The 103,151-nt window shown below is 70.7% G+C and carries 97 protein-coding genes, 4 tRNA genes and 1 pseudogene; 58 read left to right on the top strand and 44 right to left on the bottom strand.

The window, feature by feature from the left end; translation table 11 throughout:
- Positions 1 to 111 precede the first annotated feature (111 nt).
- The 5 genes from OJ962_RS18605 to clpB are packed head-to-tail and all read left to right on the top strand — an operon-like array spanning position 112 to position 5,259.
- On the top strand, positions 112 to 969 hold the full coding sequence (locus OJ962_RS18605; protein WP_202954394.1) for an FAD:protein FMN transferase: 858 nt from the start codon (positions 112 to 114) through the stop codon (positions 967 to 969).
- On the top strand, positions 966 to 1,520 hold the full coding sequence (locus OJ962_RS18600; RefSeq protein ID WP_202954393.1) for a ferric reductase-like transmembrane domain-containing protein: 555 nt from the start codon (positions 966 to 968) through the stop codon (positions 1,518 to 1,520). The genes OJ962_RS18605 and OJ962_RS18600 overlap by 4 nt, the downstream gene beginning before the upstream one ends.
- Positions 1,517 to 2,437 (top strand): NAD(P)/FAD-dependent oxidoreductase, encoded by a 921-nt coding sequence (locus tag OJ962_RS18595; protein ID WP_202954392.1) that lies wholly within the window; start codon positions 1,517 to 1,519, stop codon positions 2,435 to 2,437. The genes OJ962_RS18600 and OJ962_RS18595 overlap by 4 nt, the downstream gene beginning before the upstream one ends.
- On the top strand, positions 2,434 to 2,643 hold the full coding sequence (locus OJ962_RS18590) for a ferredoxin (protein ID WP_202954391.1): 210 nt from the start codon (positions 2,434 to 2,436) through the stop codon (positions 2,641 to 2,643). Before OJ962_RS18595 ends, OJ962_RS18590 begins: the two co-directional genes overlap by 4 nt.
- A 54-nt stretch (positions 2,644 to 2,697) precedes the next feature.
- Positions 2,698 to 5,259 (top strand): ATP-dependent chaperone ClpB, encoded by a 2,562-nt coding sequence (gene clpB, locus OJ962_RS18585; RefSeq protein ID WP_202954390.1) that lies wholly within the window; start codon positions 2,698 to 2,700, stop codon positions 5,257 to 5,259.
- 11 nt (positions 5,260 to 5,270) lie between these two features.
- Here clpB and OJ962_RS18580 read toward each other — a convergent pair whose 3' ends face one another.
- A complete protein-coding gene (locus tag OJ962_RS18580; protein ID WP_202954389.1) occupies positions 5,271 to 5,939 on the bottom strand; it encodes a hypothetical protein in 669 nt (222 codons plus the stop codon).
- A 62-nt stretch (positions 5,940 to 6,001) separates the two neighbouring features.
- Here OJ962_RS18580 and OJ962_RS18575 point away from each other — a divergent pair, with 62 nt between their 5' ends.
- From OJ962_RS18575 to OJ962_RS18555, 5 genes are all read left to right on the top strand, one after another.
- Positions 6,002 to 6,283 carry a GYD domain-containing protein gene (locus OJ962_RS18575; RefSeq protein ID WP_202954388.1) on the top strand — a complete coding sequence of 94 codons (282 nt, stop codon included), beginning with the start codon at positions 6,002 to 6,004 and terminating at the stop codon, positions 6,281 to 6,283.
- A complete protein-coding gene (gene purD, locus OJ962_RS18570) occupies positions 6,280 to 7,467 on the top strand; it encodes a phosphoribosylamine--glycine ligase (RefSeq protein ID WP_202954387.1) in 1,188 nt (395 codons plus the stop codon). Before OJ962_RS18575 ends, purD begins: the two co-directional genes overlap by 4 nt.
- Positions 7,468 to 7,544: 77 nt before the next feature.
- Positions 7,545 to 7,925 (top strand): 5-(carboxyamino)imidazole ribonucleotide mutase, encoded by a 381-nt coding sequence (gene purE / locus OJ962_RS18565; protein WP_407697523.1) that lies wholly within the window; start codon positions 7,545 to 7,547, stop codon positions 7,923 to 7,925.
- Positions 7,922 to 9,202, top strand: coding sequence for an adenylosuccinate lyase (gene purB, locus OJ962_RS18560; protein ID WP_202954385.1), 1,281 nt, complete (start codon positions 7,922 to 7,924; stop codon positions 9,200 to 9,202). Before purE ends, purB begins: the two co-directional genes overlap by 4 nt.
- 128 nt (positions 9,203 to 9,330) lie before the next feature.
- Complete coding sequence (locus OJ962_RS18555) at positions 9,331 to 10,290, top strand: M24 family metallopeptidase (protein WP_270006524.1); 960 nt, start codon at positions 9,331 to 9,333, stop codon at positions 10,288 to 10,290.
- Here OJ962_RS18555 and OJ962_RS18550 read toward each other — a convergent pair.
- A complete protein-coding gene (locus OJ962_RS18550) occupies positions 10,254 to 11,969 on the bottom strand; it encodes an ABC transporter ATP-binding protein (protein ID WP_270006523.1) in 1,716 nt (571 codons plus the stop codon). The genes OJ962_RS18555 and OJ962_RS18550 overlap by 37 nt on opposite strands.
- Before the next feature lie 36 nt (positions 11,970 to 12,005).
- Between OJ962_RS18550 and OJ962_RS18545 the strand changes: the two genes are divergently transcribed.
- From OJ962_RS18545 to OJ962_RS18520, 6 genes are all read left to right on the top strand, one after another.
- Positions 12,006 to 12,557 carry a TetR/AcrR family transcriptional regulator gene (locus tag OJ962_RS18545; RefSeq protein ID WP_202954384.1) on the top strand — a complete coding sequence of 184 codons (552 nt, stop codon included), beginning with the start codon at positions 12,006 to 12,008 and terminating at the stop codon, positions 12,555 to 12,557.
- Between the two features lie 25 nt (positions 12,558 to 12,582).
- Positions 12,583 to 13,440 carry a phosphoribosylaminoimidazolesuccinocarboxamide synthase gene (locus tag OJ962_RS18540; RefSeq protein WP_407697522.1) on the top strand — a complete coding sequence of 286 codons (858 nt, stop codon included), beginning with the start codon at positions 12,583 to 12,585 and terminating at the stop codon, positions 13,438 to 13,440.
- Positions 13,437 to 13,655 (top strand): phosphoribosylformylglycinamidine synthase subunit PurS, encoded by a 219-nt coding sequence (gene purS, locus OJ962_RS18535; protein ID WP_202954382.1) that lies wholly within the window; start codon positions 13,437 to 13,439, stop codon positions 13,653 to 13,655. Before OJ962_RS18540 ends, purS begins: the two co-directional genes overlap by 4 nt.
- Entirely contained in the window at positions 13,652 to 14,317 is a 666-nt protein-coding gene (purQ, locus tag OJ962_RS18530) for a phosphoribosylformylglycinamidine synthase subunit PurQ (protein WP_202954381.1), read from the top strand. The genes purS and purQ overlap by 4 nt, the downstream gene beginning before the upstream one ends.
- Positions 14,314 to 16,512, top strand: a complete 2,199-nt coding sequence (purL, locus tag OJ962_RS18525; RefSeq protein ID WP_202954380.1) for a phosphoribosylformylglycinamidine synthase subunit PurL — start codon at positions 14,314 to 14,316, stop codon at positions 16,510 to 16,512. The genes purQ and purL overlap by 4 nt, the downstream gene beginning before the upstream one ends.
- Positions 16,513 to 16,629: 117 nt before the next feature.
- On the top strand, positions 16,630 to 18,306 hold the full coding sequence (locus OJ962_RS18520; protein ID WP_202954379.1) for an LVIVD repeat-containing protein: 1,677 nt from the start codon (positions 16,630 to 16,632) through the stop codon (positions 18,304 to 18,306).
- A 401-nt stretch (positions 18,307 to 18,707) separates the two neighbouring features.
- Here the strand turns inward: OJ962_RS18520 and OJ962_RS18515 are convergent, their stop codons facing one another.
- Positions 18,708 to 20,093, bottom strand: a complete 1,386-nt coding sequence (locus OJ962_RS18515; RefSeq protein ID WP_202954378.1) for an aspartate aminotransferase family protein — start codon at positions 20,091 to 20,093, stop codon at positions 18,708 to 18,710.
- A 141-nt stretch (positions 20,094 to 20,234) separates the two neighbouring features.
- Between OJ962_RS18515 and purF the strand changes: the two genes are divergently transcribed.
- From purF to purH, 5 genes are all read left to right on the top strand, one after another.
- A complete protein-coding gene (gene purF / locus OJ962_RS18510; protein WP_202954377.1) occupies positions 20,235 to 21,665 on the top strand; it encodes an amidophosphoribosyltransferase in 1,431 nt (476 codons plus the stop codon).
- A 36-nt stretch (positions 21,666 to 21,701) separates the two neighbouring features.
- On the top strand, positions 21,702 to 23,411 hold the full coding sequence (locus OJ962_RS18505) for an ABC transporter substrate-binding protein (RefSeq protein ID WP_202954376.1): 1,710 nt from the start codon (positions 21,702 to 21,704) through the stop codon (positions 23,409 to 23,411).
- A 78-nt stretch (positions 23,412 to 23,489) separates the two neighbouring features.
- Entirely contained in the window at positions 23,490 to 25,406 is a 1,917-nt protein-coding gene (locus tag OJ962_RS18500; RefSeq protein WP_202954375.1) for a RecQ family ATP-dependent DNA helicase, read from the top strand.
- Positions 25,403 to 26,017 (top strand): phosphoribosylglycinamide formyltransferase, encoded by a 615-nt coding sequence (purN, locus tag OJ962_RS18495; protein WP_202954374.1) that lies wholly within the window; start codon positions 25,403 to 25,405, stop codon positions 26,015 to 26,017. The genes OJ962_RS18500 and purN overlap by 4 nt, the downstream gene beginning before the upstream one ends.
- A 30-nt stretch (positions 26,018 to 26,047) precedes the next feature.
- Positions 26,048 to 27,625 (top strand): bifunctional phosphoribosylaminoimidazolecarboxamide formyltransferase/IMP cyclohydrolase, encoded by a 1,578-nt coding sequence (gene purH / locus OJ962_RS18490; RefSeq protein WP_270006521.1) that lies wholly within the window; start codon positions 26,048 to 26,050, stop codon positions 27,623 to 27,625.
- Between the two features lie 57 nt (positions 27,626 to 27,682).
- Here purH and OJ962_RS18485 read toward each other — a convergent pair whose 3' ends face one another.
- Positions 27,683 to 27,883: a DUF3072 domain-containing protein gene (locus OJ962_RS18485; protein ID WP_202954373.1), complete on the bottom strand. Its 201-nt coding sequence runs from the start codon at positions 27,881 to 27,883 to the stop codon at positions 27,683 to 27,685.
- A gap of 46 nt (positions 27,884 to 27,929) precedes the next feature.
- Here OJ962_RS18485 and OJ962_RS18480 point away from each other — a divergent pair, with 46 nt between their 5' ends.
- Complete coding sequence (locus tag OJ962_RS18480; protein WP_202954372.1) at positions 27,930 to 28,352, top strand: hypothetical protein; 423 nt, start codon at positions 27,930 to 27,932, stop codon at positions 28,350 to 28,352.
- Here the strand turns inward: OJ962_RS18480 and OJ962_RS18475 are convergent.
- Complete coding sequence (locus tag OJ962_RS18475) at positions 28,337 to 28,960, bottom strand: TetR/AcrR family transcriptional regulator (protein WP_202954371.1); 624 nt, start codon at positions 28,958 to 28,960, stop codon at positions 28,337 to 28,339. The two genes, OJ962_RS18480 and OJ962_RS18475, sit on opposite strands and share 16 nt — an antisense overlap.
- A 40-nt stretch (positions 28,961 to 29,000) precedes the next feature.
- On the opposite strand from OJ962_RS18475, the gene OJ962_RS18470 reads away from it, so the two are divergent.
- Together OJ962_RS18470 and OJ962_RS18465 are read left to right on the top strand one after the other, a co-directional pair.
- Positions 29,001 to 29,072, top strand: a tRNA-Lys gene (locus tag OJ962_RS18470).
- 3 nt (positions 29,073 to 29,075) lie between these two features.
- Complete coding sequence (locus OJ962_RS18465; protein ID WP_202954370.1) at positions 29,076 to 29,234, top strand: hypothetical protein; 159 nt, start codon at positions 29,076 to 29,078, stop codon at positions 29,232 to 29,234.
- Between the two features lie 6 nt (positions 29,235 to 29,240).
- Here OJ962_RS18465 and OJ962_RS18460 read toward each other — a convergent pair.
- The 5 genes from OJ962_RS18460 to OJ962_RS18440 all read right to left on the bottom strand — a co-directional run bounded on the left by OJ962_RS18460 (position 29,241) and on the right by OJ962_RS18440 (position 34,902).
- A tRNA-Glu gene (locus OJ962_RS18460) sits at positions 29,241 to 29,312 on the bottom strand.
- A gap of 20 nt (positions 29,313 to 29,332) precedes the next feature.
- A complete protein-coding gene (locus tag OJ962_RS18455; protein WP_202954369.1) occupies positions 29,333 to 30,079 on the bottom strand; it encodes an SDR family oxidoreductase in 747 nt (248 codons plus the stop codon).
- Complete coding sequence (locus OJ962_RS18450; protein ID WP_202954368.1) at positions 30,080 to 30,412, bottom strand: hypothetical protein; 333 nt, start codon at positions 30,410 to 30,412, stop codon at positions 30,080 to 30,082.
- 8 nt (positions 30,413 to 30,420) lie between these two features.
- Positions 30,421 to 31,674 (bottom strand): hypothetical protein, encoded by a 1,254-nt coding sequence (locus OJ962_RS18445; RefSeq protein ID WP_202954367.1) that lies wholly within the window; start codon positions 31,672 to 31,674, stop codon positions 30,421 to 30,423.
- Positions 31,675 to 31,767: 93 nt separating this feature from the next.
- On the bottom strand, positions 31,768 to 34,902 hold the full coding sequence (locus OJ962_RS18440; protein ID WP_270006520.1) for a DUF3616 domain-containing protein: 3,135 nt from the start codon (positions 34,900 to 34,902) through the stop codon (positions 31,768 to 31,770).
- 126 nt (positions 34,903 to 35,028) lie between these two features.
- On the opposite strand from OJ962_RS18440, the gene OJ962_RS18435 reads away from it, so the two are divergent.
- Positions 35,029 to 35,102, top strand: a tRNA-Val gene (locus OJ962_RS18435).
- A 46-nt stretch (positions 35,103 to 35,148) separates the two neighbouring features.
- Positions 35,149 to 35,550, top strand: coding sequence for a hypothetical protein (locus tag OJ962_RS18430; protein WP_202954366.1), 402 nt, complete (start codon positions 35,149 to 35,151; stop codon positions 35,548 to 35,550).
- Here OJ962_RS18430 and OJ962_RS18425 read toward each other — a convergent pair.
- Genes OJ962_RS18425 through OJ962_RS18415 form a run of 3 tightly spaced genes read right to left on the bottom strand, consistent with a single transcriptional unit; the run spans position 35,500 to position 38,257 of the window.
- Complete coding sequence (locus OJ962_RS18425) at positions 35,500 to 36,144, bottom strand: ArsR/SmtB family transcription factor (protein ID WP_202954365.1); 645 nt, start codon at positions 36,142 to 36,144, stop codon at positions 35,500 to 35,502. The genes OJ962_RS18430 and OJ962_RS18425 overlap by 51 nt on opposite strands.
- The gene (locus OJ962_RS18420; RefSeq protein ID WP_202954364.1) at positions 36,137 to 36,943 is read right to left on the bottom strand and encodes an alpha/beta fold hydrolase; all 807 of its coding nucleotides are present in this window, start codon (positions 36,941 to 36,943) and stop codon (positions 36,137 to 36,139) included. Before OJ962_RS18420 ends, OJ962_RS18425 begins: the two co-directional genes overlap by 8 nt.
- 30 nt (positions 36,944 to 36,973) lie before the next feature.
- The gene (locus tag OJ962_RS18415) at positions 36,974 to 38,257 is read right to left on the bottom strand and encodes an NAD-binding protein (protein ID WP_202954363.1); all 1,284 of its coding nucleotides are present in this window, start codon (positions 38,255 to 38,257) and stop codon (positions 36,974 to 36,976) included.
- Positions 38,258 to 38,382: 125 nt separating this feature from the next.
- Here OJ962_RS18415 and OJ962_RS18410 point away from each other — a divergent pair, with 125 nt between their 5' ends.
- A complete protein-coding gene (locus OJ962_RS18410) occupies positions 38,383 to 40,878 on the top strand; it encodes a Xaa-Pro dipeptidyl-peptidase (protein WP_202954362.1) in 2,496 nt (831 codons plus the stop codon).
- Here OJ962_RS18410 and OJ962_RS18405 read toward each other — a convergent pair.
- The gene (locus OJ962_RS18405) at positions 40,853 to 42,316 is read right to left on the bottom strand and encodes an MFS transporter (RefSeq protein ID WP_202954361.1); all 1,464 of its coding nucleotides are present in this window, start codon (positions 42,314 to 42,316) and stop codon (positions 40,853 to 40,855) included. The genes OJ962_RS18410 and OJ962_RS18405 overlap by 26 nt on opposite strands.
- Positions 42,317 to 42,371: 55 nt before the next feature.
- On the opposite strand from OJ962_RS18405, the gene OJ962_RS18400 reads away from it, so the two are divergent.
- Positions 42,372 to 43,556 carry an acyl-CoA dehydrogenase family protein gene (locus OJ962_RS18400; RefSeq protein ID WP_202954360.1) on the top strand — a complete coding sequence of 395 codons (1,185 nt, stop codon included), beginning with the start codon at positions 42,372 to 42,374 and terminating at the stop codon, positions 43,554 to 43,556.
- Here OJ962_RS18400 and OJ962_RS18395 read toward each other — a convergent pair.
- Together OJ962_RS18395 and OJ962_RS18390 are read right to left on the bottom strand one after the other, a co-directional pair.
- Complete coding sequence (locus OJ962_RS18395) at positions 43,549 to 44,703, bottom strand: acyl-CoA dehydrogenase family protein (RefSeq protein WP_202954359.1); 1,155 nt, start codon at positions 44,701 to 44,703, stop codon at positions 43,549 to 43,551. The two genes, OJ962_RS18400 and OJ962_RS18395, sit on opposite strands and share 8 nt — an antisense overlap.
- Entirely contained in the window at positions 44,703 to 45,728 is a 1,026-nt protein-coding gene (locus OJ962_RS18390) for an alcohol dehydrogenase catalytic domain-containing protein (protein WP_202954358.1), read from the bottom strand. The genes OJ962_RS18395 and OJ962_RS18390 overlap by 1 nt, the downstream gene beginning before the upstream one ends.
- A gap of 531 nt (positions 45,729 to 46,259) precedes the next feature.
- On the opposite strand from OJ962_RS18390, the gene OJ962_RS18385 reads away from it, so the two are divergent.
- The gene (locus tag OJ962_RS18385; RefSeq protein ID WP_255525866.1) at positions 46,260 to 46,868 is read left to right on the top strand and encodes an ArsR/SmtB family transcription factor; all 609 of its coding nucleotides are present in this window, start codon (positions 46,260 to 46,262) and stop codon (positions 46,866 to 46,868) included.
- An 89-nt stretch (positions 46,869 to 46,957) separates the two neighbouring features.
- On the opposite strand, the gene OJ962_RS18380 is transcribed toward OJ962_RS18385, so the two are convergent.
- The 12 genes from OJ962_RS18380 to OJ962_RS18325 form a co-directional block, all read right to left on the bottom strand.
- Positions 46,958 to 50,707: a M14 family zinc carboxypeptidase gene (locus tag OJ962_RS18380; protein ID WP_202954356.1), complete on the bottom strand. Its 3,750-nt coding sequence runs from the start codon at positions 50,705 to 50,707 to the stop codon at positions 46,958 to 46,960.
- Positions 50,708 to 50,816: 109 nt separating this feature from the next.
- Positions 50,817 to 51,260 carry a Fur family transcriptional regulator gene (locus tag OJ962_RS18375; RefSeq protein WP_202954355.1) on the bottom strand — a complete coding sequence of 148 codons (444 nt, stop codon included), beginning with the start codon at positions 51,258 to 51,260 and terminating at the stop codon, positions 50,817 to 50,819.
- A 5-nt stretch (positions 51,261 to 51,265) separates the two neighbouring features.
- Positions 51,266 to 52,048 carry an IclR family transcriptional regulator domain-containing protein gene (locus OJ962_RS18370; protein WP_202954354.1) on the bottom strand — a complete coding sequence of 261 codons (783 nt, stop codon included), beginning with the start codon at positions 52,046 to 52,048 and terminating at the stop codon, positions 51,266 to 51,268.
- Entirely contained in the window at positions 52,045 to 52,413 is a 369-nt protein-coding gene (gene pcaC, locus OJ962_RS18365) for a 4-carboxymuconolactone decarboxylase (RefSeq protein WP_202954353.1), read from the bottom strand. Before pcaC ends, OJ962_RS18370 begins: the two co-directional genes overlap by 4 nt.
- The gene (gene pcaD / locus OJ962_RS18360) at positions 52,413 to 53,165 is read right to left on the bottom strand and encodes a 3-oxoadipate enol-lactonase (protein WP_202954352.1); all 753 of its coding nucleotides are present in this window, start codon (positions 53,163 to 53,165) and stop codon (positions 52,413 to 52,415) included. The genes pcaC and pcaD overlap by 1 nt, the downstream gene beginning before the upstream one ends.
- Entirely contained in the window at positions 53,162 to 54,253 is a 1,092-nt protein-coding gene (locus OJ962_RS18355; protein WP_270006519.1) for a lyase family protein, read from the bottom strand. The genes pcaD and OJ962_RS18355 overlap by 4 nt, the downstream gene beginning before the upstream one ends.
- Positions 54,222 to 54,725, bottom strand: coding sequence for a protocatechuate 3,4-dioxygenase subunit alpha (pcaG, locus tag OJ962_RS18350; RefSeq protein ID WP_202954350.1), 504 nt, complete (start codon positions 54,723 to 54,725; stop codon positions 54,222 to 54,224). The genes OJ962_RS18355 and pcaG overlap by 32 nt, the downstream gene beginning before the upstream one ends.
- Positions 54,722 to 55,423 carry a protocatechuate 3,4-dioxygenase subunit beta gene (gene pcaH / locus OJ962_RS18345; RefSeq protein WP_202954349.1) on the bottom strand — a complete coding sequence of 234 codons (702 nt, stop codon included), beginning with the start codon at positions 55,421 to 55,423 and terminating at the stop codon, positions 54,722 to 54,724. Before pcaH ends, pcaG begins: the two co-directional genes overlap by 4 nt.
- Positions 55,420 to 56,583, bottom strand: a complete 1,164-nt coding sequence (locus OJ962_RS18340; protein WP_202954348.1) for a thiolase family protein — start codon at positions 56,581 to 56,583, stop codon at positions 55,420 to 55,422. Before OJ962_RS18340 ends, pcaH begins: the two co-directional genes overlap by 4 nt.
- Positions 56,580 to 57,302: a CoA-transferase subunit beta gene (locus OJ962_RS18335; RefSeq protein ID WP_202955187.1), complete on the bottom strand. Its 723-nt coding sequence runs from the start codon at positions 57,300 to 57,302 to the stop codon at positions 56,580 to 56,582. Before OJ962_RS18335 ends, OJ962_RS18340 begins: the two co-directional genes overlap by 4 nt.
- A gap of 20 nt (positions 57,303 to 57,322) precedes the next feature.
- Complete coding sequence (locus OJ962_RS18330; protein ID WP_202954347.1) at positions 57,323 to 58,117, bottom strand: CoA transferase subunit A; 795 nt, start codon at positions 58,115 to 58,117, stop codon at positions 57,323 to 57,325.
- A 36-nt stretch (positions 58,118 to 58,153) separates the two neighbouring features.
- Positions 58,154 to 60,601, bottom strand: coding sequence for a DUF6351 family protein (locus OJ962_RS18325; RefSeq protein WP_202954346.1), 2,448 nt, complete (start codon positions 60,599 to 60,601; stop codon positions 58,154 to 58,156).
- Positions 60,602 to 60,659: 58 nt separating this feature from the next.
- Between OJ962_RS18325 and OJ962_RS18320 the strand changes: the two genes are divergently transcribed.
- The 10 genes and pseudogenes from OJ962_RS18320 (at position 60,660) to OJ962_RS18280 (ending at position 69,431) form a co-directional block, all read left to right on the top strand.
- Positions 60,660 to 61,133, top strand: a complete 474-nt coding sequence (locus OJ962_RS18320) for a MarR family winged helix-turn-helix transcriptional regulator (RefSeq protein WP_202954345.1) — start codon at positions 60,660 to 60,662, stop codon at positions 61,131 to 61,133.
- A 74-nt stretch (positions 61,134 to 61,207) separates the two neighbouring features.
- A pseudogene (locus OJ962_RS34465) lies at positions 61,208 to 61,690 on the top strand (ABC transporter ATP-binding protein); the annotation flags it as partial.
- A 258-nt stretch (positions 61,691 to 61,948) separates the two neighbouring features.
- The gene (locus OJ962_RS34460) at positions 61,949 to 62,722 is read left to right on the top strand and encodes an ABC transporter ATP-binding protein (protein WP_407697521.1); all 774 of its coding nucleotides are present in this window, start codon (positions 61,949 to 61,951) and stop codon (positions 62,720 to 62,722) included.
- Complete coding sequence (locus tag OJ962_RS18310) at positions 62,719 to 63,609, top strand: branched-chain amino acid ABC transporter permease (protein WP_202954343.1); 891 nt, start codon at positions 62,719 to 62,721, stop codon at positions 63,607 to 63,609. Before OJ962_RS34460 ends, OJ962_RS18310 begins: the two co-directional genes overlap by 4 nt.
- A complete protein-coding gene (locus tag OJ962_RS18305; RefSeq protein ID WP_202954342.1) occupies positions 63,602 to 64,606 on the top strand; it encodes a branched-chain amino acid ABC transporter permease in 1,005 nt (334 codons plus the stop codon). Before OJ962_RS18310 ends, OJ962_RS18305 begins: the two co-directional genes overlap by 8 nt.
- The gene (locus OJ962_RS18300) at positions 64,603 to 65,853 is read left to right on the top strand and encodes an ABC transporter substrate-binding protein (protein WP_202954341.1); all 1,251 of its coding nucleotides are present in this window, start codon (positions 64,603 to 64,605) and stop codon (positions 65,851 to 65,853) included. Before OJ962_RS18305 ends, OJ962_RS18300 begins: the two co-directional genes overlap by 4 nt.
- Positions 65,853 to 66,293 carry a MaoC family dehydratase gene (locus OJ962_RS18295; RefSeq protein ID WP_202954340.1) on the top strand — a complete coding sequence of 147 codons (441 nt, stop codon included), beginning with the start codon at positions 65,853 to 65,855 and terminating at the stop codon, positions 66,291 to 66,293. Before OJ962_RS18300 ends, OJ962_RS18295 begins: the two co-directional genes overlap by 1 nt.
- Positions 66,290 to 67,156: an SDR family NAD(P)-dependent oxidoreductase gene (locus tag OJ962_RS18290; RefSeq protein WP_202954339.1), complete on the top strand. Its 867-nt coding sequence runs from the start codon at positions 66,290 to 66,292 to the stop codon at positions 67,154 to 67,156. Before OJ962_RS18295 ends, OJ962_RS18290 begins: the two co-directional genes overlap by 4 nt.
- On the top strand, positions 67,153 to 68,013 hold the full coding sequence (locus OJ962_RS18285; protein WP_202954338.1) for an amidohydrolase family protein: 861 nt from the start codon (positions 67,153 to 67,155) through the stop codon (positions 68,011 to 68,013). Before OJ962_RS18290 ends, OJ962_RS18285 begins: the two co-directional genes overlap by 4 nt.
- Positions 68,010 to 69,431: a class I adenylate-forming enzyme family protein gene (locus OJ962_RS18280; RefSeq protein WP_202954337.1), complete on the top strand. Its 1,422-nt coding sequence runs from the start codon at positions 68,010 to 68,012 to the stop codon at positions 69,429 to 69,431. Before OJ962_RS18285 ends, OJ962_RS18280 begins: the two co-directional genes overlap by 4 nt.
- On the opposite strand, the gene OJ962_RS18275 is transcribed toward OJ962_RS18280, so the two are convergent.
- Entirely contained in the window at positions 69,398 to 69,934 is a 537-nt protein-coding gene (locus OJ962_RS18275; protein ID WP_202954336.1) for a TetR/AcrR family transcriptional regulator, read from the bottom strand. The two genes, OJ962_RS18280 and OJ962_RS18275, sit on opposite strands and share 34 nt — an antisense overlap.
- Before the next feature lie 64 nt (positions 69,935 to 69,998).
- On the opposite strand from OJ962_RS18275, the gene OJ962_RS18270 reads away from it, so the two are divergent.
- A complete protein-coding gene (locus OJ962_RS18270) occupies positions 69,999 to 70,511 on the top strand; it encodes a hypothetical protein (RefSeq protein WP_202954335.1) in 513 nt (170 codons plus the stop codon).
- Here the strand turns inward: OJ962_RS18270 and OJ962_RS18265 are convergent.
- From OJ962_RS18265 to OJ962_RS18255, 3 genes are read right to left on the bottom strand one after another with little or no spacing between them, the layout of a single operon-like run.
- Positions 70,508 to 71,092, bottom strand: a complete 585-nt coding sequence (locus OJ962_RS18265) for a dihydrofolate reductase family protein (protein WP_202954334.1) — start codon at positions 71,090 to 71,092, stop codon at positions 70,508 to 70,510. The two genes, OJ962_RS18270 and OJ962_RS18265, sit on opposite strands and share 4 nt — an antisense overlap.
- A complete protein-coding gene (locus tag OJ962_RS18260; RefSeq protein ID WP_202954333.1) occupies positions 71,089 to 71,565 on the bottom strand; it encodes an SRPBCC family protein in 477 nt (158 codons plus the stop codon). Before OJ962_RS18260 ends, OJ962_RS18265 begins: the two co-directional genes overlap by 4 nt.
- Positions 71,556 to 71,870 (bottom strand): ArsR/SmtB family transcription factor, encoded by a 315-nt coding sequence (locus tag OJ962_RS18255; RefSeq protein WP_202954332.1) that lies wholly within the window; start codon positions 71,868 to 71,870, stop codon positions 71,556 to 71,558. Before OJ962_RS18255 ends, OJ962_RS18260 begins: the two co-directional genes overlap by 10 nt.
- A gap of 36 nt (positions 71,871 to 71,906) precedes the next feature.
- Between OJ962_RS18255 and OJ962_RS18250 the strand changes: the two genes are divergently transcribed.
- Positions 71,907 to 73,031 (top strand): 4-hydroxybenzoate 3-monooxygenase, encoded by a 1,125-nt coding sequence (locus tag OJ962_RS18250; RefSeq protein ID WP_202954331.1) that lies wholly within the window; start codon positions 71,907 to 71,909, stop codon positions 73,029 to 73,031.
- Here the strand turns inward: OJ962_RS18250 and OJ962_RS18245 are convergent.
- From OJ962_RS18245 to OJ962_RS18230, 4 genes are all read right to left on the bottom strand, one after another.
- Complete coding sequence (locus OJ962_RS18245) at positions 73,001 to 74,074, bottom strand: MFS transporter (protein WP_407697520.1); 1,074 nt, start codon at positions 74,072 to 74,074, stop codon at positions 73,001 to 73,003. The two genes, OJ962_RS18250 and OJ962_RS18245, sit on opposite strands and share 31 nt — an antisense overlap.
- A gap of 58 nt (positions 74,075 to 74,132) precedes the next feature.
- Positions 74,133 to 75,161, bottom strand: a complete 1,029-nt coding sequence (locus tag OJ962_RS18240; RefSeq protein ID WP_202954330.1) for a 6-phosphofructokinase — start codon at positions 75,159 to 75,161, stop codon at positions 74,133 to 74,135.
- 10 nt (positions 75,162 to 75,171) lie between these two features.
- Positions 75,172 to 77,355, bottom strand: a complete 2,184-nt coding sequence (locus OJ962_RS18235) for an MMPL family transporter (protein WP_202954329.1) — start codon at positions 77,353 to 77,355, stop codon at positions 75,172 to 75,174.
- A 207-nt stretch (positions 77,356 to 77,562) separates the two neighbouring features.
- Positions 77,563 to 78,258, bottom strand: coding sequence for a calcium-binding protein (locus OJ962_RS18230; protein WP_270006517.1), 696 nt, complete (start codon positions 78,256 to 78,258; stop codon positions 77,563 to 77,565).
- 138 nt (positions 78,259 to 78,396) lie between these two features.
- Between OJ962_RS18230 and OJ962_RS18225 the strand changes: the two genes are divergently transcribed.
- The 10 genes from OJ962_RS18225 to OJ962_RS18180 all read left to right on the top strand — a co-directional run bounded on the left by OJ962_RS18225 (position 78,397) and on the right by OJ962_RS18180 (position 89,991).
- A tRNA-Asp gene (locus OJ962_RS18225) sits at positions 78,397 to 78,470 on the top strand.
- Positions 78,471 to 79,816: 1,346 nt separating this feature from the next.
- Positions 79,817 to 80,716, top strand: a complete 900-nt coding sequence (locus tag OJ962_RS18220) for a hypothetical protein (RefSeq protein ID WP_270006516.1) — start codon at positions 79,817 to 79,819, stop codon at positions 80,714 to 80,716.
- A gap of 148 nt (positions 80,717 to 80,864) precedes the next feature.
- Positions 80,865 to 81,698 carry a ParA family protein gene (locus tag OJ962_RS18215; RefSeq protein WP_202954326.1) on the top strand — a complete coding sequence of 278 codons (834 nt, stop codon included), beginning with the start codon at positions 80,865 to 80,867 and terminating at the stop codon, positions 81,696 to 81,698.
- Entirely contained in the window at positions 81,695 to 82,078 is a 384-nt protein-coding gene (locus tag OJ962_RS18210) for a hypothetical protein (protein WP_202954325.1), read from the top strand. The genes OJ962_RS18215 and OJ962_RS18210 overlap by 4 nt, the downstream gene beginning before the upstream one ends.
- 472 nt (positions 82,079 to 82,550) lie before the next feature.
- Positions 82,551 to 83,294: a hypothetical protein gene (locus OJ962_RS18205; RefSeq protein WP_270006515.1), complete on the top strand. Its 744-nt coding sequence runs from the start codon at positions 82,551 to 82,553 to the stop codon at positions 83,292 to 83,294.
- Positions 83,291 to 85,120, top strand: a complete 1,830-nt coding sequence (locus OJ962_RS18200; RefSeq protein ID WP_202954323.1) for a type IV secretory system conjugative DNA transfer family protein — start codon at positions 83,291 to 83,293, stop codon at positions 85,118 to 85,120. The genes OJ962_RS18205 and OJ962_RS18200 overlap by 4 nt, the downstream gene beginning before the upstream one ends.
- Positions 85,121 to 85,253: 133 nt before the next feature.
- Positions 85,254 to 86,621, top strand: a complete 1,368-nt coding sequence (locus OJ962_RS18195; RefSeq protein WP_202954322.1) for a hypothetical protein — start codon at positions 85,254 to 85,256, stop codon at positions 86,619 to 86,621.
- A gap of 23 nt (positions 86,622 to 86,644) precedes the next feature.
- The gene (locus OJ962_RS18190) at positions 86,645 to 88,810 is read left to right on the top strand and encodes a hypothetical protein (RefSeq protein WP_202954321.1); all 2,166 of its coding nucleotides are present in this window, start codon (positions 86,645 to 86,647) and stop codon (positions 88,808 to 88,810) included.
- An 89-nt stretch (positions 88,811 to 88,899) separates the two neighbouring features.
- Positions 88,900 to 89,508, top strand: coding sequence for a hypothetical protein (locus OJ962_RS18185; protein ID WP_202954320.1), 609 nt, complete (start codon positions 88,900 to 88,902; stop codon positions 89,506 to 89,508).
- A 183-nt stretch (positions 89,509 to 89,691) separates the two neighbouring features.
- Complete coding sequence (locus tag OJ962_RS18180; protein ID WP_202954319.1) at positions 89,692 to 89,991, top strand: hypothetical protein; 300 nt, start codon at positions 89,692 to 89,694, stop codon at positions 89,989 to 89,991.
- A 152-nt stretch (positions 89,992 to 90,143) separates the two neighbouring features.
- Here OJ962_RS18180 and OJ962_RS18175 read toward each other — a convergent pair whose 3' ends face one another.
- Positions 90,144 to 90,554, bottom strand: coding sequence for a hypothetical protein (locus OJ962_RS18175; protein ID WP_202954318.1), 411 nt, complete (start codon positions 90,552 to 90,554; stop codon positions 90,144 to 90,146).
- Between the two features lie 344 nt (positions 90,555 to 90,898).
- Between OJ962_RS18175 and OJ962_RS18170 the strand changes: the two genes are divergently transcribed.
- Entirely contained in the window at positions 90,899 to 91,432 is a 534-nt protein-coding gene (locus tag OJ962_RS18170; protein ID WP_202954317.1) for a hypothetical protein, read from the top strand.
- A gap of 71 nt (positions 91,433 to 91,503) precedes the next feature.
- Here OJ962_RS18170 and OJ962_RS18165 read toward each other — a convergent pair whose 3' ends face one another.
- Positions 91,504 to 92,022 carry a hypothetical protein gene (locus OJ962_RS18165; RefSeq protein ID WP_202954316.1) on the bottom strand — a complete coding sequence of 173 codons (519 nt, stop codon included), beginning with the start codon at positions 92,020 to 92,022 and terminating at the stop codon, positions 91,504 to 91,506.
- Between the two features lie 209 nt (positions 92,023 to 92,231).
- On the opposite strand from OJ962_RS18165, the gene OJ962_RS18160 reads away from it, so the two are divergent.
- Complete coding sequence (locus OJ962_RS18160) at positions 92,232 to 92,720, top strand: DUF5063 domain-containing protein (protein WP_202954315.1); 489 nt, start codon at positions 92,232 to 92,234, stop codon at positions 92,718 to 92,720.
- Between the two features lie 121 nt (positions 92,721 to 92,841).
- Complete coding sequence (locus OJ962_RS18155) at positions 92,842 to 93,174, top strand: hypothetical protein (protein ID WP_202954314.1); 333 nt, start codon at positions 92,842 to 92,844, stop codon at positions 93,172 to 93,174.
- Between the two features lie 71 nt (positions 93,175 to 93,245).
- On the opposite strand, the gene OJ962_RS18150 is transcribed toward OJ962_RS18155, so the two are convergent.
- Positions 93,246 to 93,380: a hypothetical protein gene (locus tag OJ962_RS18150; protein ID WP_255525864.1), complete on the bottom strand. Its 135-nt coding sequence runs from the start codon at positions 93,378 to 93,380 to the stop codon at positions 93,246 to 93,248.
- Positions 93,381 to 93,558: 178 nt separating this feature from the next.
- On the opposite strand from OJ962_RS18150, the gene OJ962_RS18145 reads away from it, so the two are divergent.
- Positions 93,559 to 94,095: a GreA/GreB family elongation factor gene (locus tag OJ962_RS18145; RefSeq protein WP_202954313.1), complete on the top strand. Its 537-nt coding sequence runs from the start codon at positions 93,559 to 93,561 to the stop codon at positions 94,093 to 94,095.
- 1,149 nt (positions 94,096 to 95,244) lie between these two features.
- Here OJ962_RS18145 and OJ962_RS18140 read toward each other — a convergent pair.
- Entirely contained in the window at positions 95,245 to 97,161 is a 1,917-nt protein-coding gene (locus OJ962_RS18140; protein WP_202954312.1) for a DUF262 domain-containing protein, read from the bottom strand.
- A 302-nt stretch (positions 97,162 to 97,463) separates the two neighbouring features.
- Complete coding sequence (locus OJ962_RS18135) at positions 97,464 to 97,907, bottom strand: Imm7 family immunity protein (RefSeq protein ID WP_202954311.1); 444 nt, start codon at positions 97,905 to 97,907, stop codon at positions 97,464 to 97,466.
- Positions 97,908 to 98,174: 267 nt separating this feature from the next.
- Here OJ962_RS18135 and OJ962_RS18130 point away from each other — a divergent pair, with 267 nt between their 5' ends.
- Entirely contained in the window at positions 98,175 to 98,351 is a 177-nt protein-coding gene (locus OJ962_RS18130; RefSeq protein WP_270006514.1) for a hypothetical protein, read from the top strand.
- A gap of 134 nt (positions 98,352 to 98,485) precedes the next feature.
- Here the strand turns inward: OJ962_RS18130 and OJ962_RS18125 are convergent, their stop codons facing one another.
- The 3 genes from OJ962_RS18125 to OJ962_RS18120 form a co-directional block, all read right to left on the bottom strand.
- Positions 98,486 to 98,785, bottom strand: a complete 300-nt coding sequence (locus OJ962_RS18125; protein ID WP_202954309.1) for a hypothetical protein — start codon at positions 98,783 to 98,785, stop codon at positions 98,486 to 98,488.
- 170 nt (positions 98,786 to 98,955) lie between these two features.
- On the bottom strand, positions 98,956 to 99,240 hold the full coding sequence (locus OJ962_RS34455) for a transposase (RefSeq protein WP_407697519.1): 285 nt from the start codon (positions 99,238 to 99,240) through the stop codon (positions 98,956 to 98,958).
- Positions 99,241 to 99,319: 79 nt separating this feature from the next.
- The gene (locus tag OJ962_RS18120) at positions 99,320 to 100,033 is read right to left on the bottom strand and encodes an IS110 family transposase (RefSeq protein WP_270006513.1); all 714 of its coding nucleotides are present in this window, start codon (positions 100,031 to 100,033) and stop codon (positions 99,320 to 99,322) included.
- A 328-nt stretch (positions 100,034 to 100,361) separates the two neighbouring features.
- Here OJ962_RS18120 and OJ962_RS18115 point away from each other — a divergent pair, with 328 nt between their 5' ends.
- Complete coding sequence (locus OJ962_RS18115) at positions 100,362 to 102,329, top strand: hypothetical protein (protein WP_202954307.1); 1,968 nt, start codon at positions 100,362 to 100,364, stop codon at positions 102,327 to 102,329.
- A gap of 161 nt (positions 102,330 to 102,490) precedes the next feature.
- Positions 102,491 to 103,012 carry a hypothetical protein gene (locus OJ962_RS18110; RefSeq protein WP_202954306.1) on the top strand — a complete coding sequence of 174 codons (522 nt, stop codon included), beginning with the start codon at positions 102,491 to 102,493 and terminating at the stop codon, positions 103,010 to 103,012.
- The last annotated feature ends 139 nt before the right edge of the window (positions 103,013 to 103,151 follow it).

Here is a 103,151-nt window from a genome sequence, read left to right as displayed (position 1 = left end):
CGCGCCCGCGACGTCCGCGCCGGCGCCCGCCGCGCCCGCGCCCGCCGCTCCGGCTCCCGCCCCGGCCGCCCCCGCGCCGCAGCCGCAGGCGCCGCTGACCACGCGCTCGTCATGACCGACGTCTCCTTCGACTGCATGGGCACGACGGTCCGGCTCGTGGTCGCCGACGAGGCGACGGCGCTCGCGTGCCGGGAGTTCCTCACCGACTTCGACCGCGCGCTCTCGCGCTTCCGGCCCGACAGCGAGCTCTCGCGCCTGAACGCGGACCCGCGCGAGGAAGTCGACGCGTCCGCCCTCCTGCGCGGCGCGATCTCCGCGGGCCTGATGGCGGCGGAGCTCACGGAGGGCCTCGTCGACCCGACGCTCACCGCCGCCCTCGAGGCCAACGGGTACGACCGCACACGGCGCGACCCCGAGCTGCCGCTGAAAGCCGCGCTCGCGCAAGCGCCGCCACGGCGACCGGCCGGCGGAAGCGGCGACTGGATGCGCGTCGTCGTCACCGACCACTCGATCCGCCGCCCGCCCGGCCTGCGGCTCGACACCGGCGGGATCGGCAAGGGCCTCGCCGTCGACATGCTCGCTCTGCGGCTCAACGGCGGCGCCTGGGCAATCGACGCCGGTGGCGACATGCGCGTCTCCGGCACCTACCCGGTCGAGGTTCGTCACCCGCTCACGCACGAGCCGATCACGACCCTCACGCTCACCGACCAGGCCGTCGCCACGTCGGGGATCGACCTGCGCCTGTGGCACGCGCCGGACGGCTCACCACGCCATCACCTGCTCGACCCCTCCACGCGCGAGCCCGCCTGGACGGGCGTCATCGGCGCCACCGCGCTCGCGCCCACGACCACCGAGGCCGACACGCTCGCCAAGGCCGCGCTGCTCAGCGGCCCGGACCACGCGCCCAAGTGGCTGCGCCGGCACGGCGGGCTGTTCATCACCGACGACGGGACGGTGCACCAGCTATGACCGAAGGCCACGAGTTCTGGCTCGTCAGTCGCTCCGCCGGCGTGGTGGCGCTCGTCACCGTCGCCGTCTCGGTGCTGATCGGCCTCACCCTCGCCGCCGGCCTCGGCGGCCCGCCGCAGCGTCGCCGCGCGCTGGTCGCCATTCACGAGCAGACCGCGCTCGCCAGCCTGATCGCGATCGCCGTCCACGGCCTGGCGTTGCTCGGCGACGGCTTCCTCAAGCCGGGCCTGGCCGGGATCGCGATCCCGTTCCTCATCGATTTCAAGCCGGTCTACGTCGGTCTCGGCATCATCGCGGGCTACCTCGCGGCCGCGCTCGGCCTGTCGTTCTACGCCCGCCGCCGGATCGGCGGCAAGCGCTGGCGCAACCTGCATCGCGCCACGCCGGTGGTCTACGTGCTCGGCCTGATCCACACGCTCGGTGCCGGCACTGACGCGGAGTCCACCTGGCTGCGCGCGTTCATGTTCGCCACCGCGGTCCCGGCCGCCGCGCTGCTGGTCGCCCGCCTGACCAAGCAGAAGAAACCCCGCCTGAAGGGAGCCAAGGCATGAGAATCGTCCTCGTCGGCGCGGGCCTCGCGGCGCAGCGCTGCGCCGAGACCCTGCGCCAGCTCGGCCACGACGGCCCGATCGCCATGTACGGCGACGAGCTGCCCTACGACCGCCCGCCGCTGTCGAAGGACTTCCTCAAGGGCGAGCGTCCCGAGCTCCGCTTCAAGCCGGACGCCTGGTACCGCGACAACGACGTCGACTTCGTCCAGCAGCGCGTCACGAGCCTCGACCACCTCGAATTCGACCGGGCCCTGATCGCGACCGGCGCCGAGCCGATCACGCTCGACGCCTTCCCGCACGCGCTCACGTTGCGCACCCGCCAGGACGCGATCGCGCTCGACGAGGCGCTTACGAGCACCCGCCACCTCGCGATCATCGGCGCCGGCCTGATCGGGCAGGAGGTCGCGTCCGCCGCGACCGCGCGTGGCATCCGCACGACGCTCGTCGACCTCAACCCGCGGCCGTTCGACGCCTTGATGGGCCCGGGCGGCGGCGACCGGCTCAGAGCCCTGCACGAGCGGCACGGCGTTGAGCTCCGGCTGGGCCAGAACAGTGGCCCGCTGAACGCCGACACGATCCTCGTCGCGGTCGGCGTGAAGCCCGCCTGGAGACCCGACCCCGCGCCCGGTGTCTTCCACGCCGGCGACGTCACCGGCAGCGCCCACTGGGAAGCGGCCGTGGTCGGTGGCCAGAACGCCGCCCGCCGCATGCTCGGCCTGCAGCCCAAGCCCGAGCAGCCGCCGCTCGTGTGGTCCGACCAGTACGGCGTCCGCATCCAGCGCGTCGGCGACCCGCGCGGCGCGACCCACAACGGCGACCTGACGTACAGCCAGAGCGGCCGTCTGAAGGCCGTCGTCCTCATGAACGAACCCCACCGCGTCCGCGAGGCGCGGCGCGACCTGAAGGAGGCCGCATGACCCTCATCGCCCAGATCGACGAGTCCGCCTGCCTCGGGCACGGCGATTGCGTCCACGTGGCGCCGAATGTGTTCATCCTCGAAGGAGACGTGGCGGAGCAGGTGGCGCCCGGCTCCGACGAAGCGCTCCGGAATGCGGCGCGAGCCTGCCCCGCGGGCGCGATCATCATCCTCGATGCCGACACGCACGCCGAGGTTGATCCGTAGGACCCAGGCGGCTAACATCTCAGTCAACCCGACTGAGATTTAGGAACCGCCCGAATGCAAGCCGACCGCTTCACGATCAAGTCCCAGGAGGCGCTGCAGGCCGCCATCGCCGTGGCGGCCGCGCGCAACCACACCGAAACGCAGCCCGAGCACCTGCTCGTCGCGCTGCTCGAGCAGCCCGAGTCCGTCGTCGGCCCCGTGCTGCGCAAGCTCGGCGCGCGCCCGGAGACCATCCGCGGCGAGATCAACCAGGCGCTGGACCAGCTGCCCACGATCACCGCCGGCGCCAACGAGCCGACGACCAGCCGCGAGCTGATGGACGTGCTGCGCCTCGCCGAGCGCGAGGCGGGCAAGCTCCGCGACGAGTTCATCTCCACCGAGCACATCCTGCTCGCGCTCGCGTCCGCCCAGGGCGGCGAGGCCGCCAAGTCGCTCAACCGCAACGGCGCCACGCACAAGGCGCTCCAGCAGGCGATCGAGCAGGTCCGCGGCCCGCACCGCGTCACCGACCAGTCGCCCGAGGAGAAGTATCAGGCGCTGCAGAAGTTCGGCCGCGACCTCACGCAGGACGCCGAGGACGGCAAGCTCGACCCGGTGATCGGCCGCGACGAGGAGATCCGCCGCGTCATCCAGGTCCTCAGCCGCCGCACCAAGAACAACCCGGTGCTGATCGGCGAGCCGGGCGTCGGCAAGACCGCGATCGCCGAGGGCCTCGCCCAACGCATCGTGTCCGGCGACATCCCCGAGAGCCTGCGCGACCGCAAGGTCATCTCCCTCGACATCGGCGCCCTGCTCGCCGGCTCCAAGTACCGCGGCGAGTTCGAGGAGCGCCTGAAGGCGGTCCTGAAGGAGATCGCCGACGCCGAGGGCCAGATCATCCTGTTCATGGACGAGCTGCACACCATCGTGGGTGCCGGCGCGGCCGAGGGCGCGGTGGACGCGTCCCAGCTGCTCAAGCCGATGCTCGCCCGCGGGGAGCTGCGCGCCGTCGGCGCCACCACGCTCGACGAGTACAAGAAGCACGTCGAGAAGGACGCCGCGCTCGAGCGCCGCTTCCAGCCGATCTACGTCGGCGAGCCCAGCCTCGAGGGCACGATCGCGATCCTGCGCGGTCTCAAGGAGCGCTACGAGGCCCACCACGGCGTCACGATCACCGACGCCGCGCTGATCGCCGCCGCGACGCTGTCGGACCGCTACATCGCGGACCGCTTCCTGCCCGACAAGGCGATCGACCTCGTCGACGAGGCCGCGTCCCGCGTCGCGATCGAGCTCTCCTCCGTCCCCACCGAGATCGACCAGGTCGAGCGCCGCATCAAGCAGCTCGAGATCGAGATGGTCGCCGTCGGCAAGGACGAGACGGCCGCCGAGCGCAAGGCCGAGATCGAGCGCGAGCTGGCCGAGCTGCGCGAGCAGGCCGCGGGCATGCGCGCTCAGTGGGAGCGCGAGAAGGAGCAGGCCGAGGGCCACGGCAAGCTGCGCGAGCGCCTGGACGAGGCGCGCCGCGAGCTCGAGCGCGCCGAGCGCGAGCTCAACTACCAGCGCGCCGCCGAGCTGCGCCACGGCGAGATCCCGGACCTCGAGGCCAAGCTCGCGGACGCCGAGTCCCGCCCGGCCGAGAACTACGAGCCGCCCGTGTACCTGTCCGAGCGCGTCGACGTCGAGGAGATCGCCGAGGTCGTCGGCAAGTGGACGGGCATCCCGGTCTCCCGGCTTGTCGAGGGCGAGGTCGAGAAGCTCATCCACATGGAGGAGCGCCTCCACCGCCGCGTGATCGGCCAGGAGGAGGCCGTGCAGGCCGTCAGCGACGCGCTGCGCCGCTCCCGCGCGGGCCTGTCCGACCCGGACCGCCCGATCGGCACGTTCCTGTTCCTGGGCCCGACCGGCGTCGGCAAGACCGAGCTCGCCCGCGCGCTGGCCGAGTTCATGTTCGACAGCCAGGACGCGATGATCCGCATCGACATGTCGGAGTACATGGAGAAGCACTCCGTGGCCCGGCTCGTCGGCGCACCTCCCGGCTACGTCGGCTACGAGGAGGGCGGCCAGCTGACGGAGGCGGTCCGCCGCCGGCCGTACAGCGTCGTCCTGCTCGACGAGATCGAGAAGGCCCACAACGACGTCTTCAACATCCTGCTGCAGGTGTTCGACGACGGACGCCTCACCGACGGCCAGGGCCGCACGGTGGACTTCAAGAACACGGTGCTGATCATGACCTCCAACATCCCCGGCGGCCGCGCCGGCGTGGAGGCCAGCTTCAAGCCCGAGTTCGTCAACCGCCTGGACGACATCGTCGAGTTCCACGCGCTCTCACGCGAGCAGCTGCGCGAGATCGTCGACCTCCAGGTCGCCCGCCTGATCGTGCGCGTGGCCGAGCGCGGCGTGGACGTCCGCCTCACGGACGCCGCCCGCGACCTGCTCGGCGACATGGGCTACGACCCGACCTACGGCGCCCGCCCGCTGAAGCGGATGATCTCCAAGTACCTGGTGGATCCGCTGGCGCTCGGCCTGCTCAAGAACGACTACGCGAGCGGCGACAGCGTCGAGGTGGACGCGACCGAGGACGGCGAGCTGAAGTTCACCCGGGTTCGCGTCAGCGAGCCCGAGCCCACGCCGGCCTAGGGAGCGGACTCCTAGCCGGCGGTCCGCCGCACCCTGATCGTCATCGGCACCCGCACCGCGGCCTTCGGGTCGTACTGCGGGTGCTGGTCGAACTGGATCGTCCAGCGGCCCTCGCTCGGGCTGCGCTTGAACGGGAACTGCTTGCGGCGCACGCTGAACGTGCCGCACGGGCCCTTGGGCAACCCGAGCCGGACGGTCTTGCGCGCCTTGCCCGCGAACACGTAGTGGGCGTAGACGGGGGTGGTCAGGGTGAGGAAGCCGCGGCCCTCGAAGCGCACGCGCTGGGCCGTCGACGCGCGCTGCGGGGTCTGCTCGACCGCGAGCCGCGTCACCATCGTCGTCGCCGTGACCGTGTTGGCGGGCGCGCCGTGCTCGGCGATCCGCAGCGTGAACGGCCGCGTCCCCTCCTCCTCGAACGGCGCCCGGACGGTGCCCTTGACGTGGCCGTCGATCAGCGCCGACGGCTGGTCCTGCAGGACGTCGTCCAGGAAGATGTCGACCCGGCTCAGCGCCGTGAACCCGGCGGCGTGGACGGTCACCAGCTCCCGTTGGTTCTCCTGCGCCACGACGTAGCAGGGTTTGAGGGGCTCGACGAGCTGAGGTTGGGCGAAGGCGGGCGCCGCCGCCAGCACGGCGGCCGCGATACCCACGATGGTGGAGCGCAGGAGCATCGATGACATGAACACCGCATCGGCGGCGGAGGTTCGGTAGAAGGATCACAGAACCCATCGAGGAGGACGCTGTGCCGACCTACATCATGCTCTCGACGCTCACACCGGAGGGGATCCAGACCGTGAAGAACAACCCGAGCCGCATCCGCGAGGTCAATCGCGAGGTCGAGCAGCTCGGGGCGGAGGTCAAGGCGCAGTGGGCGACACTCGGCTCGTTCGACTTCGTGAACGTGATCGAGGCGCCTGACGACAAGACGATGGCGCGGATCTCGCTGGAGCTCGGGTCGCGCGGCTCGGGCCGCTACGAGACGCTGATCGCGATCCCGATCGACGACTTCATCGCGGCGCTTTGACGCGCGTCTTGGTCATCGGCGGCGGCGGCCGCGAGCACGCCATCGTGCGGGCGCTCCAGCGCTCCCCGCAGCAGCCGGAGGTGTTCTGTGACCCGGGCAACGCGGGCATCGCGCAGGATGCGCCGCCGGCGCGGCCGGAGGACGTCGACCTGGTCGTCGTCGGTCCGGAGGCGCCGCTGGTCGCCGGGTTCGCCGACGACTGCCCGGTGCCGGTGTTCGGGCCGAGCGCGGCCGCCGCGAAACTCGAGGGGTCCAAGGCGTACGCCAAGGAGGTGATGATCGCCGCGGGCGTGCCGACGGCCGAGTACACGGTCGTTCACAGCGTCGAGGCGGGGCTGGGCGCGATCGCGCGCTACCCGGCGGTGATCAAGGCGGACGGGCTCGCCGCGGGCAAGGGTGTCGTGATCGCGGCCGACGAGCCGGAGGCGCGCGCGGCGCTGACCGAGATGCTCGTCGACCAGCGCTTCGGCGAGGTGCCCGTGGTCGTGGAGGAGTTCCTGCTCGGCACCGAGCTGTCCGTGCTCGCGCTGTGCGACGGCGAGCACGCGCTCCCGCTCGCGCCCGCCCGCGACTTCAAGCGCATCGGCGAGGGTGACACGGGCCCCAACACGGGCGGGATGGGCGCGTACTCGCCGGTCGAGGGCGCCGACGACGCGCTGATCGAGGACGTCCGCGTGCGGGTGCTGCAACCGGTGGTGGACGAGCTCAAGCGGCGCGGCACCCCGTTCCACGGCGTGCTCTACGCGGGCCTGATGCTCACCGAGGACGGCCCGAAGACGCTCGAGTTCAACGTCCGCTTCGGCGATCCGGAGACGCAGGTGGTGCTCCCGCGGCTCAAGAGCGACATCCTCGACCTGTTCGAGCGCGCGACGCGGCCCGGCGGGCTGGCGGGCGTCGAGCTCGAGTGGGACGAGCGCGCGTGCGTGACCGTCGTGCTCGCCTCGCGCGGGTACCCGGCGACCTCCTCGTCCGGCGACGTGATCAGCGGGCTCGAGGACGCCGGCGCCGAGGTCACCCACGCCGGAACGGCCCTGGAAAACGGCCACATCGTCACCGCCGGCGGGCGGGTGCTGAACGTCACCGCGCTCGGCAAGGACCGCGAGGCCGCCCGAGCCGCCGCATATGCTGCTGCGGACAAGATCGACTTCCCTGGCAAGACCTACAGACGAGATATCGCCGCATGACCGAACCCACCACGCAGACCGACGTCGACGCCGAGCTCGAGGGCCTGGAGGTCGACGCACCGCTCGTCGGCATCGTCATGGGCTCCAAGTCCGACATGCCGGTGATGGAGAAGGCCGCCAAGGAGCTGACCGACCGCGGCATCCGCAACGAGATCCGCGTCATGTCCGCTCACCGCGACCCCGACATGGTGGCCGAGTACGCCAAGAACGCGCGCATGCGCGGCCTGCGGGTGATCATCGCCGGCGCCGGCCTCGCGGCCGCGCTGCCGGGCGTGGTCGCCGCCCACACCGACCTGCCGGTGATCGGCGTGCCGCTGACCTCGTCGATGACCGTCGCGGGCGGCCTGGACGCGCTGCTCTCGATCGTCCAGATGCCGCCCGGCGTGCCGGTCGCCACCGTCGGGGTCGACAACCCCAAGAACGCCGCGGCCCTCGCCGCGCGCATCTTGAGCTTGTGATCGCGCGGTACACCCGCCCCGACATCGGGGCGGTCTGGACCGATGAAGCGCGCTTCGGCGCGATGCGCGACGTGGAGATCGCCGCCGCCGAGGCGCTCACGGACGGCCCGACCGCGGAGGAGCTCGAAGCCATCCGCGGCTCGAGCTTCACCGTCGAGGCGATCAACGAGCGCGAGAAGATCCTCGACCACGACACGGCGGCGTTCGTCGACGTGCTCGCCGCCAGCGCCGGGCCCGCCGGGCGCTGGATCCACTACGGGCTCACGTCCTCCGACGTCGTCGACACCGGGCTCGCGCTGCAGCTCAAGCGGGCCGGGGAGATCCTGGTGCCCCAGCAGCGCACCCTGGCGGCCGAGCTGGCGGAGAAGGCACGCGAGCATGCGGACACGTTGTGCGTCGGCCGCACGCACGGCGTGCACGCCGAGCCGACGTCGTTCGGCCTCAAGCTCGGCGGCTACGCCATGGAGGCGCACCGCAACGCCGACCGGCTGGAGCGCGCGTTCGCGCAGGTGACCGCGGCGATCTCGGGCGCGGTCGGCACCTTCGCCACGCTCGGCCCCGAGTACGAGGAGCGCGTCGCGGCCAAGCTCGGCCTCAAGACCGAGCCGATCTCCACCCAGGTCGTCCCGCGCGACCGGCACGCGGAGCTGCTCTCCGCCATCGCACTGGCGGGCGCCGGGCTGGAGCGCTTCGCGACCGAGATCCGCCACCTGCAGCGCACCGAGGTGCGCGAGGTCGAGGAGCCGTTCGGCAAGGGCCAGAAGGGCTCGAGCGCGATGCCCCACAAGCGCAACCCGGTCGTGTCCGAGCGCATCACGGGCCTGGCCCGCGTGCTGCGCGGCAACGCCCAGGCGGCACTGGAGAACGTCGCGCTCTGGCACGAGCGCGACATCTCGCACTCCTCGGCGGAGCGGATCATCCTGCCGGACAGCACCATCCTGCTCGACCAGATGCAGGCGCTCGCGCTGCGGCTCGTGCGCGGCATGGTCGTCCACGCCGACCGCATGCTCGCGAACCTCGAGATCACGTCCGGCGCGCTGTTCTCGCAGCGGGTGCTGCTGGCGCTGGTCGAGTCCGGCCTGCAGCGCGACGAGGCCTACCGGATCGTGCAGCGCCTCGGCCAGCAGGCGTGGGACACCAACACGCCGCTGCGGGCGCTGCTGGAGCAGGAAGGCGTGGACCTCGACTTCGACGCGGTCTTCGACTACGGCTACTACATCCGCCACGTGCCCACCGTCCTGCAGCGCCTGGAGGTGATCCCATCCCCGCCGTCCTGATCTACGGCGCGCCCGAGCTGTCGGCCACGCTCTTCCACGAGATCCCCGCCGGCATCGGCGACCCGTTCCTCTATCTCGAGAACGACGGCCGCCGGGCCGCGACCGTCTCGGTCCTGGACGCCCACAAGGTGACGCCGCACGGGATCGAGACGATCGACCCGCAGGCGCTCGGCCAGGATGAGCTGATCGCCGAGGGCTGGGAGCGGCTGGCGATCGAGGCCGAGGTGTGCCTGCGCGCGGCGCGCAAGCTGGACATCGAGACCGCGCGCGTCCCACCGGACTTCCCGCTCTTCCTCGCCGACTACTTCCGGGCGGCGGGGATCGAGCTCGAGGTCGACGAGGACGAGTTCGTGCAGCGCCGGCGCGTGAAGTCGGCGTCCGAGCTGGAGGGCATCCGGCGCGCGCAGAAGGCGGCGGACGCGGCGATGGGCGTCGCGCGGCAGCTCATCCACGAGCTACGCGGCGGGCTCACCTCCGAACAGGTGCGCGCCGCGATGGCCGCGGTGTGCGAGGAGCACGGGTGCGAGCTGTCCGACGACGCGATCGTCTCGCACGGGGCCCAGTCGGCGATCGGACACGACTCGGGCTCGGGCGAGATCGGGCGCGGCGAGCCGGTCGTGGTCGACATCTGGCCGCGCGACAAGGTCTCGCGCTGCTACGCGGACATGACGCGCACGTTCGTGGCGGGCGGCGGCGCGCCGCCGGAGGAGCTGGCCGAGTACCACCGGCTCACCGAGGATTCGCTGCGCCGCGTCTACGGCGCGCTGAAGGCGGGCGCGAACGGGCGCAAGCTGTTCGAGGTCTCCGCCGAGCCGTACGTCGAGGCCGGCCATCCCACCCAGCTGACCAAGGAGCCGGGCACGGTGCTCGAGGACGGCTACTTCCACGGGCTCGGCCACGGCGTCGGGCTCGAGGTCCACGAGCGGCCGTTCATGGGCCGACTCGGTGACGACCTGCTCGCGGGCGAGGTCGTCACCGTCGAGCCGGGGTGCTACCGGCGCGGGTTCGGCGGCTGCCGCCTGGAGGATCTCGTGCTCGTCACCGAGGACGGCTACGAGATCATCACGGACTTCCCGTACGAGCTCTGATCGATCCGTAGCGCCTCGACGAAGCTGCGGTACAGCTCGTCGGACTGCAGCAGCTCCGTGTGCGTGCCCTGGGCGCGCACACGGCCGTCCTCGAGCACGATGATCGTGTCGGCGTCGATCACGGTCGACAGCCGGTGGGCGATCGTGAGTACGGCGCCCTGCTGCGCGCGGGTCTGGATGGCCTCGCCGATCGCGCTCTCGGTCAGCGCGTCCACCTGCGCCGTGGCCTCGTCGAGCAGCAGCACGTCGGGGGCGCGCAGCATCGCCCGCGCCACCGCGATCCGCTGGCGCTCGCCGCCGGAGACGTTGGTGCCCGAGAGCGACTCGTCCAGATCCAGGTGCTCCAGGCGCACCTGCGCCATCACCGCTTCGACCTCCTCGCGGGTGGCGTCCGGGCGCCCGAGCAACACGTTGTCGAGGATCGTGCCGGGCACCACGGGCGTCTCCTGCTCCACGTAGGCGAGCCGGTCGCGGACCTCGGCGTGGCTCCAGCCCGCGTAGTCGCGCCCGTCGAGCTCCAGCCGCCCCGACTGCGGCTCCAGGAAGCGCAGGATCAGGCTGAACAGCGACGTCTTGCCCGCGCCGGACGGGCCGACGATCGCGACGTGGCCGCGCCGGGGAACGGTGAGGCTGACGCCGTCCACGGCGGGCTCGGTGTCCGGGCCGTAGGCGGCGACGACGTCGTGCAGCGCGAGGATCGGCCCGTCGCGCTGCTCGGGGGCCGAGGTCGGCGCGAGCTCGGGCTCGATCTCGATCGCGTCCATCTCGCGGATGCGGCCCGCGGCCACGAGCCCGGTCTGCAGCTGCGTCACCTGCTGGGAGAGCTCCATGATCGGCCCCATCAGGTTGAACGCGTAGAGCAGGAACGCGATCAGGCTCGAGACCTCGAGCAGCCCGTCCTGCACGCGCCAGGCGCCGAGCGCGAGCACGACGATGATCGCCAGCTGCACGCCGGTCCAGGCGATCGTCCACGCCAGGCCCTCCTTGCGCGCTGCGCGGATGCTGTACTCGGCCGAGGTCGCGGCGCTGGCGACGATCTGCTCCTGCAGGCGGTCCTCGGCCCGGTTGGCCTTGACGGTCTTGATCGCGCGCAGCGCCCCTTCCAGCGCGCCGCCGAGCTGCCCCAGGTGCTCCTGCGCCTCGGTCTTGGCCTTCGCGATGGCCGGCATCACGAGCGCGAACAAAAGCGTCACGATCACCACGGCCACGATCGTCACGCCGAGCAGGACCAGGTCCAGCACGCCCATCAGCACGAGCGTGCCGACCAGCATCACCGTGGAGTTGATGATCCCGACGATGGCGGAGGCGGCAGCCTCGCTGAGCAGGACGGTGTCGCTGGTGACGCGCGTGACCAGCTCGCCGCTCGGGCGTGCGGTGAGGCCCGGGACGGTCGCCCGCAGGTAGCGCCGGATCATCGACGTGCGCGCGCCGAGCACGACGCGCTCGCCCATCGCGCCCAGGATCCGCCACTGCAGCAGGAACACGAGCGAGCCACCGAGCGTCAGCGCGAGCAGCACGCCGGCCGGGGCGAGCAGGGAATCGCCCGAGCCCAGCGAGTCCAGCACCCACTTCGTGACCAGCGGCGTGGCAAGCCCGGTCGCGCTGCCGAGCAGCGCCAGTAGGAGCCCGAGCGCCAGCGTGCGAGCATGCGGGCGGGCGAACGACCAAAGAACTTTCACGCTCCGAATTGAAACAGCTATGTTCCACTATGGCAAGTGAATGAGAGCCGAACCCGAACGCGGACGCGCCGCGCGATCCTCGACGCGGCGGTGACCGTGCTCGCCCGCGACGCGGGCGCGTCGCTGGGCGAGGTGGCGAGCGCGGCGGGCGTGGGCCGCACGACGGTGCACCGCTACTTCGCCGAGCGCGCCGACCTGCTGCGCGCGCTGATCGACTACGCCAACGAGCGCGTCGGCGAGGCCACCGCGCGCGCCGAGCTCACGCACGGGTCGGCCGCGGACGCGCTGGCGCGGTTGTGCCGTGAGTACTTCGAGCTCGGCGACGTGCTGACCGTGATGTTCACCGGCGCGATCGGGAACATGGAGGACGAGCCCGAGCAGCCGCACGACCGCGAGCTGGTCGCGCTCATCCACCGCGGCCGCGAGGAGGGCACGCTCGATCCGGCGCTGTCGGAGGCGTGGACGCTGTCGATGCTGTGGGCGCTGCTGTACACGGCGTGGTCGCTGATGCGCGAGCAGTCGATGCCGCGCCACGAGGCGCTCGACCAGTGCCTGGTGTGCCTCCACAAGGCCGTCGCCGCGCCCTGAAGTAGGCTGATTGGCCGTGACATCGCTGCCGCTGCTGCATTCGGGCAAGGTCCGTGACATGTACGACCTCGGGGACGACCTGCTGATGGTCGCCTCCGACCGGATCTCCACTTACGACGCCGTCCACCCGACGCCGATCCCCGACAAGGGCAAGGTCCTCACGGGCCTGTCGGTGCTCTGGTTCGGGTTGACGAAGGACATCGTCCCCAACCACTTCCTGAGCGCGACGGACGGGGTACCGGCTGAGTTCCGCGGCCGCGGCCTGCGCGTGCGCAACCTGAAGATGCTTCCGGTGGAGTGCATCGTGCGCGGCTACATCACGGGCTCGGGCTGGAAGGACTACAAGGCCACGGGCGCGATCTCGGGCATCTCGCTGCCCGAGGGCCTGCAGGAGTCCCAGCAGTTCCCCGAGCCGATCTACACGCCGTCGACCAAGGCCGAAGAGGGCCACGACGAGGCGATCGACTTCGACGAGACCGTGAAGCTGCTCGGGAGCGAGGAGCTCGCCGCGCAGGTGCGCGAGGTGTCGATCGCGGTCTACAAGGCCGTGGCCGAGCACGCGCGCGAGCGGGGCGTGATCCTCGCCGACACCAAGTTCGAGTTCGGGCTGGACGCCAACGGCGTCCTCACGCTGGGCGACGAGGTCTGCACGCCGGACTCCTCGCGCTTCTGGCCGGCCGACTCCTACGAGATCGGCAGGGGCCAGCCGTCGTTCGACAAGCAGTTCGTGCGGGACTGGGCGACCAACAGCGGCTGGGACAAGAACCCGCCCGCGCCGGAGATCCCGCAGGACATCGTCGAGCAGACCCGCGAGCGGTACGTGACGGCCTACGAGCGGCTCTCGGGCGAGTCGTTCGGCGCGTGGCTGGACCGGGTCTCGTGAGCCGCGTCCGCGTGCTGATCCGGCCCAAGGCGGGCATTCTCGACCCGCAGGGGCAGACCGTCGAACGGGCGCTGCCGGCGCTCGGCTTCGAAGGCGTGTCGAACGTCCACGTCGGCCGGCTGGTCGAGCTGGACGTCGAGGACCCCGCGCAGGTGCCGGCGATGTGCGAGAAGCTCCTGGCCAACCCGCTCATCGAGGACTACGAGATCCAGTGAAGTTCGGTGTGGTGCGGTTCCCGGGGACGTGCGACGACGTCGACGCGTTCCTGGCGGCGTCGCGTGTGGGGGAAGCCGAGATCCTCTGGCATGCCGATCACGACCTCAAGGGCGTCGACGCGGTCATCATCCCCGGCGGGTTCTCCTACGGCGACCATCTGCGGGTCGGCGCGGTCGCGCGCTTCTCACCGGTGATGCGCGAGGTCGAGCTGTTCGCCCGCAACGGCGGCCTCGTGCTCGGCATCTGCAACGGCTTCCAGGTGCTGTGCGAGGCCGGGCTGCTGTCCGGCGCGCTGCTGCCGAACACGTCGCTGCGCTTCACGTGCCGCCAGGTGGATCTGGAGGTCGTCAACGCGTCGACCTCGTGGACGAACGCGTGCGAGGTCGGTGAGGTGCTGTCCGTGCCCGCCAAGCACACGACGGGCCGCTACTACGCGCCCGACCCGGTGCTGGACGAGCTCGAGGCCAACGGGCAGATCGTGCTCAAGTACGCCGCGGGCCACAACTTCAACGGCTCGGCGCGGGACATCGCGGGCGTGTCGAACAAGGCCGGCAACGTCGTCGGCCTGATGCCGCACCCCGAGCACGCCGTCGACGTGCTGACGGGCTCCGCGGACGGGCTGAAGCTGTTCGCCTCCGCGGCGGCGGTGCCCGCGGCATGAGCAAGCATCGTGAGCTCGGGCTCACCGACTTCGAGTACGACCTGATCGTCGAGAAGATGGGCCGTGAGCCCAACGAGGTCGAGCTGGCCGTCTTCTCGCTGATGTGGTCCGAGCACTGCGGCTACAAGCACTCGCGGCCGCTGCTCAAGACGCTCCCGACCGAGGGTCCGCGGCTGGTCATGGGCCCGGGCGAGAACGCGGGCGCGGTGGACGTCGGCAACGGCCTCTCCTGCGCGTTCAAGGTCGAGTCCCACAACCACCCGAGCGCGGTCGAGCCCTTCCAGGGCGCTGCGACCGGCGTCGGGGGCATCCTGCGCGACATCTTCGCCATCGGCGCGCGGCCGATCGCGATCCTGGACTCGCTGCGCTTCGGCGAGGTCGGCGAGTCCGCCCGCTCGCGCTACCTGCTCGAGCACGCCGTGGCCGGCATCGGTCACTACGGCAACTCGATCGGCATCGCCACCGTCGGCGGCGAGATCTACTTCGAGGGTCCGTACGAGCAGAACTGCCTCGTCAACGCGATGGCCGTCGGCCTGATCGAGACGGACGAGCTGATCAAGTCCGCGGCCGCGGGCGTGGGCAACGTCGTCGTGCTGTTCGGCGCCCGCACGGGCCGCGACGGCATCGGCGGCGCGTCGGTGCTGGCGTCCGCCGAGCTGGACGCCGACATGGAGAAGCGCCCGACGGTGCAGATCGGCGACCCGTTCGAGGAGAAGAAGCTGCTCGAGTGCTCGCTCGAGCTGCTCGACCGCAAGCTGCTCGTCGCGCTCCAGGACCTGGGTGCCGCCGGCCTGACGTCCTCGAGCGCCGAGATGGCGGCCAAGGGCGAGGTCGGCCTGGATCTCCACGTGCGCCGCGTCCCGCTGCGCGAGCAGGACATGGAGGCCTTCGAGATCATGATCTCGGAGTCCCAGGAGCGCATGCTGTGCGTGGTCGAGCCCGAGCGCGTGCAGGCGGTGCTGGCCGTCTGCGCCAAGTGGGAGGTCAACGCGACCGCGATCGGCGAGGTCACGGATACGCGCCGGCTGCGTGTCTTCGACGGCGAAGAGCTGGTCGGCGACCTGCCGGTGGAGGCGCTCGTGGACGAGTGCCCGACCTACGAGCTCGAGCCCGCCGAGCCCGCGACGCCGCTGTATCCGGTCCCGCCGAAGCTGATCGACACCGACGACGCGGGCGAGATCCTGCTCGCGCTGCTCGGCTCGGCGAACCTGGCGTCCCGCAAGGGCGTGTTCGAGCAGTACGACGCGCTCGTCGGCTCGCGCACCGTCCGCCGGCCCGAGCAGGCCGACGCGGCGGTCCTAATGCTCCCGGACCCGGCGAACGGCGAGCGGCTGACCGCGCTCGCCCCGCCCAAGGGGGAGGACGGCCCCAAGCCTGCGATCGCGGTCTCGATCGACGGCAACGGCCGGCGCGTGGCGGCCGACCCGTACCGCGGCGCGGTCGAGGCCGTGCTCGAGTGCAGCGCGAACCTCGCCTGCGTCGGCGCCGAGCCGCTCGGCCTGACGAACTGCCTGAACTTCGGCAACCCGGAGAAGCCGCACATCGCGTGGCAGTTCTCGCGGGCGATCGCCGGCCTGGGCGACGCGTGCCGCGCGTTCGGCATCCCGGTCGTGGGCGGCAACGTGTCGCTCTACAACGAGGGCGCCGAGGGCCCGATCTACCCGACGCCGGTCGTCGGCCTGGTCGGCGAGCTGCCGGACGCCCGGATGAGCGGCCGGCTCGGCTTCGAAAGCGCCGGCGACGTGATCGCGATCGTGTCCGCCGACTCGTGGAAGCCGTCGAAGGCCGCCTCCGAGCTGTCGAAGCTGCGCGGGGAGGCCGTCGAGGGCCCGCTCCCGCAGCCTGACCTCGGCGAGCTCAAGGCGCTGCACGCCGCGATCCGCCAGGCCGTGCGCTCCGGCTCGCTGTCAAGCGCGCACGACGTCGCGGAGGGCGGCGTCGCGGTCGCGCTGGCCGAGTCGGCGATCGCCGGCGGCGTGGGCGCGAAGGTCTCCGCCCTCGACGACCTGTTCGGCGAGGGCCCGGGTGCGTTCGTCGTCTCCGGCCCGGCCGAGGCGATGACGCCCTTTGGCGCGGCGGCGCGCGTGATCGGCGAGGTCGGCGGCGAGGCGCTCACGATCGAGGGCTCGCTCTCGGTGCCGCTGGTCGATCTCGAGCGTGCGTTCAGCCGCGGGCTCACCGACCTCCTGGACTGACGGCACAACCGGCCGGCCACCGGTTAACCCGGTGGTTGGTCGGTGTTTGCGCACCGGCGACATCCGGATAGGGTGCCGCTCCGGAAGTTCGTAGTCCGACCCTATGAGGGGGGTTCAGTGAGGGGCAAGAAGGTACTGGCGCCGTTGGCGCTCGGTGTCGCCATGGCGGTTTCGGCCGCGCCCGCGCAGGCGCAGATCGCGCAGCCGCCAGGCTCGATCAAGAACATGGAGCTGGTCGGCAACCTGCCGGAGGCGGCGAACGCGACCGCGATCAACTTCATGACCTACGGCAAGAAGGACAAGGGCCGGGGCCGCTTCGACTGGGTCTGGGACTGGTTCGGCAAGCCCAAGGACAAGGGCAAGGAAGTCATGTTCGTCACGGGCCGCTTCGGCCTGAAGACGTATGACCTGTCCGATCCCGCGAAGCCGAAGTTCCTGGACGAGGTCACGAACGAGGAGCTGCGGCTCCCGGGCGACCCGCCGTACTCGCCGTCGAACCCGACGTCGACGTTCTGGCAGAACGAGGACATGGACGTCGACGACAAGCGCAAGCTCGCGCTGCTGTCGCGTGACCCGCGCGCCTACCGCGGTACCACGACCGGCGAGGCCGGGGTGCCGAACCCGAACGGCGGGCTCAACATCGCCGGCGTCTACGTCGTCGACGCCAAGGACCCGGCCAACCTGAAGGTGCTCTCCTTCAAGGAGCTGCCGACGGGCCACACGACGTCCTGCGTCAACGACTGCGAGTGGCTGTGGACCGGCGGTCCGGCCCCGTCCACCAAGCAGGAGCAGGCAGGCTGGCTCGGCGGTCGCCCGATCATCGCCACCGACCTGCGCGACCCGAAGAACCCGGTCTCCTACCCGCACAAGCCGGTCGACCTGTTCCGCCAGGACGGCGTCACCGCCTACGCGCACGACGTCGACGTCGACGAGCTGGGCATCGCCTGGGTCGCGGGCCTGGGCGGTACGCGCGGCTACTGGACCGACGGCGTCCACTGGGACCCGGTTCAGCGCAAGATCCGCCGCGCGACGCCGGTCGACCCGGTGCCGTACGCGGGCGGCGGGCTCTCGCCGCAGACCACGAGCGAGAAGTTCGTCCCCGGCGTCTCGCGGCTCACCCCGCTGTCCGACGGCAACGCGGGCGGCTGGATGCACAACTCGTGGCGGCCGGTCGGCCTGAACGCGCCGCTGACGGACTGGCGCTACCTGAAGGGCGAGCTGCTGCTCGGCACCGAGGAGTGGTTCGGCACGTACCCCGCGACCGCGGGCTCGAACGCGTGCCGCGAGGAGGGCAAGTTCACGATCTCCTCGCTGAAGGGCTCCTACAACGGCGAGGGCTGGCGCTCGACGCCGGAGAAGCCGTTCCGGATGGAGGCCGTCGGCTCGTGGGCTCCGGCTGACAACGAGGGCACGGTGTACAACCTCACCTCCTGCTCGGCGCACTACTTCGACGTCGACCGCGAGATCGTCACGTACGCCTGGTACGGGCAGGGCACGCGCATTCTGGACATCTCGAACCCGGCGAACCCGATTCAGGTCGCCTACTACCGGCCCGACGGCGGCAACGTGTGGGCGTCCTACAACCACAACGGCTACATCTACACCGCCGACGCCGCGCGCGGCGTGGACATCCTCAAGCTCAAGAAGGGCGCCCGGGCGGCGTCCGCCTCCGCGAAGGAGGTCAACGCGCCCAAGATGTCCAAGGCGCAGGTCGACTACCTCAAGAACGTCGCCTCCAAGCAGTGGGTGGCGGACCCGACCACCGGCGGGCTCTGCCTGCTGCCGGTCCAGTAGCCACGGAATAACACCGTGACGCGTGGCGTCGTCGGGGTCATGAGCCTCTCCGCCGACGCCACGCTCCTGACGCGCGGCCGCGATCCGCACGTGATCGCGGCGGCGCTCCTGCTCGACGAGATCCTCGCGGGTGAGCTCGAGGTCGAGTTCGGCTGCGTGGACGGCGAGCCCGTCGCCGACTGGATCGACCGGATGGCGCGCTACGCGCCGCCGCGGATCATCGCCGACCTCGTGCGCGACGGCGCGGCCACGCCGCGCCGTTTCTCACTCGCCGTCGACGCGCGTGCCGAGGCGGCCGCGCGGGAACGGGCCGAGCAGGATGCGATCCTGGGCACCCTCGTGGGCACGGCGCCGCTCCCGCCGGCGACGCACACGCTGCCGCCGGCGGTTCAGGCCGTGCTCTACGCCATCAGGTCGTCGGCCATGGCCTCGAACACCTGCACATACGCGTCCACCGACGCGTCGTCGTGGGTGACCGAGAGCGTCCACTCCTCTTCGCGCCCAGGCGTCATGAAGATGCCGCGGTTCATGTTGTAGAGCCACGCGAGCTCGGAGAGGTCCTTGTCTTGGTTGGCCTTGAACGTCTCGTAGTCGACGATCTTGTTGGCCGAGAACGTGACGCAGCCCTTGGAGCCGACGCCGACGGAGTAGCCGGGCAGGTTGTGCTTGCGGATGACGGCCTCGCAGCCGGCCAGGATGCGCTCGTTGAGCGCGTCCAGGTGCTGGTAGGCCTCCGGCGTGAGCACCTCGAGCAGGTTCGCCTTGGTGGCGGCCATGCCGAGCGGGTTGCCGTTGTAGGTGCCGACCTGGTAGACGGAGCCGTCCTCGACGGCCGTCATGGCCTCCTCGGTGCCGCCGATCGCGCCGATCGGCGTGCCGCCGCCCAGCGCCTTGGCCAGCGTGACCAGGTCGGGCGTGACGCCGAAGCGCTCGGTGGCGCCGCCCGCCGCGATGCACAGGCCGGTCTTGACCTCGTCGAAGATGAGGATGATGCCGTGGCGGCGCGTGATGTCGCGGACGGCCTCGAGGTAGCCGGGCTCGGGGAGCACGACGCCGAGGTTCATCATCGCCGGCTCCATGATCACGCAGGCGGGCTTGCGGCCCTCCTCGGTCAGGCGCTCGATCCGGCGCTCCATCGCGGCCGCGTCGTTGAACGGGACCGGGACCGTGAGGTCGACGACCGCCTGCGGGATACCGGCGCCGTAGGGAAGGCTGGCCAGGTTCTCGTGGTCGCCGATCTGGTCGTACTCGACGCCGATCGAGACCATCACGCCGTCGTGATGGCCGTGATAGGAGCCGAAGATCTTGACGATCGTGTCACGACCGGTGGTGCCGCGGGCGATCCGGATGGCGTCCATCGTGGACTCCGAGCCGGAGTTCGTGAAGCGCCACTTCGGCAGCCCCCAACGGCGCGCGAGCTCGTCACCGACGGCGATCGCGTCCTCGGTCGGCGCCGCGAAGTGCGTGCCGGCGCTGTAGCGGGCGTTGATGGCCGCGCCGATCGCGGGGTGGGCGTGGCCCTGGACCATCGAGCCGAAGCCGTTGTGGAAGTCCCACATCTCGTTGCCGTCGACGTCCCAGACCTTCGGGCCGGAGCCGCGCTCGAGGTAGATCGGCCACGGGTCACGCAGCTGGTACGACGATGCCACGCCGCCGGACAGGTGGACCTGGGCGCGGGCGTAGGTCTCCTTCGACCGCTGCGTCCGCTCGTTGAGCTGCTTCTCCTCGCGCTCGATCAGCTCCGAGATGCGCTGGCGAGGGATCTGGACAGGTGCGTCGGTGGCCATGGTTATCCCGTTCCTTAGACGGACGAACCGCTCGCGCGTGGCCGTGCGCGAGCGGCAAAGGGTCCATGCAGACTAGCCTTTCGCCGCCGCGGTGGTTGCTAGCCTCAGAGGGCAAGGTCCTTTCCCGCTCGCCGGACCCCAGTGCCCTCTTCAGAACCCTTTCTTGACGACCGTGATGGTCCGCGCGATGAGTGCGGCGTCTTCGGCATAGTCGCGCCCGGCCGCGAGGTCTCGCGCCTCACCTACTTCGCCCTCTACGCGCTGCAGCACCGCGGGCAGGAGTCCGCCGGCATCGCGACTCAGCAGGGCGGCCACATCATGGCCATGCGCGACCAGGGCCTCGTCAACCAGGTCTTCGACGAGTCCAAGCTGCGCGCGCTGCAGGGGGACATGGCGGTCGGCCACGTGCGCTACTCCACCACGGGCGCGAACTCGTGGGAGAACACGCAGCCCGTCTGGCGCTCGGACAAGCGCGAGGTCGCGCTCGCGCACAACGGCAACCTCGTCAACGTCGTCGAGCTGCACTCCGAGCTGCGCGCCGCGGGCGTCTCGTTCCGCTCGACGTCGGACTCGGAGATCATCGCCGCGCTGCTGTCCACGCACGACGCGGAGACGATCGAGGACGCGGTCGTGGACGTCCTGCAGCGTGTCGAGGGCGCCTACTCGACCGTTGTCATGACCAAGGACCGCGTGGTCGCCTTCCGGGATCCGCTGGGCCTGCGTCCGCTGTCGCTCGGCATGCTCGGGGACACGTACTGCGTGGCGAGCGAGAGCTGCGCCTTCGACATCATCGGCGCCAAGTTCCTGCGCGACGTGCAGCCCGGCGAGGTCGTCTCGATCACCGCCAAGGGGCTGCAGACCCGCCAGGCGGTGCCGTCGCCGCGCTCGGCGCTGTGCGTGTTCGAGCACATCTACTTCGCCCGGCCGGACTCCCGTCTGGGCGGCCGGGTGATCCAGGTCTCCAGGGGCCGGATGGGGGAGATCCTCGCGCGCGAGGCGCCGGTCGAGGCCGATCTCGTCATCCCGGTGCCGGACTCCGGCGGGCCCGCCGCGCGGGGATTCGCGCGCGCTTCCGGGCTCCCGCAGGACGACGGGCTGATCAAGAACCGTTACGTCGCCCGTACGTTCATCCAGCCCGGGCAGGAGCTGCGCAAGCACGGCCTGCGGCTGAAGTTCAACCCGCTGCCCGAGGTGGTCGCCGGCAAGCGCATCGTGGTCGTGGACGACTCGATCGTGCGCGGCAACACGACACGGCAGATCGTGCAGATGCTCCGGGACGCAGGCGCCTCCGAGGTGCACATGCGCATCAGCGCGCCGCCGATCAAGCATCCCTGCCACTACGGCATCGACATGTCGACGCGCGAGGAGATGATCGCCCACAACCGCACGGAGGCCGAGGTGGCCGCCGAGCTGGGGGCGGACTCGCTCGCGTACCTGTCGCTGGAAGGCGTGTATGAGGCGATCGGCTCCGAGCGCGAGGCGCACTGCGACGCGTGCTTCTCGGGCGAGTACCCACTCGCAGGTACGTCCGCCAAGGACGCCTTCGAGCACGCGCTTCCCGTCCTGCGCTAGTCAAGTTCCGGGCATGTCCGCCGATCGGTGGAATACATGCCCCTCTCGAAGATCGTGGTTCCCGCGTCTCTGGCCGTGCTGCTGTTCGCCGGCTGCGGCGGGAGCTCTAGCAACGAAGCCACCGACGCCGCCAAGGCTGTAGCCAAGCAGGGCGGCGTTCTCACGGTGCCGTGGTCGGGTGACGTCGACTCGATCGATCCAGGCATCACCTACTACTCCGGCGGCTACATGGTCGCCAACGCCACCCAGCGCACGCCGATGGCCTACGAGCCCGGCAAGTCCGAGGCGCGCCCCGACCTGGCGGTCGAGGCGCCGACGGTGAGCGCGGACGGCAAGACGGTCACGCTCAAGCTCAAGGCCGGCGTGAAGTTCTCCCCGCCGGTCAAGCGCGAGGTCGTCGCCGACGACCTCAAGTACGCGATCGAGCGCGGCTTCTTCAAGACCGTCAACAACCCGTACGCGGGCTCCTACTTCTCCGACATCGTGGGTGCGGAGGTCGGCGTCGCCGCCGGCACCAAGATCGCCGGCATCACGACGCCGGACGACCACACCGTCGTCTTCAAGCTGCGCCGCGGGACCGGCGGGACGCTCGCGGCCGCGCTCGTGCTGCCGTTGGCCGCCCCGGTGCCGCGCGACTACGCGCTGCCGCTCGACCGCGCGAAGGTCAGCGAGTACGGCGTCAAGCAGGTCGCCACGGGCCCGTACATGGTCGAGACCTACGAGCCGGGCCGCGAGATCGTCCTGGTCCGCAACCCCTCGTGGGACAAGACGACCGACTTCCGCCCGGCCTACCTCGATCGCATCGAGATGCCGCAGGGCAACGACGACTCCACCATCGCCGCGCGCCGCGTGCTGAGCGGCAAGAACATGGTCTCCGGTGACTGGCTGCTGCCGCCGGCCGAGCTCAAGAAGGCGTACCAGAAGACGCCGGAGCAGCTCGAGCTCGTCGAGTCCGGCGGCGGGCGCTGGGCGGCGATGAACACGAAGGTCGAGCCGTTCGACGACATCAACGTGCGCAAGGCCGTCGTGGCCGCGTTCGACCGCCAGGGCGCGCTGATGGCGCTCGGCGGCAAGGCCGTCGGCGAGGTCGCGACGCACTTCCTGCCGCCGGGCACGCCGGGCTTCGAGCAGGCCGGCGGCGCCGCCGGGACCGGCGTGGACTTCCTCGCCTCGCCGACCGGCGACAAGGCCGTCGCGGCGCGCTACATGCAGGCCGCGGGCTACGCCTCGGGCCGCTACGAGGGCACCGAGGAGCTGCTGATGGTCGGCCCGCGCGACGGCAACGGCAAGACGATCTCCGAGCTGGCCAAGGCCGCGTTCGAGTCCGTCGGCTTCAAGGTCAACCTGCGCCTGCTTTCCCAGCAGGTCGTCATGACCAAGTACTGCGGCAACCCGGCCGCGGGCGTCGCGGTGTGCCCGAACATCGGCTGGATCCGTGACTTCGCCGACGGCCAGACCTACCTGGACTCGACGTTCAACGGCGCGAACATCCACGAGGTCGGCAACGCGAACGTGTCGCAGCTCGACGACCCGGGCGTCAACGAGCTCATGGAGGCCGCGAAGGTCGAGACGGACCCGGCTGCTCGGGCACAGAAGTGGGGCGAGGTCGACCGTGCGATCACGGCGCTCGCTCCGGCCGTCCCGCTGACGTGGGACCGCACGCCGATGGCGCACTCCAAGAACGTCGAGGGCGTCGCGAACGAGTCGCTGGGCGTCTGGGACTTCTCGTTCACGGCACTTCGCTGAGAGTCGCGCGCAGTCTGCAACAAAACTGCGCAAACAGCGTGGGAGCGTCCGGACCGGCGGCTAGTGTCGCCGGTCCGGATGTCCCTCACGTGGCTTGAAGATCCGCCCCCTGCGCCCCAGCTGGGGTTCGACCTGGGCGAGGCGGACGGGCGCGTGCCGGCGGTTCCGGTCGTGGCCGCCACGGACGTGGACGCGGCGCTGCGGGAGGCGTTCGGGTTCTCGTCATTCCGGCCCGGCCAGCGCGAGGCCGTCGTGGCCGCGCGCGAGGGGCGCGACGTGCTGGTGGTGATGCCCACCGGCTCGGGCAAGTCGCTCTGCTACCAGCTGCCGGCGCTGATGCGCACGGACCTGACGCTGGTCGTGTCCCCGCTGGTGTCGCTGATGCAGGACCAGGTGGAATCGCTGTCCGCAGTGGCTCCGGGCCGGGTGGCGCAGGTGAACGGCATGCAGGACGCGGCGGCGAACCGGCGGGCCGTGGACGGTGCGATCTCGGGTCGTGTGCGGGTTCTGTACGTCGCGCCGGAGCGGTTCTCCTCGCCCGGGTTCCTGGAGCGCCTCCGGCAGGCGCGGATCGGCCTGTTCGTGGTCGACGAGGCGCACTGCGTGTCCCAGTGGGGGCACGATTTCCGGCCGGACTACTTCCGGCTCGCGGACGCGGCGCGCTGGCTCGGCGCCGAGGCGATCGTGGCCTCGACGGCCACGGCGACGCCCGAGGTCGCGCGCGACATCGTGTCGCGCCTGGGTCTGCGCGAACCGGTGCACGTCGCGACGGGGTTCGACCGGCCCAACCTGGCCTACTCGGTGGTCCCGTGCGCGGGCAAGGAGGCGGTCGCGGGGCGGATCGCCGCCGTGCTCGGGGAGCCGGGTGCCTTGCCCGCGATCGTCTACGCCGGCACGCGCGCGGAGGCAGATCGGCTGGCCGACCGGCTGGGGTACGAGCTGGGCGTCGAGGTCGTCGCCTACCACGCGGGGCTGCCACGGGATGTGCGGGCCGACGTGCAGCGGCGCTTCATGGACGGCTCGGCGCCGGTCGTCGTCGCCACCAACGCGTTCGGCATGGGCGTGGACAAGGCCGACGTGCGCACGGTCTGCCACGAGTCCGTCCCGTCGTCGATCGAGGCCTACTACCAGGAGGCCGGCCGCGCGGGGCGTGACGGGCAGCCGGCGCGGGCGCTGCTGTTCTCCACCAGCCGGGACAAGGGCCTGCACGTCTTCTTCATCGAGCGCTCGGAGATCGACGAGGACCAGTTGAAGTTCGTCGCGCGTACGATCGTGGGCGCCGCCGAGGGCTCGCCGCCGCGCTTCAACCTGCACATGAACGACCTCGCCCAGGCGGAGGGCGACGAGGAGGCCGTGCGCGCGATCGTCGGCTACATGGCCCGCGCGGGCGTCATCCAGCCCGCTCCCTCGGGGCCGGACCGCGTCGCTGGTCGCGTCGTGGGCGTGTGGGACCGCAACACCTTGGCCGCCTGTCGCACCGCCACGCAGGAGGGCACGCGCGTGCGCTGGCGCCAGTACCGCGCGGTCTGGGCCTGGGTGGAGGGCGAAGGCTGCCGCCGCGCGGGCATCCTGCGCCACTTCGGCGACCGCTCCGTGCCGGAGTTGAGCGGCCCGTGCTGCGACGTCTGCGACCCGTCGCTGATTCCGGCCGCCCCGGCCCGCGTTGGCCGCCAGTCCGTGCTCGCGCCCGCCGCCGACCTCGAGGCCGCGATCCTCCAGGTCGTCGATGTCGCACAGCCCGGCGTGAGCCGCACGCGCTGCGTCGAGATCCTCCGCGGCGTCCGCAGCCGGGCGATCCGCGAGCACTCCTACGACGGCCTGCCCAACTACGGTGCCTACCGCGACGTGCGCCCGGAACGCGTGCTGGAGACGATCGACGCGCTCGTCGCGGGCGGCCTGCTCGCGTGCACGCCCCGCGGCCGGCTCGCGCCGCTCGGGGCGACCTCCACGGTGGGCCCGTCGCCCGCCCCCACGACCCTCTCGGAGGCCGCGTGAGCTTTCGCGTCGGCGTGCTGGCCTCGGGCACGGGGTCGAACCTCCAGGCCATCCTCGACCGGGTCCACGGGCGCGAGGCCGAGGTCGTCGCGGTCGGCTCCGACAAGCCTGGCGCGCCGGCGCTCGGGCGCGCCGAGGCGCTCGGGATCGCCACCGCGACGTTCCCCGGCGCGGAGTACGAGAACCGCGAGGCGCGAGACACGGCGATGGCGCTGTGGCTGCTCGAGCAGCGCGTCGAGCTCGTCGTGCTCGCGGGATACATGCAGCTCGTCGGCCCGGGGTTCCTCGGCCGCTTCCCGCGCCGGGTGATCAACGTGCATCCGGCGCTGCTGCCCGCGTTCCCGGGCCTGCGGGCGGTCGAGCAGGCGCTCGAGTACGGCGTGAAGGTGTTCGGCGTCACGGTCCACTTCGTCGACGAGGGCGTGGATTCCGGGCCTGTCATCCTGCAACGCGCGCTCGAGCTCCCGGACGTGACGGATCCCGACGAGGTCCGTGACCGGCTCCGGCCCGTCGAGCACGACCTGCTGACGTCCGCCGTCGCGTTGATCGCCCGCGGCGCCGTCCGCCCCGACCCCGATCACCCGCGCCGAATCACAGTGAAGGATCAATGAATGGCTGCTCCAGGTAACGTCAGCGATCCCATGGAGGCCATCGTGCAGCCGGGCGAGGTCCGCGTGCAGCGTGCGCTGCTGTCGGTCTCGGACAAGACCGGTGTGGTCGAGTTCGCGCGCGGGCTCGCGGAGCTCGGCGTGGAGCTCATCTCGACGGGCGGCACGGCCGCCGCGCTGCGGGAGGCGGGCCTCGAGGTCCGCGCGATCGACGACTTCACGGGCTTCCCGGAGATGATGGACGGGCGCGTGAAGACGCTGCACCCGAAGCTCTACGCGGGCGTGCTCGCGCTGCGCGACAACGCGCAGCACATGGCCACCGCGGCCGAGCACGACATCGAGTTCGTCGACCTCGTGTGCGTGAACCTGTACCCGTTCGAGGCCACGGCTCGCCGTCGTGGCGCGACCGAGCACGAGATCATCGAGAACATCGACATCGGCGGCCCGACGATGATCCGCGCGGCCGCGAAGAACTACCCGTTCACGGCGGTCGTGGTGAACCCGGCGTCCTACGACGCGGTGCTGCAGGAGCTGCGCGACGCGGGCGGCAAGCTGTCGCTCGGTACGCGCGAGTCGCTGGCGGCCGAGGCGTTCTCCACCACCGCTCGCTACGACAGCGCGATCTCGCGCTGGTTCGTCGAGAAGCAGGACGACTTCGCGCCGCTCATGCTCACCGCCTACGAGAAGGTGACGGACCTCTCCTACGGCGAGAACCCCCACCAGCGCGCCGCCTACTACGCGGACGCGGGGGCGCGTATGCACGTGCTGTCGATGGTGCGTCAGCTCGGCGGCAAGGAGCTCTCGTTCAACAACGTGCTCGACCTCAACGCCGCCCGGCTGCTGATGCAGGAGTTCGAACTGCCGGCGTGCGTGATCATCAAGCACAACAACCCGTGCGGCGTGGCCGTCGGCGGCTCGGTCGTCGAGGCCTACCACGCGGCCTTCGCGTGCGACCCGCTGTCGGCCTTCGGCGGGGTGATCGCGGTCAACCGCGCGGTGGATCAGCAGTTCGCCGAGGCGCTGCTGAAGCAGTTCTGCGAGGTCATCATCGCCCCGCACTTCACGCAGGAGGCGCTGCAGCTGCTGTCCTCGAAGCCGAACATGCGCATCCTCGAGGACGACGAGCGGCGCAAGGCCAACATCGCCGAGCGAGACCTCAAGCGCGTCATGGGCGGCCTGCTCGTCCAGGACCGGGACATGGGCCTCGAGGACCGCACGGAGATGGAGGTCGTGACCGACCGCAAGCCCACCGAGGCCGAGTGGGGCGAGATGCTGTTCGCCTGGAAGGTCTGCAAGCACGTCCGTTCGAACGCGATCGTGCTGTCCAACGACCTCGCCTCGGTCGGCATCGGCGCCGGCCAGATGTCCCGCGTGGACTCGGTCCGGCTCGCGATCGAGAAGGCCGGCATCGCGGGCTCCCCGCTGCTCGGCGCGGCGATGGCCTCAGATGCGTTCTTCCCGTTCCCGGACGGCCCGCAGCTGGGCATCGACGCGGGCGTCGCGGCCATCATCCAGCCCGGCGGATCCAAGCGCGACCACGAGGTCGTCGAGGCCGCCGACGCGGCCGGCATCGCGATGGTCTTCACGCACCGGCGCCACTTCAAGCACTGATCCCGTGCGGGGTGTGCCCGCCCGCGTCCGGTCTCCGGACGTCGGTGGGCATGCCCCCTAGGAACCCTGGCCGCGGCCGGTCTTGTCCTGCAGCTCGTCAATGCGGCGGGACGCGTCGGCCTTCGACATCCTCTCGTCGAACTCCTCGCCCGCCTCGTCGCTGAGCGTCTTCAGGTAAGAGGCCTGCGCGCCCGTCATCGGCTCGTCGCCGGTGACCCACTCGGCCGGGTCCTTCTCGGTGTTCGTCATCTCGCTCATGCCGGGAGTCCTACCCGAACCGGCGCGTGAGCGAACATACGTTCGCATGAAGGCGTACACGCCCATCGTGGTCGAGCGCTCGGACGGAACGGGTAGCGTGCGGCGCATGGAGGCCACCACCGTCGCTCGCCAGATTGCTGTCGCCCGCGTCGCCCTCGGCGCCGCGCTCACCGTCGCTCCCGGCGTGTTCACCCGCATATGGGTCGGGGAGCGCACGACGGGGGCCAAGGTGCTCGGCCTCGGCTTCGGGGCGCGGGACGTCGCGATCGGCACCGGCCTCTGGCACGCGCTCGACTCCGGCGCCGACACACGGCCGTGGTTGGTCGCGGGGGCCGCGGGCGACGTCGCGGACCTGGTGGGCACGCTGGCGGCGCGCCGTTCGCTCTCGCCGCTCGGCGTCAGCGTCGCGGCGGTCGCCGCCTCGGGCGCCGCGCTGAGCCTCTGGGCGGCGCGTCAGGTCGCGCCGTAGAGGACTCTCGTCCAGATGGTAGTGAGCGTGTCGGCGACGGTGTCGCGCTTGGTGCGCGGCTCGTGGCCCATCGAGCGGTTCAGGTAGCGCTCCATCATCCACACGAGCGCTCGCGCGGTCTCCTTCGGGTCCAGCGGCAGCACGCGCCCGGCTTCGATCTCCTTCTCGATGTGGCGCGCCGTGACGCCCACGAATTCGTCCACGAGCCCGACATAGACGCGCTCGACCTCGTGGTCGTCGGTGGCGGCGTCCGCGAGCGCCCGCAGCACCGCCCCGTGCTGGGCGTAGACCTCGACGAAGCCCTCCATCGCCTCGCGCGCCTGCGCCGGCCCGTCGCCCGAGCCGGTGTACCAGCGCTGCGACATCGTCCGCAGCTCCGCGCCGATGTGCTCGACCACCTTGAGCATGAGGTGGTGGCGGTCCCGGAAGTAGACGTAGAACGACGGCCGCGACAGGTCGGTCCGCCGCATGACCTCGTCCACCGTCAGCTCTCGGAACGTCCGCTCGCGCAGCAGCGCCTCCGCCGCGGCGACGATTTCTGCTTCCGCTACTTCGGGCGTCCGGCGTCTCCGGCGGCCACCCATCTCCTGCATCTGGCCCGCGCTCACCCTCGGGCAAGCCTACTGCGCGATACAGTCGCACGCGCCAGCCGCCGTAGCTCAGTGGTAGAGCAGCGGACTTTTAATCCGTTGTGCGTTGGTTCGAATCCAACCGGCGGCACTGATGCTCCTGGAAATCTGGACCTACATCTCGTTCGCGCTGGCCGTCGGCACGGGCCTCGTCGTCCTGTTCTTCCTCGTCAAGAAGGACGACGCGCGTGAGAAGGAAGAGGCGGCGCGCGAGTACTTCGACGCGCACGGCCACTGGCCGGACGAAGCCTGAGCGAAGTACCCCCAACGGGAATCGAACCCGTGCTACAGGCGTGAAAGGCCTGCGTGCTAACCGCTACACCATGGGGGCGCGCAGAGACAGTCTAGGGTTCACACGCTGCGGGTCAGTCCGCCGTCCACCAGGATGGCCGTCCCGTTGATGTAGGAGGCCGGTTGGGAGCACAGGAAGACGGCCGCGGCGGCCAGCTCCTCGACGGTGCCGAGACGCTGCGCCGGGATGGTCTTGCGAGCGTCTTCGCTGGCCGCTTCGAGCGAGCCGGCGGTGTCGATCATGCGATCGGTCGCGATCTTGCCCGGGTGCACGTGGTTGAACGTGATGCCCGCGGCGGCATGTTGGCGCGCCAGCACTTTGAAGGCCGCGACCAGGCCGGGGCGGTGCGCGTTGGACAGCTGCAGGGCGTCGATCGGCTCCCGCACGGCCATCGAGCCGATCGCGACGACGCGCCCGAAGCCCCGGTCGGCCATGCCCGGCACGAGCCGCGCGAGGATCGTCATCGGCGAGAGCAGCAGCGTGCGCTGCGCCGCCTCCCACTGCTCACGGGTGAACTCGAGCGGGTTCCCGGCGGGTGGGCCGCCGGTGTTGGCGACGTAGATGTCGATCGGGCCCAGGTCCCGCTTCACGGCGTCCAGCAGCGCCGGGATCGCGTCGAGGTCGGCCGAGTCGAACGCGTAGCCGCAGCCGCCGAGCTCGCCGGCGACCTGCTCGGCCCGCTCGGTCGCGCGCGAGGTGACCGCGACCTTCACGCCTTCAGCGGCCAGTCCTTCGGCGATGCCGCGGCCGATGCCCTTCGAGCCCGCCGTGACGAGCGCGACCTTGCCGGTGAGCCCCAGGTCCATCTACGCCACCGCGACCCTGCGGTTGGCGGCGAGCCGACCGCACCACGCGGCGAAGATCGCGACCCCGAGCGGCGCGCCCAGCCAGTGCTGGTCCAGCGCCACGCCGACCAGGCTCGGCAGCCCGGCGAGCGCCGCGCCCGCGAGCACGGGCACCAGCGGGAGCCGCAGGACCGCGCCGGTGAACAGCGCGCACGCCGCCCACGCCCCCGGCCCGGCGAGCCAGCCCCAGGAGCGGAAGAACTCGCGGTCCAGCAGGCTCGCCAAGGTCACCGCGACCACCCCGAGCGTGAGCGCCTGCAGCAGCGCCGCCCGCCACACCACCGACCCGTCCATGCGGGCCATCATGGCACGCGCAGCACGAGCCCCGCGCCCACCGGCCAGATCGGCGGCAGCACCCCGTCACAGTCGCCGAAGAGCAGGCATCCCAGCAGCCCGCCGTCGCCCGGCTCGGGCGTCGCGGTCGGCTCGGGCGAGGGCGTCTCGGTGGGCTCGGCCGTCACCGTGGGAGTCGGCTCGGCCGTCGGGCTGGCGGTGGGGCCGGGCGTCGCCGTCGCGGTCGGCGAGGGCGTGGCGGTGGGGATCGCCGTCGGCGTGGGCGTCGCCGTGGCCGTCGGCTCCGCGGTGGCTGTCGCGGTCGGCTCGGCTGTTGCCGTCGGCTCGGCTGTCGCCGTCGGGGTCGGCTCGGCTGTCGCGGTCGGCTCGGCCGTGGTCGTGGGCTCCGCCGTCGCGGTCGGAATCGGCTCGGCCGTCGCGGTCGCGGTCGCGGTCGGAGCGGCCGTGGCCGTCGACTCCGCCGTGGCCGTCGCGGTCGGGGTCGTCGTCGCCGTGGCGGTCGGGCGCGGCGTGCGGGTCGCGGTCGGTTCCGGCGTCGGCGTCTTGATCGTCCCCGGCGTGCGAGTCGGGGACGGGGTGCGCGTGGCGGAGGGCGTCGGCGTCGCGGCGGCGGTCGTAGGCGCCGCGGGCGGGGCCGGGTCGCCCGTGACGACCGGCGGCGTGTCGGTTGGCGGCGCGGGCGGCGTGCGGTCGCGCGCGGCGGACCGGATCAGCGCGCACGAACGGCGGTGCTGGGCCGGCGTCGGGTCGTACCCGTAGATCGCGTACTGCTTGATCGAACGGATGCGGGCGTAGCGGGCGCACCACGCGTACGCCTCCGCGAACCACTCGGCGAGCGGCCGCGACCCGCTCCACCAGAGCGCGCCGGGGCGCTTCATGAGCTTGCGGAAGCGCGCGCGGTCGCGGTTGGAGAAGACGGTCAGGTCGTACACGTGCCCGAGCTCGTGGAGCAGCACCGCCCGTGGGTGGGCGATGCCGGGCTTGACGTAGATCACGCGCGGCTGCGCCGTGTAGACGCAGCCGGCCATCTTCGGCAGTCCCGGACAGCTCGTGTGCCGCAGGACGACCGTGCCCGTGACCGTCGGCACCAGCGCGCTCTCCGCCCAGCTCTGCCACTGCCCGGACAGCGGCCCGCCGTTCGGGTCGACGAGCTCGACCGCTCCGCGCGCCGCCAGTGGCGCGGCGCTCGCGGAACGCGGATGCGGCAGGCCGAGAAGCACGCACAGGCCTGCGAGTACGACGACGGGGACCAACCGTCGCATCACGATTTACGTGAATACCACAGAAGCGGTGAGCCTGTCGTCGCTCGAACGGCGGATCCGGGGCGCCGACCCGAAAGTCGGCGCCCCGCCGGTCTACCGCTCCGCGCGGACCCGCCCGCTGAGCGTCGAGGACTTCCCGCCCGCCACGGGGGCGGCCGTGACCGACAACGGATGCGAGCCGCCGCCCAGCTTGCGCCGCGCCGACGCGCTCACGCTCAACCGCACGGTCGCCGTCCGGCCGGCGCGCACCGTCACGACCTTCGTCGCGAGCGTCACGCGCTGGCCACGAACCGTCGCCCGCGCGGTGACCTTCACCCGCAGCGACCGCGACTGCGCGTTGCGCACCGACACCACGAGCCGCCCACGCGCGTCGACCGTGATCGTCGGCGTCCCGCCCGCACGCGGAGAGGCCTGCACCGTCACGCCGGCGGGACCCTGCGGCCCGGCCGGGCCGGTCTCGCCACGGTCGCCCTTCGGCCCCGCGGCGCCGTCCTTGCCGTCCGCGCCCAGGTCGCCCTGCGGCCCGGGAGGTCCGTCGTCACCCTTCGGCCCCTGGGGCAGCGCCGAGCTCGTCCCCGTGAGTGCGATCAGGGCCTCGCCGGCGCTGACATTGGCGGGCAGCACGAGCGCGGCGGCCGACGCCGCGTTCTCCCGCGCCGGTGCGAAGCGCACGAGCAGCTCGCACGTCTCATCCAGGCCGAGCGTCCGCCCGGAGCACTCGTCGGCCGCGACCAGGAACTCACCGGCCGAGGCCGCGTCACCCGGCCGCACCCGGGTCGTGCCGAGCACCAGGCGCTGCGAGCCCGTGTTGCGGACGGTCACCGTGCGCGCCGGGCCGATCGTCGCCGCGGCCTGCGTGGGGAAGGTCGGCGCGTCGGCCGTCAGCGCCGCGCCCGCGTTCCCCTCCAGTACGAACGTGTCCAGGCGGCTCTTGCGCAGCCGCGGATCGCTGAGGTCCTTGTTCTCCTGGTGGTCGTAGAGCTGCTCGTAGCCCTGGTCCATGCCGAGCTGGATCGACTCGCCCGCGCCCAGCACGTCCGGCACGCGCCCGATCAGCTCCCACGATCCGGGCGCGTCCGTGTGGGACGGCTCGACCGTGTTGGGGACGAGCGTCGTGAGCTTGACCGGCGCGTCGCCGCGGTGACCGGTCCAGCTGAACAGCGCCTGCACCGAGCCGCCACCGACCTCGCTCGGCGCCGCGAGGATCAGGTACTGGCCACTCTTGTTGCGGCGCAGCTCGCGGATCGTCATGCCACCCAGGTCGAGGAGGATCGGCGCGTCGAACTCCGCGGGCTCGCCCGCCGCGACCTCGTTCAGGTTCGTCAGCGGCACGATCACGGCCCGGCCGTTCGCGGCCACCGGCACGATCGGCGAGCGGAAGCCGAGGTAGAGCGTCGTCGAGGAGCCGGGCGCGAACTCCGCGCCCTCGATGTTGAAGCCGTGCGGCGCGTCCGGCCGCACCTGCGCCTGCGTGCCGGCGTGGAACCCGAGCGCGTCGCCGTTCGCGCGGTCCCACGCGACCAGGTCGTCGCGCAGCCCGCGGTAGGAGCTGAGGTACGTGAGCTTGGTCTCGCGGCCGGACTTCGCCACCTTGGTCGCGATCAGGACGCGCCGCGAGGTCTGGATGGCGCCGTCCTTCTTGTTGCCGTGCGAACCCAGCCAGTAGATCGTGTCGCCCGTCCGCGCGGAGGACTCGAAGTCGATCTCGTCGAAGGAGCCGGCCGCCTCGCCGATCTTGAACTCCTTCAGCGGGCCTCCGGAGCGCGCCGTGTCGAACAGGCGGATGTCTCCGAACTCGTCGTCGGCGACCAGCAGGTGGCCGTCGCCGGCGTCGATCGCGGTCGACGAGTCGCTGAAGCTCTGCAGCACCCGGCTCGTCGCGGTCGTGGCGACGGAGGCCGCGTACGTGAACGTCGTCGTGCCCGTCTTGCCGTAGAGGCCGGTCACCGTGAACGTGACGGTCGCCTTGCCGCGCGCGGCGGGAGCGAAGGACACGGCGCGCTTCAGGCCCTCGCTCGTGATCGTGATCGAGCCGGCCGGCAGCACCTCCGGGTTGTCGCTGGTGGTTGCGACGCTCAGCTGCGACGCCGGCACCGCTTCGCCGAACTCGTTCTTCTGCGCGATGTCGAGCGTGACGGTCGGGTTGGTCGGGTCGCCGACCACGCCGGACTGCGTCGGCACCGAGACCTCCACCGTCGGGTCCGGTGCGTTCTCGGGATCGGGCTCCTCGGTGGCGGCGATGAAGATGCGCGTCGGGCTGCCGCCGATCGGCACGACTGCGCCGAACGAGCCCGTCGCGACGTTCACCGGCTGGATCGTGCCCGCGGTCGTGTTGGCCACATACGCCGTCGTGCCGTCACGGCTGAGCGTGACGCCGACCGAGCCGACGCCGGTGCCGGTCGGTACCGGGTCCCGGCCGCGGGCGCCGGTGACGGCGTCGAAGAAGGCGAGCGAGTCCGCGGTTCCGCCCGCGAGCGTCGAGCGCGTGACGAGCAGCGTCCTGCCGTCCGGCGTGATGGCCATACCGCGGTTGCCGCTGCCGGCCGAGATCCGGTTTCGACCCGTCCTGGTCGCCAACGTGATCGGGACCACGCCGGCGCTGCGGGCCACGAAGGCGTCCACGCCGTCGGAGCGGACGAGGATCTCACCGATCGCCGGGTTGGTGAGCGGCACCCGCGTGACGTCCACCGTGCCGGTGGCGACCTCGACGAAGTACACGCCGCCATTGGCCTCCGGATGGTTCGTGTCGACCAAGGCGGTCGTCCCGTCCGGCGTGAACGCGACACCGCCCGCAGGCACCTCGCCGGCGGGAAGTGCGATCACGTCGCGTCTGGAGCGCAGCGCGAGGTCGATCGGCGTGATCCCCGCGTCGCCGACCGCATAGGCGAGCGCACCGTTGGGCGTGATCGCGAGCCCGCGCACCCCGATCACGCCCGTGATGGGCGCGCCGAGCGTGTTCGTCGCCACGTCGAGCGGCGTGACCGTGCCCGCCTCCGTGTTGGCGAGCCACAGGGTCTTCTCGTCCGGCGCCATCGCGGCGGCGTCCGCCTTGGCGGTGAGCGGGATCGGGCTGAGCGCACCCGCCCGGCCCAGTATGAAGCGCGACAACGACGCCTCGTTCGCGTTGAGTACGTAGCCGGTGTCGGCGGCCGATACGGGCGGCGCGCCGGTGAGCAACAGGCCCACGGCGGCCGCGGCGGCCGCGTAGAGACGGATAGGGGACGGCACGGGACTCCTCGTCGTCGGAAACCGGCCGATCCTGACCGCGTTGAACCGCTTAAACGTAATCCAGTCGTTATCAGCGGTCCTCGGTCTATCCTGGCTTGCCGGTCTCGCGCGGTTGGCGCGAACCCGGGGCGGTTAGCTCAGTTGGTCAGAGCGCCTGCCTTACAAGCAGGAGGTCGCGCGTTCGAGCCGCGCACCGCCCATCGCCCCGTCCGGAACAAACCGGGCGCGCGGGACGTCAAGCCGGGCATGAAGCGGATCATGATCTCGGCGGCAGCGGCCATCGCGCTGCTCGTCGCCGGCTGCGGAACCAATGACACGTTCGTGCGCGACTTCAACGAGGCGCAACAGCCGCTCCAGCAGCTGCTTGCGGACTCGGCGGGCGCTTCGGACGCGGCCAAGCTCGGCCAGCTCGCCACGGGGCTCGAGGACACGGCCACGCGCCTGAACCAGCTGGAGGCGCCGGCCGACGCGCAGGCCGAGTTCGCCGCGTTCGTCAAGCAGGTCGACGCGAGCGCCCAGGCCGTGCGCGGCGTGCAGGACGCGCAGCGCAAGCCCGATCAGCTCGCCGACGCGCTCTCGACGCTCCAGCAGCAGATGTCACGGATCGTCAGCGCCGAGCAGGCGCTCAAGACCGCCGTCGACGGTTAGCGCGACCTCGCGACCGGAGCCGACGCGCTCGACCCACCCGCGTGCGAAGAACGTGGAGGCGAGCGCGTCGCCCAGCGCGCCCGCCAGGTGCGGCACGCCCTCGGTCGCGTCCAGGCACTCGAACGCGAGCTGGCGCCGCCCCCGCTCCACCGCGCCGACACCGAGCCGCGCCAGCACGTCGCCCCGCACGACGCTCACGGTCCCGTCGGCGCCCGCCGCCAGCACGCCGTCCGCCACCAGCCGCCGGTACAGCTCGACGCCGAGCGGCCCCGCGAGGTGCCCGTAACACGTGCGCGAGGGATGCGACGCCACGGGCGCCGCCGCCCGCGCGCCCACCACCCGGTCAAGCCACGGCAGCACGGGCCCGACGACCTCCGCCAGCGCGTACACCGCAGAGCGCCCGGACCGGGAGACGTCCACGACGCCCGCCTCCCGCAGGACCCGCAGCGCCGCCGAGACGTCCGGCAGCGACGCGTCCAGCTCCACGGCCAGCGCGCTCACCGGCGCCGGCCCGACGTGCCCGAGCCGGTCGACCACCCGCAGCCGCAGCGGATGCGCCAGCGCCTTGAGCACCGCGACCCGCGGGTCAGCCACGCAGGAACTCCGTCAACGCGCCCGCGAGCTCGGCCGGCGCCTCCTCGGCCATGTGGTGCCCGCTCTCGATCCGTACGCCGTGCACCGGCCCGGTCAGCCACGGCCGCCACACGTCGACCGGGTCGCCGTAGAGCTCCTCCATGTCGTCGCGCGACGACCATCCCACCAGCGTCGGGCACGAGACGAGCCGCCCCGCCTCCCGGTCGGCCTCCTCGTCGAAGCGATCCACCTGGAGCCCCGCGCGGTAGTCGGCGACCATCGCCCGCACGACGTCCGGGTTGGTCACCGCCCGCTCCCAGTCCGCGCGGTTCTCGGCCCCCACCGGCTCGCTGCGGTACCAGGCGAGCGGGTCCCGAACGATCCAGTCCTCGGCGGGCTTGGCCTCCTGCGCGAAGAAGAACCAGTGCCACCACGCCTCCGCGAACCGGGCGTCGCAGCGCGCGAGCGCCTCCGCGATCGGCACGCCGTCGAGGACCACCAGGCGCGCGGCTCCGTGCGAGACCGCGAGCCGGTGCGCGACGTAGCACCCGCGGTCGTGCCCGACGACCGAGTAGTCCCCGAAGCGCTCCATCAACTTCGCGACGGCCGCCGCCATCGCCCGCTTGGATTGATCTCCCGCTCGCCGCGACTCGCCGTAGCCCGGCAGGTCCGGACACACCACGCAGAACCCGGCCCGCACGAGCGGCGGCGCCACCTGCCACCACGTCGTGTGCGTCCGCGGATGCCCGTGCAGCAGCAGCACGACCGGGCCGGAGCCGCCCCAGCGGTACCGCAGGCCGTCGGCCACCTCCAGCGCCATCCCATCCACAGTTGGGCTATTACCCAACTGTCAGCGCTGAATATCGAGCGGGAACGCCTCCCACCCCGACTCGAGGAGCAGCTGGGGATGCCCGTCGCGGACGGCGACGGCGTCGGGCGACTTGCCCAGGACGAGCCCGGCGATGAACACCGCGCCGAGCCGGTGCACGTCCACGACGTGCCCGATCCGCTCCAGCGACTTGGTCTCGTTGGCCAGCTCGCCGTCGCCGGCGCGCAGCAGCACGCGCAGGTCGTCGTCGGCGGCGCGCGCGGCCATCGCGGCCTCGATGTTGTTGAGGTCGACCGGTGTCACCGCAGCGAGACAGATCGCCCGGCGGAGCGACAACCGCCGGAGCATGGCCGGGTTGGCCCCGCGCCCGATCACGACCGGCAGCTTCACCCGCCGCGCGAAGCCGACGTTCTCGCCCTCGGACTCGGTGTCGACGGCCACGACGGGCACGTCGCACTCGCGCAGCAGCAGGCACAGCCGCAGGCCGACCTGCCCGAGCCCGACCACGACGACGTGGTCGCGCCGCGGCACCGCGCGGCGCCCGATCAGCCCCGTCAGCGACGAGTCCACGAGCCGGTTGATCAGCCCGCTCGTGAAGCACGCGGCGCTCAACAACGTGAGCAGCATCGAGGCGACGATGGCGCCCTTGAACCACTTCGGCCCGTCCTCCACGGCCGGGTTCGGGCCCACCGTCGCCAGCGACTTCGTCGACCCGTAGAGCGCGTCGACCCACTGCTGGTCGAGCACGATCATCGAGCCGATCCACTCGAACAGGAGCATCGCGACGAGCCCCAGCGCGCCGTAGAACAGCAGCGCGGCGCTGCGGTCGTATGGGTGCAGCACGGCCTCGGCCCAGGACCGCGCCCGCCGCACGCGGAACTCCGGCAGCGGGACCTCCTCCAACCCCCGGTCGAGCCCGATGAAGCCGGCATCGGTGCGCCGGACCGCGACGATGTCCGGGTCGAGACACTGCCCGGCCAGCACCGGGGCGACGATGTCGGCCAGCGACGTGACCGAGCATCCCGGGATGGTCTCCGTGACCTGCCGCGCCATCGCGGGGTCGAAGATCGTCACCACGATCGGCAGGTCCTCGTCGAGCTCACGCACGAGCAACGCCATCCGCAGCGGGAACGCGTCCTCGCGCGAAGCCGCGCACGCCACGTCGAACTGGCCCGTCTCCACCGCCGCGCGGATCGCGACGTCGTCGGGCTCGTCGAGCCAATCGACCATCGCCCCGCCGGCTTCCAGCGCGGCGCCGACCTCCTTGGCCAGGTCGCCGCCACCCATCAGGAGCACGCGCTTCACGGCGCGGACCCTATACGTGTGTGGAGCGATCTCCGCGCGTCCCGGCCGCATCGACGGTTGCGTGCGATGCTCGTCGCCACCAAACTCCCAGGTTGCAGGGGTACCCGTTCGAGAGGGGTTGTGGGATGCAGAGAGGCGTGCGCTTGGCGCAGGCGAGCGCGTTGACGGCGACGCTCGCGATGGCGGCGGTCGTGGGCACCGCGGCGGCGAACCCGCTGCCGCCGAAGACCGCGTTGGCGACGGGGCAGGCGCCGGAGGCGCTCGCGGCCGCACCGGCGGTCCCGACCTTCATCAACGGGCTCGCGCAGCCCGTGTTCGCGACGGCGGAGGCGGACTGGATCAACTACGAGCTGTGGGTCGAGTCGAACTTCGACTCCGATCGCGACGGCAAGAAGGACCGCATCCACGTCGACGTCTCGCGCCCGAAGGAGACGGAGACCGACGGCCTGAAGGTGCCGGTCATCTTCGAGGACAGCCCGTACTACGCGGGTGGCTCGGACTCGCCGAACTTCAGCGTCGAGCACGAGCTCGGCGTCCCGCCCGCCGCGCGCATCCGGGCCCCCGACTACTTCCCGTCGCCCACCGCGACGAGCCCGCGGATCTCGACGTCGTGGGAACCGCAGTTCGTCCCGCTCGGGTACGCCGTCGTGCACGCCGAGTCACCGGGCTCAGGGCACTCCGACGGCTGCACCACATCCGGCGGCCGCAACGAGACCCTCGGCGCCGTCGCCGTCATCGACTGGCTCAACGGCCGTGCCAAGGGGTACACCACCCGCACCGGGACCGTCGAGGCTCCGGCCAACACGTGGCACAACGGCAAGACGGCGATGACGGGCGTGTCCTACAACGGCACGCTGCCGATCGCCGCCGCGACCACCGGCGTCGAGGGTCTCGCGGCCATCGCGCCGATCGCCGCGATCTCGGACTGGTACGACTACTACCGCTCGTACGGGCTCGTGCGCGCCCCGCACCGCGACGCGGGCGGCCAGAGCGGCACCAACGCCTACCTCGGTGAGGACCTCGACGTGCTGGCCGAGTACACGTACTCCCGCCTCGAGGACACGCGCCCGAACCGCTCGGTGTGCTGGCCGATCATCGACGAGATCACGGCCACCCAGGACCGCGTCACGGGCAACCGCAACGCCACCTGGGACGAGCGCAACTACATGAAGGACGCGGACAAGATCAAGGCCGCCACCCTGCTCGTCCACGGCGGCAACGACTTCAACGTCATGACCAAGAACGCGGCCCAGCTGTGGGACGTGCTCAAGCGCAACAACGTCGCGCGCCAGTTCTACTTCCACCAGGGCGGCCACACGCGGGCGATCCCGTACGACATGCTCAACCGCTGGTTCACGAAGTACCTGTGGGGCCACGAGAACGGCGTGGACAGCGTGAAGTCCTGGGTCGTGCGCGAGGCGGATGCGTGCCCGCCGCGCAACACGACGGTCGCCGGCGCCGTCTCGGCGTCCGACAAGGTCACGGTCGCCGACGCGAGCGCCTACATGGTGGGCAACGCGGTGACGATCGCGGGCAACGCCGCTCGCACGATCAAGCTGATCAACGGCAACACCCTCACGCTCAGCGGCACGGTCACGGCCACCGACGGCGCGGCGGTCAGCCTCGCGTGCGGCAACGAGAACCCGACGGCGTACGCCGACTGGCCCGATCCCGCGACGCAGGACGCGACGCTCAAGCTCAAGCCGGGCGGCGCCACCCGCGGCGGCCTCACGTTCGACCCGCGGCCCTCGGCCGGCGCGGAGACGCTGACCGACGACGCGTCGATCACCGCCGGCGCGCTGATGAACGCGGCCAGCTCGCCCAACCGCCTGATCTACCAGACGGCTCCGCTCAAGAGCGCGATCCGCATCAGCGGCACGCCCAAGCTCTCGCTCAACGCGTCCTTCAGCAAGCGCGCGAACTTCAGCGCCGCGCTCGTCTCCTTCCCCGAGACGGGCAACGGCACGATCATCACGCGCGGCTGGATGGACCCGGAGAACCGGAACTCCGAGTACACCTCCGAGCCGACCACGCCCGGCACGTTCTACCGCCTGAACTTCACGATGCAGGCCAAGGACGCGGTCATCCCGGCCGGCCGCCGGCTCGCCCTGATGGTGTTCTCGAGCGACCGGGAGTACACGATCCGCCCGGCCGCCGGGACGCAGGTGTCGCTCGACCTGGCCGGCAGCACGGTCACGCTGCCGGTCGTCGGTGGCTCGGGCGCGCTGGCGTCCGCGATCGGCGAGGGCGTCACGTCCACGCCGGGCGATGTGACGGGAACCGTCCCGGCCACGCTCTCGCTGACGCTGGGCACGCCGGCCGCGTTCGATCCGTTCATCCCGGGCCGCCAGCAGGAGTACACGGCGACCACGGACGCCACCGTCACCTCGACGGCCGGTGACGCGACGCTGACGGTCAGCAACCTCGGCCACATGACCAACGGCGCGTTCTCGCTCGCGGAGCCGCTGCGCGCCGAGCTCGCCAAGTCGACCTGGACCGGACCGACCTCGGGCGAGAAGGTCGGCGTCACGTTCAAGCAGCTGATCAAGGCCACCGATCCGCTGCGGACGGGGACCTACTCCAAGACGGTGACGTTCACGCTGTCGACGACGAACCCGTAAGGGATCTGGCCCGCCGGAACCGTCCGGCGGGCCGCTCCTCCCCGCCCGTCGCCTCGCGCACGAGCAGGAAGAGGATCACGGCGCCTCCGATCAGCGCGGCGTCCACGAAGACGGCGGTCGACCAGCCGCCCGTGGCGTCGCGCAGCGCCCCGCTGACGGCGGGGGAGAGGACGGCGCCGATCTCGCCGATCAGGTTGTTCATCCCGAACGCCGCGCCGTGATGGGCGGGGTCGGCGATGTCGGCCAGCATCGCCTGCGCGATCGGCTGCATGGCGTTGAAGAACGTGCTGGCGGAGAACAGCAGCGCGGCCATCACCCACACGTTGGCGCCACCGCCCGCGACGACGAAGCCGAAGATCACGGTCAGCACGCACTGCAACGTGGTGAACGCGACGACGAGCGGCTTGCGGCCGATCCCGCGCCGGACGGCGACGTCGGACAGCCAGCCGCCCGTCGGGAAGCCGAGGATGCCCGCGCCGGCGTTGAACGCCGCGATCAGCGCGGAGCGTCCGAAGCTCGAGCCCGCCGCGTCGGCGACGATCGACACCGACCAGAAGCTGAAGAACCACAGGTTCCACAGCACGGCGATGAACGCGACGTTGATCAGCATCAGGTCGCGGTTGCGCAGGACCGGTGCGAGCTCGCCCTGCTTGCGGGCGAACACGAACGCGACCAGGCCGAGCGCGAGGCCCACCTCGAGCACCGCGATCCAGAGGTCGCTGAGCCCGGCGGCGTCGCCGACGAAGTAGACCGCCATCACGGCGGCGAGGCCGATCGCGCTGTAGGCCAGCATGTGCACGAGCGCCCGGCCGTACGGCAGGCCGGGCTCCTGGCGGCGGAAGTAGGCCGCGACGGCGATGCCGACCACGAGCGTCGCCGCGCCGAGGATGAGGAACGGCATCCGCCACGCGTCCTCCCCGCCGAACACGTCGCCGCCGAGGCCGATCATGTTCGGCGCGAACACGGTCGCGATCGTGATGCCGAGCGCGAGGCCGGTGATCACGACGCCCATGCCGAGGCTGCGCTTCTCGCGCGGCGTCTGCTCGGCGATCAGCGAGCGGTCGTTGGAGTAGAACGCGCCCTCCCCGAGGCCGGTGATCACGCGCACGGCGATGAACGCGACCAGGCCGGTGATGACGCCGCTGATGATCGTCGCGATGCCGGCCCAGATCAGGCTGATGACGATGATCGTGCGGTGCCCGTACTTGTCGCCGAGGTAGCCGCCCGGGAACTGGGTGAGCATGTAGCCGGCGAAGAACAGGCCGCCGATCAGGCCCGCGAGCGCGTAGGGCTTCTCGACACCCGCGAGGAACCCGACTTCGTTCTCGATCATCCACGTGACCACCGGGCCGGTGAGCGCGCGGTCGGCGGCGCTGACGGTCCAGCCGAGCAGCAGGAAGATCCAGAGGGTGCGGTAGGCGGGCCAGGCTCTCCTCATTTCGCCTAAATACCCGGTAAAGGTCAGACGAATCCGACCGGGGTACGCTGCGGTCATGTCCACCGCCACGCTCCCGACCTTCGATCCGCTCGACCCGCTCGCGCTGGACGCGCAGCTCGACGAGGAGGAGCGGCTCATCCGCAGCACCGTGCGCCAGTACGTGCGCGAGAAGTTCCTGCCGGTGGTGGCCGAGCACTTCGAGGCCGGGACGCTCCCGGAGTCGATCGGGCAGGACCTGGGCGCACTGGGCCTGCTCGGCATGCACCTCGAGGGCTACGGCTGCGCGGGCGCGTCGGCGACCGCCTACGGGCTCACGTGCCTGGAGCTCGAGGCGGGCGACTCAGGGCTGCGGTCGTTCTGCTCGGTGCAGGGCTCGCTGGCGATGTACGCGATCTGGAAGTGGGGCTCGGAGGAGCAGAAGGAGCGTTGGCTGCCCGGGATGGCGGAGGGCAAGCTGATCGGCTGCTTCGGGCTGACCGAGCCGGACGCAGGCTCCAACCCGGCCGCGATGCGCACGCGCGCGAAGAAGACGGACGCCGGGTGGGTGCTCGACGGCGCCAAGATGTGGATCACGAACGGGTCGCTGGCGGATGTCGCCGTCGTGTGGGCGCGTACCGAGGAAGGCAAGGTCAACGGCTTCCTGGTCGAGAAGGGGACACCCGGGTTCAGCGCGCCGAACATGCACGGCAAGCTGTCGCTGCGCGCGTCGGTGACGAGCGAGCTCGTGCTGGACGGCGTCGAGGTGCCGGAAGCGAACCGCCTGCCGGAGGCGACGTCGCTGCGCGCGCCGCTGTCCTGCTTGAACGAGGCGCGCTTCGGGATCGTCTTCGGGGCCGCGGGCGCCGCGCGCGCATGCTACGAGGCGGCGCTGGACTACGCCAAGACCCGCGTGCAGTTCGACAAGCCGATCGCGGGCTACCAGCTCACGCAGGCCAAGCTCGCGGACATGGCGGTCAAAGTCGGCAACTCGACGATGCTCGCGCTGCACCTGGGCCGGATGAAGGACGCGGGGACGCTCACGCCTCAGCACGTCTCCTACGGCAAGTACCACAACGTCAGCACGGCGATCGACGTCGCGCGCACGGCGCGGACCGTGCTGGGCGCGAACGGCGTGACGCTCGAGTACCCGGTGCTGCGGCACGCGAACAACCTGGAGTCCGTGCTCACCTACGAGGGCACGCACGAGATGCACACGCTGATCCTCGGTCAGGCGATCACGGGGCTTCCGGCCTTCACGTGATGGCGTTGTGGCCCGTGATCTCGCGGGCCACGATCAGCGACTGGATCGAGTCGGTCCCCTCGAAGGTGAAGATCGCCTCCATGTCGGCGTGCTGGCGCGCGACGTGGTTCTCGAGCAGGATGCCGTTGCCGCCGAGGATGTCGCGCGCCAGACCGACGATCTCGCGCGCCTTGGCGGCGTGGTTCATCTTCGCCAGGCTCGCCATGCCCGCCGTCAGCCGCCCGTCCTCGGCGAGCTCGGAGAGCCGCAGGCACAGCAGCTGCATGGCGGTGATCTCGGCCAGCATGCGGCTGAGCTTGTCCTGCACGAGCTGGTAGGACGCGATCGGCTTGCCGAACTGCTCGCGCCGCTGCGCGTAGGCGAGCGCGGCCTCGTACGCGGCGAGCGCCATCCCGAGCGCGCGCCAGGCGACGGTGTAGCGGGTGCGGGCGAGCACGCCGGCGACGTCCCGGAAGTTGCGGCAGCCCGGGAGCCGGTTCTCGGCCGGCACGCGCACGTCGGTCATGGTGATGTCGGCCTGCCAGACGGCGCGCAGCGCGGTCTTGCCCGTCATCACCGTCGCCTCGAACCCGGGCGTGCCCTTCTCGACCAGGTAGCCGCCGACATGCCCGTCCTCGTCGCGCGCCCACACGATCACCACGTCGGCGATCGACGCGTTGCCGATCCAGCGCTTGCGGCCGCTGATGACGTACTCGTCCCCGTCCCGGCGCACGCTGGACTCGAGGTGCACCGCGTCCGAGCCGTGCTCGGGCTCGGTGAGCGCGAACGCGCCGATCGCGTCCAGGTCGGCCATCGGCGGCAGCCAGCGCTCCTTCTGCTCGTCGGAGCCGAGCATCGCGATCGACTGCATCGCGAGGTTCGAGTGCACGCCGTAGAACGTGCCCATGCTGCCGTCCGCGCGCGCCCACTCCATGCTCACCAGGCCGGCCGCGGTCGCGCTCATGCCGGGGCAGCCGTAGCCCTCGATCGTCCCGCCCGCCATCCGCAGCGCCGCAATCTTCGGGACCAGCTGCAGCGGGAACTCCGCCCGCTCCCAGTAGCCGTTGATCACCGGCATGATCTCGGCCTCGCAGAACGCGCGCAGACGGTCGCGGATGGCGCGCTCGTCGTCGGTGAGCTTCTCGTCGAGCAGGTAGAAGTCCGTCATCACGGCACCATCACCGTCACACCGTCCTGCGCAAACCGTCCCATCGAAGCGACCTCCTCGCCGACCCCGTCCAGCCCGATCGTCTTCGCCACCAGCTCGCCGGGCTGGACCGCGCCGGAGGCGACCGCGCGCAGCATCCCGTCGTAGTGGCGCACCGCCATCCCGTGGACGCCGAGGACCTGCAGCTCGCGGGAGATCACGCGGCCCATCGGCACCTGCGGCGCGGCCTGGTCGCCCAGCAGCAGGCCGACCTGCGCGTGGCGGCCGCGGCGGCGCAGGCACGAGACCGAGTTCACGCACGTCGTCACCGAGCCGAGTGCGTCGAGCGACACGTGCGCGCCGCCCCCGGTGAGCTCGACGATCGACGCGACGACCTGCCCTGACACGCCGGCGACCGCGCCCAGCTCGCGCGCCCGCTGCAGCTTGCGCTCGTCGATGTCCACGGCGATCACCTGTGCGCCTGCGGCCGCGGCGATCATCACCGCCGCCAGCCCGACGCCGCCGCAGCCGTGGACGGCGACCCACTCGCCCGCGCGCACCCTCGCGTGCACGTGCAGCGCGGCCCACGCGGTCATGAACCGGCAGCCGAGCGAGGCCGCGTGCACGGAGGACAGCTCCGCGGGCACCCGCACGAGGTTCAGGTCGGCCTTGGGCAGCGCGACCAGCTCGGCGAACGATCCCCAGATCGTGAAGCCCGGCTGCACGTCGCGCTCGCACACCTGCGTCTCGCCGAGCCGACACGGCTCGCACACGCCGCAGCCGCAGCAGAACGGCACCGTCACGCGATCGCCCGGCGCGAACCCGTGCACCTCGGAGCCGACCTCGAGGATCTCGCCGCACAGCTCGTGACCGCCCACGTGCGGCAGCGTGATCGACGGGTCGTGGCCCATCCAGCCGTGCCAGTCGGACCGGCAGACCCCGGTCGCGAGCACCTTCACGACCGCGCCGTCCGGCGCGCACACCGGGTCGTCGACCCGCTCGAGCGACAGGGGCGATCCGAAGGACTGCATGACGGCGGCGCGCATCCCCCCATTGTCGCGCCCGACCGCGTCACCCGGATGGCACGCCTGACGACCACGTCGACTGCGTGAACGCGGTCCGCGCCTCACACGAACTTTACGTACGCCGAACGTGAGGTCGCGGCCACTTTCTGCCGTCTCGACGCATTCCTCGTCAACCGCACGCGCCGTGCCGAGCGGCTCTGGCCCCGACGCCGTCAGCCGGCGCGCGGAGATGAAGGGAGGGCCGGCGCACCGCCGGCCCTCCCTGCCTCTAATACCGCTCTTTCAGCCAAAGGGCTGGACTGGTCAGGTCCGAGCGGGAGGTCGGCAGGGTCGCTCTTTCGGGGGGTCCGTGAGGGGTGCCGACCGTTGGGCATGGAGATCGTAAACAGGGTCGCGAGCCAAACGCAAGGGTTCTCGACCGCACTGAATGCTTTGTTGGCTTGAAACCGGTTTCATGCGGCGCTCGAATGCGGTTGCGTTTCGTGCGAGTTGGCGCGCGCGGACTCTTTTCCGGGGCGGTAAGGGCGCTGACGGGTAGGCTTGCGGGCGACCATGCCCACCAGTCCATCAACCCCATCCGGTAATACCGGACGGAATCGACCACCGGGGGAGACCTCGGAAGCCCGGATCGCGAAAGCGCTTGCGCACCCCTTGCGGGCGCGCATCCTGCAGCGACTCGGCGAGCGCGTCGCCAGCCCGGGCGATCTCGCGGTGGAGCTCGGAGCCCCGCTCGGGGTCGTCAGCTACCACGTCCGCATGCTGCGCGACTACGACTGCGTCGAGCTCGTGCGGACCGAACCGCGCCGGGGCGCGTTGCAACATTTCTACCGGGCCACGGCGCGTCCGAACCTGGACGACGACCAGTGGCGCACGCTTCCCGCCGGGCTGCGCGGGGAGCTGACCGGCGAAACGTTGTCCGAACTCGTCAACGACCTCGCCGGGGCGGCTGACGCCGGCCACCTGCAAGACCCTGACGTCATCCTCGACCGCACGCCGCTCGAACTGGACGAGAAGGCGTTCAAGAAGCTCAACAAGCTGCTGGCCAAGACGCACGAGCAGGCGCTGGCGATCGCGGAGGAAAGCGCGAACCGCCACAACGAAGGGGACACCGACGTGTTCCCGACCGAGCTCGCCGTCCTTCATTTCAAGCGCGCCGCCTAAAGCAGGGGGTCCGGGGGGCGGCGAGCCCACCCGGTGCATCACGAAGGGCCCCGCCGAGACGGCGGGGCCCTCGTGGCGCTACTGCTCCACTAGCGGGACTTGATCGTCATGTTCCGCGTGGTGCTGCCGCTCTTGACGGCGAGGACGACCTTCGCGCCCTTCTTCAGGCGCTTGGTCGAGCGCACCGTGACCTTCACGGAGTCGCTGGTGCTCGCCTTGCGGTACGTCTTCGACGTGCCCTGCACCCGCCCGGTGGCGGTGAGCGTGGTCTTCGAGCCCTTCGGGGTGACACGCGTGATCGTGCACGTCACGGCCTTGCGGGAGGACGCCATCTTGCAGGTCGCACGGGCCGTGAACCGGACCGCCGACTGCGGCGTGGGCGTCGCGGTGGGCGTCGGCGTCGCGGCCGGCTGCGGCTTCGGCGCCGCCGGCGAGACGAAGAGCGCCTCGGACCACGCGTCCGCGGTGCCCGCGCTGTTGCTCGCGAACATGCGGCAGCCCACCGAGCGGCCGATGTCGGCCGTGGTCGGGACGTAGGACGCGTCCGTGGCGCCCTCGATGGCTGCGCCGTTGCGCACCCACTCGTACTCGAACTCCTCCGGCCCGTTCAGGAAGCCGCCGCTGACACAGGTCAGCGTCTCGCCCACGATCGGCAGGCCGTCGAGCGTCGGATCGGCGATCGGCAGCGGGGACTCCGCTCGCGTCTCGCCCGCGACCACGTTGACGAACAGCGCGCCGGACGTCGCGGCGTTGCCGGCGGCGTCGATCGACTTCGCCGTCAGCCGGACCGTCTTGCCGACGGCCGAGGCCGGCGGCGTGTAGCGGAACTGGAACGGATAGACCTCGGTCGTGGCCACGTACTGGCCGTCGGCGTAGAGCTCCACCTTGTCCATGTCGCCGCGCTCGTCGAACGTGGTCAGCTCGAGGTCGACCGGATCGTGCGGCGTCGCGACGTGGTTGTTGGCCGGGTACTTGAACCCGTTGATCGTCGGCGGCGTCGTGTCGGCGCCGGCGGGCAGCAGGTGCGCCATCGCGCGCTGGACGACCTCATTGCGCTGGGCCTGGCTCAGCTGCTCGAGGCCGAAGCCCAGAGCCACGGCGTCTCGCGTGGAGATCACGGCGCCGCCGGTGGTCGTGTAGGTGAGCGGGGTGGCGAAGTCGGCCTCGACGCGCTCGGCGCGCAGCGGCTCGTTCGTCGGTCCCCAGTCGCGCAGGCGCAGCGGCTTGCGGGCCTGCGGCAGCGGCGAGCCGTCGGCGGCCTCGTTCGGCTCGTTCGCCGAGCCGGTGTCGATCACCAGCGGGCTCATGCCGGCGAGGATGCCGCCCGGCTTCGGCGCCGCCGGGTACGGCGAGACCAGCGGGTTGGGGTTGGGGATGTCCTGACCGTTGTTGTTCTTGACGGTGAGGACCTCGAGCTCGGGCGTGCCGACGCCGGACTGACGACCGATCACGCCGAGGTAGTTCTGCCACGTGTCATTGGAGCTGCCGCGCGACCGCTGCCACGCGGTGCCCGGCAGGTCGTCGTCACCGCTGTTGTTCGGCGGGTAATAGAAGCCGTACAGCTTGTCCGGCGTCCAGGTGTACGGACCCGTCGCGCCGAGGGTCGCGTTGTTGCTCGTGAACGCCTGGTGCACGTTGCGGCCGTCGACGAGCAGCTTGCCGCCCTCGTTGGCGTACTCGCGCAGCTCGATCATGACCTTGTGCGCCCACGGCGCCATCTCGAACGAGCCGGCCTGCTCCGTCGCCGAAGTGATGCGGCGCGGGTCGGTCTCCCCCGCGTCCTGCGGGACGAAGTCGTCGCCCGAGTAGTAGTTGACCGCGTCGAAGTGCGAGAGCACGCCGATCGCCGTCGGGTACTTGATCGGCGGGTGCACGACGCCGTTCGGTGTGCCGCCGTTCTGCGGCGGGGCGTCGATGTTGAACGTCTCGACCTCGTAGCCGGCCGCCTCGAGCGCGGCGACGTGCTGGGTCAGGTAGCGCGGGGCCGCGGCGTAGCCGGCGTCGACGTTCGGCGACTTGCCGGTGTAGTCCTCGGCGGCGACGACCAGGACGCGCTTCTTGGCGGTCTGGCCCGCGGGGACGGGATCGGGCGTCGCCTGGATGCGGTAGCGGAACTCCTGCTGGAGGCCGCCGGCCTTGACGACGACGTTGACGATGTCGCCGGCCTGCAGGTCGCGATTGCCGATCCGGGACGGAATCGTGGCCCGGCGGCGCTCGAAGTAGTAGCCGTTGACCTCGTTGTAGCGCTCACCGGCCGGCGCGGGCGCCATGCGGACGGTGACGTTGGTGTTGCCCTGGCCGACGACCGAGACCGTGATGAAGGACGGGCCGAGCTCCTTGCGGATGATGGCCTCGACCTGCTGGCCCTGGGCGCCGTAGGAGACGTCGAAGCGGTTCGGCTGGATGTCCTGCGTGGGCTTGATCTGGTAGTGGCTCGGGTCGTCCTCGAACTCCTTCGGACGGCCCATGTTCGGCAGCGACTTGGTCACGTTGAGCGCGAACTGCAGGTTCTTCTGGAAGACCGCCTGGACGATCTCCTCGTCGTCCGGCGAGGCGAACTGGTTGCAGCCCTGCGGGTCGCCCAGCGTGGAGCACGTGTCCATCTCCGGCGTCCAGCCGATGATGCCGTAGTTCATGTACGCGTTGTCGATCGTGTCGCCGTTGGACTCGTAGAGGTCCGACGAGTGCTGCGAGCGATACGGGAACACGGCCTCGTCGCCGTCCGTGCCGGTGATGGCGTCGAACAGCGTGGAGTCCGGCGGGTAGTAGTCGGTCGTGTAGGAGACCGGCGTCAGCAGCAGCTGGCCCGCGGAGTGGTAGTTGATGTTGGCCGTGAACTTGACGCGCCGCTGCAGACGGTCGACGGCGAGGTTCTCGGGCTCGGACAGCGCGTACGGGCCGCGGTAGGTCTCGCTGCCAGTGGAGTTGCTCGCGCCCTCCTCGTCGATGCCGCGCTTGGCCGGATAGTTGCGGTTCGGGTCGACGCCGTCGCCGACGCCGCCGGAGGACGGCTCGCCGTAGACGCCGTTGCCGTTGTTGTCGCGCAGCGTCTTGCGCCAGTACCGGTTGGTGACCTGGGAGCTCGGGTTGTTGCCGAGCGTGCGGTAGTCGCACGGGACGGCCTTGTTCTTGGCCGGATCGGTGCTGATGCCGACGCCGCAGGTGAACGTGTAGTCGTAGCCGTCCGGGTTCTGGATCGGCAGGAACCACAGCTCGCGCGTCTGGATCAGCTCGCGGATCTTCGGGTCGTCCTTGTGCTCGGCGAACCACACCGGCAGTCGGCGGCCCATCTCGGCCGCGATCCACTCACGCGCGTGGTTGACCGAGGAGAACAGGATCGCGTCGCGGGACCCGTCCTTCACGTTGCGCGCGTTCTCGGTCATCTTCAGCGCGTAGATCGGCTTGCCGAGCGTCGAGGTGCCGATCTTGACGGCCTTGAAGACGTCCGGGTTCTCGGCGGCGGTCTTCAGGATCTCGTCCTTGATGCCGCCCGGCTCCATGTACGTCCGGTAGACGTTGAAGAACTGGTTCGGGCTGTCGCCGAGCGCCGGGTCCTTGGCGACCGGCGCATCGATCTGGAGCGCCGTCGCGGTGATGCCCGCGCGCTTGAGCTCGGCCACCTCGCTCTTGGTGGCGATGATCTCGAGGTGCTTGAGCCCGGAGTCGGCGTGGACGTGGCCCTCGTGCATGTCGTAGCCGAGGTCCTTCAAGATCTCCGACTGCGCGGCAGTCGCGTCGATCTTGTAAGGCATCATCGACTCCGCCGCCGAAGCCATCGACGGCGTGATGGCGCATGCTGCCAGTGACGCCAGCAGCAGCGCGGGTGCGCGCAAGCGCATTGTGGTGCAACCCCCCTGTAAGAGCAACGAACACCCCGGCCCTCACCGGGGTTTGCCTCAATTGCAGCGCGGGGGGCGCTGGATGACAATCACAGAAGTGTTGAGGTCGCTACACGGTGCGGCAGCTCTGACAGCAGCCGTGCAGCGTGACGTCGTGATCGGAGACGTCGAACGACACACGGGCGGCCAGTGCGTGGATGGCGTGCTCGAGCGCGGCGTCCTGGAACGGCTCCAGGCGTCCGCAGCCGTCGCACACGAGGTGGTGATGGTGCTCGTGGGCCGCGTCCCCCCGCTGCGGCTCGTAGCGCGCGACGCCGTCGCCGACGTCCACACGGGTGAGCAGGTTCAGGTTCACCAGCTCGTCGACGACGCGGTAGATCGACGCGCGCCCGACGCGCCGGCCGTCACCCGTGCGCAGGCGATCCTCGATGTCCAGCGCCGAGAGCGCGCAGGGCTGCTCGCTCAACAGCTCGATGACGGCCTCGCGGGCGCCCCCGCGTCGGTATCCGGCTCCGGACAGCTTCTCCAGAGCCTGCTCGGACCACTCTGCCATCGCGCTCAATGATAGGCGCGGGCCTGGGGCGTCCCGACGTCGCGCAGGTCGGCCTCGATGCGCTGCGCGGTGGCCAGCAGTGGCGGCAGCAGCGTGGTCTGGACCGCTTCGCGGGAGGCGCGGCTGGCGTGCGCGGACACGTTGACGGCGGCCACGACGGCACCGTCGCGTCCGCGCACGGGCGCGGCGACCGAGCGCAGGCCCTCCTCGAGCTCCTGGTCGACGAGCGCCCAGCCCTGGGCGCGGATCGTGGCCAGCTCCGCGGTGAGCGCCTCCGGGTCGGTGAGCGTCCGGGGCGTGAGCGCGCGCAGGTCCGCGCGCGCGAGGTAGGCCTCCAGATCGGCGTCCGGGAGCGCGGCGAGCAGCACGCGGCCCATCGAGGTCGCGTGGGCGGGGAAGCGCGTGCCGACGTTGATCGCCACGCGCATGATGCGGCTCGTCGGGACGCGGCCGACGTAGACGATCTCGTCGCCGTCGAGGACCGAGACGCTGGAGGACTCGCGCACCTCGGCCGCGAGCCGCTCCAGGTGCGGTTCGGCGATCTCGGGCAGCGTGAGGCTGGACAGGTACGCGTAGCCGAGCTCGAGCACGCGCGGCGTGAGCGCGAACCGCTTGCCGTCGGAGCGCACGTAGCCGAGCTGTTGGAGCGTGAGCAGGAAGCGCCGCGCCGCCGCGCGCGTGAGCTCGGTGCGGCGGGCGACGTCGGCGAGCGTCAGCTCCGGTTCCTCGGCGGTGAAGGCCTTGATGACGGCGAGCCCGCGCTCGAGCGACTGGACGAAGTCACTCACTCGTTGAGGGTCTGGTTGGCGATCGCGACCGCGGAGTTCGCGGCGGGGACGCCGGCGTAGACCGCGGTGTGGATGAGCACCTCGAGGATCTCCTCGTCGGTGAGCCCGTTGCGCTTGGCGGCGCGCACGTGCATCGGGAGCTCGTTCTCGGCGCGCAGCGCGGTCAGGATCGCGAGCGTGATGCACGAGCGGGTCCTGCGGTCCAGGCCGGGGCGCGTCCACGCCTCGCCCCACGCCGAGCGGGTGATGTACTCCTGGAACGGGCGGGTGAAGTCCGTGGCGTTGTCGGTCGCGCGGTCGACGTGCTCGTCGCCGAGCACCTCGCGGCGGACCTTCATGCCGGCTTCGTAGCGGGGATCGTCCATCAGCTCAGGTGCTCCCGGATCAGGTCGGTGACGACGTCGGGGCGCTCGACGTTGAGCAGGTGCGCGCCGGGGTCGACGACCTCCAGGCGCGCGTGCGGGATCGCGCCCGCGATCACGGCGCCGTGGTCGTCCGGCGGGGTGGCGGGGTCCTGCGCGCCCGCGATGACCAGCGTCGGCGCCTTGACGTGCGGCAGCCCGTCCGTCTGGTCCATCTTCTCGATGATCCCGCAGCAGCTGGCGTAGCCCTCGTCGTCGACGCCGACGAACATCTCCCGCCACGGCGTCAGGTCGTGCCCGGCGCGATAGTCCGCGGTGAACCAGCGCTCGAAGGTGCCGTCGACGATCGCCTCCGTGCCGTTCTCCCGCACGGTCTTGGCGCGGTCGATCCACAGGTCGGCCGGGCCCATCTTGGGCGAGGTGCACAGCAGGACGAGCCGGTCGACGCGCTCGGGCGCGTTGATGCCGAGCCAGATCCCGGTCATCCCGCCCAGCGAGAGGCCCGCGAAGTGCGCCCGCTCGACCTGCAGATGGTCGAGCAGGTCGAGCACGTCGCGGCCCGCGTCGTCGATCGAGTAGGGCCCGGGCGGCGTGTCGCTGCGGCCGTGCCCGCGCGTGTCGTAGCGGACGAGCCGGAACTTGCGGGCCAGCGCCCTGGCCTGCGGGTCCCACATCTTCAGCGTGGCGCCGAGCGAGTTGGAGAGGACGAGCACGGGCGCGTCCTCGGGCCCGGTGACGCGGTGGTACGGGATCATCGGTGCTCCAGTGCGCGTTGGACGAGGGTCGCGGCGGCGCCGGTGTCGCCTTCGGCCCGGGCGGACATCGCGTCCGCGTCGACCTCGAGCGTTTCCAGCGACGTGCGCAGCCAGCTCGCCGCCGAGCCGGTCACGGTCAGCAGCTCGGTGAGCGGGCGCCACTCCGAGTGCCAGGCGCCCGCGGCGCGCTCGTGCTCCTGCACCATCGCCGCGAGCAGCGTCGCGACGAGCCCGGGCGCCTGCTTGGCGCAGCCGAGCGCGGACACGGCCGCGACGGGGTTGTGCTTGTGCGGCATCGAGGTGGAGCCGCCGCCCGCGGCCTCCCGCACCTCGGCCACCTCGGACTGGCTGAGCAGGACGACGTCGAGCGCCGCCTTGCCGACGGCGCCGGCCGCGACGCCGAGCGCCCCGGCGAGCTCGCCGACCCGGCCCCGCAGCGTGTGCCAGGGCAGCAGCGGCCGATCGAGCCCCAGATCCAGGGTGTACGGCGGGTCGAGCGTGCCGGCCGGGCCACCCAGCTGGTAGGCGAGCCGGACGCTGTGCAGTTGGTCGGCGGCCTCGTCGAGCGCGACCATCCAGCCCGCGGCCTTGAGGCCGAACGTGGTCGGCCGCGCCTGCTGGAGCAGCGTGCGGCCGATGATCGGCGTGTCGCGGTGCGCTTCGGCGAGCGCGGCGGCCGCGTCGGCGGCGCCGCGCAGGTCGTGCAGGAGCGGGACGAGCGCGCGCTTGGCCACCAGCATCGCGGCGGTGTCGACGGCGTCCTGGCTCGTCGCGTCCTGGTGCACGGGCGCGTCGGGCACAGCGGCCTTCAGCACCTGCACGACCGCGCCCGCGGGGTTGCCGATCGTCGCCGCGCCCGCGCCGATCTCGGCCGGGTCGTAGAGGTCCGGGTCGCACGCGGCCTCGATCGCGAGCGCGTCCTCGGCGCTGATGAGCCCAGCGCCCGCCTGCGCGCGCGCCAGCGCGGCCTCGAAGTCGAGCAACGCGCGCAGCCAGGCGCGGCCCGAGACCTGCTCGGCTGCGCCGCCGCGCGCGAGCACGCCCGCGAAGACGTCCTCAGACCTTGAAGAAGACGGTCTCACGCTCACCCTGGACGTGGACGTCGAACTCGTAGCCGTCGTCGGCGGGCTGCGCGATCAGCGTCGCGCGCCGCGCCTCGGGGACACTCTCCAGCACCGGGTCGCCCGCGTTGTCCTCGTCGGCGAAGTAGATCCGCGTGACGGTGCGGTTGAGCATCCCGCGCGCGAACACGCTGACGTCGATGTGTGGCGCCTGCTCGCCGTCGACGCGACCGGGCTTGAGCGTGAAGATCTCCCACGCGCCCTCGGCGTCGGTCGGGCAGCGGCCGAAGCCGCGGAACCCGGGGCCGAACTTCCCGTCGGGGTCGGCCTGCCAGGTCTCGATCATCGCGTCGCCGATCGGATCGCCGGCGCCGTCGAACACGCGGCCGTGGATGCGGATGCGGCCGGGCGTGTCGGGCGGCACGACGTCCGGGCCGTCCGGCCACGGCAGCCCGATCGCGAGGTACGGACCCACGGTCTGGGAGGGCGTGGTGCTCACGCGTGCGGCTCCTCGGTCGGCGTGGCCTCCTCGCCGCGCAGGACGATGTCCCAGCGGTAGGCGAGCGCCCAGTGATCCTCGGTGGACTCGTAGTCGAACGCGCTCACCATGCGCTTGGCCGCCCGCTCGTCACGGACGGAGTTGTACATCGGGTCCTGGAAGAACAGCGGGTCGTCCGGGAAGTACATCTGCGTCACGAGCCGCTGCGTGAACGCGCGCCCGAACAGGCTGAAGTGGATGTGCGCCGGGCGCCACGCGTTCGGGTGGTTGCGCCACGGGTACGCGCCCGGGCGGATCGTCAGGAAGCGGAAGTAGCCCTTGTCGTCCGTGATCGTCCGGCCCGCGCCGGTGAAGTTCGGGTCCAGCGGCGACGGCCACTGGTCGACGGCGTGGCGGTAGCGCCCACCGGCGTTGGCCTGCCAGATCTCGACGAGCGTGTTGGGGACCGGGCGCCCGTCGTCCTCCTTGACGTGGCCGTGGACGATGATCCGCTGGCCGATCGCCTCGCCCTGCGGGCCGCGCGTGAGGTCGTTGTCGTACTCGCGCAGCCGGTCCTCGCCGAAGACGGGCGCCGTGACCTCGGTGAGCCGGTGCGGGAGGATGATCAGTGGTTCCTTGGGGTGCCGGAGCGCGGTCGACTTGTACCCGGCGTAGTCCATCGGCGGATGGACCTCTGCGTCGTCGCGGAATCGCGTCATGTCGCCTCCACCACCACCGCCAGGCCCTGTCCGACGCCGATGCAGATCGCGGCGAGCCCCCAGCGGCCGCCCGTGCGCTTGAGCCCGTGCGCGAGCGTCCCGAGGATGCGCGCGCCGGAGGCGCCGAGCGGATGGCCGAGCGCGATCGCGCCGCCGCTCACGTTGAGCTTGTCCGGGTCGAGCTCCTTCCACTCGCGCAGGCAGGCGAGCGACTGGGCGGCGAACGCCTCGTTGAGCTCGACCAGGTCCAGGTCCTCCCAGCCGATGCCCGCTCGGGCGAGCGCCTTGTTGGCGGCCTCCACCGGGCCGATCCCGAACACGTCCGGGTCCACGCCGTGGGCGCCGCGCCCGGCGATCCGCGCGAGCGGCTCACCGCCGAGCGCTTCCCCGCCGATCAGCACCGCGGCCGCGCCGTCGTTGAGCGGCGACGCGTTGCCCGCGGTCACCGTCCCGTCCCGCTTGAACGCGGGCTTGAGCTTGGCCAGCTTCTCGAGCGAGGTGTCGGCGCGGATGCCCTCGTCGCGCGTGAGCTCGGTTCCCGGCATCGGGACGACCCAGCCGTCGTAGAGCCCGTCGTCCCACGCCTTCGCGGCGCGCTGGTGACTCTTGAGCGCGAACTCGTCCTGCTCGCCGCGCTCGATCCCGTAGATCCCGGCGAGCTTCTCCGTGCTCTCACCGAGCGAGATCGTCCACTGCTCGGGCATGTTGGGGTTGACCATGCGCCAGCCAAGCGTGGTCGAGTGCATCGTCTGCGGACCGCTCGGAAAGCCCTTCTCGGGCTTGAGCACGACCCACGGGGCGCGGCTCATCGACTCCACGCCGCCGACCAGCACGGCTTCGGCGTCGCCGGTCTCGATCGCCCGGCTGGCCTGGATCGCGGCGTCCAGCGACGAGCCGCACAGCCGGTTGACCGTCGTGCCCGGGATGCTCGTCGGCAGGCCGGCGAGCAGGACCGCCATGCGGGCGACGTTGCGGTTGTCCTCGCCGGCGCCGTTCGCGTTGCCGAACATCACGTCGTCCAGGCGCGCCGGGTCGAGGTCCGTGCGCTCGAGCAGCGCCGTGACGACGTGCGCGGCCAGGTCGTCCGGTCGCACTCCGGCGAGCGTGCCGCCGTAGCGGCCGAAGGGCACCCGGACCGCGTCGTAGATGAACGCGCTCATGCGGCCACCAACTCTCTCAACGCCTTCAGCTCCTCTTGCGTGGGCGGTTCGGTCGTCTTCAACTCGTCGGCGAGCTTGAGGTCCCAGCCCGTCGCCTCCTGCGCCTGCTCCGCCGAGACACCCGGGTGGACGTGGGTGAGCACCAGCTCGCGCGACTCGGGGTCGGGCTCGAGGATGCCGAGGTCCGTGATGACCTTCGTCGGACCCTTCCCACGCAGCCCGAGGCGCTCACGGGCGCCGGGGCCGTCGCCGTGGCCGACCGACGTGATGAAGTCCACCCGCTCCACGAACGCGCGCGGCGACTGGCGCACGATCACGATCACCTCGCCGCACGACGCGGCGATCTCGGGCGCGCCGCCGGCGCCCGGCAGCCGCACCTTCGGGTTCGCGTAGTCACCGACGACGGTCGTGTTGATGTTCGCGAACCGGTCCAGCTGGGCCGCGCCGAGGAAGCCGACCTCGATCCGGCCGGGCTGCACCCAGTAGTTGAAGATCTCGGGCACGGAGGCGATGTAGTCGGCGGTCTCGCCGAGCATGCCGTCGCCGATCGACAGCGGCAGCCGCGGCGGCTTGGCCCCGATCGCGCCCGCCTCGTACACGAGCACGAGGTCCGGGTTGACCGTGCGGCGGGCGAGGTTCGCGCCCGTGCTGGGCAGGCCGATGCCCACGAAGCACGCGGTCACCTCGCGCAGCTGGCGCGCGGCCTCGACGCTCATCATCTCGTCGGACTCGTAGGAGCTCACAACGCCTCCAGCCACTTGTCGAACTCGGCCTCGTCGCGCGAGGTCGCGTCCCACGCCTTGTACGCGTCGTTGTCGCGGTCGTAGTAGTCCTGCGCGTAGGAGGGCTTCGCGCCGCCCGGCACCTCGCACACGCGCGTGACCACCCAACGCGGCAGCACGACCGAGTACGGCTTGTCGTCGAGCTCGTCGACGATCTCCTCGACGGTGACGATGCTGCGCCTGGCGCCCAACACGGTCTCCTTCTGCACGCCGGTCTGGCCCCACAGCTGGACGTTGCCCTGCCGGTCGGCGCGCTGCGCGTGGATGATCCCGACGTCGAGGTCCAGAGCCGGGACGGCCGTCAGCTGCTCGCCGGTGAATGGGCACGTGATCGGCTTGATCGTGTCCGTGTGGTCTGGCAGCGACGTGCCGTTGTAGCCGCGCAGGACGGCGAACGGGAGGCCGGAGGCGGCCGCCGCATAGCGGTTGGCCATGCCGGCGTGCGAGTGCTCCTCGATTTCCAGCTCGCCCGCCTGCACGGCCGCCCGGAACCGGTGCAGCGACCCCACCCCGGGGTTGCCGCCCCAGGAGAAGATCAGCTTGCGCGCGCAGCCGGCGCCGATCAGCTGGTCGTAGACGATGTCCGGCGTCATCCGCACGAGCGTGAGGTCGCGCTTGCGCTGGCGGATGAGCTCCTGCCCCGCGGCGACGGGGATCAGGTGGGTGAAGCCCTCGAGGGCGACCGTGTCGCCGTCGCGCACCAGGTCCGCGACGGCGTCGGTCAAGGATGAGATCTCGGCGTGTGTTCGCATAGTGAACGCTAGTTCGCAGTGCGAACCATAGCGTGCCTACGGCGAAGTCGTCGACAAGGTGAAGGTCACAGTCCTCGAGTAGCTACCCGTGCGCAGCGGGTCGGTGGACTTGATCAACTGCTTGAACGTGACCGGCACCGCCTCACTGGAGGTCGGCCCCGACCAGGTCGTCCGGCCGAGCTCGATCCGCAGCGGCTCGGCCAGCGTGAACGCGCCGTTGGTCATGTGCCCGGGTTCGGAGTGCGAGAGCGTCGCGTTCTGAGCCGTGCTCGTGACCGTCGCGGTGGTCGTGACCTCGTAGTCGCGGTCGACGCCCGGAGCGAACGGCGGGAACGCGGCCGGCGCGATCGAGAGTGCGAGCGTCGCCGGCACCGTGCCGCCGACCGTCGCGGGAACGAACTCGACCGCGCTCGGCGCGTGGCCCAACGCGCGGCCGCCCGGCCCGTCGGCGAACGTCAGCCAGCGGGCCTTCGGCGGGCCCTGACGCACGCCCGGCTGGCTGTAGTCGCAGACGCCGCCCGGGAAGGTGGCCTGCAGCGTCGCCCACTGCTCGTCGGTGAAGGGCACGGCGTAGTCGCCGCGCGCCAGTGGCTTGAGCTGGCACTTGACGATGTCCAGCGTGTACGGGACGCCCGCCGCGAGCCGCGGGTTGCCGTACGGCGTCCACGTGCCGTTGCAGCTCAGGTCGCCGCGCACGCCGCCGGGCATGAAGCAGCCCTCCGTCGGCTTCTCGCCGGTGTCCAACCAGCGCCGCATCGCGTCGAACTGGTTCGGCACGGCCCCACCCGTGCGCGAGAGCCAGATCACCTGGTTGGCGTGGTGGCCGTTGGAGCGATCCAGCCGCGCGCGGTAGGTGAAGGAGTGGAATGCCGGATGGAAGCCGGTGTCGTCCATCTGCCCGCCCGTCCGGTTGTCGATCTCCGGCAGGTTCGCCGCGCCGGTCGCGCTGTTCACACGCCCGGTCTCGTATGCGATCCGCAGCGCGTCCGGGTCGGCGACGGAACGAGCCGCGACGAAGTTGCCGTCGATGTCGATCCCGCCGACCTTGGCGTTGAGGTCGACGAACTGCTCGGGCGTGATCTGCCCGCGTTGCAGCGCCACCAGCCCGTACTGCACGCCGACGTTGTCGATCGCGAGCTTGCCCTTGCCGTTCGGCGCATCCGGCGTGACGGTGACGCCGAAGACCGCGCGCATGTAGTCCGCGATGCCGCAGCGCTCGCCCGTCGGGTTGTTCACCGGATGCCAGACCTGGGCGGGCTGCAGGCCGCACGCGACGTTCGCGCCCGGGACGAGCTCCGTGCGGTCGGCGCCGAACGCGAGCACCTTCTGCCCGCAGAGGTTGTCCGGGTTGGTGGGGTTCGAGCCCCACACGGGCTGGCGGGAAGCGGCGGTCGGGAACAGCGCGTTGGGCGGCGCGGTCGCGTGCCCCGGCTGCGACAGCGGGCTCGTCGGCCAGAAGTAGTGCATCAGGACGCGGCAGTCGAGCGAGCCCTGCACCTGCGTCCAGTGGTCCTCGAAGGCCTGGCTCGTCATCAGCCCGTTCAGCAGCCCGGGGTAGTTCTCGGCCAGCAGGTGCTGCTGCATCGTCGCCGCCGAGCCGCCCGTGCCGAGCGTGTACTTCACCGGCCCGAAGCGCTCGATCGCGATCTCCTTGGTCATCATCGCCGCCTCGGCGGAGACCACGTCGTTGCAGTTCTGCGCGTAGATGTTCAGGCTCGAGGTCGCGACCGCGAAGCCGGTGCCGAGCGCCTGCACCTGCCGGAGCACGTTCTCCGGTCCGAGCTGGCGGTGCTCGGTGCCGCACGCGCCGCCGAACGTGTAGAGCAGCTTCCCGCTCCACGGCTGCGCGGCCGCGAACGGCTCGATCGGCTTGCTCGGGTCCACGAGCACGGCGAGCTGGTAGATGCCGCGGTTGACCGTGCCGGTGACGCGCTGGACGATGAACGGGACGGTCAGGCCGCGGTCGGTGGTCGTCGTCTGCACGTCGGCCGGTGGGTTCCCGACGTCATACGGCGCGAACTGGTTCGCGGCGTTGCGGTACAGCAGCTCCACCTTGGTCGGCGCGTTGCACTGGGCGTCGGTGGCCGCGCCGAGCGGCGGGTTGGACGCGTTCGGGTTGCAGGCGTAGGGCGTCACCTGTGGACCGGAGAAGATCGGGCCGCCGATCGGGTGGTTGGTGATCGTGAGCCGTTTGCCGGCACCGCCGGCGTCGCGCACGGTCAGGACGTTCTCGCCCACTCGCAAGCCGCTGACGAGGCCGCGTACCTCGCCGTCGCCGGCCACGAACGCGCTCGTCACGTCGGTCCCGTTGAGGTCGACCGTGACCGGCCCGCTGACCTTCGCGGCGACGAGCGCGTCACCGCCCGAGACAAGGTCCGCACGGTTGGACAGCACTTCGAGCGACTGCACCCCGCTCGCGTGCGCGCTTCCCGCGCCCAGCCCTGCGACCAGCAACACGGCGACCGCCGACGCGCGACCGACCATGGCCCTCTCCTCTCCCCAGATGACAGGTGGCCTGAGACTCGTTTCGACAATACTCCTCGTGTCCAGTACTGTCGCCCGCGTGTCCTCGCAGCCGCAGGTGATCACTCCGCACATCGGCTACGTCATCGGTCGGCTGGACCGTGCGATCCGGCGTGAGATCGGCGCGCTCGTCGCCCCCTTCAACCTCACCGTCCCGAAGTACACCGCGCTCTCGATCCTGCGCGACCGGCCCGGGCTCTCGAACGCCCAGCTCGCGCGCCGGACGTACGTGACACCGCAGTCCATGGCCGAAGTTCTCAACTCGCTCGAGGCCGACGGGTACATCGTCCGCTCGCCCGCGGCCAACCACGGGCGGGTGCTCGAGGTGACCCTGAGCGACCGCGGGCGCGAGGTCTTGACCGCCTGCGACCGGGCCGTCGGGCACATGGAGAACGCCATGCTCGCCGACCTTGACGAGGCCGGCCGCGAGCAGCTGACGGGGGCGCTCGTCAACGCGGTCTACCGGCTCGGCGCGGGGTTCGGTCCCCGTTGACAGTAGTCAGGTAGCCGAATACGCTCCTCGCAGACCACCGGCGAGGAGAGAGGTGTGGTGGGCAGTTGCTGGACGTGCACGACCTGCGCGTGAGCTACGCGGGCGCCGTGAAGGCGCTGCGCGGTGTCTCGCTCTCGGTGCCCGAGGGCTCGGTGGTCGCTGTGCTCGGCAACAACGGCGCGGGCAAGTCCACGCTGCTGCGCGCGCTATCCGGCACGCTGCCGGCCTCGGGCGGCGCGATCACGGGTGGCACGATCGAGCTGCGCGGCAAGGCGCTGCCGCGCGACGACGCCGCTTCGATCGCGCGCTCCGGGCTCGTCCAGGTGCCGGAGGGCCGGCGCGTGTTCGCCAACCTCACGGTGGAGGAGAACCTGCGCGCCGGCGGCCTCGCCGCGCCCGACAGGGCCAAGCGGGCCGAGGCGCGCGCGTGGGTCGACGAGCTGTTCCCGATCCTGCGCGAGCGCGCGACCCAGCGCGCCGGTCTGCTCAGCGGCGGCGAGCAGCAGATGCTCGCGATCGGCCGGGCGCTGATGGCCTCGCCCCAGGTGCTGCTGCTCGACGAGCCTTCGCTCGGGCTCGCGCCGAAGATCGTCGAGCGCGTCGGCGAGGTGATCCGTGAGATCAACGCGCGCGGCGTGACCGTCGTGCTCGTGGAGCAGAACGCGGCGATGGCGCTGGCGGTGGCCGATCACGCGGTCGTGCTCGAAGTCGGTGAGGTCGCGCTGCGGGGGACGGCGGAGGAGCTGGCCGAGAGCGAGGCCGTCAGGGAGCGCTACCTCGGCGTGTCCACGCAGGCCGCCGCGACCGGGACGCGCGTGGAGAGCTCCGCGCAGCCGCTCGCGGTGGAAGCGCTGTCCGTCCGCTTCGGTGGCCTGGCCGCGCTGTCCGACGTCTCGTTCACCGTCGAGCCCGGCTCGCTGCACGCGCTGATCGGCCCGAACGGCGCGGGCAAGTCCACGTGCCTGAACGTGCTCTCCGGCGTCTACGCGGCGAGCGCCGGATCGGTGCGTTACGGGAGCCACGAGCTCACGAGGCTGCGCCCGCACCGGATCGCCGCGCTCGGCGTCGCGCGCACGTTCCAGAACATCGCGCTCTCTCCGCGGGTGTCCGTGCTGGACAACCTGCTCGTTGCGCGCCACCGGCTGATGCGGTCGGGGTTCCTCGCCGACGGGCTCAAGCTGCCCCGCGCGCGGCGGGAGCGGGCGGAGCACGAGGCGCGCGTGCGCGAGATCGCCGAGCTGCTCGGGCTGACCGAGCTCGAACGCCCCGTCGGCACGCTCTCCTACGGCACGCGCAAGCGCGTGGAGCTCGCCCGCGCGCTGTGCGCGGAGCCCGAGTTGCTGCTGCTCGACGAGCCCGTCGCCGGCATGGTCCGCGACGAGTCCGCGGCCATGGCCGACGCGATCTCACGCGCCCGCGCGGAGCTCGGCATCTCCGTGCTGCTGGTCGAGCACGACATGACGTTCGTGATGGGGATGGCCGATCGGGTCACGGTGCTCGACTTCGGCAAGCGGATCGCCGACGGGACGCCGGCCACGGTCCAGCGCGACCCGGACGTGCTCAAGGCCTATCTGGGAGCGGCGGCGTGAACCAGTTCGTGACGTTGTTCGTGGGCGGCCTGTTCCTCGGGGCGATCTACTCGCTCGTCGCGCTCGGGTTCGTGACCGTCTTCAAGGCCACGCACGTGATCAACTTCGCGCAGGGCTCGGTGCTGCTGCTGGGCGCGTACGTGATCGCCCGCGCGCACGAGTCGGTCGGGTTCGCGCTCGCGGTGGCGCTCGGTGTGTTGGCGGCCGCGGTGGCGTCGGTGTTGATCGACGCCGTGCTGATCCGCCGCATCCGCCGCGCCGATCTCGGCACGCTCGCGATCCTCACGCTCGGCGTCGACATCCTGCTCGCGACCGAGCTCTCGCGCCGGATCGGCACGGACGTGCTGAACATCGGCGCGCCGTGGGGCAGCGACGTGACCGAGGTCGCCGGCATCCGCGTCGCCACCTCGCGCGTGCTCGCGGGCGGCGTGGCGGCCGTGCTCGTCGCGGGCTTCTGGCTCGCGTTCAAGTTCACCGACTTCGGGATCGCCATGCGCTCGGCGGCCGAGGACGGCGAGGTCGCGTCGCTGATGGGCATCCGGCTCAACCGCGTGGCGGCGACGGCGTGGGCGCTCGCCGGCGCCCTGGCCGCGATCGGCGGGCTGTTCCTGACGAGCTTCCCGGCGGCGGGCGTGACCGGCAGCGTGGGCCTGCTCGCCCTGGCCACGATCCCGGCGGTCGTGCTCGGCGGGTTCGACTCGCCCGGCGGCGCCGTGCTCGGCGGCTTGATCATCGGCGTCGTCTCGGTGCTCACCGCGGGCTACCAGGAGGAGCTGTCGTTCCTCGGCCGCGGGCTGGGCGGCGTCGCGCCGTTCGCGGTGATGCTGCTCGTGCTGTTGGTCCGGCCCTCGGGGTTGTTCGGGACGCGGGAGGTGACGCGTGTCTAGGTGGCTGGGAGCCGCGGTGGTCGTCGTGCTGCTGGCCGCGGTGCCGATCTGGTTCGAGGCGTTCTGGCTGCAGACCGGGCTGTTCGCGATGGCCGCGATCATCGCCGCGATCGGGCTCTCGATCCTGGTCGGCATCGCGGGCCAGCTCTCGCTCGCGCACGCGTTCTTCGTCGCGATCGGCGCCTACGGCTACGCGTACCTGGCGGACCGCATCCCGCCGCTGCTCGCGCTGGTCGCGGCGGTGCTGCTGGCGGGGGTCGCGGGCGCGCTCTTCAGCCCGATCGCGGGCCGCGTGCGCGGCATCTACCTCGGGCTCGCCAGCCTCGGCCTCGTCTTCCTCGGCCAGCACATCTTCCAGAACGCGACCGGGATCACAGGCGGCTACCGCGGCGTGGCCGTGCCGCCGTTCAGCCTGTTCGGCTTCGAGTTCACCGGCGCGGACGGGCTGGTGGTGCTCGGCGTGCCCTACGGTCCGCTCGAGAAGCTCTGGTACCTCGGGCTGGTCCTCGTGGCGCTCTCGCTCTGGTACGGGCACAACCTCGTGCGCTCGCGGCCGGGCCGTGCGCTCGCCACGGTGCGCGACAGCGAGGTCGCGGCGGCCACCAACGGCATCGATGTCGTCCGCTACAAGGCCGCGGCGTTCACGGTGTCCTCGATGTACGCCGGGCTCGGCGGCGTGCTGATGGCGCTCGCGTTCGGGCGCATCGTCCCCGAGTCGTTCGGGCTGCTGCTGTCGATCGACTTCCTGGTGATGGTCGTGATCGGGGGCGCCGGATCGGTCGGCGGCGCGGCCGCGGGCGCGGTGTTCGTCACCGCGCTGCCGCTGATCCTCAACCACTACAGCGGCTCGCTGCCGCTGCTCGCTGAACCCGGAAGCGGCGGAGTGGGGGCCGCGGAGTTCAGCCGGTTGCTCTACGGGGCGGCGATCGTCGCCGTCCTGCTGTTCGCCCGTGACGGGCTCGCGGGGCTCGTTCACCGAAAGGAGAGGGTCGTATGAGGCGTGTCGGACTGCTCGCGGTGGTGCTCGCGTTCACGGTGACGGCGTGCGGCAAGGGCGGCGCGGAGGAGGAGCCCGCGAAGGGCTCGGGCGAGCAGGCGGTCAAGACCGGTCCGGGCGCGTCCGCCGACACCATCACGCTCGGGTACCTGCCGGACCTCAGCGGCGTGTTCGCGCCCAACGGCAAGTCGCAGATGGAGGGCGCGAACCTCTACTGGGACGCGAAGAACAAGGCGGGCGGGATCTGCGGACGCCAGATCGAGGTCAAGGTCCAGGACACGGGCTACGACCCCCAGAAGGCGGTCGCCGCCTACCAGCAGTTGTCGGGCGACGTGATCGGGCTGGGCCTGGTGCTCGGCTCCTCGATCGTCAACGCGCTGCTGCCCAACGTCCAGCAGGACCAGATGTTCCTCAACTTCGCGGGCTGGACGTCGGACATCCTGCCGAGCGAGAACGTCGCCATCGCGGGCACGACCTACGACATCGAGGCCATCAACGCCGTCGACTTCTTGATGAAGGAGCACGGGGTCGCGTCCGGGGACACGATCGGTCACCTGTACTTCGAGGGCGACTACGGCGAGAACGCGCTCAAGGGCTCGAAGTTCGCCGCTGAGAAGCACGGGCTGGAGATCCTCGAGCAGAAGATCACGCCGGCCGACCAGGACATGACCGGCCAGGTGTCCGCGTTCAAGAAGGCGGGCGTGAAGGCGATCCTGTTCAGCGCCGCGCCGCCGCAGGCCGCTTCGCTGGCCGGTTTGGCCGCGTCCCAGAAGCTGGACGTGCCGATCGTGGCGAACGGGCCGGGCTGGACGCCGCAGCTGCTCACCACGCCCGCCGCCGACGCGATGGAGGCGAACTACTTCGTCGTCTCCTCGATGGCGCCGCTGTCGGTGCAGAGCGAGGGCGTGACCAAGTTCCTGTCCGAGTACCAGGCCAAGTACCCGAAGGGCACGCCGTCCTCCAACGGCTCGCTGTACGCGTACGCGGGCGCGCAGATCGCCGACGCGGCGCTGACGAAGGCGTGCGAGAACAAGGACCTCACGCGCAAGGGCGTGCTCGACGCGCTGCACTCGCTGACGGCGCTGGACACGGGCGGGACCGTCGCGGGAACGCTCGACTTCAGCGACCCGGCCTCGCCTCCGGGCTCGCTGGTGTACATCGCGAAGGTGAGCAAGGACGCGCCGGGCGGGCTCGAGGCGCTCGGTGAGCCGGCCCAGGCCGCCGACGCCGAGGGCTACTCGTTCTGATGCCGGCCCTGGCGGAGCTGCCCGGCCTGGCCGGGCAGCGCCTCGGCCCGACGGCGTGGCGCGAGATGACGCAGGAGCGCGTGAACGCGTTCGCCGACGTGACCGAGGACCACAACTACATCCACGTCGACCCCGAGCGGGCGAAGGACTCGCCGTTCGGCGGGACGATCGCCCACGGCTACCTGAGCGTGGCGCTGCTGGCGCCGATCTCGCAGGAGCTGCTGGACGTGTCCGGCGCGACCGGCGTCAACTACGGGATGGATCGGCTGCGCTTTCCGGCGCCGCTGCCGGTGGGGGCGTCGTTCCGGGGCGTGGCGGAAGTCGGCGAAGTCAGTGAAGTGCGAGGAGGCGTGCAGGTGAAGGTCACGATGACGGTCGAGGTGCGCGACCAGGACAAGCCCGCGGTGGTCGCCGACTGCCTGTTCCGGTACTACGCATGAGGCTCGACGGGAAGGTCGCGATCGTCACGGGCGCGGGGCGCGGGCTGGGGCGCGCCTACGCGGAGGCGCTGGCGGCGGCGGGCGCCTCGGTCGTGGTGAACGACCTCGAGGGCGCGGACGAGGTGGCGTCGGCGATCGGCGGCGTCGCCGCGCCCGGCCCGGTGGGGTCGGCGGAGACGGCGGACATGCTCGTCGCGACCGCGGTGGAGGCCTACGGCCGGCTGGATGTGATGGTCACCAACGCCGGCGTGCTGCGCGACAAGGTGCTGTGGAAGATGACCGACGAGGACTTCGACCTCGTCGTGGAGACGCACCTGCGCGGCACGTTCACCTGTGCCCGGGCGGCGGCGATCCGGCTCCGCGAGCAGGGGGAGGGCGGCCGGATCGTCGTCGTCGGGTCACCCGCCGGGCAGTACGGCAACTTCGGGCAGACGAACTACGCGGCGGCGAAGGCGGGGGTGGTCGCGTTCGCGCGCACGTGGGCGCTGGAGCTCGCGCGGGCGCAGGTGACCGTCAACGCGATCGTGCCGACGGCGTGGACGGCGATGACCGAGACGATTCCGATGTATGCGCCTTTGGTGGGCCGCGACGAGTTCCCGCCCGAGGTGCGGCGTGAGCACGCGCTCGGCCCTGCGTCCGACTGCGCGCCGCTGGTGGTGTACTTCGCGTCGGATGCGTCGGCGGGCGTCACGGGGCAGGCGATCGGGATCGGCGGCGACCGGCTGTCGCTGCACTCGCACCCGGCCGAGATCGCCTTCGAGCTGCGCGACGGGGGCTGGACCGCGGACGCGATCGCCGACGCCGTCGCGGCCTTCGAGCCGCAGCCGTACGGGGTGCGGCTGCCGGAGCTGGATCTGACGTGAACGTCGCGGACCTGGTCGCGATCGACGTGCACACGCACGCCGAGCGCAACGACGGTGAGCCGCAGGACCCGGTGACGGCGGAGGTGCTGGAGGCGGCGGGCAAGTACTTCGGGGGCTCGCCGCCGCAGCCGACCGCGCAGGAGGTCGCCGACTACTACCGCGAGCGCCGCATCGCCGCCGTGATCTTCACCGTGGACGACGAAGCGGGGATGGGGCGCAAGCGGCTGGGCAACGCGGAGGTGCTGGCGGCCGCCGAGGCGAACCCGGACGTGCTGATCCCGTTCGCGTCTGTCGATCCGCACAAGGGCAAGCTGGCCGTGCGCGAGGCGCGCGAGTGGATCGAGCGGGGCGCGCGCGGGTTCAAGTTCCACCCGAACACGCAGGCGTTCTGGCCCAACGACCGAACGTTCTATCCGCTCTACGAGGTGATCGAGGAGGCGGGGCTGATCGCGCTCTTCCACTCGGGGACGACCGGGATCGGAGCCGGGCTGCCGGGCGGCGGCGGGGTGCGCCTGAAGTACTCCAACCCGATGGCGGTCGACGACGTCGCCGCGGACTTCGGCGGCCTGAACATCATCCTCGCCCACCCGTCGTTCCCGTGGCAGGACGAGGCGCTCGCGATCGCAGTCCACAAGCCGAACGTGTACATCGACCTGAGCGGCTGGTCGCCGAAGTACTTCCCCGAGAGCCTGGTGCGGTACACGAACACCCTGCTCAAGCACAAGATGCTGTTTGGCTCCGACTATCCGTTGATCACGCCGGACCGCTGGCTGCGGGACTTCGAGCAGATCGACATCCGCGACGAGGTGCGGCCGCTCGTGCTCAAGGAGAACGCGGCGCGGCTGCTGGGGCTATGAGCGATCTGTCGTGGCCTCTCGCTCGCGCTGAGCGGCTGTTCGCCGACGATGTGGCGGTGGTCGACGGGCCGCGGTCGGTGACGTACGCGGAGTTGGGGCGGCGTGTGCGAGCGCTGGGCGGGCTCGACGCCGAGCGGGTCGGCTACCTCGGGCCGAACTCGCTCGCGCACATGGAGTGCTGGCTCGGGCTGCCGGCGTTCGGCAAGGTGCTCGTCGACCTCAACTACCGGCTGTCGCTGGAGGAGCTGGCGTTCATGGTCCAGGACGCTGGGCTGGACGCGTTGATCAGCGACGATCCGCGGGCCTCGGACCTCGGCGTGCCCCTCGTCGACTACGAGGCGCTCGTCGCCGGGCCGGAGCACGCGTTCCCGGGCGTGAGGGAGAACGCGCTCGCGGCGATCTCTTACACCGGCGGCACGACCGGGACGCCCAAGGGCGTGATGCTCTCACACCGCAACCTGCTCTCCAACGCGCTGCACAACCTCGCGGTGACGGGCCACGCGCGCGAGGATCGGTGGTTGCACGTGTGCCCGATGTTCCACGTCGCCGGCACCTCGAACGTCTTCGCGTGCACGTGGGTGGGCGCGCGGTCGGTGATCCTGCCGCGCTTCGAGCCGCTCGCGGTCCTGCGCGCGATCGAGCAGCACTCGATCACGCACGCCGTGTTCGTCCCGACGATGCTGGCGATGCTGCTCGAGCACGCCGACGGTCACGACGTCAGCGCCTTGCGCCACCTGCAGTACGCGGCTTCGCCGATCTCGCCGGAGCTGCAGCGGCGCGTGCTCGAGTGGCTGCCGGACTGCGACGTCGTCCAGTTCTACGGGATGACCGAGGCCGCGCCGACCGTCACGCGGCTCTCGCGCGCCGACCACGACACGCGGCCGTCCTCGATGGGCGTGGTCGTCCCGGGTGTGCAGGCCGAGGTGCGCGCGCCGCGCGGGGAGGTCGGCGAGCTGTGGGTGCGCGGCCCGAACATCATGCTCGGCTACTGGAACCGGCCCGAGGCCACGGCCGCGGCGCTGGTGGACGGCTGGTACCGCACCGGCGACCTCGCGCGCGAGGACGCCGACGGCTACTTCTTCATGGTCGACCGCGCCAAGGACATGATCATCACCGGCGGCGAGAACGTGTACTCGGTCGAGGTCGAGGCCGTGCTCTCGCAGCATCCGGCGGTCGACGAGGTCGCCGTGTTCGGCGTGCCGGACGAGCGCTGGGGCGAGGCCGTGCACGCCGTCGTCGTCGGCCGCGCTCGCCCGGAGGAGCTGCGCGAGCACTGCCGTGCCGCGTTGGCCGGCTTCAAGGTGCCGCGCATGATCGAGGTGCGTGAGGAGCCGCTGCCCAAGTCCGGCGCGGGCAAGCTGCTCAAGCACCAGCTGCGGGCGCCCTACTGGGCGGGCCGCGACCGGCTGGTGAGCTGACGGAACGTCTCGGCGGCGAGCTCCGCGTCGCCGAGATGCGCGCCGACGAACGCGCCGTCGCGGAGCATGACGAAGTGCCGCGCGGCGTCCTCGTCGCCGAAGGCGTCGCGGACCACGCCGAAGTACCACTCGCGGTGCGCGGCGACCGCCCGCCGGACGGGATGGTCCTCCTCCTCGAACTCCGCGGCGGCGCAGATGAACGCGCACCCGTGGAACTCGCGCCGCTGGATCGACGCGCGGACGTCCTCGATCAGCGCCTCGACGGTGGCGCCCGTGAGCTGCGCCGCGATCGCGTCGTGCGCCGCCTGCAAGTAGGCGAGCACCAGGTCGGTCTTGCTCGGGAAGTGGCGATAGAACGTCGCTCGCGTGACCTTGCTGGCGGCCACGATGTAGTCGACGCCGACGCTGTTGATGCCCTCGGTGTAGAAGATCGCCGAGGCGGTCCGGAGCAGCCGGTCGCGCGCCTCCGAGTTCTTGGCGGTGGGCAGCGTCGCGATCCGCATGCCTCGAAGATAGAAAGAACGATTGTTCTTGACAAGGGCGCTGCTGCCTGCTTCACTCCGGGCCATGCAAGAACGAACGTTCTCTCTTCTTACCCGCGGCCGGGCCGCGCTCGCGGTCGTCTGGGCCGTCGCCTTCGTCGTCGCCGTGGGCGACCGGGTCCCGACGACCGCCACCGAGCTGACCGCGGCGATCGCGCTGCTCCTCGCCGCCTATCCGCTTATCGACGCCGTCTCGTCCTTCGTCGAGCGGCGCTGGGTCAACGGCGCGCTCAGCACGCTCGCCGCCGTGGCCCTGGCCGTCACGGGCTTCGCCGGCGACGCGCGTGACGCGCTGCTCGTGTTCGGCGCCTGGGCCGCCGTGTCCGGCGCGCTGCAGCTCGCCCTCGCGCTGCGCCACCGCGACGGGTGGCCGATGATCGTCAGCGGCGGCCTCTCGACGCTCGCTGGCGTGAGCTTCGTCGCCGCCTCCTCCCGTGAGGAGGCGCAACTCGCGATGCTGGCCGGCTACGCCGCGGTCGGTGCCGTCCTGTACCTGGTGTCGACCTTCCGCGCGCGGAGGGCCGTGGCCGTCGCCTAGTGCAGGCTCGGCTTGTAGACGAGCTCCTGGATGCGGCCGTCGAGCGTGCGGTGCTCGAGCAGCTCCAGGTCGAAGTCGGCCGCGCCGCCGAGGATCGGCTCGGTACCGGTACGGCCGGAGATGACGGGGAAGATCGCCACCTGCACACGATCGACGAGGCCGGCGGCCATCAGCGCCCAGTTCAGCGACAGGCTGCCGTGTGAGCGCAGCGGCACGTCGGACTCCCGCTTGAACCGGGCGACGTCGTCGACGGCGTCGGGCATGACGGTCGCGGTCTCCCACTCGAGGGGATCCTTGAGCGTCTTAGAGGCCACGAACGTCGGCGAGTTGCGCATCCGCGTGATCCACCCGGCGCTGAGCAGCGGGTCCGGGGCGCTCGCGCCCAGCATCTCCACGTACTGCTTGTAGGTCTTCGCCCCGAAGACCATCCGCTGTTCCGCGTCGTACATCGCCTCGCGGTGCGCCAGGAACTCCGGACCCTGCTTGCTCCAGTAGCCGCCCCAGTCGCCGGGCCCATTCGCGTCGTAGGAGCCGTAGCCGTCGAGGGTGCAGAAGATGTCCCAGGTGTACGTCGCCGTCATGTCGTCCCCTTCGGGTCGAGTAGCTCGTCGATCTGGCCCACCGCGGCCGTCATCCCGGCGTCCGTGCCCGTGTCGAAGATCCGTCGCATCGCCTCGGCGCTCTCCCAGGACGCGGTGACGATCATCTGCGTGTCGCCGCCTGCCAGCTCGGAGAGCGCGACGCTGATCGCGCCGGTCGGCATGTCCGGTCCGCCGTCGTCGAACTCGAGCGCGCGGGGCGGGTCGACCCCGCGCACACGCCACCAGCCATGGTGCTGCTCGCCGTCGGGGCCGGTCATGAAGTAGGCCACGGTGCCGCCCGGCACGAGGTCGTGCTCGGTCACCGTCGCGGGGTAGCCCGGCGGGCCCCACCAGCGCTCCAGCTGGCGCGGGTCGCTCCACAGCCGCCACACGCGCTCGACAGACGCGTCGAAGCGCGCGGTGATCGTCAGTGTCCGGGCGTCGGCGTCCTTGACGACGCTCGTCACGGGCACTCGAGCACCTGCTCCATGCGATCGATGCGCCCGCGCCACAGCGTCTCCAGCTCGTCCAGCAGCCGGTGGGCGCTGCGCAGCGTCGCGACGTCGCCCCGCACGCGCTGCTCGCGCCCGTGGCGGGTCTTGGTCACGAGCCCCGCGCGCTCGAGCGCACCAACGTGCTTGTGCACCGCGGCGAAGCTGATCGGATAGCGGCGCGCCAGATCCGAGACCGAGTGCTGCTCGTGCAGCACCACGGCGAGGATGTCGCGCCGGGTCGGGTCGGCCAGGGCATGGAAGAGGGCGTCCGCATCTACAACCATTCGGTTATAGGTTACCACGGGCCGTATCGTGACGGCATGCGCACGCAGGTCGCGATCGTGGGGGGCGGGCCGGCCGGGCTGATGCTCGGGCGGCTGCTGGAGCGGCGGGGGATCGAGTCGGTGATCCTCGAGGCGCGGGAGCGTGAGTACGTGCAGCAGCGCGTGCGCGCCGGCGTGCTCGAGCAGGCGACGATGGACCTGATGGACGAGGTCGGTCTGGGCGCGCGGATGCACCGCGAAGGGCTCGTGCACGAGGGCGTCGAGCTGCGCTTCGACGGCGAGGGCCACCGCATCCCGCTCAAGGACCTGACCGGCCGGGCAATCACGATCTATGGCCAGCAGGAGGTCGTCAAGGACCTGATCGAGGCGCGCCTGCAGTCCGGCCTCCCGCTGCACTTCGAGGTCAGTGACGTGGTCGTGGATCCCGCCGGCACGGTGACCTACACGCACGAGGGCGAATCCCACACGCTCGAAGCCGACCTGATCGCCGGTTGCGACGGCTTCCACGGCGTCTGCCGGCCGGCGATCGCCGACGTCCTGACCGTCTACGAGCGCGAGTACCCGTTCGGCTGGATGGGGATCCTCGCCGAGTGCGCGCCCGCCTCGGAGGAGCTCATCTACGCGCACCATGAGCGCGGGTTCGCGCTGGCGTCGATGCGCTCACACCAGATCACGCGGATGTACCTGCAGTGCGCGCCCGACGCCGAGCCGCTGCCCGACGAGGAGATCTGGGACGAGCTCGACCGCCGCTTCGGCATGTCCGTCAACCGCGGGCCGATCTTCGAGAAGGGCGTCACGCCGATGCGCTCGTTCGTGGTCGAGCCGATGCAGCACGGCAAGCTGTTCCTCGCCGGTGACGCCGCGCACATCGTCCCGCCGACGGGCGCGAAGGGCCTGAACACGGCGATGGCGGACGTCGCGCTGCTGGCGTCCTCGTTCGGCGATGAAGGCGCCCTGGCCGCCTACACGCAGCGCGCGCTCGAACGCGTCTGGCGCGTCCAGCACTTCAGCTGGTGGATGACTTCGATGCTGCACCGCATGAGCGACGACCCGTTCGAGACGCAGCTCCAGCGCTCGCAGCTGCGCTACACGGTCACCAGCGAGGCGCAGGCGACGGCGCTGGCCGAGAACTACGTCGGCTTGCCCTTCATCACCGCGTGAAGCGCGGCGGGCAGCTGCACGATCGTCATCACCAGCAGCACGCCGAGCGGCCAGTTCCACTCGTCCGAGATGTCGTGCACGGCGCCGACCAGCGCGGGCCCGCCGGCCGCGATCAGGTAGCCGACGCCCATCGCCATCGCGGTCATCCCCGCCACCTCGCCGGGGTCGCGCCCGCGCAGCACCGGCAGCATCAGCGCCAGCCCGAGCGCGCCGCCCTGGCCGATGCCCAGCGGCACCATCCACAACAGCGAGAGGTCCGGCAGGAGCATCACGCCGAGCAGGCCGACCAGCGCCGTGCCGACGATCACCAGCAGCAGATCGAGCTGGGTCTCACGGCGCGCGGCGAGCACCGGCATCGCGAACGCCGGGATCATCTGCACGAGCTGCGTCACGCCCGAGAGGAAGCCCGCGTAGCCCTCGCTCATCCCGTCGTCGACGAGGATCTCCGGCAGCCACGAGATGGTTGAGAAGAACGCCATCGACTGCAGGCCCATCAGCAGCGCGATCGACCACGCGGTGCGGTTGCGCCACAGCGGGTGACCGACGGTCGCGGCGACGGGCTCCCGCGCGCGCAGCGCGTACGGGACCCAGACGGCGAACCCGATCAGCGCCGGCAGGGCCCAGATCGCCAGCGACGGCTCCCACCCGCCGAGCGCCTCCTCGAACGGGATCGCGGTGAAGGTCGCGATCGTGGCTCCCGCGACCAGTGCGGTCGAGAACAGCCCGGTGAGCAGGCCCGCGCCCTGGTCGGTCTTGGCCCGCACCCACGCGGGCGTGACGACCTGCGTGAGCGCGATCGCCGCGCCGGCCATCAACGTGCCGAGATACAGCGGCGCGATCCCGCCGAGTCCGCGCAGCGCCGTCCCGATCGCCGTGCAGAGGAGCGCGAGCGCGATGATTCGCTCCACCGGGTAGCGGCGGGCGATCCGCGGGCCGAGCGGCGCGAGGATGCCCAGGCACAGCAGCGGGCCGGTCGTCAGCAGCCCCGCCGCCGCGGCCGACAGCCCGAGCTCAGCCCGGACGTCGGCCAGCAGCGGCGGCAGGCTCCCGAAGAGCGGCCGCAGATTCAGCCCCGTCAGCAGGACGGGGACTGCTAATGCTCTAACCGAAGAAGACCGCAGCGGTCTCGTAGAGCTCCGCGTCGACGAGCTTGGGCTCGGCGAGCGCCTCGGCGAGGGGCACCATCTCGATGGCCGTGCCGCGCAGCGCGGCCATCTTGCCGTAGTTGCCCTCGGTGATGGCGTCCACGGCGGCGACGCCGAAGCGGCTGCCGAGCACGCGGTCGAACGCGAGCGGCGTGCCGCCGCGCTGGATGTGGCCGAGGATCGTCGTGCGCGACTCGAAGCCCGTCTTCTCTTCGATCTGACGCTCGAGCATCGAGCCGATGCCGCCGAGGCGGACGTGACCGAAGGCGTCCTTGGTCTCGTACTGCGTGAGCAGGCCGCCGTCCTTGGGCGTGGCGCCCTCGGCGACGACGACGATCGAGAACGTCGCGCCGCGGTCGTGGCGGCGCTTGAGGTGGTCGACGACCTCGTCGATGTCGAACGGGCGCTCCGGGATGAGGATCACGTCGGCGCCGCCGGCCAGGCCGGAGTACACGGCGAGCCAGCCGGCGTGGCGGCCCATGACCTCGCACACGAGCACGCGGTTGTGCGACTCCGCGGTCGTGTGCAGGCGGTCGATCGCGTCCGTGGCGATCTGCACCGCGGTCTGGAAGCCGAACGTGAAGTCCGTGGCGGCGAGGTCGTTGTCGATCGTCTTCGGGACGCCGACGACGGGGATGCCGTCCTCGTGCAGCCGGCCCGCGACGCCGAGCGTGTCCTCGCCGCCGATCGGGATCAGCGCGTCGAGGTTGTTGGCCTCCATCGCGGCCTTGACCTTGTTCAGGCCGTCCTCGACCTTGTACACGTTGGTGCGGGACGACCCGAGGATCGTCCCGCCACGGTGCAGGATCCCGCGCGTGCTATCGAGGGTGAGGTCGACGCCTTCGTTGTTGATGACGCCGGCCCACCCGTGCCGGAAGCCGAAGAACTCGTGCCCGTGGGCGTTGATCCCCTTACGGACGACGCCCCGGATGACCGCATTCAGTCCGGGGCAGTCGCCGCCCCCGGTGAGCACTCCAATTCGCATGCACCTCAGCTTATGCGTGCACCGGCTCCGGAGTCGGCTCGTGGTCCCACTTCGGCAACCAGCGCAGGCCGCGCGGCAGGTACCAGTTGCGCTCGCCCAGCAGCTTCATCGCGGCGGGGAGCAGGACCGCGCGCACGAGCGTCGCGTCCAGCAGGATGGCCACGGCCAGGCCGACGCCCATCTGCTTGAACTCGATCATCGAGAGCGTCGCGAAGATCGCGAACACGGCGACCATCACGATCGCGGCGCTGGTGACGACCCCCGCCGTGGCCTTGATGCCGTGCGCGACGGCGTCCTCGGTGGACTCGCCCCGGTCGAACGCCTCGCGGATGCGGCTGAGGATGAACACGTGGTAGTCCATCGAGAGGCCGAACAGGATCACGAACATAAACAGCGGCAGCCAGGACGTGATGCCGCCGACGGACTCGAAGTTCAACAGCCCTTCGAGGTGGCCGTCCTGGAAGATCCACGTCATCACGCCGTAGGCGGCGCCCACTGAGAGCAGGTTCAGCACGATCGCCTTGAGCGGGATGACGATGCTGCGGAACGTCACGAGCAGCAGCAGGAACGCCAGGCCGAGCACGAACGCGAACACGAACGGCAGGCGCGAGTTCATGCGGTCGTTGAAGTCCTTCGAGCCGGCGGTCATGCCCGTCACGTTGGCCTCGGCGCCCGGGACCCGGTCGATCGTGGCCGGGATCGTCTTGTCGCGCAGCGTGGCGAGGGCGGCCTCGGACGCGTCGTCGGTGCCGTTGCCCGGCAGCGGGATGGAGACGATCGCGACTTCCTTGTTGGGGGAGACGATGGTCGACGTCGGGCCGGAGGCGTCGGCGATCAGCGCCTTGATGCCGTCCTGGACCTCGGGCGTCGTGACGTCCTTGGCCTGGATGGCGACGATCGCCGGCATCGGGCCACCCGGGAACTCGTCCTGGATGCGCTCGTAGGTCTGCATGATCGGCAGGTCGTGCGGCAGGCCCGCGGCGCCCGGGTTGACCGTGCGCATGTGCAGCGCCGGGTAGGCGAGCAGCAGGAGAAACCCGGCGGACAGCACGACGGCCAGGACCGGCCGCCGGAGGCTGCGGTCGATGACGAAGTTCCACACGCGCGACTCGCCGTGGTTGCGGTGGCGCAGGCGGCCGATGAACGGCACGCGGCCCTTCTCGACCTTGTCGCCGAGCTTGGAGATCACGGCCGGCAGGACGGTGACGCTGCCGAGCATCGCGACCGCGACGACGAGCATCGTGCCCACGGCGAACGAGGTGAAGACGGCGTTGCCCGCGATGAACATGCCGGCCATCGCGATCAGGACCGTGAGGCCGGAGATGAGCACGGCCTTGCCGGACGTGGCGGCGGCGAACTCGAGCGCGGCCTCCGAGGAGCGTCCGGCATCCCGTTCCTCCATCTTGCGCCGCAAGTAGAAGAGTGAATAGTCGACGCCGACGGCGAGGCCGATGAGCAGGATGACCGAAGCCGCGGACTCCTCCATCGGGATGATCTGGCTGATCGGCGCGACGAGGCCGAGCGTGCCGATCACGGCGGTGATGCCGAGCAGCAGCGGCACGCCGGCGGCGACGAGCGCGCCGAAGGCGACGATCAGGATGATCAGCGTGATCGGGAGCGAGAGGAACTCCGCGCGCTTGAAGTCGTCGTCCAGCGAGGCGGACAGCGCCTTGTCGGCGGACGCGTCACCGAACTGCTCGATCCGCAGGTCCGGGTGCTGTTGCTGGGCGGCCTTGGTGGCGTTCAGCGTCGAGTCGACGCGTTCGTCGGTCGCGTCGCTGTCCCCTTTGATGGAGAACGTGACCAGCGCCGCGTCCTGGCCCTTGGAGATCTGGCCCTCGTTGCCCTGCTCGTAGGGCGAGGCGATCTCCTCGACGTGCTTGGTCTTCTGCAACTGGGCGACGACCGTGTCGACGCCCTGTCTGAACTGCGGGTCCGACGCCTTCAGGCCACCATCGCGGGCGGTGACCAGGACCTGCTCGTCGGCCTTGTCGGGAAAGTCCGCGGCGGCGATCGCCTTGTCGGCGACCGCCGAGGAGCCGTTGCCCGTGTCCTCGGGCTCGAGCGAGTTCGTGCCGATCGCTCCACCCAGCACGAACGCGATGACGACGAACGCGAGCCATCCGAAGATGGCGGTCTTCCGGTGCCGCGCGCTCCAGTGTCCGGCACGCGCGGCGAGGTTCCTCTTAGGCATGTGCGCAGCGTCCCGAGAATGGGGCCGGACTTCACTCGCGCACACCGGCCTCTTGGGCTACAGCACCCCACCGACTCGAGGGTGGGGGAAGCCATAGCTCCGCCCGCTGCTACAGGACCACGAAGACCAGCAGCAGGATGATGATGATGAGGAGGAGGGTGCCAATGCCGATGTACATGTCACCGACATACCCCGCCCCATCTGGCACTACTCGCGGACGCTCACCGACTCGGCCGGATCCACGTTCTCACGCTGATCCTCGCCCTTCTTGGCCCGTCGTGCCCGGTTGACGACCTCGCACTCGCCCGGATTGCTGAGCACATCCTTGAAGTCCGCGTAGACCGTGTCCACGCCCGCTCCGCAGTCAACCGTGTCGGCCTCTCCGTCGCGCACGCGGAACGTGTCGTTGCCCGGCCCGCCATGGAGGACGTCACCCGCCGTGTCGTTGGGCCCGTGCACGTCGGCCCGCGCCATCGCCCACAGCTGGTCGTCGCCGTCCTCGCCCCACGTCTCGTCGTTCCCGCGCGCGGCGTAGATCAGGTCGTTCCCCGTTCCGCCCCACTGCTTGTCGTTGCCGGCGGCCCCGCCCATGTGGTCGTTGCCGTCCTCGCCCCAGCTGTGGTCGTGGCCGTGATTGCCCCAGATCCGGTCGTCCCCGACGCCGCCGAACAGCCGATCCGCGCCTCGCCCGCCCCAGATCCGGTCCAGCCCTTCACCGCCCGTGACCGTGTCCGGCCCGGACCGCGCGCCGATCCGGTCGTCCCCGGCCGCACCGTCCACCACGTCCGCCTGACCGGTCGCCCGGATGCGGTCGCTCCCCGGAGTTCCCGTGATCTGCACAGCCTGCGCCGACCCGCTGAACGCAAGCGTCGCCAGCACCGTCGAGACGGCGCCGCCCGCCATTACCCTGAACATGCCCTACCTCCGGGCTCCCATCGGTTGACACCCCGTGGAAACCCGTTCGAGCCGTCGAGTTGCGGCTCGCCGGAAGTCCGCGGCTCGGACCCGGCGGTGGGGCGCTACTATCTTCCTCCGCGCCAAGGGGGCGTAGCTCAGTTGGTTAGAGCGCCGGCCTGTCACGCCGGAGGTCGCGGGTTCGAGCCCCGTCGCTCCCGTTCCGCACTGGACCGCAGCGCGCCGCAAATGCAGGACTTTCGCGGCGCCCCGGTCCAGTAGCGATCCGCAAGGCTCAGCAGCAGTTCGCTGGGCTCGCGCGTAAAAAGGTGACGAAAAGGTGACGGGCGGGTGCACAGCGCCCCGGCCCGCACCTCTCCGCAACGCCAGTTGCGAGAGACCGCCTAGCGGCCGGGCGACGCGCACTCAATCGTGGTTGACGTCGGCTGCCCGCGGTCCGCGCGGACCGCCACAACCTGGCCGCAGAACGACAAAGACCGGGGGGCAACCCGGTCTTCGTACTGCGGCTTCGCCGCCCATCCGCTCCGTGAGGAGCCACATAAATGCCTTCCCCAACTGTACCCGGGTGCCGGACAGATCGCCAACCCCTTTTTGAGGGGTTGCGGCGGCGTGCGCTTCGAGCGGCCCGCTCCTGGTGGTTGGGGCCTGATCCAGCTGTGCCGCGAGCGTCTGTTCGTGCGCGCAGTGCTTCGTGCTGCCGCGGCGCCTTCGGGCGTTGGCGGTGCCGCTGGAGCTTCCGACTTCTTCGTCTCGCGGGCGTCGCTGGTACCGCCCGGCGATCGAGCCGCTGCCCGCTGAGCCGGGCCGCCTCGTGGTGGTCGCGCTCCTGGGGCGCGCCCGCCGCGAGAGGGGTTGCACGACGCCAGGCGACGATCGGTTGGAGACGCGGGCGTACGCGGTCAAGCGCTACTTGTTCCGGCTGGGGCACGCGGCCAAGTCGGGCCGGTACGCGACGTCGATCGGGCAGTTGGTCGTGGGGTTGGCGCCGGTGATCGGTTGGGGCCCGGTTCCACGCGGGCGCGTCGCGCGAGCGGCGTTCGTCCGCAAGCACCGACGGAGCGTGCAGCGCTGGCTCGACGACCTGCAGGCCGCGGGCGTGGTGGCGCACGAGCCCGAGCGCGACGGGGACGACGTTTGGTGGCGCACGCAGATCGTGCTGCTGGCGGCGCCTGCCCCTGAGGACGCCGAGCTGGCGGTGGCGCGTGCCCGGGCCCGGTCGTGGAGGGCTCGCGAGCGGCGACGGTCGCGTACGGACCGACGGGCCCCGGCGCTGACCGGCATCCGGGCTCGGAGCGGCGTCCCAACCGCTGCGACGCGCGCGCGGGTCTCGCTGGCGCGCGAGCTGGTCGGTCACGAGCGTCGCCGGCGGGCCGCAGCCGAGGCTCAGATCGCCCGCGCCTGTGCTCGGAGGGCTTCAGGAGATTTGACGCATCCCTTCGGAGCGCCTCCTACGTCGGCGCCCTCACTGGTCTCCGCGAACCGTTCGCGGAGAGCTGCGACGTCTCGTAGTGAGGGTTGGGCGGCGTCTGGTGCAGCTCGGGCGGTGATGGAGAACGGGACGGTTGTTGTTGAGACGGGCGCGTGCGCTCGCGCGGCAACCACGGGCGGCGTGGGGGCACAGGCGGCGCAAACGGCGGGCACCGAGGAGGTGGGGCGCATTTCGCCCGGCGAGTTCAACGCCTTGGTGAACGAGCGGCTGGCGGCGCATCGCGCCAGGGTCGCGTGGCGGTCGGCAGCGATCCGGGTGCAGGCGAGCGCGAGGGTCGCGGCGGTACTGGCGTGGCCAGACGGTCGCAGCTGTCCGTTGGGGCGGTTGCGTGAGGCGTGGGTGGCGCACCGGTACGGGCTGGCCAAGGTGGTGGACTGCGGGACCGCGTTCGCCGGCCGAGCGGATGTGGGGCTCGCGGCCCGAACGGGGCGCGCGATCGCGCTCTACGAGGATCACGCCGAGCACCGCCCCGATGGATGGCCGCAGAGCGGCGCGGCTGCGTTGTGCGCACTGGCCGCACAGCGCCGCGCGACGGTGTTCGCCGGCGATGTCGCGCGGCTGCTGGTGCTGGCCAAGGGCATGCGCGCCGCCGCGCTGATCGACGATGAGGCGCGGCTGGACCGGGCTCGTGAGCGGGCCAGGGCGCGCCGGGCGCCGCGCCCGGGGCTGCAGTTTCGCCTACCCGCCGCGCGCTTTGAGAGCTCTGAGGGCCGCCGAGTCCGCGTGCGCGACCAGGTGCTGCTCGCGGGCGGCGATCCGGCGCGCTGGCCGAATGCCGAGCTCGCGCTTCAGCGCCTGCCTGGCCTCGGTGCCAGCCCGCGGTTGCGGGAGAGCGATCGCTGCGAGGAGCTCGACGGCGTCGGCGCTCGCGCGACCCGCTACCGCGCCGAGCTCGCCCGCGGCAGCTGGCAGGTACCCGATCTTCGATTCCCAACCAACACGGAGGACCTCCGATGAGCAGCAACCAGGCCCGACGACGCGGTGTGCGCACCAGTTGCGCAGGCGCGCGCCGACGTCACTGCATCCCCAACTTTCGACGCCGTCGCGCAGCCGCGCCGATGCGCAGGACCGCGAATGCGCAACTGCGCAGCTCGGGAGCGGCGCGATGAGCGCCGTGGTGGTCGCAGTGCTCAACCGCAAGGGCGGCGCGGGCAAGACGTCGCTGACCAAGGACCTCGGGTTCGCACTCGCTGACGCTGGCGTGCGGGTGCTGCAGGTCGGCCTGGACCCGCAGTCGTCCTTGGAGGTGCTCGCTGGGCTGGGGTTCGATACGCCGCCGGATCGCACGGTCAGCCGGCTGCTGGTCCCGGAGGAGTTCGGCGACCCCGGCCAGTTGGAGCGGGTGGTGCACGAGACCCGTTGGGGAACGTGGCTGATTCCGGCCAGCAAGGCGCTGGCGTCGGCCGAGCGGGCGCTCGGCGAGCCGGGCCGCGGCGGCCCGTCCCAGCGCCTCAAGCGCGGCCTGCAGCGCCTGGCCGCCGGCGAGCGGTTTGACGTAGTCCTGATCGATTGCCCGCCCGGGATGACGCCGCTGACGATGAACGCCCTCGTCGCAGCGGACCGCGTGCTGGTCCCGACCCAGCTGGACTTCCTCTCGGTCGCCGGTCTGGCGGTGCTGACCGAGACCGTCGAGGAGGTCCGCGAGTACGAGAACCCGCAGCTCGGCTACCTGGGGATTGTCGGCTGCCAAGTTGAGGGCCGCACGCGGCACGCGCGCGAGATCCACGCCCAGCTCGAGCAGCTGTTCGGCCGAACGGCTGGCGGCGCGCTTTGCCGGGCGACGATCCGCCACAGCACCCGCGTGCGCGACGCACACGCCGCCGGCCTGGCGGTCGGCCAGCTCGACCCGGGCCATCCGGTCAGCGCCGACTACCGCGCGCTCGCCGCCGAGCTCGCCGACCGTGCCGGCCTCGAGCTCGGTGCCGAGGTGGCGCGATGAACGGTCGGCGGACCGATGCGGGCGCGGCGGTCGCCGGGCTGTTCGCGCGCTCGACGGCGACCGGAGGGCTGGCCACGCGCGAACCCGCCCCGGCGCCTTCCAGCATGTCGGCGAGCAGGACGCTCCGCCAGTGCGTCGAGCTGCTTGAGGAAGAAGTCTCCTACCTGCGCGGTCTCTCCCGTCCGGACCGCACCGGGCAGCCGCGATCGCATGGCAGCAAGTTTGTCGCCACCGGCGTGTTGATGGCCGCGGTTGAGCTGCTGAGCGAGGTCGAGGTCGACATGTGGGGCGTCGAGGCCGGCGATGTCGAGGCGATGAAGGCGCGCGCGAGGGCGGCGCTCATCGCGGCCGGAGCACGGCAGTCGGAGGCGGAGAGATGAGCGTCTACGACATCGAGGCGCTGTTCATTTTGCTGTTCATCGCTGTGAACAGCGCCCGTCCGCTGATCCCTGGTGTGGGGCGGTGTTGGTGGGGGGCCTGGTTCCGACCCCTCCCGCCCTACGTGACAAGAGATGGGGGCAGGAGGGGTCGGATCCAGTCCCCCCAAGAAGTGGTGGTGCAGGGATCAGCGGACGGGCTGAGAGGTGGTGCAGGGATCAGAAAACACAGAGATAGAACGGAGAAGAAGACAGCAGAACCAGCAACAGCAACAACGGCAACGGCCAGCGGGAGAAAGGGAGAGGAGGCAGCGCAGGCCGGCAAGCGAGGGCAAAAGCGTCGGGCGAGAGCAAGCGGTCGAGGCGGGTGTGCGGTCGCGGGCGCGAGTGCGGGTGGTGTGTGGTGAGCGGTCGGGGCGGTAAGGCGCGTGGGCCGGGGTGGCGAAGCTTGCAGGCGTTGGCGTGGTTGGCGCGGGTGGAGGTGGCCGGGATTGAGCCGTTGGGGCTGGCGATGGGGTTCGGGCGTCGCAGCACGTATTCGCACGTCGCCCGGTTGCGCCGCGCGGGCTTGCTGGCGCGCGCGTTCGACGCCGAGGGCAGCGTGGTCGCGATCACCGCGGCGGGTCGCCGCGCGGTCGGAGCAGATCGCGGCGACGTACGTGCCGGCGCCACGCACGGCTCAGGGCTGCGGCACGGGCGAGCGGTGTCGTGGGTCGCAGCGCTGCTGACGCTACGCGGCCGCGAGTGGCTCAGCGAGCGCGAGCTGCGCGGACAGAACGGATGGGAGATCCCGGTGGTGTGGGCCGCTTCGCGCGGTCGGCACCGCCCGGACTTGGGCGTCGTGATGCCCGGCCAAGCTCGCGTGGCGGTGGAGGTGGAGTTGTCGCTGAAGTCGCCGCGGCGCCTGCGCGCGATCTTCGCCGGGCACGAGCAAGCGATCGCGTCCGGCCAGATCGCCGGCGGGCTGATCTACGTCTGCGATCGCGCGGACGTGCTCGACGCGGTCAGCCGCGCGGCCGAGCGCGCCGGCCTGCCGGAGAGCCGCTTCCGGACCCGGTCGCTGGCCGACGTCCAAGCGGAGGTCCGGCGTCTGACCCGCGAGCTAAGGGCGGGGCGGCCGGTTCCGCCCGCCCGCGACCCCAATCGGCCGCGCGAAGGAGCCGTTGACGCGAGGGCTGCGGCGATCGGTGCGGTTGACGAGCGTGGGGGTGTGCGGTGAGCGTGGTGTTGGTGGGGGCGCTGGCGGGAGCGTTCATCGCGGGAGGCTGCTCGGGCGCTGTGGGGGCGTGGTGGGCGCATCGGCGCACGCGCTTGTCGGCGTGGAACCTGTACGCGCTCGCGCCGGTCGGCATGGGCTTGTGGACGCTGGCGCTGCTCTTCCGCCAGCCGCCGTTGTTGATCGTCGCGGCGCCCGTGCTGTCGGGCGCGCTCGTGGCGGCCTCGTTGGCTCGGCGGTTGCGGTTGGCGGCGTTGGGTGCGGGCGGGGAGTTGCGCGAGTTCGAGCGTGCGCGAGTGATGGTCTGGTCGCTGCTCGGGCCGGGCGCCCGGGCCCGGCGCGCCGCGAAGTATGCGCGCGGGGAGCGAGTGCGGATCGCGGGACAGGGCGAGTTGGTGCGCGAGCGCGCGTGGCCCGTGGATGAGCCGTTTGTGCCGATGGCCGCCGACGGGACCGGACTCGTTCCGAGTCGCGCGGGGCGGCATTTGTTGATCGTGGGCGCGACGGGGTCGGGCAAGACGGTTTCGGCGCGGCGGTGGCTGTTGGCGCGGATGCTCCGCGACCAGGTCGGGGTGCTCGTGTGTGATCCCAAGGGCGACCGCGGGCTCGAGCGCGACCTGCGGGCGGGCGCTCGGCTGGCTGGGCGGCCGATGGTCGTGTTCGATCCGCGCGACCCGGTCGGGGATCGGTGGAATCCGCTGTGGAGCGATGACATCGGCGCGGTGGTGAGTCGGCTGGTTGCACCGATCGGCGCCGGCGACGGCAACGCGCGTTACTACGCCGACCTGCTGCAGGTGCACCTGGGCACGGTCGCGGCCGGGCTGCGCGCCGCCGGGCTGTGGCCCGCGAATCTGCCGCTGCTGCTCGACGCCGCGCAGCTGAATCGCTACGACGAGCTGCTCGCGCTGGTCCGTGTGAGCGCCGGCGAGCACGCCGACGTCGTCGAGCGCATGCGCGCGCATCGCGCCACGCTGGCCACGCCGGAGGGGCGGCGCGATCTCACCGGCGGCATTCTGCGCTTGCGCGTGGTCGCCGGCGAGAGCTGGCGCACCGTCCTGGCCCCGGACGGCGCCCGGGGCGCGATCACGCTTCCCGCAGCGCTTGCGGCCGGGGCGGTGGTCCTCGTGAGGACCTGGGTGGATGACCTCCCGGATGAGGCGCGCGCGATCACCACGCTGTTTCTCGCTGACGCCGCGGCGGCCGCGCTGACCTTGCCGGAGGGAGGCGAGTGGGCGGCGTTGATTGACGAGTTCGGTGGCGTGCTCTCGACGGGTGCTGGCGAGCGCGCGTTGGCGTTGATGCAGCGCGCGCGCTCGGCGGGCGGCCAGGTCGCGGTCACCACGCAGAGCGTTACGGACTTCGCGGCCGCGACCGGCAACCCGGCGTTGTTGGACGCGCTGGCCGACAATTTCGCCGCGGGGATCTTCCATCGCCAGAGCGCGCCGGAGTCCAAGGACTGGCTGTCGAAGCTGATCGGCACGCGCGAGGTGTGGCAGTACACCGACCGCACCACCCGCTCCGGAGCCGCCACCGACGGCGTGGGCAGTCGCCGCCGGGTCCGGGAGTTTCTCGTGCGCCCCGACGACTTTCGTGCGCTCGCGACCGGGGAGGCGTACGTGTGGAGCACGCTCGGTCCGCCCCCGGAACGTGTGCAGGTCCAGCCCGCGGAGCTGCCCGATCACGACCGGCCGCCGGCCGCGATCGACGGGCTGTACCAGCCATGCGGTCCGACCCGCCTCCCCGGCGAGAGCGCGGACGCGCCAACCGTGACGGCCGGGGGGCGAGTCTGCGGGAGCTCGGACCTACCCGGGGTGGATGAGGCTCTATGAGCATTCGGGCGGGCCGCAGCGGCGGGCTGCGGAAATCTCTTTGCGCGCCAGCGCAGCTCGCCGGGCTTAAGCAAGTGATGCCCGCGCCATCGCCCACACCGACACAGTCCGCTCGCGCGGGTGGGAGGCGCGCGTGACTGCGCTTGAGCCCCGGCCGGCGGGCGGTTGGGACCCGGACAAGCGTGCCCGTGCGCTGGCGCCGCGCCGCCAGTACCTGCTTGATCGGCTCACGCGCAAGCTCCCGCAGAGCGATCGGTTGGGCCCGGATGCGCGCGAATGGGTCGTCGACGACGCGATCGAGTTCGCAGCGCTGCACTACCGCGACCGGCCGATCCACAGCCGCGCCGAGCTTGAGCGCGTGTTCTGGAACGCCGCCGACCGGCGCGTCCAGCGCGCCGCCGACGGGCGCCACGAGATCGTGCGCGGCAAAAACAACCGGCGCGTGGACCTCGCAGCACTGGAGGAGCTGGCCGTCACCGAGACCCCGGAAGACGAGGTCCTGGCGCTCGCCGAGCGCACGGTCGTCTTGCAGTTCTCCGCGCTGCTGGCGCCCGACGAAAGCGACGTGTTCTGGTGCCAACGCGACCACCTCGATGACCCGCGCGAGTTCGGGGCGACTGGCCTCGCGCGCGAGCTGGACATGCCGATCGGGACCGTCCGCAAAGCGTTGCGCGCGATCGAAGCCAAGCGCGAGCGGTTCGCGATCATCTACACCGCCGGCCGCCTGTGCGGGTACCTCGCGCCCGGCGTCGCGACGCTCGCCGCCGAGCACGACAACCCCGCCGCCGATCCGCCGGTGACCGGGACGCGGGAGTTCGCCGCCCGCGTGCACCTGCAGGTCGAGCGCTGCCCCACGTGCATCGCCGACTACGCGCGCCATCTGCGCTACCTGCGCGGAGCGCGCTTCCACACCAAGGTCGCCGCGCTGCTACCCGCCCCCGAGATCGCCGAACGCGCCCGCACCAGCGGCCTCCGCGACCTGCTCCCCGATTGGGCCGCACGCGCGATCACCGAACCTGCCGGCACCGCCGCGCAACTGGCGGCCGGCGGCGCCGGCCGCGGGCTGGCGACCACCGCCGCCGCGCACCTGGCGGCGTTCTGCTTGGGCGGTGCCGGCACCCTCGGCGCGTGCATCGCTACCGGCGTGCTTCCACCGCCGGTACGCGACAACGCGCCGGCCAAGGTCGAACAGGCCACGCCGACCCCCACCCCAACACCACGCCGGCCGTCCGAGCCTGAGCCGCGCCTTCGGCACGGCATCGTCACCGCGACGCCCACGCCGACCGCGACCGCGGCCCCGCGGCGCAAAGCCACGCCCAAGCGCAGCACGAGCAAGACCCAGGGCGGCACCGGGCCGCGCAGCCATGAGCAGACTCCGGCCTCGCCGGCGCCCGCCAACGCCGCTCCAAACGGCGCGAGCGAGTTCGACCCCACCTACCAACCCAGCCAGCCCGCACCGGCACCGGTGCCCGCGGCGCCGGGAGCCAACGAGTTCTTCTGACCCCAGACAGGAGCCGCACCGCCATGCGCACACGCCATCTGACCGCCACCGTCGTCATCACCCTGCTCGTCGGGCTCTTCGCCGCCGGTCCAGCGCGCGCCGGCTACTACACGGTCTCAGGAACGTGCGGGCACTGGGCCGGCTGGGGCGGACAAGTCGCGATCTTTCCCGCCTGCCCCGACCTGGTGGCCCGCAACATCGGCCAGCCGTGGCTGACGCCCTACGGCGCGTATGGCGGCTGGCGCTTTGACCCACCCCCTGGGACGGCGATCGCGACGGCCGGCTTGCGCGGCTCGCTGGTCGGCGGCAACGGCTGGCAAGCATGGGTCGCCAGCGAAGGCATCTCGGCGCGCGAGATGGTCGCCTGCCCGAGCGTCAGCTGCCCGCAGGGCAGCACCGGGCTCACCGACTACCCCGCCTTCAACAGCGGCGCCCTCGTCGTGGGCGTGCGCTGCGTCGCACCCGGCGGATGCTCAGGCGCAGGCCTATACTCCCAAGCCGTCCTCAACAGCTCGACCATCACCTTGTCGGACGGCAGCGCGCCCTCGCTGTCGGTCGCCGGCGGCTCGCTGGTCAGCGGCGGCTGGAAGAGCGGCAAACAGACCCTGACGGTCAATGCAGCCGACAACATCGGCATCCGCGAGGTCCGCGCCCTGGTCGACGGTGTGCGTGTGAGCAGCGTCGTGCGTGCCTGCGACTTCTCGCAGAAGGTGCCGTGCTCGAACGGTCAGACGACGCTCGAGCTTGGACTCGGCGGCCTGGCAGATGGCGCACACACGATCGGCGTCGAGGCTATCGACGCCTCGGGCAACCTGAACACGATCGCGGCCGCTGGCACCTTCTATGTCGACAACACGGCGCCCGCGGAGCCGCTGGAGCCGCAGGTCCGGGGCGGTGCTGGTTGGCGCGCACAGGACGAGGTGTCAGTCAGCTGGCGCAATCCGCCGCAGAACGCGGCGCCGGTCGCGGGCGTCGGCTATCGCCTGTGCCCGCAACCGGCAGCTGACGCGGACGCCACGACCACGGCGGCGGCGCAGGCCCGTTGCCGGTCAGGCGCGCGCTGGGGCAACAGCCTGACGGAGATCAAGGACCTCGAGCTCCCCGGGCCGGGACTGTGGCGGCTGCAGCTGTGGTTGATCGACGCGGCCGGCAACCAGCACTCGGCGACCGCCGTCGAGCTCTACGGGCTCGGCTACGACGATGCGCCTCCGGAAGCGATCGCCTTCCAGGCCCCGGATCCGCAGGACCCCGCGCGCGTGCGCTTCGCGGCCAGCGACCCAGTCTCCGGGCTCGCCGCGGGCGTGATCGAGATCCGGCGCGAAGACCAAAGCGCATGGCAGCCCCTGGACACCCGCGTCGACGCCAGCGGATTGAGCGCACTGATGGACGACGAGACGCTGCCCAAAGGCCTGTACTTCTTGCGCGCCCGCGTGCGTGACGCCGCCGGGCTGGAAGCCTCCAACGACCGCGCCGGCGACGGGCTGCCCGCAACAACCAAGCTGCCGGTCCGGCTCGCCAGCCGACTCCAAGCCGGCCGCCGCGGCAGCAAGCGCTGCACCGGCCGCGGCAGACACCGCCGCTGCCACAACCGCCTGGTGGCGCGCCCGACCGTTCGTGTCGGACGCCAGACCCGCCTATACGGGCGGCTCACGGTCGCCGGGCAGCCGATGCCCAACGCGCCGGTGCAGGTCTGGCGCCAGCTGGACCTCACCGGCACCGGCGCGTGGGAACAGATCGCCACCGTCACCACCTCCCGGACCGGCCGCTTCAGCTACCTAGCTCCGCGCGGGCCGGCGCGCACCATCCGATTCCGCTACCCAGGCAGCGGCCAAATCCGCGGTCGCAACGGCGACGTCGCGCTGCGCGTGCGCGCCGCCAGCACTATCCGCGCGGGCCGACGCACCGTCATCAACGGCGAATACGTCACCTTCCGCGGACGCCTGACCGGCGGCTGGATTCCCGCCGCCGGCGCGCTGGTGGAGCTGCAAGTCCGCACCCGCGGGCAGTGGCGCACCTTCGCTCAGCCCCGCGCAAGCGCCCAAACCGGACGCTGGTCCTACCGCTACCGCTTCCAAACCGTGCAAGGCGGCGCACGGTTCACCTTCCGAGCCCGCATCCGCCGTCAGCCCGGGCTGCCATTCACCACCGGCCACACCCGTACCGTTCATGTCAGGGTTCGCGGCCTCTAGCCGCCCAGTGACGGGTGGGCCGCAACTCTTCGTGCCTCGGTGGTTATCGTCCAGGCAAGGGGGCACCGATCGATGAGGAGTCATCGCCCATGAAGGATCTATCGGCCCGTGTGCGCGGGCACCTCACGTACGCCAACGTGGTCGCTTCGCTGGCGTTGTTTCTCGCCCTCGGCGGCGGCGCCTACGCCGCCACCGCGCTCCCGCGCAACAGCGTCGGCTCGGCACAGCTGCGAACGAACTCCGTCGGCGCCTCAGAGATCCGTTCCCGCGCGGTGCGCAGCAGCGAAATCGCCGACGGCAGCATCCGCCTGACTGACATCTCCACCAACGCCCGTGCGCAGCTGCGCGGCAACCAAGGCCCGGCAGGGGCCGCTGGACCCGCCGGTCCCTCAGGTCCGTCGGGCGTCGGCGACCGCGCGGCTGTTGACTCCGGCGGTGGACGGGCGCTCGGCAACGCTGTCGGAGTCACGCATGCGGGCGGCTCGAACGAGTACACGGTGCAGTTCTCGCGTGACGTCTCCGGATGTCTGTACGCGGCGACGCTGAGCGCGGTCCAGAACGGTCCGGTCCTCGAGCAGCCCCCAGCCGGCGGGCGCATCAGCGCGCAGTCCGCGGGCGGCGCGAACGTGTTGGTCCGGACCTACGACGGCGCCGGGACTCCGACGCCCGCCCCGTTCCACTTGCTCGTGTCCTGCTGACAGCCCCGAGCGTCTGACGGAACCCGACTTCCTGGGCGCCACCTCAGCCCGGGAAGTCGGCCAGCAACTTAGCCGCCGTTGCGGCGGGCTAAGGCACCTCTCGTCGGCTTTTGCGGCGGCCGTGGAATGCGCGGATTCGTCGAGAAGCGCTCCATCCGTGCGCGCCGAGGTACGGTCCCCGGGATGAGCAAGTCCAACCGGATAGCGCGCGGTGACTTCTACGAGGATTGCCGCTACCACCCGATGCTCTGCGTCTCAGTCGATCACGCCGACGACACGCTCGAGGGCATCTCGCTCGTCCTTGGCGGCGGGTTGTCCGCCTGTAGCCCAACTCATTGCGGCGTGGTCCCGATGAGCGCCGACGAAGCGATCGAGCGCGCCGTGAACTGGGACGTGTACGCGCGCGAGAAAGGCTTGCCGACGCACGGCGACCTCGCCACGCCGCCGGACGTCGAGTCGACGACGGCCGCGGCCTGTGCGTGACCCCGCGCAGGCAGGGTCACGATTCAGGCGGCTGGCAGATGGGCGGAACCGTCGAAACGCACCGCTTCTGTGTCTGCTGATGGCGTCGCAGCCTTACCTCGTCATGGCCCGGTCCGAGATCGCCGCATCAGGGGTAGTTACCGCGTCGATGTCTACAGCGTCACGTGCACGCGCGAGCGGTCGTCCGGGTCGCCGACCCAGATCGATATCGCCGTAGCTCTCTCCGCTGGAGCCGGCGAGAAGACCCACGTCGCCTCCCACTCAGTTCCGGTCCCAGCGGCCTGACGTTTAACCGGGCGGTACTTGGTTCCGGCGTCGTCCCCGAGATGAAGCGGAATCTCCGCAAGCCACTCGCCTGGCTGCGCTGGTGGCTGACCCGATAGCTTGCGACCGCGCTGTCGATCTTTTTGCGCCATCTCCGCCCACGCCTCGAAGACGGCCTCGTAGCGCGAGTCCAGCGTTCGGGTCGCGTCATTCTGCTGGGCGCGTAGCGCGACGGCGACGGCGTCGCTCCGCAGCGTTACACGCTCAAGCCACACCTCGATGCCATCGATCTCGGTCAAAAGGACTTGCAAAGCGTAGTTCTGACGCGGTCCCGGGTGCCCATCGTCCACAAGCCGAGCGTAGGGTCCCCGCGTCACCCGCCAGAACTACTTGCCGTTCTGAGCGAGCGCCGACGCAAGGAGCCGCCACCGGCAACGAGCGGCGACGAAGCGGATCGCAGCTACCCCGAAGAACCTTTCCGTCGAGAAAGACCACTCGCATGACTGGTATGAGGCCGAGCTAACGCGCCGTCGGACCGTGCGGCACCCAGCGAAGAGTGTCGCAGCTACGTTTCCCAGGATGGTGGTGCCAGCCGATGCGCAAAGCGATGTCTAGGCCAAGCGTCGGTCGCAGGTGGATCGCCGTGTCGCTGCTGGTCTTGGTGGCGGCCGGGATTCTCGGTGTCGTGGTGATCGCCCGACCCGACGACAAGCCGACGTACGCGTCGCGGTTCTCGGCTGCCGGCTTTGGAATCGCTGTCGTCGGTTCAATCGAGCGCGCGCGTGGTCAGCGCCGCTTCGAGGTCATCGTGACGGAAGGCGTCTGTTCCAAGTTCGACCGCTTCCGCGCGCGGCGAACCACCCGGACAGTCACCGTATGGGCGCAGATGCGCGACCAGATCCTTCCTCCCGGACATGGATGCCCGGCGCTCGGCTTCGAACGCCAGATGACGCTTACCTTGGCCGAACCCACCGGGAATCGCGCGTTGATCATTTACCACGGGCCGTACGATTTCCGGCGAGTCATTATCCCACCGCGAGGCCGCGCGGCTGTGCGCGGGCTCGTGCTTCCGATCCGCCTGGACCGCCGCCAGCCGCCACCGCTCGTGTATTCCGGGCCGGCCTGCGATGCGGTCGCTCGCTACCTACGCGACGTGCGCCGGAGCGAATGGTGCTGAACCTGGTTGCCCAGCCGTCGACGAGCGGGGGATGACCGAATCGTCGAAAAGCTCTAATCGCTGGCTCGATCTCAGCGGGCACCGTCGGCTGGGCGTCTCCACAGAGTCGCTGCTTCGGATTGGATGAATTCCTCGGGCGTACGACGGATGTAGTCGGCCAGGAAGTGCCACAACGCGCCGTGGTCGTCTTCGAGTGCGAAGAAGGTCGCTTCGAGGCGCTCGACTTCGTCAAGGAGCGAATCGTCGAACGGCAGCTCCTGTTCCTGCGCGACAACCGGCGCAATCTCCGCCAACACAGCAGTGAAAGGCCACGCACCCACGAGTTCTGCGTCCGCGACAAGCCGGTGAGCGTGTGCACGTAGCCCCGGCTCGTCGGCGTATTCGAGGATTGTGTCGGCCTCCATGTAGTTACGCAGCCAGTTCAGATTGAAGACCGCTCGCTGGCCCTTTGTCATGAGTTCGAAGTCGCGTTCGTTGAAGCCCCACAGGCCGTTGGGGCTGCGCTCGTCGAGCGGGTCGAAGACCGCGAAGTAGACCTCATGGGAATCCAGCCCCGCGAAATCCGTGCCTGCAGGAAGCCGCGTGTCCATGCTCGCGGATTCTGATGGCGCAACATTTCCAACGAGCTGGTCGCCGGATCCCGAGCGAGCGCCCCAGGAGCCTCGCCATCTGCCGCGAGCATGGCCGACGAACGGCGAGATCGTCGAAAAGCGCGCCTTCGTCAACGGGGCGTAGAGCAGGTATGTGACAGCGGTTTGCACCGTCCAAGCCCTTCATCGACGACAATCGTCGCGTGAGCATGCGAAACGAAGCCGAGCGCTACTGCGCTCTTGTCGAGAGCGCGGAGACGTCGCAACGGGACACGTTCGCAGCCGACCTCGCAGACTCGCTCGCGAGCCTCATCGCAGCCGCGTCGACTATGCCGGATCTTCAACCGACCAGCGCCGAACTGCCGGACGGCCCAGTTGACGAACAATGGCGCGAAAGGTTCGCCGCGGTTCAGGCGACGCTCGACGACTGGGCGCGCTACTGGACGACTGTCGACCCCATGGGCCCCAGCGGAACCGATGCGGTCCTGTTGCCACTAGGTGACGACCTCGCGGACATCTGGCGCGACTTGAAGCGCGGCTTGCTCGCGCTGCACGGCGGCGCCTGTCCAGACGACGTCGCCTGGGAGTGGCGCTTCAGCTTCTACACGCACTGGGGCCGGCACGCCACGGAAGCGCTGCGAGCCATCCACGCACGCCTCGCCGATGCCGGGCTAGCTATTCGCCAGCCGTCCGCCTGACTCACCGCGGTCAAGCCGGACGGCGTGGGCGTCATGTCTGGCCGGGCCGAGCATGCCCGTCATGACCGACCGCTACGGCCGCCAAAGGAGCGAAACCGTCGAAAAGTGATACTTAGCGGACGTGGCCTCAGGACGCTTTCGCGTACCAGCGCGCATCGATGCTTACGACGCAGAGCCCGTCGATCGCCAGCTACGAATCGACTACGTCACTCGCCCGTCGCACCGGTTTGACTCGGTTTCGGTGGAAGAAGCGCAGGAAGCCGTCGAGATCGCGATCGTCGTCACCGCGCCACGCGGGCAGACGCGCGCCGCCGGCCACATGCACTCTCTGACCGTCGTTCTCGCAGCGCCCCTGGGCGATCGCCGGGTCATCGACGCTTGCACAGGTTCGGTCGTGCCTCGGCTGCGATCACCGATGGACCCGCCACCCCAGCCCGGCGGCCCGGGCACCTGACCGAGGCGATGATGGTCATCCCGTCGAGGAGCGCTACTTCTTGGCTTCGGCCTCGAGCGCCGGCGTCAGGCTTACGAAGCCGAACGGAGGAGCTCGGCGAGCCGCTCCGGACGCTTCAGTTCGTTCAGCTCAGCGATCAGCGCGTCGGGCTGACGCGACAGCACGGGACCCCACCAGCGCTTTGCTGCTTGTTCCAGATCCTCCATCCGCGACCCGCTTCCGCGCGAGCCACGAATCGCTTGCGGTGGTCCACGGCAACAACGTATACGGCGTCAAGAGGAGCCAGATCGTCGAAAAGTTGCTATTCCCGCCGGGCGTGGACCCGATGCGGTTGCACGACTATCGGTCATCACCGTGGCGCACCGTTGTGGGTATCCGTGCCCCATGAGCACTCCAGTCGTTCAGGTGGGCGCGACCGTCTCCGTGGAGAACCAAACCACTGGAGAAGCGCGGACGTGGACGATCGTCCGCGCAGATCCCTCAGCCGGCGAGATTTCCGCGGCCACTCCCGTCGCACAAGCGCTGATTGGGCGATCCGTCGGCGAAACGGTCACGGTCGCCGCCGCGCGACCGACCCGGTATCGGATCACGGCCGTCGTCCCGGCACCGAAACCACCCGCGATCGAGCCTCGACCGTTGCCCACTGCCGAGATTTTCGTGTTCGGGCCCGGGGACGACGACGCCTACGAGAACTGGGTCCGCCTCCACCCGAACGGCTATGTCGTCAAACCTGGGGACCGCGTTACCGACGATCACATCCTCCACCACGCCGAGTGCTGGCATCTCGGCCTCGACGGCAGCGACTTCACGCTCCGCACGGCCAAGCCGAGGTCGTGCTGCAGCTCGCTGCGCGTCCTCGAGCACCACTGCCGCGAGGAGACGGGATCGCTGCCACGCCGTTGCGGCACATGCTTCGGTTAGGGAGGACCACGAGCGATCTGGTCGCACTGCTGCCTGGCCTGGCGCTTCTCCGGGTCCCGTATTCGACGCGGGATCCGAGCCGAAGGAGGGACTAAAACCGTCGAGAACACCACTTCGCCTCTGCATCGAAGCAGCCTCAGCCGCGGGTGGAGCTCGGCCGGCCCGCTTCTCGCGGCCGCATTGCCGCGCCCCATTCGAAGGGCGGACTTCGAGGCCACGCCACTACTCCCCGTGAGCATCCCTTACACCGAGGAGAAGTGGCTCCATGACGCGCGACCAATTGAAGCTGACCGCCGAAGAGACGGCGCTCCTGGACGACATGGTAGCCGCCGCGACGCGACTTTCCAGAAGCCGCCATACATCCAGAGCTACCGCGGGACGCGACTGAAGCTGCTCGCTCGCGAGGAGATCGCCACGCTTCCCTCAGAACCGGCCCCGCCCATCACCAACCGCAGGCACTACGACGCCAACCGGCGGGGCGTAGCGGGCCGGGGTCGCATCCACGAGGCCGACGCGGAGGACTTACCGATCTGCCAACAGAAAGGGTTACGTGGTTCGCAGTAGACCAGCCCGTGGAGGCCCTCTGCCCGGGCCCCGTGACCTGCGGACACTGCGCCCACGCGACGACCCACCCACCGATAGGTACTCGGGGGCGCCGGCACCTCTTGAGGAGAGGTCGTACCTGCTCAGCGGCGACTCTGCGGCTCGAACCGGCTCATCGTCAAGCGCAAGATCGGCGCCGACCTTGCCGCCTTGATCAACGACCGGCCGCTGTTGTTCGCTCGACTGGCTGTGTGAGCCCATGCCCAGTGTCCTGCTGTCGAGGGCAAGCCAGTGCACAGCGCGGAGGCTGGCCGGAAGGGCGTCCTCGTTCGGGTGCCGCCGACCGCGTGTCCGCGCTGCGGAGGACCGCACTGCGGCCTCGCTCGTCCGGCCGCGTCAGCTGGGAGACAAGAACTGATTCTGAGTACGTTCGACGGCGCTCCCGTCCGTCCCCTTACCCTCCGGCGCGTGCAAGGGCACGACGCTCGTCGCGGCATGCACGACATTCGCCGCCCCGGCGTCCGGTCGCGGAATCCACGGTTGGGAACTTCGTCACGGGTTTCACCTCGCCGCAGATCTGGCAGGTCATCGTGCCCTCCTTCGAGGCTACGCTGGGCCGTGGTCGCCGACGCCTTTTGGGATAGGAGTGGCGCCCTCCCATATGGCGTCGTCGGGGCCGCGCCAGATGCTGCCGAAGTGGCCAGCAAGCCAAGCGCCTCGAGCTCGCACGCGCTGCTCGTCCCACTCTGGTTCGGCCACAAGCGCGGCGTTCAGCTGCAGCACGCTGTGCTTCTGCAACTCGGCACGCTTTTCTGCCCACGGATCGTTGCTCATCGACGGGTTCAGATGCTTCGTGGCGAGCGTCAGGTTGCCGATGCGGTTGACGTGGCGGTCCCGTTCCTGCTCAGCGATCAGCCGCTCGCCTGGCTCCTGCACAGTTACTGGCCAGTGCGTACGCCAGTTCTGCGGGATCACGTGCTCAATTTGCAGTCCGTCGTAATCGACGATCGACGGCTCACTCTTGAGGGCCTGCTGCTGAAGCCGACGATCGATCGCCCCTAGCACCATCCGAAGGCGCTCACGGTTGATCCCGCCGTTTCCGTAGTAGCGGCCTTCCTCGAACGCAGTCACGATGTCGGCGTCCGATGGCCAGCTGTAGCCGTGCGGTTGAGCTCGTAGCGCATCAACGACCGCCTGGCCGGGATTCGTCTCTGCTGCCTGAGCGGCCTTGAGCACCTCGACGAACATTGGCCCGTAGGCCCGCGTCTGCCATTTGACGGCCATGCGCCGCATCACGAAGGACTCGATCGCGAGGATCGCGCGCTCGCGCTCGTCGGGCTCCAGCCGCGCGGCAGGCTGGACCAAGAGCCACAAGATGACCGGTGTCGCGACGGTGATGTTGAGTTGCTCGATCCGTAGGAACGCCTGCTGCTCGGGCAGGCTTGCGCCCTCTCGTCGCCCGTTGAGCACCTCGTACGCGTCCGCGTACTGGTTGAGTGTCGACAGCGCCTCAAACGGCTCGACACCGCTTGTGTCTAGCCACGTGCGGAACTCGCCATAAAGTCGACCGACATTGATCGTCATCCCGCGCTGGGCAATCAGCCAATCGCCGAGCAACCAATCCTGCCGAGCTCGCTGTGCATGACCGACGCCGACAAGTTCCAGCCACCAGTCGCTCTCATCGTCGAACCGCTTCCACAGCGTGTCGTAGAGCACCTGGGGATCGTGCTGTTGGGCCTGGGCCCGCATAAACAGCAGGTTTTTGACTAGGTCGGTCGCTGAAAGCGGCGTGTTGCGAGCATTCAGCGCCTCGAAGATCACCTGTGCGTCGTCGACGCCCTCGAGATCGATCACGACGAGCTTCACGAGGCCGAGGAGCGTCGCGACCAGCAACGATGCGCGAGCCGCAACGGCATCACCGTCGAAGTATGGGTCCGCCGGCACGTCCGCGTCCGCCAAGAACTCTGCAGCGTCGTCACGGAAGTAGGCCCGCGCGTCCGCGAAGCGAGACGCGGTCGGCGCCGGTATTACCGGATCCATCGCTGCCGCGAATTGCTGCCGTTCCGCGTGCCGCGGCGCAAGCTTGAGCAGTTCGTCCTCGCCGACAACCTCCTCGTCGTTGCGGATGGCCTTACGGACCTGCGCTCGCAGCGGCTTCGGCGCGTTTACGGCGTCTAGCGCGTCCAGAACGCCGCGCAACAGCAACTGCAACGTCGTCAGCCGCTGCTGCCCGTCGACTACGAGCCGCGTGTCGACAGCACCCGTCATCACAGGCTGGTCCTCGATCACCAGCGCGCCGAGGAAATGAGGGGCGGCCAGCTTATCGGCCACCGCGGCATCGATGCCCTTCCCGTGCCCGGCGATCCGCGCCTCCGCGAGGCGGATCGCGGTCGCCTCAATGTCGTGCCAGAGCGCTTCCCATTGGCGCTCACGGTTCCAGACGTACGGGCGCTGGTAGACGGGCACCTCGAAGCGACGTTCGCCATGGAAGATGCCCTTGACGGTGCGAGTCTCGGCCTTCATCACTGCGGACCGTACCGGTCTGCGGAGCCAAAGAGCGTTCACCATTGGCCAAACGTGTGCGCGCCGTTCGTAGACGCGTCGTCGTGAGCAATCCGGCTCGAGACGACGAGCTCGGCGGTTTTCGCGATCGTCGCGCCTTAGCTCGGCGTGCCTGCGTGCATCAAAATGGTGTGACACATCTTGTCTCGTGCATGCCAGCGCGTCGCCACGCACGCGGCCGCGGCGTCACGAGGCACGGGAAGGGGGTGCGAACCGTCGACAAACGCCACTTTGCACGGCCGGCCCTTCGCGACCGAACCGGTTCAGGCGGAGTTTGAGAGGTCGTCTTCGACCGTCGGGACGTGCGGCGACAGCAACGCGTCGGCGTGACGCTCGACACGACCGCGCTTCATGACGCGGCAGTACCACCAGTTCTCGTGCTCGCCCGCTTCGTATGGCCCCGCCACGAAGTTCCGAAGGCCCGCTTCGTCATCGTGGGTGAAGAGGATCCCGTATGACCCCGGGGCGATGCGAGCGACGGCCTCAAAGAGCTCCACGACTGCTGGATTTCGGTGGTTGTTGAAACCGTGGATGGCGAGAAACCACAAGCCGTTGCGCACATCGAGGGCGACACGGTTTCCCAAGCCCGAGTTCGCCATCGCGTTGCGAACGGCGTTGAGCGTGGTGCGCGAAGGGTCCTCGTCGAACTCCTGCTCCCCGGTCGAATCCAGGATCGTGGCCCAGCCGTGATACTCGAACACGTCCATCCATTGTGATCAGTTCGTCGACAAACACCTATTTCAGTCCGGACCCGAGGCGTTCTTCGGTGACGACCGGGTCTCGGCGATGCAGGCCATGTAGCGCGACCGTATTCCCGGCCGGCCCGAGCGGCTGTCCCGGCACACGGTCACGATGACGGATGGATCGTTCGACGGCTATGGCTCTCATCTCCGCGTTTTCCAAGCTCGATGCTCGCGAACAGGGCGCGTACGCGCCCGGTGTGGGCATTCGCCGTGGGGACGCTGTTGATCTCGATGCTCACCTACGCCCGCGACGACACGAGCGCTTACGGCGCCCTCGCTGGGCCGACGATGGTCAGTCAGCTGTTCGCGGCGATTGCCGATCGCGGCGAGCTCACTCACGAGCTGATCAGCAACGCGTTGCTGGCCGATCGAGCTGCTTTGCGGTGGCGCGGAATTTCACGGCTGTGAGACGACGCCGACTTGGGCGGACGATCTGAGCGTCGGAGGGTGTCCCCAGGTTCCAGGAAGGCACCGCACGCCGACCATGCGCGCCGCACCGCAGCGGCGTTAGCGCCCGTGCTCCTTTCAGGACTCGTGAGCAGCTAAGCGGACGACGAGTCAGTATCCACTCGAGGCGCACCGCGCCCCCGCAACCTGACGCGGTCTCCGGGCTGCACCTCGGTGAGGGCCGGGGACACGTGAATCTGTCGTCGGAACGTGAGCTGCTCCAACATCTCGTCCCGCGCCTTCTCGGTGAGCTTCTTCCGATCGAAGGTCGCCAGTAGCTCCTCGATCGTTATCTCGAGCTCGCCACCGGCGAGGAAGATCTTGCGGTAGAGATTCTCGCGCTGGACGGCGGTCATTGCGGGCGGCATCGTACTGACCCAGGCGGCGACGAGCATCGCTGCTTCCAACCCGCCGAGCCGCCAATCGCAGCAGCGCGCTCAAGGTTCGACCATGCACAGTTGCACGCAGATCGTCCCAGAGCGACCTGCCCGGCGCCCCACGTAAAGCCGGTAGGGCGATGTCCTGACGTCGCACGCAGATGGGCGCAACCGTCGAGAAGTTGCTCCTATATCAAGCAGGCGACTCTCGGGGGTGCGGTGACCGGCATCAGGGCTGGGGCGTCAGGTGGTTCCCGTAGGAGGTGGTGGAAGCGTCGGGCGAGGTGGCGTTTGAGGCAGCGGATGGCTTCTTTGCGGGTCTTGCCTTCGGCAAGCTTGCGGTCTAGGTAGGCGCGCGTCTCGGGGTCGCGCTGGGCGCGGGTGATGGCGATCGTGTGAAGCGCGCGATTGAGTTGGCGATCGCCGCCGCGGTGCAGTCGGTGGCGGTCGCGTTTGCCGGAGGAGACCGGGATCGGCGCCGTGCCGGCCTGGCGGGCGAAACGAGCGTCGGTTTCAAAGCGCCGGCGGTGCGCCCGATCAACGTCGCGGCCGTCAACGTGCCGCAGCCGAGCTCGGCGAACAGGCGCGGGCGATAGGCGCGCACCAGGACGCGCAGCTGGGCTTCGATGTCGTTGGCTTGGCGCGTGAGTTGCCGGATCGAGGCGGCGAGCTGACGCGCGATCTTACTCGTGCTTGGCTGGCGGGCAGCCGTTGAAGCCTGCGAGCGATCTTCTCCAGCCACACCGGGTGATCCACGCATCGAGCAGGCACCTGGGCCTCCAACTGCGGGCACAGGTCCACGAGATGCCAGCGCAGCCGGTTCACGATGCGGGTGCGCTCGGCGATCAAGTCGTTGCGGTGATCGGCGAGCAGCCGGATCTCCATCGCGCGCTCGTCCAAGAAGGCACTCGGGAAGCGGTCGATGCCCTCGCGCACCACGGCCCGCGCGACCGCGAGCGCGTCGATCTGATCGGACTTGCCGGGGCGACGTTCGGCCTGGCGAGACTGGCCCATCAGCTGCGGGGCGACCCTGACCACCCGCTCGCCGGCTGCGATCAGCGCGAGCTCGAGCCGACCGGACACGTGACGGCAGTCCTCGATCGCCCACACGCGCTCGTCATCGAGTTCGCGCGCCCACCGCAGCGCCTGCAGATGCCCAGGCTCGTCAGCGGTGATCGACCGTTGCGCGCGGACGGCGCCGCTGCCGGCGTCAACCGCCGCCAGCGCATGCGTGCGCTTATGCGTGTCGGCACCGAGCACGATCATCGACCACCGTCCCTTCAAGAGCTGACCACGAAACGGACCACGACGGACAGACCTCAGTGAGGGCACGATCGCCAAGCTCCTATCGAGTCACGCCAGCGATCCTCAGGCAGCGACGGACGACACAACTTCTCCTAGTCAGACTCGCGTCGACTCGCTATTTCGCGGTCAGTCCGCCGCCGTCCCGAGACCCAACCGAGTCCACCGGACAGACCGCCGAACCCTCGGCCAAGATGACACTGAGCGCTCCTTCGGGCGGACTTGGAAGGTTGTAGAGCGGGTTGTTCGTCGGCGACAGATCCTGTCCGCTGCGTGCGCCAGCATCTCTCCGGTGAGCGCTTCTCCCCCGATCTGCGACGACTCCGGGTCGGCCAGGCGACGGTTCATCGTCGCTCTCGCTGCTGACAGTGATGTTCGTATTCGTGATGAGGTCGTACCGATGCGGCTGATCGGCGTACCAACGGACGTGGGGCCGGTCGACATCGTTTTCCGCACGCGATATTCGCCTGAGGGATTCGAACACCCTGTGCCCCGAGAATTGTGGATTGACGTACGTGGTGATGTCGCTGACGGACCTGCGCTCAGCGACGTTGTGACCGCGTACGCAAACGCGGCGGCTGGCTTTCTACCCGCCATCGCGACGAGTGCGAACGCATGGGTAGGCGACATCGAACCGAAGATCGCATTCGAGGCGACACCTGCATTGGCTGAGCGAAGCTTCTTTCAGAACTTTGTGGCTGAACCGCAGAAGACCATGCCTTCGCCGCGCCGCATTCTTGACGCCGCGACGACTGTTCAGCTCCTTCAAGCGGTGCACGGGCATCCAGGCCGTGAACGCCTCCTGCGCGCGATTGCCCAGTACGCCCTCGCCCTGTCGCACTGGATGCCGGGGCGAGAGACGCTAGCCATGGCTCACCTGTTCATCGGTATGGAAGCGCTTACCACGCTCGCTCGTGACCGCGAACTCAAGCGCCGCGACATCTCCGCAGAAGAGCTCGCCGATCAATGGGGCGTAGCCGATCCGCGGGGCGGCAAGCCGGGATACCGCCTTGATTCGGAAGTTCGACGGCGGATTCTGTTCGCCGGCGACAACGCGACCGCGAAAGCGGCTCAAGAGGCCCGAAACGGCTTCTCGCACTCATTCCTCGACTTCAAGCGCGTTCGCGAGATTGCCGAGCCGATAGTCAACGTCACTGCTGACTATCTGCGTGCAGCCATCCTGGATCTCAGTGAGCTGGATGCCAAGTCGGTCGAAACGCTCAAGAGCAAGCCCTATGACAAGCCACTTCGCTCCTTTCTCACGCGCTACGTGTGGGGAACACTTCTGGGCGCTGGCGAAGACCTCGCCGCACCGGACCAGGAGTATCCGCGGCTGCTCTGGCGGTCTCGACTGAAGTCAGTCCGGGCCAACCCAGACGACCCCGATCGCCTTCTCATGCAACCCGAGGACACGATCACCCCGTCGCTGGCCGACGGAATTTCCTTCCAGCCGACACGCTGGGAGATCTGGGGTGCCGCGGCCTCCGGAGCGTCGGTGGCAGAAGGCCAGCCTGATGTCGACGTCTCGACCGCGAAGGTAGACCCCTTCGCTGCTCTAGCGGGCGAGGTCGACCAGCTGGCTGCGGGATTGGGAGGTGGCGAAATGCTTGAACGAGCGGGGTCGAACGTCGGCCTTCTCGCCACGTATGACCACTGTCGACACCGCCACGCCGCGGTACTGCTCCTCGTCAAACAGGGTTTCTCGTCAGAGGCGATCGGCATAGCCACCGCGATCTTTCGGGATGCCTTGCTCCTGTCGGAGCTTGCCAGCGAAGCGCCAGAGAGCCGCGCGGACCGGGTTGCCGGCCTACATCTCGACGGGCTGCAACAGGTGGACGCCTGGATGAGCCGCATCGCTAGTTCGAACGGGGGAGCCTACGAGAGCCTCGAGGCTCGGGCTCGAGCCGCAGGCGCTCCCGGCAGCAGCTGGACACCGGATTATGAGGAGATCGCGCGATCTATCGGACTCAAGGAGGACTGGGCAACGGCGCAAAGCGCCGTGTTGGCGACCGGACACCCTGGCCTCGCAAAACTCTCGAGATTCAGCCGCACAGCCGACGACACAGTCATGGTCGGCGGACCGCACGCGAATTCCCGGGAGATGGACCCATTAGCGCTGTTGGTCGCCGCGGCCGCGCTGCTACGCGCGAGCCGCGCCATCTGCACAATCCTCGGTTGGATAGAGCCGCCGAAGATCGCGGCGCTTCTGGACACGGCTGCGCAACTAGCCGACTCCTTGAACCGCAATAGCCTGGACTAGGGTAAGCGCCGTCGAATTCGACGAAGACACCTAGCGCGCGGCTCGTGAGATCAGCCCGAGCTGCAGATCGCAAGGCGTGTCTCCGTCGAGAAAGACCACTTTGCCCGTACGACGGCTCACCCAGATACGAATCGTTAGACGGCAGCGTTAGGTTGAGCTGCGTGTCTCGCGCCGAGCAGCTCCACGACGTCGTTGTAGAGCGCGTGCTCGCGTGGGCGGCAGACCACTGGCCAGACGAGCCTGTCGCTGCGCTTGGGTTGGCGTATGGCGCGGGGTGGGCCCCGATCCCGGTCGTGGGACTGGTCACGTCCGCCGAGTGGAACGAATGGCTCGCGGAGCCGGACCCGTGGGGGATTGGCCTCACGCTGTGGAACCCGGGCGAGTACAGCATCGGGGAAGCGCTCCCGGTCCCCGAGCAAGCGGCCCTCATCGCCGATGACCTGCGCGATGCCTGGGAGATGGACGAAGACTGGTTTGCGTTCATGGGTGGCGTAGCGCGAGCGCTGGCCGCGTACGACTGGAGCTCGCTGCCGACGTCCAAGGACTTCGTGGTCTTCGCCAACACCTCCATGGACATCAACGAGCAGCATGAACTCGAGGCGCAGTTGAAAGCGACCATTCCGCCCGCGCTGCTAGATCGTTTCCGCGCACGTAGGCTTCTCGACGTGGCCCCTCCCGAGTAGCGAGGACACCACGACGCGGGCGAGCGGTTCGACGCTCCGGTCAGCGCCTCGGTAGCTGTCCCGGTAATGCGTCAATTCGTCGAGAAAGACCACTTTCGCCTGTGATTGCAAGGTGGCGGTCATGACCAGCCGTGAGCAT

Origin of the sequence: Solirubrobacter deserti (genome assembly GCF_027587175.1) — a bacterium.
Taxonomy (GTDB): Bacteria; Actinomycetota; Thermoleophilia; order Solirubrobacterales; family Solirubrobacteraceae; genus Solirubrobacter; species Solirubrobacter deserti.
The sequence above is the reverse complement of the archived record's forward strand: the minus strand, read 5'-3'. Positions and strand labels throughout refer to the sequence as shown.

What these genes read in the sequence shown, in the direction of transcription:
- OJ962_RS18130 (WP_270006514.1), top strand. Translation starts at nt 98,175, where the DNA reads ATGCTCACCTACGCCCGCGACGACACGAGCGCTTACGGCGCCCTCGCT.
- OJ962_RS18265 (WP_202954334.1), bottom strand. Translation starts at nt 71,092, where the DNA reads ATGACGGCGACGTACACCTGGGACATCTTCTGCACCCTCGACGGCTAC.
- OJ962_RS18420 (WP_202954364.1), bottom strand. Translation starts at nt 36,943, where the DNA reads ATGGCGCTGGAGGTGGCCGACGGCCTGCGGTACCGCTGGGGCGGCTCC.
- OJ962_RS18505 (WP_202954376.1), top strand. Translation starts at nt 21,702, where the DNA reads ATGCCCCTCTCGAAGATCGTGGTTCCCGCGTCTCTGGCCGTGCTGCTG.
- OJ962_RS18500 (WP_202954375.1), top strand. Translation starts at nt 23,490, where the DNA reads ATGTCCCTCACGTGGCTTGAAGATCCGCCCCCTGCGCCCCAGCTGGGG.
- OJ962_RS18220 (WP_270006516.1), top strand. Translation starts at nt 79,817, where the DNA reads ATGGAGAACGGGACGGTTGTTGTTGAGACGGGCGCGTGCGCTCGCGCG.
- OJ962_RS18120 (WP_270006513.1), bottom strand. Translation starts at nt 100,033, where the DNA reads ATGATCGTGCTCGGTGCCGACACGCATAAGCGCACGCATGCGCTGGCG.
- OJ962_RS18325 (WP_202954346.1), bottom strand. Translation starts at nt 60,601, where the DNA reads ATGGTCGGTCGCGCGTCGGCGGTCGCCGTGTTGCTGGTCGCAGGGCTG.
- OJ962_RS18210 (WP_202954325.1), top strand. Translation starts at nt 81,695, where the DNA reads ATGAACGGTCGGCGGACCGATGCGGGCGCGGCGGTCGCCGGGCTGTTC.
- pcaD (WP_202954352.1), bottom strand. Translation starts at nt 53,165, where the DNA reads ATGATCCCGTACCACCGCGTCACCGGGCCCGAGGACGCGCCCGTGCTC.
- OJ962_RS18515 (WP_202954378.1), bottom strand. Translation starts at nt 20,093, where the DNA reads ATGGCCACCGACGCACCTGTCCAGATCCCTCGCCAGCGCATCTCGGAG.
- OJ962_RS18295 (WP_202954340.1), top strand. Translation starts at nt 65,853, where the DNA reads ATGCCGGCCCTGGCGGAGCTGCCCGGCCTGGCCGGGCAGCGCCTCGGC.
- OJ962_RS18410 (WP_202954362.1), top strand. Translation starts at nt 38,383, where the DNA reads ATGCAGAGAGGCGTGCGCTTGGCGCAGGCGAGCGCGTTGACGGCGACG.
- OJ962_RS18290 (WP_202954339.1), top strand. Translation starts at nt 66,290, where the DNA reads ATGAGGCTCGACGGGAAGGTCGCGATCGTCACGGGCGCGGGGCGCGGG.
- OJ962_RS18300 (WP_202954341.1), top strand. Translation starts at nt 64,603, where the DNA reads ATGAGGCGTGTCGGACTGCTCGCGGTGGTGCTCGCGTTCACGGTGACG.
- OJ962_RS18405 (WP_202954361.1), bottom strand. Translation starts at nt 42,316, where the DNA reads ATGAGGAGAGCCTGGCCCGCCTACCGCACCCTCTGGATCTTCCTGCTG.
- OJ962_RS18395 (WP_202954359.1), bottom strand. Translation starts at nt 44,703, where the DNA reads ATGACGGACTTCTACCTGCTCGACGAGAAGCTCACCGACGACGAGCGC.
- OJ962_RS18390 (WP_202954358.1), bottom strand. Translation starts at nt 45,728, where the DNA reads ATGCGCGCCGCCGTCATGCAGTCCTTCGGATCGCCCCTGTCGCTCGAG.
- OJ962_RS18140 (WP_202954312.1), bottom strand. Translation starts at nt 97,161, where the DNA reads ATGAAGGCCGAGACTCGCACCGTCAAGGGCATCTTCCATGGCGAACGT.
- OJ962_RS18605 (WP_202954394.1), top strand. Translation starts at nt 112, where the DNA reads ATGACCGACGTCTCCTTCGACTGCATGGGCACGACGGTCCGGCTCGTG.
- OJ962_RS18375 (WP_202954355.1), bottom strand. Translation starts at nt 51,260, where the DNA reads ATGGCAGAGTGGTCCGAGCAGGCTCTGGAGAAGCTGTCCGGAGCCGGA.
- OJ962_RS18240 (WP_202954330.1), bottom strand. Translation starts at nt 75,161, where the DNA reads ATGCGAATTGGAGTGCTCACCGGGGGCGGCGACTGCCCCGGACTGAAT.
- clpB (WP_202954390.1), top strand. Translation starts at nt 2,698, where the DNA reads ATGCAAGCCGACCGCTTCACGATCAAGTCCCAGGAGGCGCTGCAGGCC.
- OJ962_RS18215 (WP_202954326.1), top strand. Translation starts at nt 80,865, where the DNA reads ATGAGCGCCGTGGTGGTCGCAGTGCTCAACCGCAAGGGCGGCGCGGGC.
- OJ962_RS18485 (WP_202954373.1), bottom strand. Translation starts at nt 27,883, where the DNA reads ATGAGCGAGATGACGAACACCGAGAAGGACCCGGCCGAGTGGGTCACC.
- purE (WP_407697523.1), top strand. Translation starts at nt 7,545, where the DNA reads ATGGGCTCCAAGTCCGACATGCCGGTGATGGAGAAGGCCGCCAAGGAG.
- OJ962_RS18380 (WP_202954356.1), bottom strand. Translation starts at nt 50,707, where the DNA reads ATGCGCTTGCGCGCACCCGCGCTGCTGCTGGCGTCACTGGCAGCATGC.
- OJ962_RS18255 (WP_202954332.1), bottom strand. Translation starts at nt 71,870, where the DNA reads ATGGTTGTAGATGCGGACGCCCTCTTCCATGCCCTGGCCGACCCGACC.
- OJ962_RS18590 (WP_202954391.1), top strand. Translation starts at nt 2,434, where the DNA reads ATGACCCTCATCGCCCAGATCGACGAGTCCGCCTGCCTCGGGCACGGC.
- pcaH (WP_202954349.1), bottom strand. Translation starts at nt 55,423, where the DNA reads ATGACGCGATTCCGCGACGACGCAGAGGTCCATCCGCCGATGGACTAC.
- OJ962_RS18450 (WP_202954368.1), bottom strand. Translation starts at nt 30,412, where the DNA reads ATGGACGGGTCGGTGGTGTGGCGGGCGGCGCTGCTGCAGGCGCTCACG.
- OJ962_RS18340 (WP_202954348.1), bottom strand. Translation starts at nt 56,583, where the DNA reads ATGAGCGCGTTCATCTACGACGCGGTCCGGGTGCCCTTCGGCCGCTAC.
- OJ962_RS18335 (WP_202955187.1), bottom strand. Translation starts at nt 57,302, where the DNA reads ATGATGAGCGTCGAGGCCGCGCGCCAGCTGCGCGAGGTGACCGCGTGC.
- OJ962_RS18125 (WP_202954309.1), bottom strand. Translation starts at nt 98,785, where the DNA reads ATGCTCGTCGCCGCCTGGGTCAGTACGATGCCGCCCGCAATGACCGCC.
- OJ962_RS18230 (WP_270006517.1), bottom strand. Translation starts at nt 78,258, where the DNA reads ATGGCGGGCGGCGCCGTCTCGACGGTGCTGGCGACGCTTGCGTTCAGC.
- OJ962_RS18455 (WP_202954369.1), bottom strand. Translation starts at nt 30,079, where the DNA reads ATGGACCTGGGGCTCACCGGCAAGGTCGCGCTCGTCACGGCGGGCTCG.
- OJ962_RS18400 (WP_202954360.1), top strand. Translation starts at nt 42,372, where the DNA reads ATGTCCACCGCCACGCTCCCGACCTTCGATCCGCTCGACCCGCTCGCG.
- OJ962_RS18385 (WP_255525866.1), top strand. Translation starts at nt 46,260, where the DNA reads ATGCCCACCAGTCCATCAACCCCATCCGGTAATACCGGACGGAATCGA.
- OJ962_RS18330 (WP_202954347.1), bottom strand. Translation starts at nt 58,117, where the DNA reads ATGCGAACACACGCCGAGATCTCATCCTTGACCGACGCCGTCGCGGAC.
- OJ962_RS18185 (WP_202954320.1), top strand. Translation starts at nt 88,900, where the DNA reads ATGAAGGATCTATCGGCCCGTGTGCGCGGGCACCTCACGTACGCCAAC.
- pcaC (WP_202954353.1), bottom strand. Translation starts at nt 52,413, where the DNA reads ATGGACGATCCCCGCTACGAAGCCGGCATGAAGGTCCGCCGCGAGGTG.
- OJ962_RS18150 (WP_255525864.1), bottom strand. Translation starts at nt 93,380, where the DNA reads ATGGAGGATCTGGAACAAGCAGCAAAGCGCTGGTGGGGTCCCGTGCTG.
- OJ962_RS18190 (WP_202954321.1), top strand. Translation starts at nt 86,645, where the DNA reads ATGCGCACACGCCATCTGACCGCCACCGTCGTCATCACCCTGCTCGTC.
- OJ962_RS18480 (WP_202954372.1), top strand. Translation starts at nt 27,930, where the DNA reads ATGAAGGCGTACACGCCCATCGTGGTCGAGCGCTCGGACGGAACGGGT.
- OJ962_RS18595 (WP_202954392.1), top strand. Translation starts at nt 1,517, where the DNA reads ATGAGAATCGTCCTCGTCGGCGCGGGCCTCGCGGCGCAGCGCTGCGCC.
- OJ962_RS18270 (WP_202954335.1), top strand. Translation starts at nt 69,999, where the DNA reads ATGCAAGAACGAACGTTCTCTCTTCTTACCCGCGGCCGGGCCGCGCTC.
- OJ962_RS18280 (WP_202954337.1), top strand. Translation starts at nt 68,010, where the DNA reads ATGAGCGATCTGTCGTGGCCTCTCGCTCGCGCTGAGCGGCTGTTCGCC.
- OJ962_RS18180 (WP_202954319.1), top strand. Translation starts at nt 89,692, where the DNA reads ATGAGCAAGTCCAACCGGATAGCGCGCGGTGACTTCTACGAGGATTGC.
- OJ962_RS18275 (WP_202954336.1), bottom strand. Translation starts at nt 69,934, where the DNA reads ATGCGGATCGCGACGCTGCCCACCGCCAAGAACTCGGAGGCGCGCGAC.
- OJ962_RS18580 (WP_202954389.1), bottom strand. Translation starts at nt 5,939, where the DNA reads ATGTCATCGATGCTCCTGCGCTCCACCATCGTGGGTATCGCGGCCGCC.
- OJ962_RS18465 (WP_202954370.1), top strand. Translation starts at nt 29,076, where the DNA reads ATGCTCCTGGAAATCTGGACCTACATCTCGTTCGCGCTGGCCGTCGGC.
- purL (WP_202954380.1), top strand. Translation starts at nt 14,314, where the DNA reads ATGAGCAAGCATCGTGAGCTCGGGCTCACCGACTTCGAGTACGACCTG.
- OJ962_RS18600 (WP_202954393.1), top strand. Translation starts at nt 966, where the DNA reads ATGACCGAAGGCCACGAGTTCTGGCTCGTCAGTCGCTCCGCCGGCGTG.
- OJ962_RS18250 (WP_202954331.1), top strand. Translation starts at nt 71,907, where the DNA reads ATGCGCACGCAGGTCGCGATCGTGGGGGGCGGGCCGGCCGGGCTGATG.
- OJ962_RS18160 (WP_202954315.1), top strand. Translation starts at nt 92,232, where the DNA reads ATGCGAAACGAAGCCGAGCGCTACTGCGCTCTTGTCGAGAGCGCGGAG.
- OJ962_RS18145 (WP_202954313.1), top strand. Translation starts at nt 93,559, where the DNA reads ATGAGCACTCCAGTCGTTCAGGTGGGCGCGACCGTCTCCGTGGAGAAC.
- purH (WP_270006521.1), top strand. Translation starts at nt 26,048, where the DNA reads ATGGAGGCCATCGTGCAGCCGGGCGAGGTCCGCGTGCAGCGTGCGCTG.
- OJ962_RS18445 (WP_202954367.1), bottom strand. Translation starts at nt 31,674, where the DNA reads ATGCGACGGTTGGTCCCCGTCGTCGTACTCGCAGGCCTGTGCGTGCTT.
- OJ962_RS18235 (WP_202954329.1), bottom strand. Translation starts at nt 77,355, where the DNA reads ATGCCTAAGAGGAACCTCGCCGCGCGTGCCGGACACTGGAGCGCGCGG.
- OJ962_RS18430 (WP_202954366.1), top strand. Translation starts at nt 35,149, where the DNA reads ATGAAGCGGATCATGATCTCGGCGGCAGCGGCCATCGCGCTGCTCGTC.
- OJ962_RS18135 (WP_202954311.1), bottom strand. Translation starts at nt 97,907, where the DNA reads ATGGACGTGTTCGAGTATCACGGCTGGGCCACGATCCTGGATTCGACC.
- OJ962_RS18165 (WP_202954316.1), bottom strand. Translation starts at nt 92,022, where the DNA reads ATGGACACGCGGCTTCCTGCAGGCACGGATTTCGCGGGGCTGGATTCC.